This window comes from Providencia sp. PROV255, assembly GCF_028478065.1.
GTDB classification, from domain to species: Bacteria; Pseudomonadota; Gammaproteobacteria; order Enterobacterales; family Enterobacteriaceae; genus Providencia; species Providencia rettgeri.
In genome coordinates, this window is sequence record NZ_JAMPMI010000008.1 from 1 (window position 1) to 115,343 (window position 115,343).

The following is a 115,343-nucleotide window of genomic DNA, read 5'->3' on the forward strand; positions in this document are numbered from 1 at the left end:
TCATCAACGACTGGCGGCGTTGCAGATTGCTCTTGAGCGGCTTTTTTAGCTTTCGCACGCGCAATAGCTGCGGCGACGGCATCTTTACGGGGATCATCCGTTGCTGTTATATCAACAGTTTCTGTTTGTGCATTGGCCAGCTTTTCAGCTTGTTTAGCTCGAGCTTGGGCTTTACGAGCTTCGCGAGCGGCGATTACTGCACTATTGTCTGGGAGTTCACCGGAAACAATCTTAATGGGTTCTGCTGTCAGCGTTTGTTTGGTTTTGACTCGTGCTAAAGCGGCATTAACGGCATCTTTATCTGCACTATCGACTTGCACAGCAGCTTTTTTATGGCGTTCTTCTCGTGCTTGTTTATCACGTTCCATACGCAACTGTTTTGCTTCAAAACGCAATTTTGCTTCAGCAGCACGGCGCTCTTCTTGAGCAATTTCACGAATTTCTGCTTTTTCTTGACGATAATATTGCACTAACGGAATATTACTCGGGCACACATAAGCACATGCACCACACTCTATGCAGTCAAATAAATTATGTTTTTGCGCTTTTTCGTGTTCATCTCCTTTACTGAACCAGTAAAGTTGCTGAGGTAGTAACGCAGCAGGGCAGGCCTCAACACACAACCCACAACGAATACACGCTTCTTCTAGTGCTTTAGGCCCCATTTCTTCCATTGTAGGAACCAGTAAACAGTTACAAATTTTCACGACAGGAACATTTAAGTCGGGTAGGGTAAAGCCCATTAAAGGCCCTCCCATAATCACCATTTGTTCTGGTTCAGGGTTAAAACCTGATTGCTGTAATAGATGTTTAACTGGAGTCCCTAAACGAGCCCAAAAATTACCCGGTTTGCTGATTGCTTCACCTGTGACAGTGACTACTCGTTCGATTAATGGCTGGCCATCGATAACCGCGCGTTTGATAGCAACCACAGTACCGACGTTTTGCATTAACACGCCAATTTGAGAAGAACGCGCACCGGATGGTACTTCTTTTCCCGTTAAAATTTTTGTCAGCTGTTTAGCACCACCTGATGGGTACTTGGTTGGTATAACTCGAATGAATATTTGTTTGTCTTGCGAGGTGATTGCATCTTTAAGTGCACGAATAGCTTCGGGTTTATTGTCTTCAATACCAATTAGTACCTGGTCTGGGTTCAATAAATGCTGTAAAACACGGCAGCCTTCAATAACTTCCTGTGCATGTTCTTGCATTAATCTATCATCGGCTGTGATATAAGGTTCGCATTCAGCCGCATTAATAATTAATGTTTTAATTGCATCTTGACCACCTGCCAATTTTGATGCGGTTGGGAAACCAGCACCGCCGAGACCCGCAATACCCGCTTGTTCAATTTTCTGTAGTAATTCAGCGCGGGTTAATTGAACGTAGTTAGGCTCTGGGTATAAAGTACACCATGTATCTTGGCCATCGGATGCAATACGTACACACAACTCTTTTAAGCCAGAAGGATGCGCTGTCACCATGGGTTCAATCGCAGTGATAACCCCTGAAGTTGAAGCATGAACAGGCACAGTACGTCCAAGGCCTTTAGTTAAAGGCTGGCCTTTTAAAACGAAGTCACCGACTTGAACAATCAGTTCACCTTCAGGGCCTAAATGTTGTTGTAATGGGATAACCAGTTCATCAGGTATTGATGCAATACGCATTGGTGTTTGGCTTGATTGTAGCTTCATTTCAGGCGGATGGATCCCGCCTTTGAAATCCCAAATATTATCTTTTTTCAACCAATTAAAGAGCTTAAGCATGAGTTTCACCCCTTGCTTTAGTTACAAATGGTTCATTGGGTTCAACATTGATATTTTTGACTGGGATGGTGTTTAAATCCCATTTCCAATTGGCTGTGGTGGTTTTCACGGGAACAAGCTCAATACAATCGGTAGGGCAAGGGGCTACACACAGGTCACATCCTGTGCACAAATCTTCAATAACGGTATGCATGGCGCGGGTTGCACCCACAATAGCATCAACAGGGCAGGCTTGAATGCATTTAGTACAACCGATGCAGTTTTCTTCATCGATAATAGCAACTTTACGAACTGGATTTTGCGCGGCTTCACCACCATCGATTGGTTGGGGGTCAACATTAAGCAACTCAGCGATTTTTAGCATGACTTGCTCACCACCAGGGGCGCATTTGTTGATCATTTCCCCATTATTTGCAACCGCTTCAGCGTAAGGACGGCAGCCAGGGTAACTACATTGACCGCACTGACTCTGAGGTAATATCGCTTCAACTTGTTCAACAATAGGATCAGCCTCAACTTTGAATCGTAATGAGGCATACCCTAAAATCAGCCCAAAAATAAGGCCAAAAACGGCTAATATACCGATAGCAATCCATACAGACATCATTAGAATTTCACCAAACCACTAAAGCCCATAAACGCGAGAGACATCAAGCCAGCAGTTATTAACCCAATTGACGAGCCCTTAAAAGGAGCAGGAACATTGGCAACAGCTAAACGTTCGCGAATAGCGGCAAATAACACCATCACTAATGAAAAACCCACAGCAGCGCCAAAACCATACACGGCAGACTGCATAAAAGTATGAGACATATTAATATTTAATAAGGCAACACCAAGAACCGCGCAGTTGGTGGTAATTAAAGGCAGAAAAATACCAAGTAAACGGTAAAGCGTTGGACTCGTTTTCCTCACCACCATTTCAGTAAACTGTACAACGACAGCAATCGCTAAAATAAAACTTAGCGTTCGCAAATAGATGAGGTCGAGAGGAATGAGGATGAGAGTGTCAATCAACCAAGAACTGATTGACGCTAATGTCATAACAAACGTCGTTGCTAAGCCCATTCCAATGGCGGGTTCGAGTTTTTTTGAGACGCCCATAAAAGGGCATAAGCCTAGGAATTTAACGAGAACGAAGTTGTTAACCAGTACTGTTCCAACAAAGAGTAATAGATAATCAGTCATGCTATTGCCTGAAATGAAAAAAGAACAAAAACTGACCGAAGCCAGTTAAACTATCATTATGATATCAAGCAATTTATGTGATGCTTATCGATCTTGTGTGAAAGTCATTTTTACACGTTGGGACCGTTTTAAATAAGGGACAAAGAAACCTGCACCAATTAAAGGCCACGCTAAGACTTGCAAAGCAGTTTCATCATCAATAGGTGAAAATGCGAAGGTTTTTATACCTAATAATAATAAAATCATTAACCAAATAATAAAGCGGCGGGGAAAATGTTTTGAACGAGAAAACATTAGCTGCAACACATGGATACTGAAAATAGTCATCCCAATAGTAATCGCGAATGACAGATACCATGCGGCAGGAATAAAGCTTGTCCAATGGTCAACAGTCGTGACAATCTCATAAAACTTAATGCAATACATGACAGTCATACTGCAAACAGCTAAAAAGGTTAATAACAAATAGATTGCTGGAACTAATAACCAGCCAGTGATGCGGTTGGCGTCATAAACTGAAGTCATAATCAATAAAACCCATTTTGGCGAAGTCGCTGGACAATTTACAATCCTATCATAGATTTATTTGCCATTTCATTCCTTCTGATGGTACTTTTTATCTCCACCTGTGTTTATCGTTGTATGAGGTCTAAATGTCTAAACCAATTAAAGTTGCGATCGTCGGATATGGCTATGCTAGCAAAACATTTCATGCTCCCTTCCTTGGCATTTTAGAAGGGTATGATTTAACAACGATTTCTAGCAGTGACCCGAGTAAGGTTAAGGCTGATTGGCCAAATGTTCATGTTGCCGCCTCTCCGGAAGCTATTTTTGCTGATAAAGATATCGAACTCGTCGTTATTCCTACGCCTAATGATACTCATTTTCCTCTCGCACAAGCGGCATTAGCAGCGGGAAAACACGTTGTTGTTGATAAACCATTTACATTAGATGTCTCACAAGCTGAACAATTGAAACAACAAGCGGAGCAAGCTGGAAAATTACTGTCGGTTTATCATAACCGCCGTTGGGACTCCGGTTTTTTAACCGTTAAAAAAATCTTAGAAGAAGGTAAGCTCGGGGATATTAAATACTATGAATCACATTTTGATCGTTATCGCCCTTTAGTTAGGCAACGCTGGCGTGAAGCAGATATTCCCGGAGCCGGTATTTGGTATGACCTAGGTCCGCATTTATTAGACCAAGTCTTACAATATTTTGGCAGGCCGTTAGGGATCAATGTTGATCTTGCCATGATCCGCCCAAATGCACAGGCAGTGGATTACTTCCATGCCGTTTTGCAATATGCCGATAAAAAGGTGGTATTACATGCAACAACATTAGCCGCTGCACCAACGCCGATATATGTTATTCATGGCATGAATGGTAGTTATGTTAAATATGGTTTAGACACCCAAGAAGACTGCTTAAAGAGCGGCCAACGTCCAGAAGGGGCTGATTGGGGAATTGATACCAATATGGGTAATGTGACGCTGTCACAAGATGATGAGCTGATAACACAATCTTGGCCAAACCAACGTGGTAATTATGGTGGTTATTATCAAGGGATATATGATGCAATTCGCCATGGTAAACCAAATCCTGTCACCCCGAGCGAAGCGATAGATATTATGAAACTTATTGAAGCAGGTATACGTTCGGCAAAAGAAAAACGGACTATCGAAGAAATATTTTAACGTCATCAACGCTCACTATAAGGCCAGTTAACATAACTGGCTTTTATTATGGATAATCGAATGAATTTGCTAGCTAAACTGAGAATAGACCCATTTTTACTTATCATGATTGGTGTTGTCATTCTAGCCAGTCTTTTTCCTTGTGAAGGTGACATAAAAACGGGGTTTCAATATTTAACTACAGCTGCAATTGCATTGTTGTTCTTTATGCATGGAGCTAAGTTATCTCGTGAATCAATCATGGCGGGGATAGGGCACTGGCGTCTACATCTCCTGGTTTTTGCGAGTACATTTATTGTATTTCCTATTGTAGGATTAGGACTCGCGGTGATTGTACCTAAATGGATGTCACCGACTGTGTATATGGGCTTTTTATACCTATGTGCTTTACCTGCAACCGTACAATCAGCAATTGCGTTCACATCAGTGGCCGGTGGGAATATTGCCGCAGCTATTTGTAGTGCATCGGCGTCGAGTATTCTTGGGGTTTTTCTTTCGCCAATCTTAGTTGGCTTATTGATGGATGCTGATGGTAGCCAAGCTATGGATACGCTCAATGCGATAGGCTCCATCTTAATGCAATTAATGCTCCCGTTTATTGTGGGGCATTTATCTCGACCATTAATTGCCAATTGGATTAACCGTAATCGTAAGTTAGTTAATATGACTGACCGGTCTTCAATATTGTTAGTGGTTTATGTGGCATTCAGTGAAGCCGTTGTAGAGGGGATTTGGCAGAAAATAGATGCATTTTCACTCTTAATGATAGTGGTTGTTACTTGCGTTATTTTATTTATTGTCATTGTATTTAATACGTTAGCTGCACGGTTGTTAGGTTTTAGCAAAGAAGACGAAATTACCATCGTTTTCTGTGGATCGAAAAAGAGTTTAGCGAATGGAGTACCAATGGCGAACGTGTTATTTCCTGCTGCGACAGTGGGGGTTATTTTATTGCCATTGATGATCTTCCACCAAATACAACTGATGGTCAGCGCTGTACTTGCTCAGCGTTATGCGAAAAGGCTATCAACTAAGGACTGACAATAGGGCAATCATGGGGTTTTGTTCTGACAAAATAGGCCATTACCCCTCAATTAGATTTATAACCGATCTCCTAAGCATACACGCCTTTTAGTTACAACATACAAATAATTATATAATTAACAATAGAGCCGCTGCTTATGCGGTGGATGCTAATAATCGATGATGTTATTTTAAGTAACGCATTGTTTTTAGACAGGCTTAATATATTCAGAAAGCACGGTAGGGTTAATTATTTTACGCTAAAATTCAAAAAAGCCTATAAAAAGAAAAATAATTGTTATAGGCTCAAAAACAAACTCTCGAACTAGTAAGGTAATAGTTGTGCGTCTTTTTGAGATTTAACTTCTGTTAACTCAATTTTATATATATTTTCTTTGGAGTTTTTTACAATATTGTTGACACTAAAGTTTGCCAGCGGTGAGTAGAGTACTTCACTTTCATTATTATTAAAGCTTAGCCCAGCTTGCGGAGTGATCCCGTTGCCACTATTGCCTTTCACTAAAAACATAACTTTAACATCATCTTGGCTCTGGTTGGCAAAAGACTTAGCAATATCATTTCTACTCGACGTTGAAAAAAATTGCCCTAACTGATAAACCGTCTTATTATCGCTTTTTTTGTCGGCATTAAAATTATTAATTAAAGTATTTAAGCCATCACTAGTCATACCTTGCCCACGATGGGTGGTTGCTGTTGTACTTGACGGTGAATACCAATTTTTAGCAGCGGTTTTCACTAACTCATTTAAATTATCACTGTTACATTTTAATTCAAATTTAATGTGGCTATTTCCTTTTGAAAAAATATCTGAGCCATGTACTCGCTCATATTCAGCAATGACTTTACTACCACTTAAAGAGCCACCTTGTTTGCCATTACCAAAAATATAGCGGGCCTCATTGTTGATTGCTTTACAACCTTCATTACTTTGGTAGATAGAAGAAAATTGCTGACGCTTATTTTTTAGCTGTTCAGCTGCTTTCTCATTATCGGCTTCTTGTGTTTTAATCGTGTTTAATTGAGTTTCTATTGGGGCAAGCTCTTTACTGAGACTAGCAATTTGTTGTTGAGCATTTTTATTGTTATCGGTCAGTGATGATAAGGTTGATTCATCTTTTGCTTTCAACTTCGTGAGCAAGTTAGTTGAATCGGCGACAGTAACACTTTTTGCTGTTACATTTAATAAGGTTGCCGCGGCAGTGCGTTCAGTTTGGTAGCGGCCACTGGAAAAAATATTTTTTAGTACATTACTTCCTTGGCCTAATTTAAAATGCCCATTTTTGAGGCGGACTTGGCTATCTTTTCCATGTTGGTCAGAGATACTCTTCAACTCTTTTAAGAATGACATATTATGTTTGATAAATTCTTTTAATTCTGTCATTTCCGCTTTATTCGTTTCTATCGTAGTCTTAATTTTATTAATATTGCTCACTAAACTATTTTTTTGCGATATGAGCTGCTGTTTTAAATTTGGGCTAGCTATATGTTGTGTTGAAGTACTTGAGTTAATAATAGTCATGCTGATTTTCCTAAATGAATATATAAGATGTTTTTTATTAATATATAAAATATGAATATATAGGCTTGCGTAAAACGATTTTTAAATAGTAAGAGAGCGGCTAACTAAAAAAATAGGGCAGATATTAACAATCTCATATAGCAGCATGCAGGCCAAAGATTTTTCGGAAGGGGAATTTTAAGGATATTGAGATAGAGGGGCAGATCCCCTCTAAATCTTAACTAAATAAATTAGCGATTGGCGACTTTTTTTGACAGCGCATTTTTCTCACTATCCGATAAAAATGCCATACTCAGACCATTTCGTTGTGCTTGTTCTATTTCTGCTGCCGTTAAACCAGCTTGTGGGGCAGCTACTTCATATTCATGGCGTAACTCAATCCCTTGAACTGCAGGGTCATCTGTATTAATTGAAGCCAGAACACCTTGTTGTAAAAAGTTTTTTAACGGGTGTTGAGCTAAGGATGGAACTGTACTTGTTTGAATATTCGACGTTAAACAGCTTTCCATGCCAATTTGATGTTTTACTAAATACTCAATTAGAGCAGGGTCTTCTATTGCTTTAACGCCATGACCAATTCGTTGTGCGCCTAATACCTTAATAGCATGCCAAATACTGTCTGCACCAGCCGCTTCACCTGCATGAACAGTAATATTTAACCCTGTATCTCTAGCTTTAATAAAATGTGACTCAAAGAGCTCTCCAGGGAATCCGAGCTCATCTCCCGCTAAATCTAATGCGCATAAATGATCCCGATGCGCTAATAATCCTTGCAGCTCAGTTGTACAGGCTTGTTGGCCAAAAGTACGGCTTAAAATACCAATTAAATTAATTTTAATATCAAATTGTTGGCACCCTGCACGTACACCATCAACAATGGCTTCAACGACACCTTCAACAGGCAATTGGTGTTTCATCGCCATATAATAAGGGGAAAAGCGCAGCTCTGCGTAATCAATACCTGCATTAAAAGCATCTTCAACATTTTCAAATGCCACGCGGCGACAGGCATCTAAGTTTGCTAAAACAGCGACCCCCCAATCAAGTTTTGCTAAGAAACCGACTAAGTCAGCTTCTTGTCCTATAATTTGAACATGAGGGCGTAATGCTTCAAGCTCTGAAGCAGGTAATTGAATATGGTGCTGCTCTGCTAAGGAGAGAATTGTTTCTGGACGGATGTTGCCATCAAGATGGCGGTGTAAATCGGTTAAAGGTAAATGTGTTTTAATCACGGAATGATCCTTTATCTATTTTCTATCCTCATTTTGGCTTTTATTTCGCTAAAGGCAATTGTAAATCACGAAAAATGTGAAACGTGATCAATAATTACATTTTAAATGTGATCTCAATCACATTTATTTTGCGATGAAAATAAAAAAGCCAGCTAATATTAACTGGCTTTTGTGATTAAATTATATCAATTAGATTAGTTAGCTGGCGCTGCATCTTGTGGTGCTAATTCAGGCTCAACTTCCATTCCTGGTGCTGGTTCTGCATCTGGAGCAGGTACTGCTTCATATTCTAATGCATCTTCTGGATTAGACATCACTTTCATCTTAGTGAGGAACTCAGCTAAGGTATATTTGTCATTATTGAATGTCAGGTCATTACCTGCAAATTTGATAGTCATAGTTAAATCATTTTCGCTATCAATCATCCAAGGTGATTTTTTCTGTTTAGCTTTTTCAGCACGTTCTTCATCCGTCATAAACATTTCTTCAAACGGAGAAGAGAACATATCTGAAGTCAGCATTTGCTGAACACCTTCAAACTCAGAAGTGACCATGCCTTTCATTTCTTTTTTCGTGTTAGCATCAACTGGAACACCTTGATCTAAAATCATTGCTTGAGTCATTGATTCGATCACCATTGGTTTATTCAGTTTTAAATTGAAATCAAAAGAAGTAATGAGCTGCTTGATAGCTTCATCAACTTTGTTAGACATTGCTAACGCAGTAATTTCGTCTTGGTTCCATTTATTGAATGTGATGTTTAGGTCAATTGAGCTTTGGCCAGCTTCATTTTTCCAGTAGAAAGGGCTAACCGTGAATACCGGCTTGCTCTTCATTAGCTCTGGCAATGTCGTAGACATCATTTCCATAGCTAAACGCTCTGTTGCTTCAGTTGGGTCGCCATTAGCTAAACCTTGTGCTAAAGCTTCATTATATTGCTCAACGAATTTACCTAATGCTTTTGCATCTAATTTTTCAATAGCAACCGTCAGTTCGCCTGAACCTAAGTTTTGCTCTAATGCTTTTAAGTCAGAGATGCTATAAGAAATATTCCCTTTCACATCTTCGCCAGTAATAGAGGTGTCACTTGAAATTTTGAAATCTTTAAAAGAGAATTTGGTTTCAGGAATGTCGAAATCTGTATCCGCAATAACAAATGACTGGGTTCCGGTGTAGAAGCCATATTGTGATTTTGTCACATTAGAGACTAATTTTAAGCCTTTTAGTGTCATAGATTCAGAGTTATCTTTCTTACCGATAACTAAATTATCAGTGACTAAAGTTGCATCTACAGCAGCAAGGTCGGAAGTCGTTGATACATCAAACTTAGAACCACTGAAAGATAATGAAACGTCATCTTTCTTATACTCGACAGGGATCAGCTCTAAATTGGTATCAATACTTTTGCTATAGCCAATGACCGCAGAACCATGAATAAATGGTTTACCTTGTGTCGCTTCAAACAATTCTTTTGTTGTTGCGTTGTTAGCTAATTCAATTTGCGTCGCTGCTAATTTTGGTAATAAATTAAACTTAGCGACTTGTGATAATGGGAATGGACCATGATCAATATTCGTTTTAAATACGATAGAGTCGTCTGGTGATGCAGAATCAGCAGAGGTGATTACGATATCCGCTTTAGATGAAAAAACACCTTTTTCATAATTTTCTACTTTAAAATTCAAACCTGACTCAGGCACATTTACAGCAAAAAAATCGTTGGTTTTGAGGATTACTCTATCAAGTTCATCTTTTACTTTAGAACCTGTATACCATGAAGCTCCGGTCCACACTGCACCCAGAGCAACAATAACACCAACCGCGACTAATGACTTTTTCATTATAAACATCCATCCTTTCAGTACGTTATTGCCGTACTTATAAATTTATAAAAGTTTTAAATAACCGCCATTCATTGAATGAAGACGGTTAAATACAGAATATGACTCTATTTGTTAAATACTCGGGCTAGTTTACCACTGCCATTAATGGTTATGCTTTTCTCATAAGCCGGTAAAAAAACAGATTCACCTGAATTAATGCATATTTCATCATTACCTGAATGCAAAACTAACTGGCCTTCAATACAGAACAAAATTGAGGCACTATTGTTAGATAGCGCAACTTCCGAGTGGTCTATAGAATATATATTAAATGCAAAATCTTCTACTGGAATATTATATTTCCAGATATTTCCAGATTTTTCGGGAATGCTTAATAAATCCTTTGCAAACGTAGGCTTAAAGTCAATATTAGCAATCAGTTCTGGAATATCTATGTGCTTGTTTGTTAACCCGGCACGCAGCACATTATCGGAATTTGCCATCACCTCTAACCCAACACCTTCAAGATAGGCATGCGGTGTTCTTGCATATAAGAACATCGCGTCACCAGGCTCTAATTCAACGATATTAAGAAGAAGTGGGGTAAATAGCCCATTATCTTCAGGGTACATGCTAACCATTTGTTTTATCGAGTTCCATGGTTCACCTTGTCGGCTATTTAACGCGGCTTTCAATACACCAAGCGCTAAATCTTTTTGTTCACCTGTCAGATTAAGAATTTGTGCAAATAAACGTGATAATTTTTCTTCAGTTGGGTCCTGAACAAATAGCTGAATATCCGGATGTGCTGCTGAAACAAAATCCAGCAATTGTGCAATTTCGTCGAGTGGGCGAAACGCATTCATGGCTTTAAAAGGCGTTAATGCAAAGATTAATTCAGGTTTATGGTTATCGTCTTTATAGTTGCGTATTGGGGAGTCTAATGGGATCCCGGCTGAGTTTTCTTTGGCAAACCCAACTTCAGCATAAGTTTTATTTGGGTGTACCTGAACAGATAACGGTTGAGCTGCACATAACACCTTAAATAAATAAGGTAAACGATGATAAGTTTGTGCGACATGCTGGCCTAAATAGGTTTCAGGAGCACTTTCGATTAAGACATTAAGTGGAATGCTTTGATTTTTTTCCTCATCGAGAACTTCAGAGCTTGCTTTTGGATGAGCTCCCATCCAAAGTTCAGCCATAGGTAAGTTATCAGGGTTTGAAATCCCATATAGCTTAGTCAGGGCTGTTTTACTGCCCCAGTCATAGTTTTGGACTTTGTTTATCATTTTAAGCATAGCAAAATTCTCTTTTTCATAAAAATCAACTGATTTCCTTTTCACTACAGTACAATAAGCTCGACCAAGTCTCATAAATGAAATTCAATTTGTGGCATTATACTGCTCGGTTATTTGCTTACCTGCAAGCAGATGATTCTAAAATCAATTATTCTGTGTATGTACCTAAGGAGATAGTAATGGCAGCCACTCGCATTGAAAAAGACTCAATGGGACCAATTGAAGTACCTGCTGACCAATTGTGGGGCGCGCAAACGCAGCGTTCTTTAGAACATTTCCGTATATCTGTAGAAAAAATGCCTGTTGCGTTGATTCACGCACTCGCTATCACAAAAAAAGCCGCTGCTAGTGTCAATATGGATCTTGGATTATTAGCCAAAGAGCGCGGTGATGCAATCATTGCTGCTGCTGACGAAGTCTTAGCTGGCAAACATCCAACGGAATTTCCACTAGCCATTTGGCAAACAGGTTCTGGTACGCAAAGTAACATGAACATGAACGAGGTTTTAGCTAACCGTGGTAGCGAAATTCTCGGTGGCCAACGTGGCAATGATCGTCTTATTCACCCTAATGATGATGTGAATAAAAGTCAAAGTTCAAATGATGTTTTCCCAACGGCAATGCACGTTGCTGCGGTTGTCGCAATCCGCGAACATCTTCTCCCAGAACTGAAAGTTTTGCATCAAACATTAGATGCAAAAGCGAAAGAATTTAAAGATATCGTAAAAATCGGTCGTACTCACTTACAAGATGCAACCCCACTGACATTAGGTCAAGAAATTTCAGGTTGGGCTGCAATGTTGGCGCATAATGAAAAACACATTGAAAACGCTGTTCCGCATGTGTGCGAATTAGCGTTAGGTGGTACAGCAGTAGGAACTGGTTTAAATACGCATCCAGAATATGCAGTGCGTGTTGCGAAAAAAATCGCAGAATTAACTGGCCAGCCATTTGTTACAGCGCCTAATAAATTTGAAGCATTGGCAACGTGCGATAGCCTTGTGCACGCACACGGTGCTTTAAAAGGTTTGGCTGCCTCTTTAATGAAAATCGCGAACGATGTTAGGTGGTTAGCATCTGGCCCACGTTGCGGCATTGGTGAAATTTCAATTCCAGAAAATGAGCCAGGCAGCTCAATCATGCCAGGTAAAGTTAACCCTACGCAGTGTGAAGCATTAACCATGTTATGCGCACAAGTGATGGGAAATGACGTTGCTGTTAATATTGGTGGTGCATCCGGTAATTTTGAGCTGAATGTATTCCGCCCAATGCTAATTGATAACTTCTTACAATCCGTTCGTTTGTTAGCGGATGGTATGCGTAGCTTTAATGAGCACTGTGCGATTGGAATTGAACCAAACCGTGAGCGTATTGAAAAATTACTTCATGAATCATTAATGCTAGTAACAGCTTTAAATACTCACATTGGGTACGATAAAGCGGCAGAAATCGCTAAAAAAGCGCACAAAGAAGGGCTGACTTTGAAAGAGTCTGCATTGAAACTCAACTATTTAACTGAAGAACAATTCAATGATTGGGTTCGTCCAGAAGATATGGTGGGCAGCATGAAATCTTAAGCTAGCCAATTAAACGAGCGAGTATATAACACCCATACTGTTTTACAGATGGGTGTTTTTTTAGCGCTCAATATACAAATTTAAGCGTGGTATTAATAATTCAACTGCTTTTGCTTTAGGGCGATTACGAATAACAATGCTATTTGCATGGTAATCGGGGAGTTCACCTACTTTAATTTCGGCCACTGTTTTTTCGAGCGCAAAAACAAACAAAGGGGTTGCACAGGCAAACTGCGTTTGTTTCTGTTGTTCTTTATCCCACACTCGAGCTATTGGCTGAACTTTGACAGGACGTTGAGTTTTCAAAACCGCATTATGGGGTAGGGAATCAATTAACCGAATTTCATTTTCCAATTGTAAAAGCCAGTGTTCTTTAGGTAAATGAAGAGGGGAGCGACCACTTTCTAAACTTGCTTGTAAACGGTCTAGTACTGTTTCTTTGGTCACTTTATTGATGACTTTTTTATTCGCCCAACCAAAATTAATCGTATCGATATCAACCAATGAGGTGAGGGTGCGGTAAGTATTTAGTGTTAGCAGTCCATGTAAACTGCTACGTATAAATTCGAATCGATGTGGCTCGTTAACTTGAGTGACTATTGCTTTTATATGCATCTTTAACTCATTGATCTTTGATATTAATGAATTAAAGTCACGATACGCCTGTAAATTGGTTTGTATACATATTGCCCCAGGTAAGCGGATAGCGGCTTTATTGCTAATTTCTTCAGATTTATTCTGTAAAAATAACAAGTTAATTAATTTTATTGTTTCTTTTACTGCATCATGGCTCACCACCGTTTCCACTGCGATTTGTTCTATCTCATTATTTTCTTCACCTTTGATTACCGAAGGTAACTGAAATACATGGGCTGTAAATGGTACTTGCTTTGATTGCTCCAATAGCAAAAGGCTAAATTGGTTTATTTGTGATTCCAATTCATTAAACGTATTAATCAGGTCTTGTTTATTTGTCATTTAGTTACAACATTCAATGTGTGGTAAACAATAATTAACATTAACTATCGTGTTTATCAATAAAAAATAAAGCCTAAAAGGGCAAGTGGGTATTTTAACACTTGTCCTTCTCTTATTATGACTTACGTTTACACTAATTTATTTCTGCATCAATGACTTGGTAAAACGCATTTACCGTATCATTTATTGTCCAAATTGCTAAAATCACATGGTAACCTTTTTGATTCTTCGGTAATACGCAATTGTGCTCCACGCTCTCCCCTGGAATTTCTACACGTTCAAATTTACAAAATGGGGTTAGTATAAACTGTTTACGCGATAACGGCGAATTGGGTTGCCAATCTGGTTTAGTGATGAAGTATTCCCATTTTGTTGTTTTATGTTTCGCAGTAATGCGCCATTTAAACCTAACATTTGGTGAATTTATAATAGCTCGTTGCCACCGAACAGTAGTTTGTATGTCTAAGGGAGAAAAAAGAGCATTAGCTGCACTGGCAATTTTACCATCGGCTGGGCCGTATTTGGGAAAGCCCTGTTTGCCTTCAATGGATTGCGGTTCATATTGCACTGGGCCACATTGCTCATTTATCCCTAACTTACAATAGTATGAACGACTTTCAGGGGACTTAACATAGCCATGCGACCAGACCACAAAACTGCAACAAAAAAGCAATGGTGCAAATAAAAATGATTTTATAGAGAATGATTTCATTGGGTTTCCTCGTTATTAATAGACACTCATATCATCTACTAATAACGGGAGAAAATGGTAGTTTAACCTTTATCAGCCTCTAATTTACTGGTTATAACAAATTGATTTTAAACGACAAGCGATGATAAGACCGATAAACAGTATGCCAGCGATAAATAGCGCAACACCCGTCCAACCAAAGTGTTCCCAAAATAAACCACCGACTGTACCTGCGATACTTGACCCTGCATAATAACTGAATAAATACAGAGAAGAAGCTTGTCCTCGTGCTCGTTTCGCTCTACGTCCCACCCAGCTACTGGCAACAGAGTGCGCAGCAAAAAAACCGGTTGTTAGTACCGTCATCCCAAATAAAACTAACCACACATTCGAACACAATGTGATTAAAATACCAATTAACATCAGGGTAATAGAAGCTATCAATATACGACCAAGCCCATATTTTTGAGTTAGGCTTCCTGTTTTAGTCGCACTGTAAGTCCCTGTTAAATAAATAACAGATAGCAAGCCAACCGTAGACTGAGAAAATGAATAAGGTGCGTCAAGTAAACGATATCCGATGTAGTTATACATTGTGACAAAACCACCCATCAAGACAAAGCCTTCGATAAATAGAAAAGGTAAACCTTTGTCTCTAAAGTGTAGATGTAAATTAACCCATAGATTTTTAGGTTTTAAAGAACTCGCGCGGAAATGTTGAGAAGGGGGCAGTAAGCGCCAAAAGCCAATTGCGGCAATCAAGGCTAACGAACCTAAAATAACGACAGCAACACGCCATGAATAAAAATCTGCGATCACCCCCGTCATTAGCCGGCCGCTCATACCTCCCAGCGAGTTGCCACTAATATACAACCCCATAGATAGTGCAACATAACTAGGGTGGATCTCTTCACTTAAATAGGTCATAGCTACTGCAGCAACACCGCTTAGCGATAAACCAACTAATGCTCTGGCAATTAAGATCCCTTGCCAGCTCTGCATGATTGAGCTGAGTAGAGTAAATAATGCAGCGCAGGTCAATGCAATAACCATCACATTCTTACGGCCTATTGCGTCTGAAATTGGCCCAGTAATTAATAACCCTAATGCCATTAAGCCTGTACTCAGTGATAATGATAAACTTGCTGTTGCAGGGGAAATGTTAAAATCTTCTGACAGCATAGGCAAAATTGGCTGAACGAAATACAGCAAAGCAAATGTGGCAAAACCAACGGTAAAAAAGGATAAGGTCACACGTAAATACAGCGCGTCATCTCTTTGTATGTAATGTTTTTTTGGTGTGGTATGTCCCTGTAAGGGTGTTCTTATTCCTTCATTAGGTTGCTCAGATGTAAGGCTATTTTGTGAGTGTTCCATGTTTATTCCTTGTCATACCAACACACTTGATTTCGATCAAAGAATAGAAACTTTTTAGTTTTTTGTCTAATATATTAATTATTCATAATAATACTTTAAACATATTAATGGGTATTAACCAAACGATGAGTATAGAACTTAGACATCTTCGATACTTTATTGCTGTCGCGGAAGAACTTCATTTTGGTAGAGCTGCTGAACGATTGCATATTTCTCAGCCCCCTTTAAGTCAGCAAATACAAATACTTGAAGAGAAAATTAATGCAAAACTATTGGAAAGAAATAACCGAAATGTGGCCTTAACGGCAGCGGGGACTATGTTCTTAAAAGAAGCATATCAAATTTTAGCTCAAGTCGATGCAGCAGCAACAAAAGCAGCTCGCATGGAAAAGGGTGAACTTGGAGAGTTATCCATTGGTTTTACTTCAACTACGCCATTTATGCACAAAGTTACGATGAGCTTACGGCAATATCGAGAAGCTTACCCTGAAGTTTCTATTCATATGCACCAGATGAATACCAAACAACAGATAGCGCCATTAATTACGGGGCGAATTGATATTGGTATTATGAGAAATACGGTATTACCAGAACAATTGGATTATCAACTATTATTTAAAGAGCCTTTTATGGTAGCCGTCTATGAGGGACATCCATTATTAGAATTTATTGATGTAGGCGTAGATATTCAACAACTTGCTGATTATCCTTTTATTTTCTTTGAGCGCGATGTTGGTACAGCATTATATGATGAAATAAATCAATTACTAACATCTGCGGGAGTGGTTCCAACCATTTCTCAAGAAGCCGGGGAAGCCATGACTATTTTGGGATTAGTTTCCGCTGGTATGGGAATATCAGTGATTACAGAATCATTCACGCGTATGAAAATTGATGGTGTAAAATACTTAAAACTCACTAATCTTAATGCTTCATCTGAAGTCTGGTTAGTCTACAATACACGTAGAACATTGCCCTCCGTCGCAAAAAAATTAACGAATCTTTTGATGGCCAACATTGTTGGTAACCAAAAGTGAGCAAGTTCACACTTTTAATGTAAATGAAATCATTCATACACAGATTAAGGCATAATAACTCATTGCTTTATAAAGGAATTGAATTATTACCATGGTGAATCAAACTGGCCATATAGACCAAATCAAACAATTAAATACGGGTATTGTTTACCGTATCATTGATCAACATGGTCCAATTTCGCGTATTGCTTTGTCAAAACAAGCACAGCTTGCGCCCGCTAGTATCACCAAAATTACACGTGAACTTATGGATGCTCACTTAATTAAAGAATTAGAGTTTCCGGTACTCGGTCTGCGCGGACGCCCAGCAGTCGGGTTAGTCATTGAAAGTGAAGGGTGGCAATTTTTAGCTATTCGTATCGAAGGCCAAAAACTCACGATTTCTCTGAAAGAAATTAACGCAGTTACCTTAGCTCAAACAGAGTATCCATTTACACCGCTAGGAAATAGCGAATTTATCGATTTTCTTTCTGAATTAATTAGTCAATTCTTTGCCAGCCAGCAAAAAATATTAGAAAGAGTCACCGCGATAAGTATCCTTATTGATGGTATTTTAGACCCTCATACTGGCGTTATTTATCAGCATTCTTCTTTTAAAATCCACCAACTTGCCATCGCAGAATATCTTACCAAGCAAACTGGTTTACCCGTTTATTTACATCCGCCAGTGGATGCTTTAGCCTTAATGGACCTCTTCTCCCATCAGGAAAAAAGAAAAGAAAAAAATATCATTTACTTACAGCTACAAAATGTTGTTAATGTCATGGTATTAAACCATGGGACAACATTGGATACGAATACCCATCGGCCTATTCTATTCGGCCATACTCAATGTGAGCCTGAACAAAATAACGTTTGCTACTGTGGTAGCTATGATTGCTTAGAAACCCATACGTCCATTCCTGCAATATTACAACAAGCTAATAATTTGCTAATAAACTACCCAGATTCATTTTTGCATCAGCAAGATATCTCAATGGATAAAATTTGCGCTGGCGCAATTCTAAACGACAGTCTTTGTGTTTATCTTATTAATAAAGTTGCACAACAGTTGGCAAAACCGTTAGCACTGATGGTAAATTTATTGGGTAGTCAGCTCATTTTGGTTAATTCTCCTTTGAATCAAGATTCTGATCTGTTTTTAAAATGTTTACATAAACATATAAATAAACTTTCTATTCCTCTGTATTCGTCTACATTAGTGATAGAAAAATCTACATTTAGCATCAAAGATAGTGAAACTTCATTAATACAGCGAGCGTTATACGATGGTTCACTTCTACTACAACTATTACAAGGCTAAAACAATTCGATAATATTTACACTATCGTACACAAAATTGAGCTAACGCAAACTTCTCACTTACCCATTCCAATAAACTGAATCCATATCATTTTTGCAGCTTATTGCTGTATAAGTCTGTCACTTCAGGATAGAAAAAGACCATGATCAATCTATTTGTTACCGGGACAGATACAGATGTCGGGAAGACAGTATCGACGCTTGCCATCCTGCAAGCACTAAATAGCCAAGGAATTAAAGCCGTGGGCTACAAACCTATTGCTGACCAATGCATTGATACCCCTGAAGGAATCAGAAATAAAGATGCATTGCTAATTCACAGTGTTTCTAAAGACCTAGTTTCCTACGATGAAGTTAATCCTGTGCGTATCACGGACAATTACAGCCATGAGAACAGCATTGATTTCAATAAAATAAAGCATGGTCTAGACCATTTACATCATCAATGTGACATGGTTGTTATCGAAGGTAATGGGGGATGGCGCTATTTGCTTGATGACAATACTTTTTATGCAGACTGGTTAAAAGGCCAGCCGGTCGGTGTTATCTTAGTCGTAGGTATTCAACATGGCTGTGTTAATCATGCACTATTAACTGCGGATGCAATCCGAGCAGATGGATTACCATTAATCGGTTGGATGGCAAACCGTATCAACCCAGGGTTAGCGCACTATGCTCAAATAATTGATCGGTTACAACATCATATTAAGGCCCCATTAATTGGGGAAATCCCATATTTATTGCGGCCGGAAGAAAGAGAGCTAGGGCATTATCTCAATACAGATAAACTGCAAGAGCTTATCGCTATTCCTAATTAATTGCATTAATAACCCAACAAAGAAAAAGGGCGCTATCATCAAATAGCGCCCTTTATTTTACCTAAAATATAGACTAATGGCGGGTATAAATGATTTTATAAGAATCATTTTGGCAGTGACCTACAACTTGACCTTTAGATGAGTCAACTTCATCATTAGGTACTGCGACCAAACTAAAATTTTCAGCAGGAACGCCATTATTGATAATCTTTTGTTTGATTTCCTCAATCACACTTTCACATGAAGCTTGCGCAAAAGCGGGCGCTAACATCAGTACAAATAAGGGTAAAAATAATTTCTTTTTCATCTTATCTCCTTGTTGAACAACAACTCCATAAGGCAACCTATTATCAGGTTATGGATTACTAATTGGACGACCATTACTCACATCAAGGCAACGTTTGGTGCTTGGCTCCCAATAAGCATTTAGATTAAGACTTTTTTCACATTTATCTTTTGCATCAAAAGCGGCATCTACTTTATCAAATTCTTTTTCAGTACGCGTATTAACTTTATTACGCAACATACGGGTACTATCCCATTGTTCCTTTTCTTGACGCGCTTGCTCTTTATTAAGAGAGTCATCGCCTTTACCTACTGAAACACAAGTACTACCTGCAGTACATGATGTTGTCGATTGTGCAGCAGGAGACGACGTAGCCCAAAGTAGAGGGAGACAAAAACATAACGCAGTTAAGCCAGTTTTCAACATTTTGTGTGAATTCATGGTAATTCCTTACTAAACAGGACTGATAATCTGAGTATAGCTAAAAGTGTGCTAGTGCGTCTGTATAGAATAGTACTAAAATCTAAAGTTGTTTATGTACGGTTAAACCTGCAAACGTTTGGCAAACAGGCATTAATTCTAATGTATTTACGTTCATGTGAGCAGGTAGCGTGGCAACCCAATACACTGTTTCAGCAATATCTTCAGGGGTCAGGGCATCTGCACCTTGATAAGTGCTAGCTGCTTTATCGTCATCCCCTTTAAAGCGAATATTTGAAAACTCTGTGCCACCAACTAAGCCTGGTTCAATATCGGTAACTCGAATTTTTTTCCCTTGTAAATCAGCACGTAAACCAAGTGAAAATTGTTTCACAAAGGCTTTGGTTGCACCATAAACATTACCACCTTTGTAGGGCCAACTTGCCGCAGTAGAACCAATATTAATAATGTGACCATGATTTTCGGCTACCATGTTTTGCAACACCTCATAGGTCATATTCACTAAGCCTTTAGTATTCGTATTAATCATGACGTCCCAGTCATCAGGATTTGCATCAAAAGCAGGCTCTAGGCCCAATGCAAGACCGGCATTATTGACTAAGACATCAATGTTTTTGAGGTGAGTAGGTAAATTAGCGATTGCAGATTGAATGGCTTTTCTGTCTTGAACATCCAATGTTAATGGATAAAATTTATCCCCTAATTCTTGATGTAGGGCTTTTAAACGTTCAGTTCTACGCCCTGTACCAATAACAGTATGATTATTTTGAATAAATTTACGAGCGATTGATTCACCAAAGCCAGAAGAAGCGCCTGTTACTAATATAATCATGGAAACCTCAAATTTGTTATTGTTGTGTCAGCATGGCGTTATTCTAACGCCATCTAACATTAACTACAAAAATTGTTATAACCCTAATATTTGTTTGTCTTTTGGATAGCTCAATGTATAACTGAATGAAATTTGCTTTTCTTCATTAGGCTCTAAAGTAATATCCCAGGCTATTTCACCTGTACTTTTATTGGTAACTGCGTTTTTATCCTCTATTTCAGACACTTTTATCTCACTATCCTCACTTAGCGGAATTTGGTCATAAACCGTTAATTCAACTGGTTTCGCATGCATATTTTTTACTTTGATCAAGTAACTTTCTGTTTGTTGGATTGTTGATCCCATAAAACTCGGTTTTTTCTTTATTTTTTCATTTGGTTCACGGGAAACTTGAATACTCTTGTCAACACCAAAAGGAACTCGTAATGTATCAACCAATTGATTTGCATTAATCATAACGTTGCCAATATATGTATTACCATAATAAATATTAGCATTTCCATTCAATAGGTTAAGTGATTGCCAATTGTCGATATCTGCTTGTAAGAACACCTCTTCAATCAGTTTTGGCGTGGTGGTATATTTGTATTTTACATCGAGATTTTGTTGTTTGATGGTGACAGTATTCGGCTTGTTCGCGCTTTTTAGTGAATAAGGCAGGGCGATTTGATAATTTAAATTGATACCATTATTAGACGTTGTAACAAAGTCTGATATACCTGAATTGATTGTTTTTTTCTTCTCACTAACACCATTTTCTTGATACATTGCCACAGGGGCTGCAGGCATCCTCATTCGAACCTGACGCGCTATTTGAGCATTATCATCATAAACGGATAAGCGCCAAGGCTGTAAAACAGAAGGCGTGATATTTTTTGATGGGTTAACCGTCGATAAGGTCAAATTGACTTTTTCCCAATCAATGCCTGTATTTTGAATTAAATTGGCTTTATACGTGAGGGTGATTGGCGACTCAACGTCCTGACTACGAATGTCATAACTTGGTGACCACGCGGCATCAGGCGTTAAATAGGACAATTGTAGCTGTGCAATGGTTGGTTTAGCCGCATCGACCAACATGACAATCTGAGTTTGCTGGCCAACAGACGAGGGCATTTTTTCATCGATCTGCGTTTGCAATATCGCAAGTTTTTCTTCTAAATTATCAATCTCTAATTGGTATTTTTGTTGTTCATGCAATATTGAAGTCATTTGTTGACGTATAAAGTCTAACTTTTGAGAGGACTGTTCTAATGATTGCGCGTTATTTTCCCCAAAAAAGCGCTGATCTTTCAATAAGCTTAATTGCTCTTCACCGACTTTAATTGCAATGTTTAAGTTTTCAACTTGCTGAACTAAGTCCTTTTGTTGTTCTTGTAATTCAACAATATTGGCGGGGTATGTAGGTGTAACTGCCACATTTTGTACATTTACGGAACGAATAGTCACATCACTATTATCAAAGTCAATTGAAAGCGTTCGAGGGTCAATATTGCTTGCTATATTCGTAAGAACAACCTCAGTCTGCCCCTTATTAAGTGACAGTGTCACACTGTTGTCTAAGGTAGCACCGCGCAAAAACACGGTTGCATGATTTAGTTTAACATCTTGATTTAGTTTTGTTTCAGCATCAGCACGTACGTGTTGAGAAGCCAAAAGTGTTGCGAATAATAAGCCGCTGACCAGCCGAGTAGGAACTGTCATTTTTAACTCCAATCAGAAGTACCGCTAAGTAAGATAATGACTAAAACTAGCTTATTTGACTTTTATTAGATAACAGATAAAACCTAAAAACTGACAAAAGTAGAAGGACAGAAGGGATAAAACACCCATCAGCAGGTGTTTTATCTTGTTGGGCAGGGGCGACTTATTCTTCGAAATACCAATATCCTTGATTGATAAATTCGGTTAATTGCGCAACAAAATCTCGGTTATTCAGTGCCTTACCAAGTTCATTGCTGTCGACTTCCGTAAACTGGCACAATGCATCCGCACCCTTTGTTTCTGTGGTAATCCAGCTTTCAGAATTCACGAAAAAGTGCTCATTAATACGCATCACACGCAAACCGCTCAGTCGGATCAGTTTTTCACCATCATTCAGTGCACTCAGCACTTCTTCCGGTTGGTATGGCGGTTCCGCAGGCGCAATATCCAATTCATGACGTAGAGTCGTTGCAAAACGGCCTAACCACTGTTCAAAATCACCCGGTTTGTTGATCATTTCAATCATCATGGCTCGTAGACGTTCAACCTCATGAGGTTTCATGGTGCCTGTGTTTTCAGTCACCGTGAGGTCAGGATCGCTATAATTTATGCCACCTAAATCCTGTTCCAGCGCATAGTCTGCAAAACTGCTCAGCAGATCACGTCCTGTTGGCCCGCGAAAGCCGACAGAATAGTTCATGGTATCTTCGAAAGTGAAACCATCATGAGGGAATCCCGGCGGAATATACAGAATATCTCCAGGCGCCATTTCTACGTCAATAATCGGTTCAAATGGGTCGACATGTAATAATGCCGGATGTGAGCAGAATTGACGCATAGGTAGGGCATCGCCCACACGCCAGCGGCGGCGTCCCATACCTTGGATGATGAAAACATCATAGTTATCAATATGAGGTCCAACACCACCTTCAGGCACCGAATAGGAGATCATCAAATCATCAAGACGCCACTCGGGTAGTACACGAAACGGTTTTACCAGTTCGGCCGCTGGCATATGCCAATGGTTGACCGCTTGCACCAGTAGTGACCATCCTTTTTCGCCTAATTCGCTGAAATCTTCAAACGGGCCGTGACTCGCTTCCCATTTGTTATCAATAAAGCTGACTAGGCGACTGTCAACTTCCGGCTCCATGGCTAAGCCCGCCAGTTCATCCGGTGTGATAGGGTCGACAAAATCAGGAAATGCATTTTTCAATACAACGGGTTTTTTCTGCCAGTATTTTTCTAAAAATTCAGGCCAGTTAAGATTCAGTTTGTAAACCATGTGACCACATCTATATGAGTAAATTAGCGGGTAATTATAGAAGTAATACACCGTCATATTCTTGTTTGGCGTCAAACGTCGGTCAATAACTTTTGTGGGAATATCCGTAACATATTGCCAGAATTCATTTCTCACAATAATCATAATATGAATTAGGTTAGTTAGCATGGGAACTAACAGATATCAGAGTAATTGAAGAACCCATAGAAGTTATTGCAAAACGGAAGATTTATGAAGTCAAATTGGGTTTAAAACCAAAAAAGAACCAACACGATTAACCAGCCAATACGCTGGATTTCTTCATTTCACACTTAGATTCGCATAATGCATATTATGTTAAATGGAATTTCAGGGCAAAAATAGGCCTTGCTCGTTCAGTCATTGTTAACATCCTATTGACTTAGATTGGTATTCAGCTTATTTATATGCGCTTAATAATAACCTGCCTATGCTTCGGATATGCCGTAATGAGTGAATATAAATCGAAAGACCCTTTACATGGAGTTACACTAGAAATGCAAGTTAATGCATTGGTTGATAGATACGGTTGGAGCCAACTTGGACGCATTATAAAAATAAACTGCTTTAACAAAGATCCAAGTATTAAATCTAGCTTAAAGTTTCTTCGTCGCACGCCATGGGCAAGAACTGAAGTTGAGTTACTCTATTTGGATATGATAGAAAACAATTCGATTGATAATACGGGAGCATATCCTAATGACCCATGGTGTAATTCACGACGTTAAAAGCCAAGATAATATTAACGCCTCACTAATGACCACAATCATACATAACAAATATCTACTTAAGCCTTAAATCTACCTTAATGATGTTTAAGGTTTAGGCATTACGGCCGCCCCGCTGGTTATTACCCCTTTCACAAAATCGGGTTGAAATTTCATGGTTAAAAACTTACGTAACCCAATTTTGGCGATCGGTTACATAAGCAATTAACTTTTCATGAATAATGAAAAATACTGACATCTATACCAATGAGCCTCACTCCAAACGGGATATGCGTGACCTCGCCTCATCAAGATGATTACGCAACGCAGTAAGACATTGGCCAAAATTATTTGATAACCGATCACAATTATTTACCAAGGTGAAAAACTCTTCCGCTAGTGCTAACGCCTCTCGCCAAATATCCCCACTGATCCCATCAAGTAGAGTTGCCACTCGAAGTGAGTTTACGATTTCACCGCCCGATTTAGGAGCAAACCCCATAGGCAAAATATCGTAGGCTGGCGCAAGCTGATATGGACGACCATGGCTACTAATAAATGATAAATTACCATGGTGCATATCCGTATTTCCTATCAACATGCCAAATGCCCAAAGTCGCGCAGTACTAATGGCGGCATCGGCATCTACATACCCTTGTTTGACAAGGTCATTCACCAATACAGGCCAAGGTTTCATCGCTTTGCCAACAAACTCAGCTTCTAGAGCTTGTAAAGAGAAAAGACCTATGCGCCCCATTGAACCTAGTCGGTCAAACCGAGGAACTTCAAGAAAGCGCTGCCCACCAAAATCAAAAACTTCTGTTTCTACACCAAGCACTTTTAACGCAAGATGTTCAGCTTGCAATAAATCGCGCCACCGTTCGCTGATTGCGTTATCGTCCAGCGCCGTAAATTTTACGAGTACATGACCACGATCGGTATAAGTACAAAATTTTGGTTGCTCTCCACCGGCTGATGAGCCTGGAGCTTCTCCAGAACTGACAGCCAATGCTAGTGAGGGATAGGTTATAGCTCGATCAACAGGTGTCGGTGAAGGCATATTCAAAAATTGCTTTTTTGCCTGCTCCCCAATTAATAAGTTTCCTACTGCATCATGACCATGGGTTATTAAAGCCCTTATTATATCGCTATCTGACCAGTGTTCTGGATTAGCTGGTAGACCAAGTTCTGCTGAATAAGTTGATGCATACGCCCGACCAAGATACCCCTGTGGACGCATATCAAACAACCACCATGGCAGGCCATCACTATAAAGGCAGACATTATCTTCCTGCTCCATGACAAATCCTCCGGGGTAAACTGGGATCAGTTTCCCTAGTGGCCTTAAGGTTCCCTCTTCACTGATGCGATAAATAGGTGCCGTGTCAAACCCGCGAAAAGTATCACGCAAAGCATATTGAATAGATGGGCCCGAACCAATTCGAACAATGTCTTCACCAAGTGATGTTAACGCTCGAGAAATGGTTGGCTGACTAATATTCATTATATCAGCGAGTTGCCTTGCCGTTGCTGGCTCTCGACGCAATAATTGACGAATCATTTCAAGTCTATTTGTCATGATTTAATCACTCAGTGAATAGGTTTATGAATAGATAAATGAATATCTATATGAATAGATAATCTATCAGCCACCGCTACTTTTGTCACGTGGAAGTTAAACAACCACCGCTGGATACTGAAAGCCGTTGTATTAACTCATAGCATTCATGGATTACCAGTTACTTTTAGTGAAGTTGCCAGAGCGCTAGAAAAAGGAAATTTATTGAATAGAAAAATACAAGGTCGTTGGCAATTTTGCCCAAGAAGGCCGAGAGTCGGCTTCTGCTTTAACTTGGGGATCCTATATCGCCAAAAAATGCAAAGAGAGCAAACAGCGAATAATCCGATTATATTGTGTTCCCCACTAGACCCAACCAATTTTACTGGTACTGCATTTCGCATCTTGAGCTTTACAAAAAATACTGCCTTGCCCTTGCCCTAATTCACAACGCCGAGAGGGTTTGTTTCGTGCTGTTTGCTCGGACATTGCAGCTTCTGCATAAAAATTAGAAAAAGGAGATAAAGCGCAAACATGCACAACAACAGAATCATTACGGGATGGTTTCCCATGATAATGGGATTTTGCGACAGCAAAACTACTAAATAACAAGAATAATAACGTAATCTTTTTCATCTTAGAGATCTTTTAATGATTTGAATTGCATAAAATTACAATCACTTAACGCAAATCACTAGCGGAACACTCTGATTAAAAATTAACGATACCCTCTTTTGTGATTTTGTGAAGACCAACTGTATGTTATATCACTGGGTACTAATTTATCTTTTTTCTTTTCTGCTCGTCGTTTTTTAGCTTGTTTTTCGACTTCTTGAGATATTTCGGTAATAATTTGTTTTCTTACCTTGCTCTGCTCAGAATTGGTTAATTCACGGCCTAGTTTCTTCCTTTCTTGCGCGAGTCTCGTGCGCACTTGGATTTTTTGAGTTTCGGTCATTTCTTGAATCGTTAGCATCTTCATAGTATTACCCCTTACTCATATTAAAATACCTAACGACAATATATCATTATTACGCAGTAAAATACTAACCCTCGTTTTAAACCTAACATTAATGCCAAGCAATAGGATTAAGAGTATAGTAAACCCATTGCAACTTTAAAGAATCTCTCTGTTATTATGGAATTAACCACTTCTTCGCAAAATATTCGTCAAATCTTAACCACTGGCACACCACTTATCGATGTCAGAGCGCCTATCGAATTTCAACAAGGGTCAATGCCGAATACCATAAACCTGCCTTTGATGAATGATGATGAACGCGCAGCTGTTGGTACATGCTATAAACAACAAGGTTCGGCTAAAGCTGTTGAATTAGGCCACCAGCTTGTCAGTGGTGACCTTAAAATGGCTCGGATCACTGCATGGATAGCAGCTTGTAAACAAAATATGAATGGCTATATTTGCTGTGCACGCGGTGGTATGCGGTCACATATCGTGCAATCTTGGTTAAAAGAGGCCGGTATTGAATACCCTCTCATCAATGGTGGTTACAAAGCATTACGACAAACAGCAATTGATGCCGTTAATGAATTGGTTCAACGTCCTATTATTTTAGTGGGAGGCTGTACGGGTAATGGTAAAACCACTCTCGTACATCATTTAGCGAACGGAATTGATTTAGAAGGTCTCGCACATCATCGTGGCTCTTCGTTTGGTCGTACATTACAACAACAGCACACTCAAGCCACTTTTGAAAATTATTTAGCAGTTACGCTATTGAAAAAAGCCCAACAATGTCAGCGTTGGGTACTGGAAGATGAAGGACGTGCCATTGGTGCAAATAGCCTGCCACTTGAACTACGCGCACAAATGGAAAAAGCGCCAATCGCTATTATTGATGACCCTTTTGAACTGCGTCTTGAGCGTTTAAAATATGAATATTTTGACCGTATGACGCAAGATTTTATAGCGACTTTTGGTTTCGAGCGTGGCTGGCAGGAATATAGCGACTATTTACATCATGGTCTGTTTGCCATCCGTAAACGGTTAGGATCACAGCGGACAATCGAATTGACGCATTTACTTGAGCGTGCTTTAGCAGACCAAAAAACAACCGGAGATACCCAGACACATTTTTCGTGGTTAATCCCATTGTTGAATGAGTATTATGACCCAATGTATCGCTATCAATTAAGTAAAAAACAACACCGCATCATTTTTCGCGGTAATTATCAAGAAGTTGAACATTGGTTAACGCATCAATGAATTCATTTTATTCCACTATAAATAGCCTCATCGCAAAGTCTGAGGCTATTTTATATAGCAATGACTTCTTCATCAGTAAATCTAGAACGGTGATTTCTTCATAGCCAATTCGCTGAACCCTTGGTAAATCAACCTTGTTGCCAACGCCCCTAGAATTAACCCAACACCTTTACCGACCACTTTATGAACTCGTGAATAGGTTCTACGAACTGAGGTTAAAGAGAATGTTTGGCATAAAATAATCCGCCAAATTAATGATGCAATAACTATTCCCAGCCAAATGACTAATTTAGCCCATAATGGTGTTGATGGCGAAATGGTCGTTGAAAAAATACTCATAAAAAATAAAACGGTTTGGGGGTTTGATAAATCAGAAATTAGCCCCCGCCTAAAATAGATACCAGATGGGAAATGTTCCGTAGTATTTTCGGTGGACAGATTAAGTTGCGTTTTGTTATTAAATACACTTAGCGCGTAATAAAGCAAATATAAGCCACCAAGAATTTTAATCAGTGAAAATAATGAGCCAAATTCAGCCATTAATGTGACAAGACCGAATAAACCGAGCCCCGAATAAATGGCATTGCCTAGCACCACACCATAACCACAAGTTAATCCTGCTTTTTTACCTGAGCTCAATGTGGTTTGCACCACAATAAACAAATTTGCTCCAGGATTAAAAAAGGTCAGTATAAATAAGAATAGCGTGATGATAATACTGTGTAATGGGTCCATTATTTTTCTTCAAAAATTTAAGGTTAACCATTATAGACACGGTATAGATTGTAATTCTGTTTTACTATGCACATTTTCTGAGCTTAAATCAAAAAATGTGCTGGCTTATGATGACGCTAGTGATTTCTTACGTTGCAACAGCCATTTATCTAACTCATTAGCAAATTGTTGCCTGTCTTTCTGGTTTAGACTTGCAGGCCCTCCCGTTTGGATGCCACTGGCTCTCATGGTATCCATAAAGTCACGAATATTAAGACGTTCACGAATAGTCGCTTCGCTATAGCGTTCACCACGAGGATTCAATGCATTGGCGCCCTTTTCCATAACTTCTGCGGCTAATGGGATATCTGCAGTGATCACTAAATCATCTTTTTGAGCTCGTAATACAATTTCATTATCCGCTACATCAAATCCTGCGGGCACCTGCAAGGTTTTTAAAAAAGGAGATGGAGGTACTGTTAAGCGTTGGTTCGCAACAAATGTTATTTGCACTTTTTCCCTATCTGCTGCTCGGTATAAAACTTCTTTAATTACTTTTGGACAGGCATCCGCATCAACCCAAATTATCATTATTACTTCCCAAATGGTGATTATCTATGATGAGATATCATATCAGACAACAAAATTACACGTTAGATACTTCGTATGGAAAAACTCCCAAGCTCACTCAGACGGCCTCAAAATAGTGGGCTTGAGAAAATAGGTTTACAGTTTCATTACCATTTCATGCCACGTCATTCCACCATGGTCAGATTCTGATGGTTTAATATATTGGTAGCCAAAATGCTTATACAGGTCAATATGGCGTTCTTTGCACATAAGATGAATCGTTTTTTTATTCATCTCCTTCATGTCATTGATAAACCTTTTCATCAGTAAAGATGAATAGCCTTTACCTTGATATTTGGGATGTACTACTACTGACATAATAACGACATTTGGTGCTTGTGGGTCATGCCCAATGAGTTCTTTAAACTCTTCATCCGACATCACAACATCCCATGCACAACCCGAATTAATAAAACCAACGACTTCCCCGGCTAATTCCATACATAAAAAACCGTCTGGATATTGCTGAACTCGTGTTGCTATTTTTTCTTTTGTAGCCGCTTCATCCCCTTCATAGGATTCGATTTCAATCGCATAACAGGCGTCAACATCATCAAGTGTGGCAGTGCGAAAGACTGGAGAATGCATGAAATTACCTCATTAAATTATTTTTTATGATTTTATCACTACATGGTTTATTTTTTCGTTGTTTTTAATGGTATTCCTCACATTCAACTGCCATTTTTTGTTGTGTTTTATCCCGTAAGTAGCTCAGCCATGTTGAAATGAAAACTAAAACTCCACCAGAGATTGCGACGGCATAACCTGCATAAGGACCATAGGTATCCACCATTTTGCCCGTTAGCATCGCACCAATCGCAACGCCAATATTTAACCCTGCGAGTAACCATGTCATTCCTTCTGTTAATTTATTCCGTGGAACAATTCTCTCAACTAATGTCATTGCAATAATCATCGTCGGTGCAAAGAACAATCCTGAAATAAACACCACCACAGACAAAGAATAAACACCTACCACCCACCACATTGGCACAATAGAAAGAAACGTCATTAAGCCACTGAGGAATAATAAACGTGATAACGGTGTGTTAAAGGTTAATCCGCCAAATACAAGCCCCATCGCACATGAACCGATCGCATAGGCCGATAACACTAAACTGGCCATCGCTGGTTGCTGTTGTAATTGAGCCAACGTGACACTTAAAATATCCACACTGCCAACAATCACACCTAAAGCAATCATTAATACAATCAACAACTGCAAGCCAATCATTGAAATAATTGATTTATTCACCAATACAAGAGAGTCATGCGCCACAACTTTGGGTTCTGTGCTTCGCTGTGAAATAAATAAAGCCATTCCCACGGCTAATAAAATTGCCGCAACCAGTAAACCTGCTTGAGGAAATAAAGCGACAGTGATCCCGACAGATAACGGAGGGCCAACAATAAAAGTGGCATCATCAAATACGGTTTCTAATGAATAGGCTGTTTGTAGTATGGGTTGATCTTTATACAGCGCAGTCCACCTAGCCCTTACCATGGCAGACATACTGGGCATCGCCCCCGTTAATAAAGCTCCGATAAATAAGCCGATATCGGGTAATGATAACCACGTAGTTAAGATAATAATAAACACACCAAGCACACTGATTACGGTCACCACTGGCAAGACGCGAAATTGACCATATTTATCCACTAAGCGAGAAACTTGTGGAGATAGTAACGCATAAGTTAAGACAAAAGTTGCAGAAACAAGCCCTGCTAAGGTATAGCTTCCTTTTAGTTGCGCTAACAAGGTAATGATCCCGATCCCCATCATCGGTAACGATAAACGTGCCAGTAACCCTGCTATCACAAAACGTTGGTTTTCTTTTGCCTGAAATAACTGCTGATAGCGACCTATCATATGAGCTCCAAAATGAAATTTATTTATACATACTCTGCGTATGTATAATCATGATATAATCATACACATTGAATGTAAATAATTATACGCTATGTATGTAAGAGGCTTTTAATGGCAAGAAGAACGCAAGCTCAAATGGCAGAAACACGTGCAAATTTATTAACTACAGCACGAGAGCACTTTAGCCGGCTTGGTTATGCAGAAACCTCAATGGATGAAATAGCAGCAAGCGTTAATCTCACACGCGGAGCCCTTTACCACCACTTTGGTGATAAACAAGGTTTATTTACTGCCGTTGTTGAACAAATTGACTCACAAATGAATGCCCGTTTACAAGCAATTACTCTCCATACTGAAGACCTATGGAATAGTTTTTGTCAGCGTTGTCACGCCTACTTAGAAATGGCATTAGAACCGGAGTATCAACAAATTATTTTGCGTGACGCAAAAGCCGTTTTAGGCGATTTTTTGGCTAAATCAAACTTACAGTGTACTGAACAAATTGAACACCTGCTTCATCAGCTAGTCCAAAATGGCGTTATTAAAAGTATTGATACCCATGCATTGGCTTTTTTAATTAATGGTGGGCTCGCTGAGGCAGCTTATTGGATCTCGCAAGGTGATAGTCAACAGCGACTAAAGAAAAGTGTCGATGCCATAGATATGTTGTTATCAGGGCTATTACTCACGAAAGATTAGCTCGGTGTTACCTTTCGCTGGCACGGATATTGTATCAGTACCAACAATATAATTGCTCAGTAAAATCCTCAATATACCGCCACCATGATAAATAAAACCCAATAAATATAGGCGAAAAATAGGAAATATTTATTGGGTTAATGAATTATCTAAAGTAGAGCTTGGAAAGTCTGTTTTAATTTATCGACATCTTGCTGAGTTGTTGACCACGAGGTACAAAAACGAATACAGGTGGTCTCTGGTGTCGGTTTACATATTTGACTTAATTGATAATGCCCTAATAATTTATTCGCCAGTGCATCTGGGAAAATAACAAAAACTTGGTTTGATTCAACGGGCGCAAGAAACTGAAATCCCTTTTCGGCAAAAAATGAAGCTAATTGTGAAGCCATCTCATTAAGATGACGCCCCAATTTAAAATACAAATCATTATTAAACAGCGGCTCAAACTGGGCAGCAAGCAGCCAACCTTTGGCTTGTAACCCACCTTTTTGTTTAATACTAAAACGAAAATCAGATTGCAGTGCTGGGTTTACAATCACCAATATCTCCCCGGTTAATGCACCAATTTTCGTTCCACCGATATAAAAAATATCAGTTAACTGCGCAACATCTTCAATCGTTAAATCACTATATTTCGACATTAAACCTGAAGATAAGCGAGCGCCATCCATAAATAGCAGTAAGTTATGAGCATCACAAACCTCGCGTAATGCAACTAACTCTTCTTTACGGTAAACGGTGCCAATTTCAGTTGAATTACTAATATAAACAAGCTTAGGTTGGACAGTATGTTCATCATTATGCTCAGACAGTACTTTGATGATATGTTCTGGCGCTAATTTGCCTGATAGTGAATCAACAGTAATAACTTTATGGCCGGTTGCTTCAATCGCCCCTGTTTCATGAACTGCGATATGCCCGCTGTCTACAGTGATAACCGCTTGGTGTGGTCGTAAAACATGGGAAATCGTGGTTAGATTAGTGATTGTACCGCCATTAAAAAAATGAATTTCCGCATTAGGCTGGCCAATTCTTAATCTAATTTTATCTGCTACACGACGACAAATCTCATCAGTGCCATAACCTTTGAAACGTTTCCCTGATAAATTATTTAGGACTTGCATAACTGCCGGATGAGCTATTTCGTTATAATCATTTAAAAAGCTATACATTCACTTACCTATCAATAACTAGTTATATTAATTTATAGCCATTATTTATAGGGGGTTCCAATTCATTATTCAATGATATTTTTGCTATATAAATACCAAAGTTAACGATTAATATTATTTAAGTTGCTGAAATTAAATATTAAGTCATTCATAGTCTATTTCATTGATAAATTGGCATACTGTAAAAGGTGAATTCAGGGTTGAGAATGCCTAAACGTCAAGTTATATCGATACGGGCCTAACAGCGGGTGCACACCTGATTTAACTCGACGCACCCCATGGTAATTTAATCGTGACTGGCCTCCCCATACCAAAACATCGCCATGCTCTATATAAATAGCAACTTTGGGCGCATCTCGAGTTACTCCACCAAAATCAAATGTTGTGGGTAACCCTAAAGAAAAAGAGACAATCGGCTGAGTAAAATCAGTTTCGTCTTTGTCTTGGTGCAATGCCATCGCAGCACCAACGGCATAGCGGTTAATCAAGCAAGCATCAGGGATAAAATGATCAAAGCCAGCAGTGCTCGCTGCAGAAGTGGCCAATTGAACAAAGGAAATTGGTATGGGTTGCCAAGGCTCATTAGTGACAGGGTCACGCTGACTATAGCGATATCCCTTTTCATCAGTTACCCAACCCCAGTCACCGCAGTTAGTCATTGCGGCAGACATTGAGTAGCCATTTGGTGTCGTCATATGTCTTAAGGGGTTAGCTGCAATAATGTTGTTTAATGACTGCAATAATGCATCAGTTTGCCCCAGTAGAAACCCTTTGAGTAAAAAAGCCTCTGGTGCAATTTGTACGGAATTATCTTCATCAGGAAATAACATATTAGCCACTGTTTAATAGTCTGAGTGAATGCTCTAATGAATGTTAACACAGGAAAAAAAGTTGCTCATCACATTCAATGAGCAACCTACAGGGTTAACTTTAACGTTGATAAGCTAGAGTGACTTTTCTTGTTTCCGCTCGCTGACTCGCCCACACACTGAGTAAAATGACAACCATGCCGATAAATTGCAAGGTACTAAGCTGTTGATTGAGATAAAACCATCCCAAAACCACCGCACTCACGGGGCTTAAAAAACCCAGTGACGCCACTGAACTTGGACCTAATATTGCCAGTCCGCGGAACCATAAGGCGTAAGTTAATGCACCGCCAATAAGCGTGAGATACCCTAAACCAATTAAATTTAGTGAACTTAACGTTGGTAAAGCCGGCTCAAATATAATGGCAAACGGTAATAATACTAATCCTCCCGCGGTTAATTGCCATGAAGTAAAGGTTAAAGCACTGACTGGTGGCTGCCACCGGCGACTCAAAACCGTCCCCGCAGCCATTGAAAATGCCCCTGCTAACCCAGCAATAATACCTAAAGGGTCTAAGGCGGCATTCGGTGTTAAGAGCAATATAGCTACCCCGAATACCCCTGCTATTGATGCCATAATGGATACCGCAGATAAACGGTTATTTAACAGCCAGCGGCTTAAAAATAGCACAATTAATGGCTGTACAGCGCCAACCGTTGCGGCGACACCACCAGGTAAGCGATACGCAGCAATAAACAATAGCCACCAAAATAAAGAAAAGTTTAAAACACCTAATACCACTACCCGCAACCACCAAATGCCTTCGGGGAGTTTTCGTAACACAAGTATCAATAGTAATCCTGCAGGTAACGCGCGTAATACCGCCAATGTTAATGGTATCCCTGCGGGTAACATCTCTGTTGTCACTAGATATGTGCTTCCCCACACAATTGGTGCTAATGCTGTCAACCCTAAAACCGTTATACGATTCATATTTCTATTCTCTTAATTTATCTTGAAGTCAAGATATGTGCACTTTACCTTGACGTCAAGATAAATAACCGCCATTATTTGCCTATGGATAGAATAGATAAAATCACTCAACAGTGGGAAAGAGAGCGCCCTGACCTCGATATTAGCCCAATGGGGCTAATTGGCCGGCTAGGTAATGTCGCGTTCCACTTAACTCGGGAAATGGAAAAGGTCTTCGCTCAGTTTGGCCTTAACCGTTCAAGCTTTGATGTACTTGCGACTTTACGGCGTGCAGGTGCCCCCTATACACTGAGCCCAGGAGAAATGTTATCAACGTTGATGGTCACATCAGGAACGATGACCAACCGAATAGACCAATTGGAAAAAGCGGGGTTAGTCAGCCGCCATACTAACCCTGATGACGGCCGCGGCTTTTTGGTTTCATTAACTCCCGAAGGGTTAACGTTAATCAACCAACTTATTGAAGCACACACACAAAACCAGGCTCGCCTCGTCGCTAACTTGTCTCAACAAGAGCAACATGCGTTGAACCAGTTATTACGGACATTCTTAGCGTCATTTGAATCTAATGAATAATAATACGTTGTGTTGAACATAACATGGGGGAATACCTCCCCTCATGTTATTGGCTAAATTGAAAAGGTAATGGCATTTGTAACCGTTCAAAATGGTCACATAAATAAACTAATTGTAAAAGTAATTGGGGTTGTATAGCGCCGGAAGCCACCAAAGGTTTGAACTGATTAGCCAACCAAAGCGCCCCCAAATCTTCAAGTGTTCTAACGACATACGCTATTTCATCTTGTTGAGTCTGAGATAAACGCTGCCTTCCTGTACATGCTTGAGTTTCTAATACCGAAAGTAGCGGCCGAACAAGCTGACTAGCCAACGTTAATTCAGGTACAAAAACTTGGTTTTTTTGCTGTTTTTTCACCATATATTCGATAATTTTATTAAAAAAACCAGAACGTTGTTTCTTACGCGGTGTACTTTCAAAATCTAAATAGAACAGCTCAATACCATGTTCTTTTTTTAACCATAATGTTTTGGGGATTAATTGAAGCACTTCTTGTGAATGGCTCACCTGCACCGTCACAGCACAAATTGGCCATTGCTGCTTTGTAATAAAACGCAATTCCTCAATTTTATGGTCATCACTTCCTTGCCAATTTAGCCGTAAAAACGCCCTGTTTTTTTGTGAATCAATCACCGTCCACAATACACATTGTTCGGTTTCATCCCAATAGAGCGGCTCATAATCAGTAATATGCAATAAAATGGGCGAAAACCTATTCTCTTGTATAAATGTCGGTAATTCGTTAGCTGCTGATTGCCAGTCGGTATAACCAAATTCAGCTTTGATGCTAAGATAATCATCAGTTGTTAATCCTTTTTCTTTGCAGCTAACTGCATAGCTTTCACCGCTAGCTGATAATTTCCCTTCCTCTGATAACCTTGGTAAATGCAATTTAAAGGGGCTTTTCATCAAACTTACTGCGGTATGTTTCCATAACGCCAAGGTTTGCCAAACATTTTGTCGGTTAAACGTCGGGTCAAGGCTATTTCCACGCCCCTGTGTGCATTGAATAATTTTTTTATTTTGTTGATCCCAAAAACTCAATGTAGCACCGATCGCACCGCTATCTGTTTTCCACCAATTCGCATCGATAGGCAGCAAATCAAACTCTATGGGTTGGTCGGTATACTGCCGTCTTTGTAACCCTTTGAGTGCCATAAGCTGATGTTCATTGGCTGTTGATAATTGATACATATAAGCAGATATTTCAGCAATTAACCGTAAAACTTGCCCTTCATCCATCGTAAAATGTTTATCGGCTAAGCGTTTAACTTGCTGGCTAAGGCGTTTCATATAATTGGCTAAGCGAGGCAACCCTTCCGCACGTGCTGACATATTTAGTAATTGCAACTGGCTAGCACTGCTTTGGCTAATATGTGATAGTCCTTGTCGTAACATATCCTGAATGAATTGCTCAACTGAACCCATCACCATTTTATCGTCTTGGGTCAGCTCTTGTTGATGAGTTTGACCTACGGTTATCTCCTCTGGCCATTGCCATGGTTGGCCATGCTGATGCATTAATTTTGCAATAATAGCGAGATGAACTGCATTTTTTTGTTTTTCAGGTATTGATGAAATCATGCCCTGCAAACCACTACCTCGCATATAAATAATTGGCTCATCATATTCTGGTAGGATAATTTTTAACTGGCTAGAATGTGCTTCATAAACCAGCTCTTTATCTTGCCATACCTGCATAAATCTCAACGCTAAACGAATATCAGGTTTCGGTGTTTGTTTAATTAAGCTTTCTGGTAATAATGCTAATAATTCACTTAGCACCGTTTCACTAGCTACCGGCTCTGCTGAAGTCATTTCTGCGGCTGTATTCGATTGAATCCATAAAACTGCTGCCAAAATGTGTTTACAGCATCCCGTTGCTGGGCAATCGCAAGTGGCTTTTTGGATCCCTTGCGCATCTAAAGAGACACATTGCCCATCACTCGTGAATGTCCCAAGGTTTAAGTCCGTTGGATTAACCTTTTGGTTTTCAACATCTTTGCGTGCACGCCTGAGTAACCCCACATTCGCTAATACGACTAATGCGTCGTCGTCATACTGTAGGTAACTGTTTTTCCAACTCATTGCATGACCTCTGCTAACCATTGCGCAAAATGCTCCGGTGTTAATGCTGCAACATGCATCCCTCTATCTGCGAGTTTTTGGGCAATTTCAGGGTCATAAACAGGGAGTGCCTCGTCATCCAACGCAGCTAAACCTAATAATTTCACTTGTTGGCTATGTAAACGCTGTGTGCAATTGAGTAAATGATTCAGCGCGCCACCCTCTTCAAAATCACTAATTAAGCTAATCACGGTACGTTTTGGGTTACGTATTAAGCTTTCGCAATATTGCATGGCTTTAGCGATATCTGTTCCGCCGCCCAGTTGCACTGTCATTAACACTTCAACGGGATCATGCGCAAGATGGCTTAAATCTACCACTTGAGTATCAAAAATCACTAAAGAGACACGCACTGTCGGCAATGCCGCTAATATACTCGCACACACCGCGGCATACATAATAGAGCTCGCCATCGAGCCGCTTTGGTCCACACACAAGATCACATCCCATGGTAAATGCTGTTGCTGACGAGAATTAAAATGGGGTGTTTTGATAACTAACCGTTGATTTTGCTTATCGTAATTCTTCAAATTGGCAGCGATAGTCCCTCGCCAATCAAAATTACGGCTGTTTGGGATCAGTGAACGTTGAAAACGGTTACGCCGCCCTGTTAATGCGTGACGAAATTGGTTACGCATTTGACTTAAAATATCATCAACTACTTTACGTATAATATTTTTAACGGCATCACGGGTTTCTTCATTCATTTTCCCGCGTAAGCTTAACAAGGCTTTAGCGAGGGATTTTGTCGGTTCCATGGCATTGAGCGCCTGTGGATCCTTTAGTAAGCTACTGATCTCATAACGTTCTAACGCTTGGGATTGCATCCGCTCAAAAGTACTATTAGGAAATAATTTACGTGCTTGATTTAACCAGTTAACCGCCGTTAATTGAGAAGCATCTAAGGAGCCGTGGCGTCCAGCTTCTTGTTTTAAGCCTCGACGTTGGTATTCTCGGCGATATAAAAAATCCAAAGAACGTTCTATTTTCAACTCTTCAGCACTAAAGGTGGCTTGGCCCAGCGCGTTATCGGCATATTGCCCGAGGACTAAGCGCCAGCGCTTAGCCAATTGAAGTTGTTCAGGGGTTAATGTCGTATTTTTCTGACTCATTATTTGTCATCCTGAGCACGAGCAAACCAATCCTGTAACCCTAGTTCAATCAGCTGGCTCTGTAATTGTTGTTCGAGTTGAATCACTTCCATCATCTGTTGTTCATTAAATTCTGTCTGGTGCAATGTGAGTTCTTTTGCCTCAATCGCCAAGTCTTGTGCCACATATTGTGCCATTTGTGCATTTTGTTTAGGCGTTAACTGGCTAAACGCAAACCGTAAATCAGGTAACACCTGAATAAAACGCCCTTCATCCCATTCACTAAGCAACTGATTTAACATATCAATTAATAATGGTATGCGTAAGACTAACTCTGGTGCTGTTCGCATCACACCGATAAAATAGCCAATTGCCATTTCAGGATCACTGCCTGTGCTGAACGCGCGCCTAATTTCATCTGTCAGGACGGTTTCATCAATTTTCGCCCCAAGGTAACGCAAAGCATCCACTGCGCCTTTTAAAAGCGGTGTCTGATTTAACTGACCTTCACAACGGCCTAATGCCTGATAAAAATCATTGGTGTAGTCATGGCTGTTATTAATTTCAGGCATAAAAGTGATTAATTCACGGCAAGAAAGTAATGCTGAAAAATGAGGCTCTTGCTGCTGTTCATCCCCTTGTGTAATTTGAGCAAAACAATAAAATGCTTGTTGTAATAAGGCATCTAAACGCGCTTCGATAGCAAAATTATCTTCAATATCAAAGAATTGACGCCCCCTCCAAAGATGAACCAGTTTATGACCACAAGCAATCAATGATTCAAACTTTGTATCCTGCTGAATATAACCATCCAACAAAGAAAATAATGCGGGCATCCGTTGATGTAACCCAATTAACGCGGCTTGCATAAGGAGTGCAACCGCACTTTGGCTTGAGCGACTAACCCCTTGTTGTTCTAGGTTTTTTTCCATTTCAAACAAACGGGCTAGCGCGATAGCTTTTAATTGCGTTCCTTTTTCCGATAATGCAATCAATTCCCCCTCAACATTAGGCGTCCATGCGTATTGCCATTCTTCAAATAATAAATCCATTTGGTTACCCGACAAAAAGTTTGGCCCAGAGAGCAGCTTAGCAAAATGGATATCAAGAAATGCTAGTAAATGCAGAAATCGGCTGCGCGCACGATGTTGTTGGTTACGATAAACATCTAAGCGGCTCACCTTACTTAAAGTATCATCAAGTTTGAAACGAAAGCTTTTTGCTATTTCATAAGTTTCAGTGACTAACGGAGGTGTTGCGGTCCCTTTGGGAATTTTTCCGAGTAAAAAGCCGGAAAAGCAGGTTTTTATTTCCTGCCAAAGTTCAATTTGGCTTTCATCTAAGCTACCTTTGATAAAAACGCTTTGTAACCCATCCAACAGGTCATAACGCCCAGGGCCTGCATGCCCACGAAAGACGGCAAGGCGAATGCTTTGCTCTGCAGCCAGTTTAACCGATAAAAATCCAGGAGCTGCTTCAAATTGCTTTTCACGTAAGACATTCGCAACTTTAGAAAGATAGGCAACACCTAAACGGTTTCGATAAGCCTGTGTAGGCTGGTTATCGCCTGTTAACTGTGCTTGGCGTTGCTGTAATAATGACAACCATGATTGTTGGTAAAATGCAGGAGAAGGCATGCCGGATGCATAGCCATTTAATGCATCGAGCTTGTCATAGCTATAGCGGATAAACCAAGCCTTGTCTTGTTCACCCAATTTTTGTTGTTGAATAAACGCTTTTTGTTGTGCCGCAGAAAGATTAAATTGTTGATTGCGAACCTCTTCTAATCCTTCAAGAAGCGCAAGAGTATGGAATCCTCCCGTCACCACCACAATTTTAGCTTGTGGGTGCTGGGCTTTAATGGTCTGGATATGCGCTTGCATATAGCGCTCACGCTGTATAGAGCCTTCTGCTTCAAGGACTTGGGGCTCATAATCAAGCCGTGCCAATGCACACCAAATAAAGCTATCCATGAAAAATGTCTGCCAATCCGCGAGTTGTTCAATCGCCCGTAATTCAAAAATTTGCTCCCATAATTCATCATGGTCACGGCAACCACTTTTTTTCGCAAGCTGGCTAATAAATAGGCTATGGGCTAAATAGCGTTCTTTCTGCAAACTTTGAGATTGCAACTCATTGGCTTCGTCTTCATTAACTTGCGCTGTCCATGGTAAGTCAATGAAACGCAACTGGGCTTGGTGTTGTTGGCCGATTTGTAAAGCCTGCCATTCAGGGGAATATTCACAGAAAGGAAAATAAGCAGATCGAGTGACAACGTCACTTTTATCTCCTACTTGTGCGGGTTTTACTTCTGTTTGTGCCATAATAGCGACAGGTGGCTGGGTATCATGATGTAATAAGCTCGCCAGTAGCCCATTAAAACTATCGGGTCCCTCGATTAAAACATAGTCAGGTTCGATTTGTTCAATCAACGACAACGTGCTGTATGCACATGCGGGGCTATGATGCCGAATAGGTGCAAAGTAGATACCGGCTGATTCAAGTTGTTGCCTGTTGTGTAATGCATTTTCAATGCGTTTTGGTAAAGGTATAGATAGCAAGCTCACCGCTGATTTCCCTAAGGGTTATTCGTCTTAAATGGCCTAGTACTAATTCAATCATCATGACGAGGGGTTAGTAGAACCATAGTGGCTCTACCTTGTTATGAAACTTTATTGCCAATATGCCCTCGAAGCATCAAAAAAAGCTTTCCACTCTTGGCTATGTTTCGCCCTTTCTCTCGCGACATTGTCAATGTAATAACGCATCCGTTTGATATCATCTGCGTTATCTTTTAAAACCACACCAATAAGCTGGCGTGCAACTGCTCCTGCATTGAGTATGCCATCACCTAAGTAATGGGCTTCAAGTGCACATGCATAAGCAATATTAACGGCTTCAGCTGTCGACATCACCGCGTCTGGCGTTTTAATGCTGCCCCCATCTTTGGTATTTCCTGAACGCAATTCTTGGAACGTGGTGACCAACAGCTCGATCACGTTGCTTGGGATGGTTACTTGGCCATTGAGGTCAGCTAACTCTGCGGTTAATTGCTTATTGATCAGCTTAATTTCAAATGCGGGATCTTGGATAGGCCGTACCGTTTCAAAATTAAATCGACGTTTTAACGCTGATGACATTTCATGAACGCCACGATCACGCAAGTTTGCTGTACCAATTAAATTAAACCCTTGCTTCGCGCTGATCCGTGCATTGTCTTTCATTTCAGGGATCATCATTTGCTTTTCTGACATCAAGCTAACCAGCACATCTTGAATTTCAGGAGGACAGCGCGTGATCTCTTCAAAACGAACAATTTTCCCCTCTTGCATACCTTGGTATAACGGCGAGCTAACCAATGCTTTCTCTGTTGGGCCTTCAGCTAATAGCAATGCATAATTCCATGAATATTTAATATGATCTTCAGTTGTGCCCGCGGTTCCTTGAATGGTTAAACCTGAATCACCACTAATTGCAGCGGCTAATAACTCCGATAACATGGATTTTGCCGTCCCAGGCTCCCCGACTAACATTAACCCTTGTTTACCTAATAACGTCACAATTGCACGGTCAACTAAAGCATCATCACCAAAAAATTTTGCAGAAATATTGAGTGATTCATCACCTAAGATAAATTGCCTAACAGCACGAGGTGAGCGCAACCACCCTTGTGGTTTCGGGTTCTGTTTATCTGCTTCGGTTAAACGCGCCAATTCATCGGCAAAACGAATTTCTGCGCTTTCACGCAGAATATTCCCTTCTATTGTTTTACTTTTAGTCATTCTAAAATCCTACGTTAAACCCACTTACCAAGGTGTTTTCTTTTCCCACTCAGGATCAAAACCTGCACACGCATCCGCAACTTTTAAATAATCCGCATAGCTTTCAGCTAATAAAATAGGTGGGATATCTTTTAACTCGATATAGCTGCGGTTCCATGAGCTTTGTTGTGATTTTTCGAAGCTTAATGAAAACAAGACCGCTGGAATATTTTCCTCTGGCACATAGCTGCCACTAAATTCGATATAGACATAAAAACCTAAACTGGCGAAGTGTTTTGCATAATGGGTAAAACTCCCACCGTCTTCTGCTTGCCCGCGTTGATAACCCATTTTTGTCAAGACGCCACGCAAGGTATAGGTGTCGGTTAACCACCCTTTACGATCTTCAATTTCAGTTAATTTCAGATCCAGAGCAGGGATTTTATGTTCCATTTGTGAAAATAAAAATTTCACTTTGTAATCTTTAAAGTGCGTTATCCACGCTTTTCGCTCATCTTCACTGACCAATGCAGCATGGGCTAATTTGATGTAAGAGTCAGCAGATAACGTCACTTCGTCATCATCTAAATTTAATAAACTGCCATCATCCGATGGACGAAACACATTCAGGATATTGTTCTCTTTCGTTTCTATCCAAACTAATTTTTCGATAAGGCCACGCATCACCGGGTGCGCTTGGATATATTCCTGCCAATCTGCGGTTGTCCAAAGGCGCTCTGCGCACATCGCTTCATATAAACGAGCCGTTTGCAGTTCAATGACTTGCTTGAGTTCTTTTTTACTCGCAGTGAATAGCTTTTTAGATTCTTTAGCCAATTCTTCGTTATCGGTTTTACGTGCAGCGGGTAATGCTTTGATTTCTTTGCCTTCTGGATTAAATAAGACTAATTTTTGCTGTGCGTCCAGCTTCGCAGTAAACGTACGGTCACCATATTCGAGTGCCAAAATACCTGTTTCATCCATTCCGGCAGTCGGTATTGTTCTATCTGCAAGTTCATCCGCGCTCCAACCATTACGTTCAGCAATTTGAGCAACAAGTCCGCGCGCTTTTTCTTGAACTGACGCGGTACGATAACGGCGAGAAAGTGACAATAATAATTGAATAATCAGAGGGTCATTGCTTGTCGCCACCGCATCAATCATGGCTTCAATTTGTGCGCGACGTTGGTAATGATCACGCATATAGTTGCGCAATGTGGTTACGGCAAGGTGCCCTTCAATACCACAAATCAGCGCTAACATTCCTTTATCACTAATAGCGGAGCCTAAATAGCGGCGCAGAACTTCATTTTTTATCTCATTAAACGTCTGCTCTAAAGTATAGTTTTCATACTGACTATAATATTCAGGCCAGCGTTTCACCCAATCTTGATAATTAGCTAAGCGTTTTGGGGCATCACGTTCTGCTTCTGTCATTGCCATTTCTAATGACGGCCCAGCAATATCTTGCCCGATAAAACTATTTAAAATAAAACTACCTAATTTCTTTTGGCTATCTATCGAAAGTAAACCAATATAACGTTGAAGTAATCCATTACCCGCTGGCATTTTTAATTTAACGGCCAGAACCACCCACCAGCGAATAATATCGGCTTCTACGGGTTTATTATTTTGCCAAGTTAATGCCGGCAAAGAATCGAGATTAAACCATGCCATACTAGCAGGCGCTTTCGCTTTTAGCCCTTTTTGCGCTTCAGCTAATAACACTTTAGGCGCAAGATAACCTGAAATATCCTCACCAAATTGTTCCAGTGCAGTTAACAAGGCCGCCCGTACAACTTCCCGTTTTTCTTTCTTTAATAAGGCATAGAGTGGTTTTAATGACTCTGGATTTTTCAAACGAGCCAACCATTCAATTGCGGTGACACGAATTTCTTGTTTGCCTGAATCTAACCCTTCTGCCGCGTTGAGGTGAATATTCGGTAATGTCTCTAGTAATTTTTGTGCACTCAGGCGGTGGGTTTTATTTTCCCCAAGAGCCAACTCCATAATACGTGGAATAAAACGTGCTGGAATGGTCGGTAACATTGCAAGGACATCAATTCCACTCGCCGCATCATATTCTTGATAATAACGCTGCGTTTCTTGTTGAGGAATTAAACCTAATGCTTCTGCAATAAAATCTGGGTATTGAATGAAAAACGGCCAAACTTGTGCTGGCTGGTTAAAAATTGCTAACCCATTAGCATATGAGCGTAAACAAAGGTCTGCAATCAACCGTGTTGCGTTTTTAAAATGACATTGTGTTAACGTTTTTTCTAGCTGACGCAATTCAATTTGCCCAAGAATTCGCGGTGGAACTTCCCGTGTAAGATGGTAATGGGATAAATGTTCCTCATTTGTTCGGTTATGGCTGATCAGACGTAATGCATGGAATAAGTTATATTCGGGCAAGTTAGTAATACGTTCTTTAAATTTCACCACGCTATATTCATGGTCAGTAATAATTTCCTTACCTGAATTCAGCTTATCAATCACCTTACAGCAGGCTTGCGCATTGAGTTTTTGGAATTCTTTATAATGTCGCTGTGCCCAATTGTAGCTGTGCTTCTGTTTTTTGTTTTCTTCAATTTCACTTTCTGCATTTTCCTTGGCTTTTTGCAGCATTTCATTGAAATTATTAACTAAGATATCTTTTGCACTTTCAGGCAGCGGTGTATCTTCTAATTCAATAAACTCAGGTAATTCAGTCTCTTCAACTTGGCTGGCGGTATCCATGACTGAAAATCTCGAAATTGCACTTTCAATACTTTTCAGTACGGTTTTATTGGTTTCCGTTGTCAATGCCGCTGCTAATATCTCTCTGTGTTCGCCTATACGGGCAAACAAATCTGCTGCTTGGGTACGCTGTTTTGGCGTACCTCCAGTTAAAATTTGAGTTAAGTGTTGCGTAACCGATTGTGCAGGTAAAATTGCCATTGTGGGTTCCGCGGCTGCACGCACTGTTTTTAACGAACTAGTAGCAAAAGAAACTAATACATCAGCAAAAAGCGTATAAAGCTCAACGTCTTTCTTCAGTGTGTTGATTAACTGAATTTGCCCTGCAGCAGATAAATTATTCACTAACGTCTGCTTAATAAATGCTTGTTCTGCGATTAAATACGCTTTGAATCCTGGAATGGCAAATAACCGATTTAAGTTATCATAATGGTAATCAGATAAATGATGACGATCGAAAATGATATATAAAATAGTGTTAGCCGGTTTATCTGTCTCTTGTTCGATGATTTCAGTTAGTAGGTCAAAATGCCAATGTTTACGGTGTTCTAACTTAGTATCCCGCGAATTATCATAGGTTTTTGCAAAGGCATCGCCCATTAAATAACTTACCCACGATGGTAATTCAGGTGTTAATACTTTGATGTTAATATCTTGGCACGCCGCCGCTAATACTTTTGCAAAACGGGCAATTTGCGATGAAGTAATCCCATCGCCCACTTTCGAATATAGTTTATGTCTTGCATTTGCCCCTTGGCGAATTAATTTATTATATTGGCTCGAATTAAAGCTATTTCCTCCCCACCACCAATCTACGGTACCGGGTTTATCGAGCAAAATAACCGCTTTTTCGTTATCCAATTGGCTTAATTGAACCAATACTTCTGGCGATTTTCCATCTAATACATACTCTAAAACGGTTTTAGGTAGTTCTTCATCTAAGACAGACAAAGGTAAAAGCGCTTCTTGTAAATATTGTTCTGCAACGGGTGATTCTTTTTTCCCAAAAATTGAAAGAAGATTAAATGTGAACTTTGCCATCTGATTTCCCTAAAAGTATTTATATAACAACTTCTTATCATTTTAATCATATCGTCACAATTTGATTATTCTTAATCATTTTTAATTAAGATATATCATTTAACCCGTCTTGCGATTTTAAATTCTGCCTATAGGGATATAGCTATAGGTTTACTCTTTATAATTAAACTTTACCCAATAAATTATTTAATTAACTGCCTTATACCTATATTTTTCTTTTTATTATGTTGACGATAATTCTGATAACAGTTTATTGCTATTTACATCAAATTTATTCGCGAAGAAAACGTTGACTAAACACTAAATCTAATATTAGACTAAAAATCTAGTCAACGTATTTTGTGCATGGTGAGGCAGATATGAGTCAACTTATTGAATGTGTGAATGCACCGATACTCATTGCTCCAAAAGGGCATTATTCACACTGTGTTACTGCTAATGGATTGGTTTTTATCTCAGGGCAATTACCCGTTGATAAGTTAGGCAATGCGATGACTGACGTAGCATTCCAAGAGCAAGCCACGCTTGTGCTTGCTAATTTACAAGCATGCTTAGATGCTGTTAATTGTAGCAAAGCGCATTTGGTTCAAGTTCGAGTTTATATAACAGATATGGAAAATTGGCCGTTATTCAACCAGATTTATGCTAGTTGGATAGGCGATCACCGCCCAGCTCGTGCTGTCGCAGGCGTTGCTGAACTTCATTTTGGTGCAGCATTAGAAATTGAAGCGATTGCGATGTCTGCTTAATTACTTATTATTCATTGGGGTTATATCATGTCAGGATTAATATTACCGACTTATCAAGATGTAGACGCAGCAGCACAACGTATTGCGGGTTTTGCACATAAAACCCCTGTTCTCACCTCAACCACCGCAAATAAAGAATTTGGGGGCGAACTGTTTTTTAAATGTGAAAACTTTCAGCGTATGGGGGCGTTTAAATTTCGAGGAGCCTTTAATGCGTTGAGTTTGTTAAGCCCCGAGCAGAAAAAAGCGGGCGTTATTGCATTTTCTTCCGGTAACCATGCACAAGGTATCGCTTTAGCAGCGCAACTTTTGCATATTCCTGCCACTATTCTTATGCCCAATGACGCACCTGCGGTGAAAGTGGCTGCTACACAGGGTTACGGTGCCACCGTTATCCGCTTTGATCGCTATAAAGAAGACAGAGAAGTGCTTTGCCAACAACTCGCTACTCAACAAGAGTTAACGATTATTCCTCCTTATGACCACCCTGATATCATCGCTGGCCAAGGTACCGCAGCCAAAGAACTGATTGAAGAAGTGGGTGAATTGGATGCCCTATTTGTTTGCTTAGGTGGCGGAGGCCTACTTTCAGGGTGTGCCATTGCTACCAGAAAATTATCACCTAACTGCCAAATTTATGGGGTTGAGCCTTTAGCCGGCAATGATGCGCAACAATCATTTCATCGAGGGGAAATTGTGCACATTGATACGCCAAAAACCATCGCAGACGGTGCGCAAACCCAACATCTAGGTAACTACACCTTTGCTGTTATCAAAAACAAGGTTGATGATATTTTCACTGTAACCGACGAGCAACTTATTGACCGCATGAAATTTTATGCTGAACGCATGAAAATTATCGTTGAGCCGACAGGTTGCTTGTCCTATGCTGCTGCCCTTGCCCACAAAGAACAATTCCAAGGTAAGCGCGTGGGGGTCATTGTCAGCGGTGGTAATGTTGATATTCAGCACTTTGCACAATTAGTTTTATAAGTAATTAGTTTCATAATGAACACCGCCCTTCATCTATTAGCAATACTAAAAATAGGTTAAAATTAGGGATTAGCAATTGATGGATGAAGGGAAACAGCATGTCAGGTCAAAAAGATAATTCAATACTGGCTCAAGTTGAAATTATTGCGAAAGGTCTTAGTGAAACATTTGCCCCTTTTTGTGAAGTGGTGGTACACGACCTTAAAAATCCGGAACACTCGATCCTTTCTATTCATAATAACTTATCTGGTCGCCAAGTTGGTGAACCTACTACCGAACTCGGCCATGCAAGAATTGAATCTGCAGATTTTCCGAATATTATTGCTAATTATGCCAACCAATTTTCTGATGGGCGCCCAGTAAAAAGCACTTCGATTGGTATTAAAGATGAGTCAGGACAATACATTGCCGCATTGTGCTTAAATCTGGATATGACATTATTTAGAAGTATGCAAAGTATGTTATCGCAATTTATTGACGTGGGTAATAGCCCAATAAAAGAGCATATTGAGCCTAATGGTGCAGAAGCCATTCGCATGCGTATTGACCAATATGCAGCCACCTTAGCTGCGACACCACGCACATTGAAAGTAGACGAAAGAAAAAACTTAATTGAAGTGCTACGCAATGAAGGCCTGTTAGATATCAAAAAATCTATGGAAACAGTGGCTCAGCACTTAGGAATATCAAGAGCCTCGGTTTATTTGTATGCGAAAAAAGACAGTTAACGATTGGCTTTTTTTAATATCTGTTTAATGCTGATGGGGAAAAAATCATTTACATCCACGCCGACATTAATAGCACGGGGCCCTAACACCGCTAAGCGCTTAAACTGCTCTGGGTCTTTCCCTGAATTATGAACATGGCCGTATAAATGAATTGCATCACGGAAGAAGCCTTGCCATTCTAATATTGGGTAATGGAATAACACTAATTTTTGTTTTTGATATTCCAACTCATAATAGCTTTTAACCCATTCAAACAACGATTGGTCAAATTCAGGGTCGTCCAAAAATTTATCATGATTGCCGCGGATCAAATATTTTTTCCCTGCTAAGCGACGTAATATTTTATTCGCATCCGCGCCATTCCCCTTGTATAAAAAATCACCGAGTATGTAGATCTCATCATGCTCAGTAACATACGCATTCCAGTTATGAATCAACGTATCATTCATGTGACTGATACTCTTGAACGGTCGGTCACATAGGTTAATAATATTTGAATGGCAAAAATGGGTATCTGAAATAAAGTAAATCATATAAAACCTAAAAATATATTAATAATAATTCTACTCAAGCAAACCATTTGCTTACTATTTATCATATCTCAATGATTTTTAATTGCTTTACGGAATTAGCTGAAAACAGACTTATTTAGCGTAATAATCACTCCCAAATTGCCCTTCCTTCCCAACACTCATCAATTAGCGCTAAAAACTCACGAACTTTAGGGGGTAAATAACGTTTTGTCGGGTATAGCGCACAAATAGGTGACTCAGGCAGGGAAAACTCGGTTAGCACTGGCACTAATCGGCCTTTTTTGATTTCCTCACTCACTAAAAATGCACCTAACTGGCACACTCCCTGTCCTTCTATAGCTGCGGCGAGAATAGCCTCGGTGTCATTTAATACTAAACGCCCTTGAGCTGGATAATTTTGCAAATGCCCATTAATTTTATACTTCCACGACACATTATATCCTCGGTGCCTAAACACCAGCATACTGTGATACTGTAAAGCTTGCGGGTTTACTGGTTCACCGCGCTGCTGGAGATATTCAGGGGATGCGCACGTGATTAACCGATGTGGGGCTAAGACTTTACGGACTAAACGGTTATCATCCATTCCGCCAATACGGATCGCAATATCAAAACCATCGCGCACAATATCACAATAGTCATCATTAAAATCTACATCCACCTCAACCTGTTCCCATTGTGCTAGATAACGTTGAACGAGAGGTAAAATGAAACGTTTTCCAAATACCACAGGTACCGTTATCCTTAATAATCCTTTTGGTTGTTGCTGGCCTTGGCTTAATATATTTTCAACTCTTTCAATCTCTTGTAATATGTTAATGGCAGATTCATACACCAATTGACCTTCATCACTTAAATGAATACTTCGTGTCGTTCGATGTAACAAGCGAGTTTGTAGACGATGTTCTAGTCGCCCAATACATTTCCCAATCGCTGAACGCGATAGTGCTAGCCGTTCGGCCGATTTCGTGAAACTCAGTGTTTCAACAACATCCACAAAGACTTTTAAATCAAGTAGGTTATCCATCACTAGAGAAGCTGAATTAGACACGATTTATCCCCAATATTTCTACATTTGATATATTTATCTCCTATCATGTCCCCTATATGCTATTTCAACAATTTTATTTTTAGTTAGGTAGAATATGTTTTCACAATGCATTAAACATTCAAATAGCATCAGCACACTTCGTTCATGGGGGGCAATACTGACCTTAACCCTTGCCACTTTTATTGTTGTGACCACTGAAATGTTACCCGTCGGCCTATTAACCCCTATTGCCAATCAGTTTTCTATTTCTATCGGTTTGAGCGGGTTGCTTATGACTTTACCTGCTGTCGTGGCTGCAATTTGCTCACCATTGGTAATTTTATTTACCGAACAAATTGATCGTAAAAAATTGCTGATTTTTGGTGCACTGCTGCTCGTTGTATGTAACTTGTTTGCGGCAATCACGTCTCATTTTACATTGCTATTAATTAGCCGCTTATTTATTGGTTTATGTATTGGCATTATATGGGCGATCGCAGGTGGAATAGCACCGCGTTTAGTGGCATCAGCACATGTTAATTTAGCAACATCAATGATTTTTGGTGGAGTGGCTGCTGCCTCGGTAGTGGGGATTCCATTAGGCGTTTTTATGGGTGAATGGTGGGATTGGCGCAGCGCATTTTTCTTAATGAGTGCCTTATCATGTATTTTATTATTGTTAATGGTAGTTCTTTTACCCTCTTTACCGACGGTCACACCACCTTCTGCTAACGCTTTTATTGCACAATTAAAACGCCCAACAATATTACTTGGGTTAGCCATTACCTTACTTTTGGTATCAGGGCATTTCATGGTGTTTACCTATATTAGACCGCTATTAGTCGCTAATATTCATGCAACAGGTGAACAACTTAGCATTATGCTATTTTTTTATGGTATCGCGGGCATTTTGGGGAATTTTATCTTTGGCTTAACGGCGGGGAAAAAGCTTAATTTATCCTTGTTTATCATTATAACAATCATTATTGCTTGCTTATTTTTGCTTGCTATTTTACCCCTGACAACATTAATTGGCGGCCTAACTATTATAGCTTGGGGAATGGCTTATGGTGGTGTCTCCGTCACATTGATGACATGGATGATTACGCACAGTCTTCAACATATTGAAATTACGGGCTCACTGTATATTGCTTTTTTTAATGCAGGCATTGCTTTGGGTTCTGCTTTAGGCAGCATGGTTGTCTTCTTATATGGGTTATCTGCTAACCTCATCATCGCAGTTCTATTACTCACAACGGCGCTACTGGCACTCGCTATTTATCACCTTAAAACACATTAATCTGACATTCTTCATCAATAAAATGATTACCATGATAAACTTCGATTATATCATAGGTAATCATTGCCATTTTTTATGGCTCGTAATTGCAACGAAACTACGGCATATAAATAGCACTATTAATGAAGATACCGGAAGAAAAATGACCAAAACCAATTCAGTTCCACTTTTTTATGATTCATTTGGTACACCAGATAACCCGACTATAGTCCTCATTCCTGGCTTAGGTGGCCATAACATTAGTTGGACGTCAGACTTTTGTCAGGAAATTGCAGATGCTGGTTTTTACCTGTTACGTATAGATAACCGAGATGCGGGTTTATCTCATCATATCAATGAGTTCCCACCTATTGATTTAGGGGTATTGATTGAAAAAATGCAACAAGGTGAGCCTTTCGCTGTTCCTTATACCTTATTCGATATGGCTGAAGATATTATCCAGCTCTTAGATACGTTATCTATTGATAAAGCCCACTTTATCGGTCGTTCCATGGGAGGGATGATAGCCCAAATAGTGGCAGCGAAATTTCCTGAACGTACATTATCTCTTTGTGCAATCATGTCATCGACTGGGAACCCGACTCTGCCACAAAGTGCTCCCGATGTTATGCAAATGCTAATGAGCCCAAGTGCTAACCCAAAAGAAGATTTAGAAGGATATTTGTCAGGACAGCTTGCGTTTTATCGCCGGATCAGCTCAACGTTTGGCCCATTTGATGAAAATTATTATCGTGAATATATACTGCAATCACTCGCACGCAATCATTCACCAGAAGGCACTAAACGCCAAATTGTGGCTGTTGCCGTCACCGGAGATTTGCGTTCTTATATACAGCACATTAATGTACCCACATTAGTTATTCATGGTTCAATCGACCCGCTCTTCCCATTAGCCGCAGGGCAAGATATTGCTAACAATATTCCGAATGCAAAATTGGAAGTTATTGAAGGTATGGGCCATGAAACGCCACCAATGATTAATCCACAAATCGCTAAACTGATAATTAATCATTTAAATTAATAAATTCGCGTACTAAGGCTCTGAAAATGAGCCTTAGTTACTATTATAACCACCCTTGTTTCTTATGCTGCGCACAAATTGGGCAAATATGGGTATTTTCTTCCCAAGAAGAAAAAGGTAAATGGCAGGTATTACACTGCGCATCATAATAATGGAAAATTTTTGGTACGCTATTTTTGGCTGTATATGCTTGTACATGGATAGATTTAGGAAAACAAACGACTTGGCAACTCATACAACCAGTACAACGTTTTTCATCTATCAAAAATTGGTTATTTTCAATTTCTATCGCATGCTCATCACACATCTTGGCACAAGCACCACAAAGAATGCATTTTTCTGTGTCTAATTCGACCTTAAACCAGCTATCTTCAGGGTAAAATTGTTTTCTTGCATTTAATCCTGTTTTCACCTGGCCCTTATCTAACGGCTTTGAATCCAATTTTTGACGAAATAGCATCATCCGACGACCGCTATCGACTTGTTCAGGCTGAACAATACGTAATTGCCAAATAGGTTCTTGTAATATTTTGAGTTTTAAATTTAATGCCGCAATCGTTGGCAACCATTTATCAACCCAGGGTTCAGCAATTTGCATACCACGAATGCCATATTGCCGGTGCCAAACAATCAGTTCGTCCGCATTCGCAATGGGTTCGTCATGTTTTACTATCAGAAACTCCCCTTGATAGCTGCGTTCGTGAGGTTTGATATTTTCAATAGCATCGACAGGACAAGCAAATAAACAATTACCACATTGAAAACACAATTCATTATTAATTTCTGCATCCATATGGCTAAATGACACAGCGCCAACAGGGCAGCTGATGGCACAATTATCACAGATGCTATTTTTCAGGCGTTTTCTTACGCACTGACCGTTAATTATGGGTTCAGGAGGCAGCTCTAAACTAATAAAACGTCTCATTGCTCTACACTCTCCCGTTACAACAAAAATAACTTATTTAAAAATTGTTATATTTAATAGTTAAATTCTAGCATTAATTTTCACACTATTTTAGTACAACACTCTGTAGATAAAGATGATTTGGGCTAAATAATTACTTAAAAACCACAAAAATCTCTGTATTTTGGAGCCTTGTGGTTTACGCCTCCTTTCTAACTTGCTTTTTTCATATAATTATCAACAAGGTTGGTGGGCTCCCAATTCTTCTGTAAATATTCAATATCCTGAATACCAATACAGTTTTCTTCGTCTTGTAGGCGTAGTGTCGCTAACGTCTCCACTAAATGATTTAATTTTTGTTGGGTGGAATGCTCATTTTGCCCCTCTAAAGACTGCACATGAACTACAGTGGGAGCTATCGTATTCGGATACTGAAATATTTTCACACTACGTCCATGATCTGAAGTATAAGTATATCGAGTTGCATTACTTCGGTGGTCAGGTTCCTCTCGAATAACGTCCTTATTAAAATTAATTAGGTAAATCGTGTTTTCACCGCCAAGGCTATACAACGAATTCCAGCCTACAATTTCGCCATTGATAATAAAACTATTTTTTCCGCTAGCATCTGTTAACAACCCATTTGAACCATTAGAAATGAAGACATCATTCCCTTCACCACCATATAAATTGGTATCACTTATTGATGCATAAAGAACATTATTTCCGTAAATACCATCTGGAATTGAAATGGCTCCAGTTACCGCTTGCGCTTTAAATACCCGCCCGACCCCACTTCTATCCCAAACTTTTTGTTCTGGTCCTTTTGTTCGAATAAACAAGCGCCTAAATGGCGTATTTTCACTAATATGTATATTTTTTGTCTTTGTATCAATAATTGATGAAAAGCTTAACTCGTTAGAAAAATTTTTAAACTCATCCATAGGGTGCCAAATCTGTTCTGGCGTTAATTCTTTTTTATATTGACGCTGTTCAGCAAGGTAGCGAACTAAATGTGCCATTCCATCATTATGAATATGGGTGGGCATATGGGAGGGTAACCGCTGATGATGACAGACTTGATTATTGCTATTTTCATTATTTTTGGGCATTTTTACTTTGACTGTACGCAAATTAGATTGCGATGTATAAAGATGATAAGTCTCTTCCCGTTCGTCTATGACCTCATACTGTGTTTTAAAATTAAATAAATGAATATTATTAAATCCCACTTGATCTAATATTTCTGTATTACCGCCCCCTTTACTTCCATCAATTAAATAGTGGTCATCTCCTCCTTGTCCATCAAGTTTGTCATTACCCAAGTCAGATAGAATTAAATCACTATTTTCACCACCATATACATAATCATCACCGTTACCTCCATACAAAACATTCCCTCCTCCATTTGAAATAATAATATCATTACCTTCCCCTGAATTTATGATATTCCCTATCATGCTGTTGTCATCAATTAGGTCATCACCATTGTTTGTATCTAAAATAGGATAACGAAAATTATATCCTTTAGGGATTTTTATGTAATCATTATTTACTGTTGGTAATTCCAAACATTCAATTGGTTCAATATTATAAGAATCCTGCCCCATTTTTATCCTAAATAAATTTCCATGACCGTCTTTAATATGAATTTCTTTACTTATTTGGTATGATAAATTAACGAAGCTAATTTCAATTTTTTCATTACTGAATTTATCATATAAAAATATTGATTTCCCCAATGCCTTGATATCAAACCCATTCTCATAAGGTAATAAAATGGTCATATCAAACTCATTTTCCATTTCTGGTTTAATATTTGAAAAGTCAAAAATGATTTTACCTTGAAAAATCTGATCTGGGTTAACTTGATAAACATCTCTTCCTTTGGTAACTATAATATAACTGTTTCTACTGACCATTAAAAGGTGGCCATCGTTATTCTCTCCTTTATACTCTAACTTACTCGCTAACCCATGAAATTTAAAATCCCCCCATAAAGGTTGATCATATATTTCATTATCAACTGAAATTGTTTTTTCACTCTCATCAATACTCATTGTAGAGCTAGCGCCACCCTGATAAGTAATATTGAAAATATTTTCACTTATAATGTGTGAAGCACTTAAATCCAAATTATTTAGCTTAGTATTTAATACAAATCCGTCCCTTGTATATAATTGATACCTGTGAAATATTCCCCTACCATTACTATCGATTCTATACGTGTTTTTTAAAGTAACATTCAGTGTTAAAATTTTCGTTTCTGGCTCTTCCAATTTCATTTCAATAGTTAATATGAGATCATTACCCGAAATACTGGCCCCCTTTATTTCGCTTAACATATACCCTAAATTCACTCGACTTTGACCTTGTATTTTTTCAATAATTACAGCTGATAATTCTAATAAATCATCATTTAATTCATCTTGATTATTGCGCCAGTCAACACGACGTAGAAAATAGTTATCATCGCCTTCTCCACCATTGACTATCCCTGATTCAAATATTAAATGGTCATCCCCCTCCATACCTTGAATAAATGCAATCATTGCCCCTGCATCTAATGTGTTGGATTCTTTATTACCTAATAATTCTGTTGTCGTAGAGCTATCTCCAATTAGCATCACATCATTAACATTGTGCAAATGAATCTTCTTAACTTTATGATTAATGAAGGCCACCTCTGACATTCCCTTGTTCAAATCGATATCTATTTTACTGTTGGATGGAAAGTCTTTAATGATTATACTATTATTCCCTCCATTACCATCAAAATAAATTTCGTTAATTTCTTCAATGTTATTATCAAATAATAATGATAAATTTGTAATATCATCTTTTTCGCCGCCTACTAGAAATTTACTCCCTGCATTGATGTTAAATAAATTTTTTGAATTTTTTTCCCAACGATAACATCTATTCCATTCCCTGGGTTAAAACTAATGTTTTTTTGTTTGGCTTCATTTTCATATCGGTAACCAATATTTTGCATACCTTCATAAATAACCCTAGCATTTTCACTTAATAATTCCCTTGCAATATCAATAGGCTGGTTTAAAAACTCTTCTCCTAGTCTATTCACTCTAATATCATTATTTATATCAGGATGGATCGTATTGGTATAATTATTTCTAGCCTGAAATAGCCGTAGCTCTGATGCTGATAAGGAACTTAGTTGTGTAGCAACTGACTGTTTTTTCTTTATGTTATAAGAAGTAGTTAGCTCGTTTTTATGTAAAAATTGTTTTAGTAATAAACTATCATATTCAGGATTAAGCACAAGAATGTCATTGGCAACCTCCTCGCCAATATTCTTATACGCGATAGGAGGCGTTTAATTCACCAGTCTAAAACGATAATTAAAATTCAGTTCATTGACTCTCTGTGTTTGAAAGCTTTTTATCCAACGATTATCTTGAGAATCATAATGATAATTTTCCCGAATAAAATTAATTTGTTCGATGGTATAGTAAGGCCCTATTTCATCACTATCAATATGACTAAGAGGTCCACGGCTATCCACATCCACAAACTCTACACTACTAATTATTTTTGAGTTATTTCTATAATAAATATAATGTTTGATATGTTCAACAAGGATCGGTTTACCAACCAATTGCAAGTGTTCATCGAAACCCTGATATAAAAATGACGACTTGAACATATCTAAATCTTGTTGCCAATTTATATTTTTGAAGTGTGCTAAATGCTGTTTATAACTAAATCGATTTAATATGTTGTCTGAAGGAGGGAAACCAAGTGCAGCACGAATACCTTCTCTGGCTTTTTCATCCCAGCATAGAGATTCACCGAGCTCATCTTCAATTTTTTCTACTGCGCGAATACCTGTATATACCATCCCTCCAATTAATAAGGAACCCGCAACAATTAAACCAACGACAGGTATTACCGATGAGCCAATGATTATACCAATTATAGTTACACCACCCACAATAATGTTAGCAATTGACAAAGAACCATTCACAATTAAGTCTTGGCGCTCTTTATCATTTGTAACCCTGTCTAGTTGTTCAAATGCTTCACAAGCTTGATAAATATCTAATCCCATTCCAATTAAATTAAATATAATTGTAATACGAGCTGTAATTTTTGATGATACATTAAATGACCCGTATTGCTTGTAAGCCAGCTTAAGTAAAATGGGCTGCAAGACCATATCCCCATAATTAAAAAATGCATTTGCACAGGCCAAATCAAGGTTTTTCTGTGTCTCCCTTTTTTCTTGCTCTGATAGAGCAGGATTATCTAATTCATCAATCAACTGGTAAACAGAGTTGATCGTTAAAAATATCCCTGTCGAACCGATTCCTTGTCCGAAATAATTAGCTATTTTGGCATAGGCTGGTAATTTCATGCCGATGCGCCGTAAATCCCCCACTGCTTTATCTACACCTGCTTGATTATCAAGTTGTGATCCCTGAATAATTTGCAATTGTTCATGTAGTACTGCCCGTGGTTGGATCTCTGAGTTAACATCAATGCGTCGTGTTATTTGGTCATTTTGCAAACTCTTATTAAGCATTTTAATGAGATTAGTATCTTTTAGATCCTCAGTTAAAAAGGTTAGTTGGAAGGCTAATTTATCAGGATTAAATTTAACATCCCCCTCCCAGTTAAGTACCTGAATATGCTTAAAATCTAGTGGCTCACCATTTATTGTTGCCCCAATATCTCTAAGTTTATTTAATGATGTTACCTGCTCGCCAAAAGTAACTTCCGTATCATCAATCACTGATATTGCTGATGACTTAAAAAAAATATCTAGCTCACTCATTATGCTTTGCCGCATCCTGAGGTATGCTTCACTCTCTGTATTTATGATTTGCACTTCACCAAACAAGGCTTCGCCTACTTTGTGCTTAAATCCCGCAATATTTCCTCTGGTTGATACTGAGCCATCCTCTTGCATTATTTCTTGGTTAATATAATCATTAAAAACATTAGATAAGTGTTTCTTTGCCTGATTAAATTCTGAATGGCCAATAACAAGTTCAACACCTGTCGTATCAGATAAAGTTAAAAAATACTTATCATTACGTGAATAGCTTGTAATTGTATATATTTCCTTATCACTTTGAAAAGTGATAATCTGATTATTTTCCATATTATCAAATAATAATATGTGAGATTGCTCGTTAATTTCATTAGAAATAGCTCCTAATAAATCAAGATTCGATTGATATATTTCATCAAATCTATTGAGCACTTCTTGCTCTTTATTGGTAATATTACTTAATTCTTTTTTACGTGTTAGCTTGGTTAAAACCTCAAATTTTTCATTAAGTTGCAAACTTTGTTCGTCAGCTAAATTGCTATGCTGTAAAAAGCGTAAAAAGCAGATATTCTCAAATGAATGTATTTCAACTGGCAATTTATTTACTGTAACATTGAACCCCACTTTATATGATAACTGAGATAATGCTGCATAATTCGATTTTCGTTTTTCATGTAAATCTAAAGTTAATCTAAATTCTTCTTTTAATAACTTTTCGTTTCCAAATGGAGTTTTAATATCTATATAGAGGATTAAAAAATCATCAATATATTGATTATATTCTCTTAATTTCATTGGATCTTGGACTAGTTTTAAAACTTCTGCATGATTAAAGCCTTGCCCACTAGGGAATAGCTCACTCAAACGTTTTATAGACTGCTTACCTAAGTAGTTTATTTTTTCAGGTTGGAGGCTCAAAAACTCCAAAATATTTTTTACTTCAATAGCTTGCTGTTTAATGCTAGTGGTGTCATCATCAATAAATATTGAATTCCACATATGAGAGAAATCATTTTCATTCTCAGCGTCACAAATTTTATTAATTTTTTTACTGATAATGGGGTCATATGCTGCAATATTTATTTTGTTCTTATCGACACTTCCATCTTGGAATGTAAAATACCCTTTTAAATAAAGATGTTTATTAATATCAATATGCTCTGCTAGTAAATTACCTAGACTAATATCTTCAAGTAATGCTTTTATTTTATGTCTTGGTTCAAAATTATTTTCTAAAAAAACTTTAGTATATATCCCATTTGTTTTTAGCTTACTCGTTAACTCCTCGCCAAAAATCACCTTTTCTTCTTTTGTCAAAAGTGCCTTTTTATCGGTTAAATATAGAATAATATTTTCTGGCATTTTAAAACCATATCTTGTTTTTAACACATTTAATGAGTTTGCATAATTTTGAATAAAACCAGGTTCAGAATGAATATTGTCTATTAATATCCACTGTTGTTTAGTTACTTTTAGTAAATGCTCTATGTCGCCATACTCTGAGAAAAATTCCATTGTATTCGGGTTTAATTGAAACAATAATGTGCTATTAGGGAGCTCATTAACGAGATCTTCAGCATATTTTTTGCCTACAACGCCTCTTCCTGAGCGAATAATAATTTTGACAGTATCGTTGATTTTTTGCGGATTAGCATTCACATTGATTTTATTAATCATTAACCATAATGGTGTTTCTAATATTCCAACATTTTCATATTCACGAATTAGTTCACTTCTAAAATCACTATTAAATTGAGTATCTTTCGCATTTAACTTCTGTTTAAAAATAGCGTATGCATCATGATTAAAAGCCACTTTTTTAATCAAATCAATATCGATTTTATACTCATTATTTGGATCCCTAAAAATATCCATAGCAGTAGAATGCTCATCTTTGATTAACTGCCAAACTTCTAACTCACCACTTCTTAGCTCACCGATAAAATATAAACTGGCATGCTTTCCATTAATATAGCTCTGTTGGTTAGTTTGGTTAATATTAATTTCCAACCGCCAATTTTTAGTAGACTGTTTTTCCCCTGCTAAATTATATGGCCAAGTTATTTTTTTACTGTCACTCGTGATACCGATAGGTCGATTATAACCTACTACTGGAAGGTATATTCCATACTTAGCTAATTCGACACTTGCCCTAAAAACAAAGTTTTCATTTACCCCCCCGCGTCCTAATTGGCAGCCTGCCAAAACAATCTTATTAGGTGGATATGCCTTCAGTACATCATTTTTAAGATACTTCAAACCTGTAATAAGTTGGTAAGCTTGGTACCCTTCAAGGTGGCTTTGCTGGTTACGTCCAGTATATTGACCATGGCCAATAACCGCCCAACGTATTTTCCCTTTAACTTGAGTTTGTAAATCACCATGTAGTACTTTCCACTGTTCATTTTTAATATCAAACTGTATAACAAGTGAATTACTAGGAAATTTTGCTAATAATCTCCCCGTTGATTTAGCTGCTGAGTCATCACCTCCTATTTGGATTAAAACATGATAATTATATGTCGAGTCACTTGTAGGCCGACTCATTAAATGATGAAAAATTGTAAGCCTTGTGAATTCATCTATAGGATTAAACCAGTTAGATATATTTTTAAGTTCGGAGGACTGCTCCCCTACTAATGGCCTGCCATCTATGTGTTCTGTTAAAAATATAAAATCATCATCTTTATTAATTATTTCATCATTAGTTTTCTTATCATTTATATTTATCATCTAAATTTTCTTTCCTTGTCAAATTAAAACCCATCTTCAACTTAACAAGATTGCCACATCAGTAAAATATATAAAAAACAATTAAGATTAACTACAACTAACAACGCTCAAGATAATTTCTCTATTAAAATATAAGCCATCAAATCGATATGATACACAATCATTTTAATGATTATATTATGTTTACTTGTAATTATATTATATGCATGTAATTATTTGGATTCATTTCTACTTTCTGCGAAGGCCATATATGAACAATTTCGAATTTTATAACCCCACTCGTATCATGTTTGGTGAAGGTAAAATCAGTGAACTTGACCGAGTTATCCCTAAAAATGCTAAGGTTCTTATTTTATTTGGCGGTGAAAGTGCAAGAAAAACAGGAACCTTAAATGAAGTTGAGCAAGCTTTAGGATCTCGAACATTCGATCATTTTGGTGGAATTGAGGCTAATCCTCGTTATGAAACCTTGATAAAAGCGGTCGATAAAATTGAAAAGGAAGGCTTTGACTACTTGCTGGCTGTTGGTGGCGGTTCGGTCATTGATGGCGTTAAATTTGTTGCGGCAGCGGTAAATTATCCAGGTGATAAGTGGGAAGTGGTCACCAATAGAGGCACTACCATAAATACTGCGCTACCGTTTGGAACTGTATTAACATTACCTGCTACAGGTTCTGAAATGAACAAAGGTTCTGTGATTACTCGTGAAGAACTACACTCTAAACTTGCATTTATGAGTGACCACGTATTTCCTCAGTTCTCTATTCTTGACCCAGTCAAAACCTATACCTTACCGGCTCGTCAAATCAGTAATGGTGTCGTTGACGCTTTTGTTCATGTGATTGAACAATATTTGACTTATCCAGTAAATGCCTATGTACAAGATGCATTTGCAGAAGGTTTATTGAAGACATTAATCGAAATTGGACCTAAAGCGCTAGAGACTCCGAAAGATTATGATATTCGGGCTAATTTAATGTGGACAGCCACATTGGCTTTAAACGGTTTAATCGGTGTTGGTGTTCCACAAGACTGGTCTACCCATATGTTAGGTCACGAAATTACTGTGTTGTATGGTTTGGATCATGCACAAACACTCGCGATTGTTCTACCGTCCATGCTGACAGAAAAATTAGCCCAAAAACAGGCCAAATTAGTGCAATATGCCGAACGAGTTTGGGGAATTACGTCAGGTACAGAACAAGAGAAAGCACTCAAATCCATTGAGTTAACTCGAGAGTTCTTTGAAAAAATGCGAGTGGGTACTCGTTTCAGTGACTACCAGCTGAATCAAGATGTTATTGAGCCCTTAGTCAATAGCTTGGCTGCACATGGTATGGTGAAATTAGGTGAGCACCAAGATATTAATTTAGATATTAGCCGCCGAGTATATACTGCCGCTTTATAATGTTTACTTCTTTCGAAAAGGTGCAAAATTGCACCTTTTTCTATTTTAACGTCAAGATTCCTTCGCCTTATAACTCACTTTAAATTCTTGGTGATTACAACAGCATATAACATTTAATTATCAAGATTGTATTTCATATTACCAGATTTTTAATTGAGAATGGTACATTAGCATCAGCAAAATATTGTTTTCAATTTTGAGCATTAATCACCATATCTCACCGCAGTAAATTTAGGTATTTTATAGCTTACAGAACGTCTGAAACAAATCTATAACAACAATTAATGAGTTAGGTTGTGTGCCATGTTATCTAAATTTAATATATCAAACAGTGCATTACTTGCATCGTCACTGCTCTTAACTATTGGGCGTGGTGCGACATTGCCCTTCATGGCTATTTACCTGACCCGTGAATATAAAATGGCTATTGATATTGTTGGTGTTGCAATGTCAATGGCTATGGTAGTCGGTGTTTTATTTAGCATGGGTTTTGGCATGCTAGCTGACCGCGTAGACAAAAAACGCTGTATGTTATTTGCTGTTATCGCCTTTATTTGTGGGTTTATTGCAATACCTATCGTTAATAATGCAATTTTAGTTATTATTTTCTTTTCACTAATAAATTGCTCTTATTCCGTATTCTCTACGGTACTAAAAGCGTATTTCGCAGATACCCTCACCGTTGCATTAAAAGCAAAAATATTTTCCTTAAACTATACCTTTATTAATATAGGCTGGACCGTTGGACCACCAATTGGTACTTGGTTATTAATGTATAGTATTAACTTGCCATTCTATTTAGCCGCAATTTCTGCCGCTTTTCCGATATTTTTTATACAAAGGTTTGTACAGAGCATAAAGCCGACACCATTAGGAGAAGGCCAAATCCGTAAATGGAACCCTGTCGCTATGCTACGAGACCAAGTGCTAGCTTGGTTTATTTTATCAACGTTTTTAGGCTCATTAGTTTTCGGTACTTTTACGACTTGGATATCCCAGTACGCCATTACTGTAGCGGACAGTGATTTCGCTCAAGTGGTTATTGGTGTTATTTTGCCTGTGAATGCGATTGTCGTGGTGACGTTGCAATATACCGTCGGAAAACGCATCACCCCAGATAATTTAAGAAAATTAATGACATTAGGCAGTCTATTTTTTATTTTAGGGTTGGCAACCTTTATGTATGCCCATGAAAATTTATACCTTTGGGCTCTTGGTGCCTTTATTTTCACTCTGGGTGAATTAATTTATGCCCCTGGTGAATATATGCTGATTGATAGTATTGCACCAGACGGAATGAAGGCTAGTTACTTTTCGGCCCAATCTCTAGGGCTGCTTGGTGGTGCATTTAATCCGATGTTAACAGGGGTTGTATTAACAGAACTTCCACCCTATTTTATTTTTATTATTCTTATGTTTATTACATTTTTAGCTTGGCTATCCATGTTAAATGGAATGCGTCTAAGAAAGAAACAACTATTAGTTGCCCAATAGCACTCTTTTCTCCACTGAAAAACCATTTTCGGTGGAGAAAAATAAGCAATCTACTATCTTTTTATTCTCTGTCTTTTCTCTGTCTTGTCGGGAAAACTAAAAAAATAGCGGAGCTCAAGAATATAACAATCATGATCATAGAAATCACAAGGTGACCTTTCGAAAAAAATAAAGAAAATACGGGTAGTGCAGATAATAAAACCAAGTTGTTCACACTCTCGGATATCGACAAGACAAAACCTTTATTCTCTGCACTTTGCCTTGCTAACATTGAGGTACTTATGGGAGATGCTAATCCCAACATCCCCCCAAGAATAGTTAAGCATAAGCCATGACCAATTAACGAAAGCCACCCACTAAGAAATAACATAATCGCAGCCATGATTATTAAAATAATAACAATGAGTTTTGTATTATTTGACGTCTTAATCCTCTCTATTCTTGCAACCAAACCATTGCCACATAATAATCCGACCCCGAATAATCCCATTAGACTGCCAACTTCAACGCTTTCTAAGTGTGATCTTTGCCTTAATATTTCACCCGCAAGCAGAAACATACAGACTGACACCCCATTCCATAGACCTTTCGCTAATATAAGTCGAACAATACCTTTTTGTTTAATCGCTATGAAAGATAATTTTTTACTGGTTACTTTTTGTGAACGAGGTAGCGTAAATATCCCTATGATGAATACCACTAAGCACCCTACCGCGGTATAAATAAATGGCGCGTACCACGCAAAATACTGAACTAATGCCCCAGCGATGATAGGCCCGGTAATAATACCGACAGTCATTCCCATCATAATGTTTCCCATTGCTGCAGCTTGCTTACTTTCGCTCATCACATCAGCAATAAGGGCAAAGATAACCGGAACAAGTGCGGCAGATGCTAATCCACCAAATCCTCTTAAAACTAGTGCAATCAATAAATTAGGCGCAAAAATAATAACCAAGCTATCAAGTGATAATAACAAAAGAGCCATGAGTACAATTTTTCGTTTATCAATTCGATCTGATAAGAAACCTATAATAGGCGCTGCCAAGGTATAGGCCAATGCATAAGCTGATATCAACCAAGCAATTTGGTCGGGCTGAACATGAAAAACATTTGCTAACGGCGATAAAATCGCCGATAACATGAATTCTGCGGTACCCACAAGGTATACCGCTACTGCGGATAAAAGCAGCAGGTAATGAGTAGATATCATAATATTCTCGTTTTGATATACATCGAATTTCCAACCATTGTTTATGATTGGTACTTATAAAATTTGAATTTTAAAAAAGTAGTTGAGGTAAGTTTTTTGGTAGCAAGCCACTAGGGCGCAGTCAAGCTGACTACTGGAAAAATTGAGATATTAATTGGGATAGCATACTGAAAGTATGAGGCTGAAGAGATACCTATTAAATCTTAAATATTAATTAAATTCAAGTAATACCGACTAAGTTAAATATATATTAACTATCATTTAATCATCTTGAATTCAGAAGAGTTAATTCTCACACTTATTTTATTATATCTTTATTTTGATACGTGAAATCTCCTATAAAAAGGGACTAATTCCTACAATTAATCGATGATTTGCCTCTTCCATATCAAAAAAAACTCACATTAACTATTTTATAATGCTCAAACAATAACAAGATGGGTGCTTCCATGTTTAGTTATTAAATTAATTGAAAAGAACAGTTTATTTAATAATTACATTAAAGCATGTTTAGGCTAACGGAAGGTGTATAAACATGAATATCACTGCTCGGCTGAAATTCGTTTCATTTCTTCAATTTTTTATCTGGGGCTCATGGCTGGTTACTTTTGCGTCTTACCTCTTCAATACCTTACATTTCAAAGGTGGTGAAATTGGCCTGATTTTTAGTACATTAGGCATCTCAGCTTTATGTTCACCGATTATTATCGGATTTATTGCAGATAAAATTAATAACCGAAAACTGGTGTATATTGCTTCACATATTATTTCTGCTGTATTTTTGATCGCAATGGCGCATAGTGACTCAATAACCTTGCTATTTATTATGACATTAGTTCACCTAATGTTTTATATGCCAACTATTTCCGTTTGTAATAGCATTGTTTTTGAGATGTTGAGCGCAAAAAAACTCGATTCGGATGTTTATTTTCCCAAAATACGCGTTTACGGCACCGTAGGTTTTATTGTTGCTATGTGGACAATTAGCTTATTAAAATTGGAAATGAGTTTTTATCAATTATATGTAGGTGCGATCGCATCCGTGGTCCTCAGTATCTTTTCTATTTTCTTTATTTCAACACAGGCCTGTAAAATTGAGAAAAAAGAACAGAAATCTAGCTTTAGTTGTCAAAATATTATTTTACTCTTTAAAAAGGGGCGAGTTGCAGTATTCTTGTTTTTTGCCATGCTATTAGGTTCTGTCTTACAAATTACCAATACCTTTGGCGTTCCCTTTTTACAAGATATGGCATTAATGCCTGAAGCTAGAGGCTCGGTTTTTTCTGAATACCCCACTATCTTTTTATCGATATCGCAATTTTCAGAAATTGTCTTTATTTTACTCTTGCCGCTGTTACTCAAAAAATTCAAAATTGAAACCATCTTATTTATGAGTATGATTGCATGGATTTTACGACTAGGCTTATTTGCTTATGGTGATTTCACTGCGATTGGTACACTGGCATTATTTTTATCCATGGTTGTATACGGCTGTGCATTTGATTTCTTTAATATCGCAGGAGCACTATTTTTGGAAAAAGAAATTGCGCCCGAATTTCGTTCAACAGCACAAGGCGTATTCACCACATTAGTCAATGGATTTGGTACGTTTTTAGGGGCGGTATTATGTGGTTGGGTTATCGAGCTTAATACCGTCAATGGTATAGTAGATTGGAAAACCTTCTGGATGATTTTTACAGGTTACACGGCCAGTTTTACACTTCTCTATGTGATTTACTTATTCTATTCTAAAAATAGTCAACCGAAACCCACCATTCAATGACTATTATTCCCCTTATTCATGACTCATATCTACTGAATAAGGGGTTTTATATTATTTTAAGCTTGTGACTTTTAATGCTTCCCCTAATATTTTAATTGCATTGCGTCGCCTTGCGATTAATGGAAGCGCATAGTTTATTCGCAAATGATTAAGGAAACATCCGCCGGTCGAGAAATGTTCCCCTGTTAAAACGGTGACTTTATTACGATGTAGAATATCGAGTAATTTACGACTATCAACCGGTAGATGTTCAACCCACAATGAAAATCCTCCTTGTGGCCGCGAAATACGAGTATTAGCAGGAAAATGGGTTTCAACTAACTCTTTATATTGGCATGTTACTTCTAAAAGTAAAACTTTAGTTCTAGATACTATATTGTGTTTACTAAACAGCACCTATTATATATTAATATAGGTGCTGTTTATTTTAAATATTCTAATTAAGGTAGTTCACTAGAAATAATTATATGAATACTATGGTTACCCGTGATCCCCTTAGCTATCATTAACTATTATCTGCCTTATACTGGGCTTCTTTTAACAATAGCGCTTGTTTTCGGTCAATGCCCCAACGATAGCCTGAAAGGTCACCATTACTCTTAACCACTCGGTGACAAGGAATAGCGACAGCTAACATATTTGCACCACAGGCATTAGCTACCGCTCTGACGGCACTAGGCTTGCCAATTTTTTCTGCTATATCACTGTAACTTACTGTTTCCCCTACTGGAATATTACGTAAAGCTTGCCAAACGCGTTGTTGAAATGCAGTGCCTTGAATGTCTAATGGTAAATTTAATCCAATTTCAGGTGCTTCAATAAAACCTACCACCTGAGCAACCAGTTGCTCAAAGCCGTCATCTCCTCCAATCAGCTCTGCTTTTGGGAATTTATCCTGTAAATTATTCAATAACTGCTCAGGGTCATCCCCTAACAAAATGGCGCAAACACCTATCGGACTTTGTGCAACCAATAGTGTCCCTAATGAGCAAACCGCAAGAGCAAAGTAAATTTTACTGCCCCCCCCTCCTGATTTCCATTCACTCGGCGTCATTCCTAGTCGTTGAGATGAGGCTTCATAAAAGCGACTATTTGATTGATAACCCGCATCATAAATAGCGTCAGTAATTCGTTTTTTTTCTTGAAGCCGTTGTTGCAAGGTTTTATGGCGAAATGCATCCGCATAGGCTTTTGGTGTTAACCCTATTTGCGCTTTAAACAAACGGTGGAAATGATAGCGACTCATACCAATGTAACTAGCTAATGCAGCCAAACTCACCGTTTGCTCTTGCTGTTCAATATAACGACAAGCTTTCTCAATTTGCTCTTGATAAAATTGGGTTAATTGTGATGTTTCTGTCCGAAAGCGTTTTCCTGCACGATAGCCTTGTTCAATCGCTTGTTGCTCATTATCAAAAAACTCAACATTATTTATATTTGGTAAACGGCCAGCAGCAGACGGATGGCAATAAATAGCAGAGGTTCTTACACCGTAAACAAAGTGACCATCCGCGGCTTTATTCCTTTCAACCACCGCTTGCCATCTCTGTTCTGGCGTATTCCACAAATTTTTAGTTGTCATCATGTCGCCCTTCTTTAGTTAATTGCATTAATTATGACAAACTACAATTGCAAAAAACTCCGAACATTGCTTTTTAATTCAAGTTTTATTTATTCCGTGCGAGGGATCCTTTTAATCCACTTAACGGTGATTTTACATTAATTATCAAATGAAGAATAAGTACAATAAAATTAGCTGCATGCAATTTCAGTTTCCATTTTAGAATCGGATTTTTTGCGAAAAACAACCAGAATAACCATAATTCCCAAAACAGCGACTAGTGCCCCCATAAAACTAATCATTGAATAGCTATACCCATAGGATAAAACTATCCCACCAATTGCTGCGCCAATGGCATTTCCTAAATTAAAGGCACCTATATTAACGGAGGACGCTAAGGCTTGCGCACCTTTTGCTGCATTCATGACTAACATTTGAATAGGAGGAACAATACCAAAGCTAAAAATACTCCATACCATTAGGCCGACACCCGCACCAAATGCATTTACCGCAATAAATGGGAATATAGCCATGCTTAATGCCAACATAATGAAAAATATTATTAAAGTGCTAAAAAGTGACTTATCTGCAAATAACCCACCAATATAATTACCAACAGTAAAGCCTATACCGATAATCACTAACATTATTGTGACCATTTGGTCTGAAGCCTGAATAAAATTCATTAACATTGGTGTAATATAGGTATACAACGTAAACATTGCGCTCGCACCTAACACAGTAGATAACATGCCTAACAGGACTTGAGGGCGCCGTAAAATACGCAATTCATTTTTTACATCCACTTTTGTCCCCATTAGGTTATTTGGTAAAGCCCAAATTAAACTTATAATCGTCAAAATGCCTAAAATTGAAATTAAATAAAATGCCTGCCTCCATCCTACGACTTGTGTTAATTTCGTCATCAAAGGTACGCCACCAATATTGGCTATTGTTAACCCCATGAACATAGCCGCTATTGCACTTGCTTGTTTTCCTGGAGGAACCACGCTTGCCGCAACAATTGCGCCTAATCCAAAAAATGCACCATGATTTAAACTGGTAATAAAACGAGAAAGTGACAGGGTCACCAAATCAGGTGACATTGCCGATAATACATTCCCAATAGTGAAGATCGACATCAAAAATACTAATGCTATTTTAGGGCGCCTTTTGACTAACAATAGCGTCATAATAGGTGCACCAACCATAACTCCAAGGGCATAAATAACCACTATCACACCCACAGAAGGAATGTCTTCTTTAAGATTGTCAGCAATATAAGGAAGCATTCCCATTGGTGAAAATTCTGTTGCTCCAATAGCAAAAGCCCCTATTGCTAATGCTAGTAATGCCGTGTTAATTCTCATTTAAAAACCTTATTGAAATAAATTATTAACATTTTTATTAATGAGCAGAATTTTTTCACATTGATACTCAATGAAAAAGGCGTTAAGGTGAAAATAACTTTTGCCGGATATGCAATAATGAAAATAACTTTTGAAGAGCTTCAGGCCTTTATTAGCGTTGTAGATTGTGGTTCTATCACCACAGCAGCAGAGCAATTAAACATGACAATATCGACAGTAAGTCGTTTATTGCTCAGGCTTGAAGAAAAAATAAATACGACGTTAATCTACCGAACAACTCGTTCAATTAAACTTAGTGATGAAGGCGCTGCATTTTTGCAGAAATCGCGAAAAATAGTTGAACTAGCTCAAGAAGCTGAAGATATGCTCTCAATACGACAGACTGTTCCTTCAGGTAAATTACGGATAGATGCATCAACTCCCTTTTTGACTCATGTTATTGCCCCATTGATTCCACAATTTTATGCACTTTATCCGCAAATCGAACTTGAGATCCATAACTATGAAGGAATTACTAATCTGTTAGAAAAACGAATTGATGTAGCTTTTCGTATTGGAGTCCTCAAAGATTCTTCACTCAATGCCACCTTATTAGGTTTTAGTCGACAACGACTCGTTGCCAGCCCTGATTATCTTGAAAAATATGGCGTACCGGAAAGTATTGAAGAATTAAAACAACACTGTTTATTAGGCTTCACTCAACCTGATTCATTAAATATTTGGCCAATAAAAACTCATGATGGGGATTTATTTAAGATTTCACCTGATATTTCAGGCACTAGCGGCGAAGTTTTATTTCACCTTGCAGTTCAAGGTGCAGGCATTTTATGTTCAGCTGATTTCGTCACACTAGACGCTTTCGCTCGTGGTGAATTAGTACAAGTATTAGAAAAGAAAACCATTAAAACTCGCCAACCTATAAATGCCGTTTACTATCGTAACCAAGCTGTTTCACCACGCTTACGCTGTTTCATTGAATTTATAAAAAAATACTCAACAAAGATTGAACCACATTAATATTATTTATTTTTCCGTTCTTTTTGTTCAATACGTTTTTTAAATCCCGTTAACGTCATCCCTGTATGCCGTTTAAAATAGCGACATAAATAAGATGTATCTTCAAAGTTTAATTCATCCGCAATTTGCTTAATGGATAAATTACCAATTTCTAATAATGCCTTTATTTCTAGAATCACTTGCCTATCAATCAATACCTTTGGTGAGTCTTTAAAAAAACTTTGACTAATTTTAGATAAGTAAAATGGTGTGATCGACAATTGCTCCGCATAAAATTTCACTTCTTTATGCTGTTTACAGTAGGTCGTAATTAAGCCCCAAAAACGCCAGCACAGTTGCTCTTGGCGGCTTTTATTTTCTGGTTTGATAGAAGTGTGTTGTGCATGATTACTAATTTCTAAAAATAAATTTTGCAAATGATTTTTTAATTGTAATAGCCCATGACCACTCCAGTTAGACACGATAGTTAGAAGAATATATCTCCAGCTTTCAAATAGTGCAGCTTTTTCTAATGGCGTTGAAATCACAGGGAAGTCATTAAAAAAAGCAAAAAGTTGATGTGGTAATGCATAAGCAATTTCTACTGCTAGCTTTTTATCAATCAACCAATACTCCAAACGAAATTTGCGTGATTTGGCTTGTAGCATTGCAAAGGAATCATCGTACAAAACGATTATGTCGTTTTTTCGTACTGGATACCGTTTGAAATTAATATTGAATGTTGCATATCCTTGCTTGCACACACAAACCGCCACATAAGATGTTTTAATCGGTTTAAATTGCATTTTATCCATATGGCTTTCACCAATCCGAATGACTTCAGGCAAATCAATTTGATAATTTTTTAAATGCATCATGATCGTTGTACTTTAATTTGCACCATATCGCACTACCATAACAAATAAGTTGTTATAAGTACCTAAAATGAACAAGTTATGCCCTTATTTTATTTCTATAAATACCTAAAATAACTTTCAAGTTAGGAGATAGCGTAATGAGGAGATGATAAAATGGTACTTACAACAAATAGGTTAATATTGCGTCCTTGGCAAGAAACAGATGCCGCGGATTTATATTTCTATGCAAAAGATGAAAGAATTGGCCCAATCGCAGGTTGGCCTACTCACAAAAGCGAAGAAGAAAGTCTTTCTATTATCAAAAATATTTTTATGCGTGATGAAATTTACGCTGTGACGTTAAAAAATGAGAACCAAGCTATTGGCTTGATTGGTTTATCATTCAGCCATGAAAGTAATTTTCCTATTGGTGAAAATGACGCAGAAGTTAGCTATTGGGTTGGTGTACCGTTCTGGGGAAAAGGCATTATTCCAGAATCAATTAACGCCATCATTCACCATGCTTTCACTGATTTAAAATTAGATAATTTGTGGTGCGGTTACTTTCAAGGTAACGAACAATCTAAAATTGCTCAAGAAAAATGTGGCTTCAAATACTATGCAACTCTTGAACCACAATTTATTGAATTAATTGGCGAAACTAAAACAGAAGATATTAGTAAAATAACAGCTAAAGAGTGGCAAGCTCGACAGTAATATTTGATTCTATCTATACATATGGCCAACATTTATCTGTTTGGCCTTTTTCTTATTAATTTATTGTCACAACGTATTTCAAACTACATAAAATTATTCTACCGTGTTCCTATTAATGCTATGATTTTTCAACAATTATAAAATTCATATTTTCTCTCGGATCACAGGTAAACACATGCAGGACTATGGTATTTGGACCGTTATCACTCCCATTGTGACTATAATATTGGCGATATTAACTCGCCAAGTCATGCTTTCATTAATGTTAGGAATACTCGTTGGTTTTACTGTCATTCATGACCACAACGTATTATTAGGTGTACAAGGTACCGTTGATGGTATTATTGATACATTTTCATCTGCAGGAAATACGCGAACAATTGTCTTTATGGTTATGATCGGTGGGATCATGAGACTTGTTGTGGTTACAGGTGGCGTTCGTGCTTTAGTTCAGTTACTTACCAATAAGACAAAATTAATTAAAAACCGTAAATCTACTCAGTTGCTCGCCATTATCATTACTTCTCTTATTTTTATTGAAAGTTCAATTAACCAATTAGTCGCTGGAGCTTCAACTAAAAATCTCGCACGACAATATGGTGTTGCCCCTGAAAAAATGTCCTATATTATCCAAACTGCGTGTGTTTCTGTTTGTTCCTCTGCCATCATCAATGGGTGGGGAGCGGTAATAATGGGGTTAATTGGGGTACAAATTTCCCAAGGGCTGATTCAAGGCGAGCCTTTTGATATTTTAATTACGTCGATTGGTTACAATTTAATGGCGTGGTTATCCATTATAACGATCCTATTCTATGTATTTACTAATATTTCATGGGGTCCCATGAAAAAAGCAGAAGATACATACCAACAAAATTTTATTGCTGGGAACATTTCTCAATTACAACGTCAGGATAACGAAGAAGAGATTATTGACCACCCTAATGCTCATTCTTCATTAAATTTCTTTATACCTATTTTATCTACAGTATTAATGGTCCCTATCGCACTATATATCACAGGTGATGGTGACTTTAGTAAAGGAAGCGGTTCGACATCCGTATATTGGGGAGTCATGTTTGGTACTATGGTATCTTTCTGTTGGTTTATCGGTCGACGGTTACTAAATATTGATGCTTTCTTTAAAGAATTGTTTATCGGTTATGCCAATATGCTAAAAATTAGCTCCATTATGATTTTAGCATTTTTAATGGGTAATGTTTCTGCTGAGTTAAATACAGGTGCTTATATTGCTGAAGTCACTCAAGGCGTTATGGCCCCAGGTTTTTCTATTGGTTTTATCTTTATAATTAGCGCCATTATGTCTTTAGCAACAGGCACCTCTTGGGGTACTTTCGCAATAATGATCCCTATCGGAGTTCAATTAGGTTTATCTGTAGGAATGCCTGTGGAATATATGATTGGTGCAGCAATTTCTGGCTCAATATTTGGCGATATGACCTCTCCAATTTCTGCGGATGCTATTGTTGCATCAATGGCGACAGACTGCGAACATATTGAGCATATTCGAACACAGATGCCTTATGCACTAGTGACTGCCAGTATTGTTCTTGCTATTTACCTTTACCTTGGTTTCTCTTATTAATTATTGGGAATTTAGATGTCTCTTCAACAACGACTAGCACAGTTTGCAAAAATAGATTTACTTAACGCATCGACTCCGCTTAATCGATTGAATAATTTATCGCGTAAGTTTGGTCGTGAGATTTATATAAAGCGTGATGATATGACTCCCCTTGCCATGGGGGGAAATAAACTGCGTAAACTAGAATTTTTAATGGCTGATGCATTAGCCAAAAAAGCAAAAATTATTGTTACTGCGGGGGCAATTCAATCAAACCATGTCCGCCAAACAGCCGCAGTTGCCGCTATGCATGGGCTTGAATGCGTTGCATTGTTAGAAAATCCAATTTAAAGCGATAATCCTAACTTTCTTCATAATGGTAATAAATTATTAACTGATTTATTTGCCACTCGTTGTGTTATGTGTGACGAACTAACCGATCCGCAATCTCAACTGGAAGAATTAATAAAAACACTTTCTCTTAAAGATGCCTATATTGTCCCTGTTGGAGGGTCAAATGCATTAGGTGCCTTAGGCTATATTCAATGTGCTATTGAAATAGCTCAGCAGAAGCCAGAACATATAGAATTTGACAAAGTTATTGTTGCCTCCGGGAGTGCCGGAACGCATGCAGGGCTTGCCATTGGCTTGCAAGAACTATTACCACAAAGCCAAGTAATTGGTGTCACCGTTTCAAGAAAACAACAAGACCAAGCCCCTAAAGTTGAAAAATTGCAATCCGAACTGGCTCAATGGCTGGATCTAACTAAAACACCCAAAGTACAACTATGGGATAACTTCTTTACCCCCATGTACGGAATGCCAAACCAAAAAGGCCTCGCAGCAATCAATTTATTAGCGAGGCAAGAAGGTATTTTATTAGACCCAGTTTATACCGGTAAAGCCATGGCTGGATTAATTGACTACTTAGAAAACTCTGAAGAAAAAACCCCCATTCTATTTGTTCATACAGGTGGAGCCCAAGCGTTATTTGCTTACTCAGATATTAGCCAAACAATTAAATAATCATCATCAGATAAAAGGGCTAAATAGTCCTTTTATCTTCTCTCTAATACCAAAAATGCTCTATTTTTCCTCTTCTATGACATTTATCAATTGATTGCTATACACTGATAAAGCACAGGAGAAAACATTTATGAACCAAGTTCCCCATATACTAAGAAAAGCAACGAAACACGACGCGTTATTGCTACATAAAATAGGTACGGAAAGTTATTTGCATCATTTTGCTACATTATGGAATAGCCAAAATGAACTTAACTCATATTTAAATCAAGAATACAGCACAACTAAAATCACTGAAGACCTTAATCAACAGCATATTGATTGGTATGTTATTGAAAATAGGAGCCCAATCGGTTTAGTAAAACTAACCTATCACTCCTGTATACCTGAAACTAATTTAGTTGGTACTTTGTTAAATAAGCTTTACTTTTCTCCTGGCGCTACAGGTAAAGGTTATGGAAAAACCGTATTTAAATTTATTGAAGCGCTCGCAAAACAACAAGGTGACTCTTTGCTATGGCTAGATGTTCTCGCAAGTAACACTCGAGCAATGGCATTTTATCAGTCAAACGATATGCATATTCTAAAAGAAATGTTATTTACAAGCGAAACACAGAAATCTCTTGAATATATTATGAGCAAAACACTTTAACTGAATATATTGTAACTATAGGATATTCATGAAAAATACAATTCTTATTACTGGTGCGACAGGCCAGGTTGGTCATTACCTTATCCAATCATTACAGAACAAAGGCTATCATGATATTGTTTTAGCGGTTAGAGATCCTGCTAAGTTGAAAAACACACCTTATCGAACTGTTGTTATGGATTATGATAAGCCAGATACTATTGAAACCGCTTTACAGGGTATAGATTCCGTTTTCATGATGACGGGCTATACCATTGATATGCTTGTACAAAGTAAGGTCTTCGTTGATATTGCAAAAAAATCGGCCGTGAAATATATCGTGCACTTAGGTGCCTGTGGGGACGATAGCGCTCAAGTGGCCCATTGGGCATGGCACCAGCTTATTGAACGCTATATTGAATGGTCAGGAATACAATTTACTCACCTTCGCCCCGAATCTTATATGCAAAACTTACTGGGTTATCAAGGAGATGAAAACTTACAAAAAGGTGTCTTGCGCTCTTATTTTGGCAATGCAGTACTCAGTTGGGTAGACTGTGCCGATGTTGCTGAACTAGCGGCTTATTGCTTACTTAACCCGCAACAGCATGCAAGCCAAATTTATCGTCTTGGTTATGAAGACAAAAACTACACACAAATAGCTGAATTATTAACAGAACAATTGGGGATCCCTTTCAGCTATCAGGCAGAAAATCCCAATGAGTTTTGGCAACATGCCGTTAAAAATAATTTAGAACTCGCTTATATGAAAAGTATCTATGACCATTATGTCGCTTTTACCAATGGGGAATTAGACCGTTCAGGAATAATTTTTGATAATTTTCAAACTATAACGGGTAAAGCGCCAACATCACTAAAAGAATTTATTTTAAAACATCAAGAAAAATTCAAATAAACTTAAAATAGGCCTCTAATTTGGCCTATTTTTATATTATTTTTTATTCGCAATAAGTATTCTCCAAAAATTAATATTCCGCCGATAAAGGTCACTGTACTGAGTAGTTCATTAAGAAATAGAGTTCCCACAATAACCGCACTCAGCGGATTTAGTGCAATAAATACCCTTGCACCCGCAGCCACTAATGGTGAACCCCCTTAGCCCACCAGTTAAGCGTAGTATTGCTTTTGCTGTTATTAACGAGAACCAAGCATCACCGGCAACAAAGGCATTTTTACAAATTGCCAAAAAACTATATTCGTGATCAGTCAGTGCTATTCAGCAATTGGTAAGTGATTACGTATAAATATTGCTCGTTTGGGTAAATCTCTTTGATAAGCGCTTTCAACGTCTCTAGACTCATGGCTTCTTGCTTAGCGTGGTATTCAGAAATGTCATCATAAGAAATGGGCTCTACCGACAATATTTTAATATCAGTATAATATTCACCTGTTTCCAGCGCGTATACCTTCACAATAGTCCCAGGAACATAATCGCTCTCGCTTTTATCACGGATAGTGATAATTTTTTTACCGGAAACCACCAGTGGAAGTAAACGCTCAAAAAAGGTTATCGTGTCTGGGGCGTTATTCATAATAATTCTCTTATTTTTATGCAATGTCTTTTCTAGGAAGACCTATTTTCTTATAAACCCAATAAATTGCAATAAAATGGTTCTTTTCGTGCTTTCAATTATACGAATACTATAGCGATCATTGCGTTTTATATACAATCAAGCCATAAAAATATTATCTACTACTATAAATTGAGTATACATAATGGATAACAATGAAAATTTGTTCTATCAACAAGAACACTATTTTTGGTCTGCAATATGTGCAAATGTAGTGAAAATCAGCAACCAAACTAGTGCTTACTTTTCTGAGCTACCATTGCCTATATTTAATTATATTTACCTCCACCAAGGTGCGCTCATTTCAGATTACGAGAAGGCTGAAATGCTGTTCAAACAACAAGCTAAGCCTTATGTCCTTGTTGTTCATGGCCAAATACGTTCTCTATTTGAGTCAGAAATAGTAACACGGGGGTTAATCTATGATGGTGAATCAACCGCAATGATTTTACCGCAAGACGTTTTATCTCAGTACAATTCACCACCGCAGCTTAATGCGGCTTTTCAGGTTGTGTTCAGCAATAATCAACTCAAGGATTGGGCTCAGCCGTTAATTACAGCATTCCCTGTCGATTCTGATACAGATGAAAGTGACTCAACTGTTACTGACGAGTATATTCGTTATCACCAAAGAGCACTTGATAAACAAACTAATATGGTGCATTTAGTCTTATTTGCAGATCAGCAACCAGTCTCAACCTTAACTATGACATTTAATAATGAAACAGCTCGACTTGATGATATTGGTACTGATATTCAATACCAAGGTAAAGGGCTCGCGACTTCACTTATTAAACATGCGCTATACCTTTGCCATCAACAAGGGGTTAAACAGTGTGTATTAGAGTCATCCAGTGAAGGGTTATTTATCTACAAAAGACTGGGTTTTGTACCTATATTTAATTACTACAGCTATATTTCGGAATGATTTTATTAAATGCATCTTAATAAATAAGGTGCATTTTACTTTACCTAAAAAAATAAGGCTCTAGTATAATCGCTAATAGCAACACTCCACCACCAATATTAATGTATTTTCGTAATGTTGAGACGCTCAGGGAGGAAGAAGAAATAATTAAAGCGGAGCAAGAAAACAGCAGCCATAAAGCCATCATGATAATATGGATAAGTGATAATACAAGAAAATTAGCAAGTGACGGGTCAGCTCCTGCATATTTTGAAACAACGACTAAATATAAAATAATCGCTTTTGGGTTAAGTAAATTAGCTAAATAAGCATCTTTGACCGTAATTTTTTTTATTTCTTGAGAGCTTTCTCTTTTACTGGTATTAATTCCTGAAATGATCAATGAAATAGCAAGATACAATAGATATAATGTACCTAAAATACCAATTAAATTCATTACCCACTGGTAAGAAACCAGTATTTTACTTAAACCAATTCCAACTAAAAAACCATGAGTTAAAATGCCTAATCCCGTTCCAATAATAGGTATAAACAGTCCTCTAATACCTTGGTTTAACACACTATTTAAAGCAATCGCAAAGCTTGCTCCCGGTGACACGACAATAGGGAATAATATAACGATAAAGCCGAGTATATCCACTTTATTTTGTCACCGTTTGGTACCAATGTTGAATATCTGTCACAATTTGTTCAGTATGTAACTGCCCATCTTTATCTTTAAAAAAATGGTCTAAATCTTGATATGCTCGGTAGCTGACATGGGGATTACGAATTTGTTTCATCATATTGTCTGTACCATGAGCATCCACGTTGGTATCCGCCATCGTTTGTATCACCAAATGTGGAGTTTTAACTGACTGGATAAGTTTTAAATTGTCAATGGTGAGCATCTCATACCACCATTTCGGGCCATGGCCGCTGACAAATTGGTCGTTATTTAATTGCTTTTGTTTTACCGCTTCTGCAAATTGTTTAAAACCTTCTTTTGAGTTAGCAATTTCTTCTTTAGGTGTATTATTTTCAATACTATACAGAACATCATTAATAAAATATTGTCCGCCGACATTCAATGCAACGGATGCGGTTATAAAATTTTCTTGTGCAACAATTAAATTAGTTACCAGTGCACCTTCACTTCCGCCTAATAGCACTATGTGTTGATAATCATTTTTTAATTGTTGTAATACTGCTACATAATTATTGGCGCGTTCTAATGGCGAGTCTTTCGACATATAGTCAACAGGACACTCTTCTTCCGAAGCTTCTTCATCATTAGCCCCCACTAGGTTGTTTAACCCTGTTTTTTCAACTAATAAAATATCATTATCAGGAAATACCACACCGAAATTTTTCAGCATGTTTGGATTATTAATGACGCTTTTACAATCAGAGCCTTGTAATAGAACTAATAAATCCTTTGATTTTTCGGCTTGTTTTTGGATTAAGTAATAGTTTATTTCTTTTCCTGCAAAGTGCATGGTTTGCATATTCACAGATAAATCCTGAGCAAATACACCCAATGAATAAAGTGAAAGTAACAAGGTAGTCATTTTTAATTTCATCGCGCACTCATCATGTCTATAAGGGCCTTTCGAAGATATTATATTGATTTTTTTATAACAAATAGCACCTAAAATGCCCTCATGATACAAGATAAAAGTTAGACATGTGGCCTATGCTTGTGCAATCTTTATTGCCATATTAGTAAACAAGTCAGTCGTTTGTTTATTCAATTCTGTTGTCATAACTAAGATTGAAATTTGTTCACAATTGGCAATCTTATACCTCGCAACTCCAGGTAATTTGTCTGCGGTTACCCCCATAATGACTTGATTACTGCGTTCAAAAAGGATTTTCTTAAATTTAGATTCTTCATAATCAAATATCGAAACCCCCATTTGTGGATCTAAAGCACAGCCACCAATAAAGCATTGGTCAAAATGGATTTGATTGATTTGATTCACTGCAGAAATATCAATACTCGCGCCAACTTGACGGTTTAATTTTCCACCAATTAAAATCACTTCACATAGTGGCTTCTTCATTAGTTCTAATGCTATTGATGGGGAATGAGTCACAACCGTCAATGATAGTTCCGAAGGTAAATAACGAGCGATTTCTAAGTTAGTTGAACCTGAGTCAATAAAAATACAGGTATTTTGTTTGACTAGTTTATTGCAAGCCTTCGCTATTTTGATTTTTTCATCTTGGTTTTGTGTCGTTCTCTGCTCGAATGTGCCCTTTTCCTCAAGCATACTGACCGCACCGCCATGGACTCGACGACAAACGCCTTCTTGTGCTAATTCATTTAAATCCCTGCGAATAGTATGCTCTGATACTTGCATTTCACGGGCTAACGTCGTGCAAACCACACGCCCTTCATCTTGTAGTAACTGGCGAATTTTATTTTGCCTTTGTTCTGGAAAAGCGACATAATCGAGCATACACTTCCTCATTAACTTTTTTAGCAATCATAATCGAGCAAGAAAAGATGTCAAACACTATCTTGTTCAAGCACTCGAGGACAACTAAATGACACACTCTCAGTTACCAGATAGCTTTTTCTTACATGAACTTGCCAATACTGCCGGTAAAATTTCTCTTGAATACTATCGAGCAAATGAACTTAGTGTTATTGAAAACAAACCCAAAGCCAACTATCGCTTCGATCCAGTCACTCAAGCGGATAAGCTCGCAGAAAAAGCCATGCGAGAACTGATATCTAAACATTATCCAACGCATTCTATCATGGGTGAAGAATATGGAATAACGGGTACAGGTCCCATTCAATGGGTACTTGACCCCATCGATGGAACCCGCCCTTTCCTTTGTGGACTCCCTTTATGGGCAAACCTGATAGGCCTAACTGAGCATGGCAAAGCGGTCATGGGAATGATGAGCCAACCCTATATTGGTGAACGCTTTTGGGCAGACCAACACGGAAGCTGGACCAGTAGCTCTCACGGACAATATCGCTTATCTACTCGCAAACACGTCAAACTCGAACAAGCCATCTTGCATACCACATCACCTGAACCTATTGCCGCACGATCAGACATTCATTTTATGGCGCTAGAGAAACAAGTATTAATGACTCGCTATGGGGGAGAATGCTATGCAATGGCAATGCTAGCAGCGGGTAGAATCGATATTTGTGTCGAATTCGCACTGGAACCTTATGATATTGTTCCATTAATCCCTATTATAGAACGTGCTGGTGGCATAGTTACTACATTGGATGGCAGCCGAGCTGAAGCAGGTGGTGCCGTTGTAGCAACGGGTTGCCCATATCTTCATGAACAAATTCTGACTATCTTAAATACAGGTAGTTAATTTTATCTTTTTAAGAAGCCCTATAAAATGCAATCTACTCAACAAGTTAATAGCCATGTTTCCTTAATACCCGCTAAAAGGGAGCAAATTTCTACTCGAATTATTTTTTTTATTGCTGGTTTTGTTACCGCGGCCTGGGCAGCCATTGTTCCTTATGTCAAACTTAACACAGGAGCAAATGATGCCACCCTTGGCATGCTATTATTATGTTTCGGTGGAGGGGCACTTATTGCTATGCCGGTGACCGGAGCATTAGCGGCCAAGTATGGCTGCCGCCGCTTAATGGTTTTTTCCACTATCGCCTTTTGTTTGTTGTTCCCCATTTTATCTTCTTTATCGCAAGTTAACTTTATCATCGTTGCCTTATTATTTTTTGGAATTTTCATTGGCTTAACAGATTGCGCGATGAACATTCAAGCTGTTATTGTTGAAAAGTCATCCGACAAGCCAATTATGTCTGGTTTTCACGGTTTTTATAGTGTCGGGGGTATAGCAGGTGCAGGTACCATGAGTTTGATCTTGCTACTTGGCGTTTCCGCGACAATGGCATCAATGATTATTTCAATTGTTGCGGTGGTTCTATTAGCGGCTTGCTATAACGGTTTAATCCCCTACGCTAACGCCCCAACTGGCCCCCTTATCGCTATCCCGAAAGGCATTGTTTTAGTTATTGGGATTGTCTGTTTTGCCGTTTTTCTTGCTGAAGGCGCAGTTCTTGACTGGGGAGCTGTATTTCTAATTGAACACCATGGATTAAAAGAAACTTTAGGCGGTTTAGGTTTTGCGGCTTTCGCCACAACCATGACTATTGGCCGATTACTGGGCGACAAAATTGTTATACGAGTCGGTTCTGCTCGTGTCGTATTTTTAGGTGCTTTGCTCGCTTGCCTTGGTTTTGTTATTGCTGTTTTATCTCCTCATCTCATATTTGCCATCATAGGTTTTGCATTAGTCGGTGCGGGTTCATCTAATATAGTACCGGTGATGTTTTCTGCTGTAGGGAAGCAAAAAACGATGCCAGAGGCTCTTGCCGTACCTGCAATTTCAACTTTAGGCTATTTAGGTATTTTGGCTGGACCTGCAGCTATTGGTTTTGTTGCTTTTCAATTGTCCTTGGCAACTGCATTATTATTAATTTCTGCATTATTAGTTATTATTGCTTTTGTAACTCGTTTTATCCGTGTGTAATTTTTTGAATCTCTTAAGGCTACTGCATTGTAGCCTTATGCTCCGTTTTTCCTCATCGATTGTTCGTATCTGATAAAAATGGAAACAATCGTGCTCTATTTATAGATTTCATGTATATAATTATTCATTAAACTATTAAAATTCCATCTGATTTTTCTGCTAGTGACTTCCATATATACTGAGGCTAAATGAACCCTACTCATAAAAAAAAGATTATCATTATTGGTGCTGGCGCGGCTGCGCTTATGTAATCGCTTAATGTTGAATTACCTGTTAGCTCCTCTCCCTCTATCATTGCGCACATCAATGATTCTATCGAACAAACATTGGTTCAACATATCATTTCAACACCACAAATGGAGCTACGACCAGCAGGTTCAGGTAAAATACTCTGTGCTGAAGATTATATTAGCGAAAAGCCCGAGCACAGTGCAGTGGCTATCGCACAAAACGCCCTTACAACGATTAAAAATTCATTTATAGGTAGTAACACGTTAAATCTTGAAAACGCTTTCATAGGAATGCGACCTATGCCTAAAGATGAGATGCCAATTGTCGGAAAAGTTGCTGATTTTGAAGGTTTATATATTATCAGTATGCACGCTGCGATTACGCTAGCGCCTTTGATATGCCAATTGGCTCAAGATGAAATCTTGCATGGAATAGAACAAGCCGCATTAGGCCCATATCGATTAACTCGTTTTGTATCAGGTAACTGACAAATGAATATTCCGTTGTACTATTTAAGACATTATCAATCGATTGAAAAAACATTTTGGACATCTATTTGTGAACATAGTATCCAGATTGCACAACACACAATTTGCTATTTAACGCCCCTTAATTCGCCGGTGTTTAACTTCATTTATTTGCAGCCTGACTCGACCAGTCACGCCTTTATGCAGGCTCACAACCTGTTTGTTTCACAGAAGAAAAACCATACTTTAGTGATCCCCGAAGAGATGCTCCAACAGGTGGTAACTGAGGCTGAGTCACTAGGTTACAAACGTGACAGCGTCACTACCGCAATGGCGTTGACTTTAGCAAAACAAAATGAGGTTGAACTGCCTGATAACCAAGTCGATATCGTCTTAGCGAATCACGATTTGTCTTTGTGGGCTAAGCCACTTGTTTCCGCATTTTATCTATCTGAAGAGCACGACCAGGTTATTAAAGAATATGTGCGTTATCATGAGGATGCTTTGCAACAAGGCGCACCACAATTTCACCTTGTGTTGCTCGTCAACGGAGAACCAGCGACCTCAATGACCGTAACAATTGAAGGAACGTTAGCCCGTTTTGATGATATTGGTACTGAGCCAAGCCATCAAGGTAATGGCTATGCATCACAACTCATTGATTATGCTTTAGCATTTTGCCGCCAGCAAGGTGTAGAGCACTGTTTCCTTGATGCTTCAGAAGCAGGATTTGACCTGTATAAAAAATTTGGTTTTGTGCCATTATTTCGTTACATCAATTATGTCTGGTGCAAATAATTTAAAGCAATAGTGTTATTTGTAGAGGCATCTAATCTGGGATCATTGTTCATACAATGGTTCCAAATTCAGTCATTTCCCGATCAACCCTAGTGACAAAATTGTCTGATGTTTACATATGAAAATTAATATTATTGGCACTAGTGGCAGCGGTAAAAGTACCCTTTGCCAGCAACTTTCTTTGTTATTAAATGTCCCTTCTATTGAGTTAGATAGCTTATATTGGCTAGCAAATTGGCAAGGTTCTTCAGATGATGAGCTTAACCAGAAACTCGCCGCTACATTAGATAAAGCGGTATCTGGATGGATTCTTGATGGCAACTATACACGGACTCAACCCATTAAATGGAAAGAAGTCGACATGGTGGTTTGGTTGGATTACTCCTTGCCTCGAACCCTTTATCAGTCGATTACACGCACATTAGCGCGCATTCGTTCTGGACAAGAGCTGTGGGAAAATACGGGCAATAAAGAATGTTGGAAAAATGCCTTTTTCAGTCGCGATTCGATAATTTTGTGGCTGCTAAAGACTTACTATCCAAATAAGAAAAGAAACCTAAGTCATATGGTAAATTTCAATTTACGCCATATTCAGTTTGTTCGGCTCACCTCACCAAAAGAAACAAACTTATTTTTACAACAGATGAAGGCTCAAGTTCAGAGTAAATAAACATCTCGGTAGTCATAAAAACTACCGAGATAGTATTATCTCAGCGATTAAAGCTCATTACATGCCGTTTTCAACATCGCCGTTTGTTGAAATTTTTCAATTCCTAACTCAATTAAGCGGCTAATTAATTGCTGATAGGTCATACCGCCTTGCTGCCATAGTTTAGGGTACATACTGATATTCGTAAAACCAGGCAATGTGTTGATTTCATTGATAACAACGTCATTATTTTCTGTTAAGAAAACATCCACACGGGACATTCCATAGCAATTTAATGCACGATATGCTGATAAAGCAATCTCACGAATTTTATCACTCACCGCTTCATCTAATTGTGCAGGAGCAACGACCGATGCGCCATTCTCATCAATATATTTGGTATGGTATGCATAAAAACTATCGTGCAACACGATTTCACCACAAGGACTGGCAAGAGGCGCTTCATTACCTAATACTGCGCACTCAATTTCACGCCCTTTTACTGCGCTTTCAATAAGGACTTTCGTATCAAATAAAAAGGCAAAATCCAGTGCCGAGTCAAATTCTGATTCAGTGCTGACTTTGCTGATCCCAACAGATGAACCTTGATTTGCCGGCTTAATAAATAACGGTAAACCTAATTGTGCCACAGTGGCTTCATATTTCGTTGTTGCGCGTTCATTTTTAAACACCGTAATAAACGGGGCGATATTTAAGCCTGCGTCTCTAAGTAATCTTTTGGTAACGTCTTTATCCATACAGGCCGACGAACCTAAAACCCCCGGCCCGACAAACGGTAAATTCGCCATACGCAATAAGCCTTGCAGTGAACCGTCTTCACCTAAGTTACCGTGAACAATAGGGAAAATAACATCAATTTGCGGCAATGGCTTCGTATCTTCAAGCGAAATAAATTGTTCTCGCGTTTTTCCCGGAACAAGTGCAATGCTACGTTTTGGTGTATTCAAGGCAATACGAGACGGGTCATCACCATGCAATAAATAATCAGATTCGTTATATTCATGCCATTGCCCTTCTTTATTGATTCCCAAAAGGCATACATCAAATTTATTGCGATCTAATCCATTGATAATATTTTTAGCGGACTGTAGCGAAACTTCATGTTCTGTTGATCGACCACCAAAAATAACACCTACTCGTATCTTGCTCATTATTTGCTCCGACATAAAACACCAAACCTAGCAGAGAAATATAGCACGCAAAGAAATGGTTATGACATAAATTATTTATTTTTCATTAGGGTTCGCTGGCTTTATAATCAAACCTTCTTTTTTTGATAGGTAATTATCTTCCGTCAATCAGGGTTTCAATACTGATATTCACCTGCTCTATTAGCCACTGGATAAAAATAGCTGCTGCACTGCCCTTTTCAATAGGTTTCGATGACAATAAATAATATGCAGAACTATCTTCAATGAAACCATATGGTGCGGCTAATTGCTTTGATTGTACTTCATCCGCAACCATCAAAAATGATGCAAGCGCTGCTCCTTGCCCCGCCAATGCAGCTTGAATGCACAAGTAAAAGTGCTCATATGTAATAGTTTTACTATTTGGAAGAGTAACTTTTTTTATATTCTGCCAAGTTGTCCATGCATTGGGTCTAGATGTCGTCGACAGTTGTGGTATATGAGCAAAGTTTTTCTTAAGATCAAGTCCAGGCCGAACCACAACCCCCATGCGTTCTGAACAAACTTTTACTGCAAAAAGATTGTCATTCCATTTAAAATCATTACGCCTCAATGCTAAATCAACGTTCGCTTTTGTAAAATCAATAACACCACCTGCGGCAACTAGATGTACCGTAATATGAGGATATTGTTGATAAAAATGCGTAAGTCGAGGAATTAACCACTTCATTGCAATTGTTGGTTCACAAGACAAGCTAACAACATTAGGAAACGTGCTACTTTTTATCTTTTCAACACCGTCTTTAAGCTGTTCAAATATCGAACTAGTTGTTTGTAACAATATTTGCCCGTTAGCCGTTAAAAAAACAGCTCGGTTCCTTCGTTCGAATAACTCAACACCAAGATATTCTTCTAATAAACGAATTTGTCGGCTAATCGCACTATGAGTCACATTTAGCTCTTTTGCTGCCTTCACAAAACTGCCTGCTTTCGCAGCAGTATCAAAAAAACGTAATGATGTTAACGGTGGTAGTTTCATATATATAGGTAACAAAAACTGACAGATTTGCGTCAGGATAAATCGCTTTTTAGTTTTATTCAATCCATTGATAATAAAAACAATAAATAAACAAATTATTTCAAAGTAAATACATTTTTAGTCTGTTTCTATTACCTTTCAGGAAATTAATATGAATGAAGTTATTGCAGTTGCGACCATCACCATTTTAGCCGTAATTAGTCCAGGGCCTGACTTCGCTATGGTAACTCGCAATAGTTATACCTATGGCATTAAAACAGGCTTATTGTGTGCGCTAGGTATCGCTATTGGGGTACAGGTTCATGTGTTCTATACCGTTTTTGGTATCACGCTGGTCATCATGAATTCACCAACATTATTCTTAATAGTTAAACTTATTGGTGTAATTTACTTGGTGTATATCGGATTTAAATCATTAACAAATAAAGTAAAAATATCCTCAAATAACGCAGTATCAAGGCCATTATCTGCCTTAAACGCTTTTAAAAATGGTTTTTTGACGAATGCTTTAAACCCAAAAACCATGTTTTTTGTAGTTTCTGTGTACAGCCAAGTTATCAGTACACAGAACTCAATTTGGTTAAATTTAAGTTATGGCCTATTTATTTCTTTCGCTCATTGGCTTTGGTTTAGTCTAATTGCTATTTTCTTTGCGACACCCGTAGTACGAAACAAAATTCTTAACTACCAATTTATTATGGATAGAACAATTGGTGCACTACTCATTCTATTGGGACTATCTTTATTATTCTTTAATATAAATTAATCTTGTACTTACATTCCTACCCATGTCCACATTCATGATAACTATTTACCCTGCAACCGATAATATTCATTGACCACTTTCGCCAACTCAATCACGTCGGCTGGAATATTGAGTTTGGCGAGCGCCTCAAATGGCACCCATTCAAATGGTGCAAAAGGCGGTTGTGATGAAGGCAATAACTCACATAAATAAATCATATCAATATGCCAATGGTTACCTTTCTTTTTATCGACAATAAACTCTTTCAAGATAGCGATAGGCAACGGCAGTACTTGTGTATGGGATGAATCATGGATTTGTGATGCAAACGGGAAACCACAACTGACTACTTGGCACTCTAACCCAGTTTCCTCAAGAACTTCTCGAAAAACAGCATGCTGTGGCTCTTCATTCACTTCGATGTGGCCCCCCGGAGGTAACCAAAAATCAAGCTTTTGATGTTCGTGTAATAAAAATTCACCATGCTCATTACGGATCATTGCTGTTGCCGTAAAATGTTTAACTTCCTCGTTCATCCTATCATTGCCCTTTTTTCCATTTTACTATTTCTACGTTGTATTTTTATTTTCGAGCTTAACACCTCGCGGCCTTCCAGTCATAAGGCATTAACTCTGCTAATGTCACTTGCGTATTTTCATTGACTGCAACAATAGCTTTAATGACTGAGATGCTAACTAGATATACACGCCAGGCATGCAAACACTATACCGTCAAACGGGCAAGGAAGACACTAAACGGAAGCTAGTGAGTGGGTAACAGTGATAAAAAAATAGCCAGCGCTTGGGCCGGCTATTTCTGATAAAACTATTATGCGGTTAGTGCAAGTTTTGCTCCAAACATCAAGAATACAGCGCCAATACAACTATTAGATAATTTAGATAGCTTTTTATTATGTTTAACCATATTCGTTACGGCAACCGCGCCAAAAATCAATAGTGATAAATAAATCATGCTACAGGCTTCTAAAATGGCGCCAAGAATAAAAAATGGCACCCCCGCGCTTGGGTAAGCTGGATCAATGAATTGGATAAAAAATGAAACATAAAAAATGATCATTTTAGGGTTTAGTAAACTTAAAAAAACGGCTTTTTTATAGGTACCCTTGGTTTCTAAAATAATTGAATCAACATCACCTGTATTTTCTTTCTTATGTAACACGCCATATAAGGTTTTAATCCCTAAATAAAATAAATATGCCGCCCCTGCGTATTTTATAACACTAAAAAAGATAGGCGATGTTTTTACTAAAGACGCAACCCCTAAAAATGATAGAAAAATGAGCATAGCATCTCCTGTAAAGACACCTAATGCTGCTTTATAACCATTTTTCACACCATATTTCGCACTGCTAGTTAAGACAAATAAAGAATTAGGGCCTGGTACCAATGTAATAAAAATAACACCGATAAGATAAGTCCATAAGTTTGTAATACCGAGATTTTCAAGCATAGGAAACCCGCTAACTCAATAAAAATTATAACAAAAAATTCACATCATTTCTTTATATTTATTATGATACAGACTTTATTCACTCCATAAAAGATATCACTAATGAATAATGCAAATATAAAATATAATTTCAATAAATCAAAATAATCTGGCTTTATAGCAATGAAGCAACATACCTAACAAGAACAATAAACCACGCAAACCAACTTAATCAGAAGCGGACTACAAACACCTAGCAAGACAGTGATTAATGCCAGTATTTGTTAATAACAAAGAATTTAACACCACAAAAACAAATGGAATAGTAATAGTGATTTGAGTGAGGTTTCACGTTATAACATAAATGTCGGTGCTATTTAAAAGTAACGTTGGATAAAAACTGTATAAAATTAAAACACCTCATTTAATAGCAAGCTAAGATTATTTTCTTTTAACATTTTATTAAAAAATATTGAGTTATTAATCATTATTATTTTAGGAATTCCATGGAAAGCGCTAACTATTTTCATCTAGAGGAACTCAACGGCCTTGAAATGATCAAAGCCCGTTATCATCAACAAAAATTTTCTCGCCATAGTCATGAAGGGTTTTGCATTGGTGTTATCGAAGAAGGCGCACAACAATTTTTCCGTACTGGCGAAAACCACTACGCGCCTAAAGGGGATATAATTTTAGTTAATGCCGATGAAATTCACACTGGCTCATCAGCAATGGAAAATGGCTGGTCTTATCAGGCTATTTACCCTACTCCAGAACTTTTTACCCAACTCACACTCGGTTTAACAACAGAGCACCAAGGGCTGGTACCCTGGTTTCCTATTGCAGTGATACAGGATGCAGGGCTTAGCGCCCAACTCCGCTTATTGTTTAATCTATTACCTCAATCAGGTAATACCCTTTTCAAGGAAACCTTGTTGTTATCCTCTTTAAGTTGGCTAACCTTACGTTACAACCGCACTAAAATTGAATTAACAGAAATAACACCCGCAAAGCAACGCATAGAACAAATTTGTGACTTGCTCATCAACACCTGCGAACAAGAACATTCATTAAGCCAATTAGCCGAAATATCAGGTTTTAGCCAATGGCACTTTCTACGACAGTTTAAATTGCATACAGGGATTACACCACACGCATTCTTAGTACAAGCCCGCTTACACAAGGCAAAAAAACTGTTATTAGCAGGAAATACGCCTGCAGAAGTCTCAAACCAATGCGGTTTTTCCGACCAAAGTCATTTCACTCGACATTTTAAACAGGCCCTTGGAGTTACCCCTGGGAATTTTATTCGGCATCGGATCGGTGAAAAGAGCAATTTTATTCTATCTACTAATATTTAATATCTTTAAAATCAATCAAATTATAAAAGTGTTCATAATTACAACAAGGTTAGTTTAAATGGCATCACAACAAAGTAACCAATGGCAAAAAGCGATGATGACAGGAGCTGTTCATACCGCTCCTCTTAATCTTGCTGTTATTCCATGGGGGGTATTAGCAGGTTCAATGGCGGTCGAAACAGGTCTCGATTTCTGGCAAAGTGTGGCGATGTCTGCAATGGTATTTGCAGGCGCAGCACAGTTAGTCACCCTTGGATTGCTAAATTCAGGTGCGGGCTATATCACGATTGTTATCTCTGTTTTTTTTATCACTTCTCAGCACTTACTTTATGGGCTGACATTACGCCCTCAAGTTAAAGACTTTACAACGCCCCAGCGCCTTAGTATCGGCTTTTTATTAACAGATGAATTATTTGCGATTAGCGCAGCTAAACGCCAAAGTTTAAGTTTTCCCTATCTCTTTGGTGCTGGGTTTAGTTTTTATATCGTTTGGTTAATCGCCAGCCTTTGTGGGATTGCGATGGCCAATATTGTGGGCGATTTGAGCCGCTTACATCTCGATTTTTCTGTGGTTGCAACTTTGCTTGCAATCGTCGTTCCACTAACAAGAAAAATAAGTACGCTTTGTGGTGTTATTTTTTCACTCGTTGTCGCCATCGTACTTTCAATGTACTCCTTTAGTAGTGCTATTGTTATCGCTGGTGTGGGTGGGATGTTTGTATCGGTGGCCGTTTCACGTTTATTGAAGGAGGAAAAATGATTTGGCTTTTAATTATTACCTTAACAGCAGTTGTTTTTACTCTACGTTATATTTTCCTAATACCACAGTTACCAATACGTCTGCCCCTCGTGGTTCGTCAAGCACTAGGGTACTCAGCGCCTTGCTTGCTAACCGCAATTTGTGCCCCTGTTATCCTATTAGAAAACCATAATCTACGCTCCTTCCCAGATAATCCTTATTTATGGGGGGCGTTATTCTGTGTCATTGTTGCCTCAGTATTGAAAAATATGCTGTTAACTGTCGGTCTTACTTTAGTATTTTTCTATTCCCTTATTTATTTTATCGGTTAACTTAATATTCAAGATAAAGCATCGTTCAACGCTTTGCTTTATCTTGGTTAATCCCTCATAATATGCCCCTCTCAAAATACATTCCTTTTCAATTTCACCCTGTCATTGATTGTCATAGTGAATACTTTATTGGCCTTACTTACTCAATAAATAGCCAATTAACTTTTATAGATAATGGATAATACAATACCATGCTTAATAATTATGTTTTACGTAGTGTTCGCTATATGTTGGATCTAAGCGATGCCCAAATGGTTAAAATCGTAAAACTCGCAGATTTGGCTGTTACAAAAGAAGAAATGGTGACTTGGTTAAAAAAAGATAATGAGCCTGAATATGTTGAGTGCAATGACAATGTAATGGGGCATTTTCTGAATGGTTTAATCTATCACCGCCGTGGTAAAGATGAAAATCATCCCGCACCTGACGTTGATAGCCGCCTGAATAACAATATTATGCTCAAAAAATTACGCGTAGCTTTTGAATTAAAAGATACAGATATGATTGAAATCTATCAGCTTGTTGATTTTCGTGTATCCAAACCTGAGCTTAACGCTGTTTTTCGTAAACCAGGACATAAAAACTATCGCGAATGTGGGGACCAATTATTGCGTTACTTCCTAAAAGGCCTGACAATTCGTCTACGTGGTGATAAATAACTATTTCCTCTGTTTGTTTTTTGTTCATTAATTTTGCATTTTTCTGACATTTGTCTATAATGAAAATGACAAATGTCAGGAGGTTCAAATGAGAAACTATATCCCCACAACCCCACCTCAACCGACTGCTTCATCTTTTAAACCACTATGGCGCCATGTAGGGTTACCTGCCGAACGTGGTATTGAATTGACCCACTTCTTACGCCAAGGGCTGTCTGTCTCTGTTTTAGACAATATCCAAGAATGGTCAGGGATGAGTAAAACTGAATTATTACGGATATCCGGCATTAATGAACGCAATATTGCTCGTCGCAAAAATGCAGGCCAACCCCTCAATGCTGATGAAAGCGAACGAATTGCTCGTCTAGTACGCGTATTCGATGCGGCAGTGCGTTTATTTAATGGAGATAAACATGCAGCAGGTGATTGGCTTAATCACCCCGTTAAAGGGTTAGGCCATTTACGCCCTATTGAGCTTATTGCGACAGAAAGTGGAGCCATTGAGGTAATTGATTTGATTGGCCGCATTGAGCATGGTGTGTTTTCATGATTTTGTATCGATTGGTTAAATCCAGTTTTATTCACGATGCATGGTCTGGTCAAGGAGCCATGCTCTACGGTGGGCGTTGGAATCATAAAGGAACTCCCGCTGTTTATACTTCAACCAGTATTTCATTAGCCACCCTTGAAATACTCGTTCACATCAATCAAGACTTACTATTAAACCAGTTCAGTTTGCTATCCATCGATATCAATGACAGGTACGTGATGAAATTATCGTTAGACCACCTTCCAACAGATTGGCAGCAAGACCCAGCGCCAACTTCTACCATGGATATTGGTACTACATGGCTAAATAACCAAGATAGCTTAGTATTATTAATTCCCTCTTGTATTATTCCCTACGAATACAATGCAATTATTAACCCGTTGCACCCGCAATTTCAAAAAGCCATACATACCGTTAAACCGCTGGATTTTAGTGTTGACCCACGCTTAGCATAGTTAAATATTTGCTAACAAATACTGTAAAAAAGTGTCTATCTTCGGTGATAATGCACTACGGCTCGCATAAACCGCGCGCAGCTCTATTGGGGCTGGTGATACTCCATCGAATTCTATTTGCACTAATTTATTCTGTGTAATCTGTTCGGCACACGCTTCTAATGCCAGAATGGCATAACCAACGCCGTTCATTGCGGCAGCGTGAGCTAGAATGCCACTATTTACTCGATAATTACTGTTAATTATCACTTTTTGCTGTAAACCCTCTGAATCAATAAATATCCATGGTTGCCCCTGCAATGCACTCAAGCTTGAAATACACGGCATATTAGCTAAGTCCTTAAATAAACATGGTTTTCCTACTTGTTCAATTAATTGGGGAGCGGCAACTACAACACTTTGCCATGATTTGATTAAACGTGAGTGATAGCTACTGTCCTCAAGGTGACCGCGATGAAATGTGAGTAATAAATCAATATCATCACTAATAACATCTTGAGGCATTAATTGTGTATCACAGTGAATATTTAATTGTGGGTGTAATAATGCAAACTTCGCTAATAAATCCGCGAATAATAGACTACCAAATTCACTGGGGATAGTTAGTCGTAACGTTCCAGTAAGTTGTTGTGGATGACAAATTTGCACCACAACCTGCTCTAATTCACTAACTAACCTTTGGCTTTGCTCAAATAAAATATTTCCTGTTTCAGTTAGCCGCATTTGCCGGGTTGTACGTTCAATTAACTGGCTGTTAAGTTGTTGTTCCAACTGTTTAATATAACGGCTCACATTCGATGTTGGCATTGAAAGTAATTTTGCCGCATTGACAAAATTTCCTTGTGTCGCAACGGCAATAAATACTTTCAATAAATTCAGGTCAACAGCCATTTCTAATCCCTACAGTTCACTCTCTATTAATCTGAACTAATAGCATTAGCAGTATCCAAAATCCATTATTTTTTGATACCGCTCTGCCAGCAATACTTCCATGTCTAATTGAATTAACTCATTTAAATCAGTGAGTAATTGTTGTTTTAATTGTTCTGCAGCTAACTGATAGTCACGGTGAGCTCCACCCAAAGGCTCTGAAATAATGGTATCGATAATGCCTAGTTCTTTTAACCGTGGAGCAGTCATTCCCATCACTTCTGCTGCAATTTGTGCCTTTTGAGAGTCTTTCCATAAAATAGAAGCACAACCTTCCGGAGATATCGCTGCATAAGTACTGTATTCCAACATATTAATACGATCCCCCACACCAATGCCTAACGCACCACCAGAACAACCTTCACCTGTAATGACACAAATAATGGGCGTTTTTAAGCGCGACATTTCCATAATATTACGAGCAATGGCTTCTGCTTGTCCGCGCTCTTCAGCGCCAACGCCAGGATAAGCTCCCGCAGAATCAATAAATACCAATACAGGTAAGTGGAAACGTTCCGCCATTTTCATCAAACGGAGTGCTTTGCGGTAGCCTTCTGGCGACGGCATACCAAAATTACGCATAACTTTCTCTTTTGTTGTACGCCCTTTTTGTTGCCCCAGCACCATAACCGGCCTACCATCCAAACGAGCAAGCCCCCCCACCAGCGCCTTATCATCAGCAAAAGCACGGTCACCGGCTAATTCTTGAAATTCAGTAAATATTAATGAAATATAATCAAGAGGATAAGGCCTTAATGGATGCCTAGCTAATTGAACAATTTCCCATGCCCCAAGAGATGCAAATATCGTTTTCGTCAGCGAATGACTCTTTTTTTTCAAGAGCTGGATTTCTTCATCTAATTTAATTTCTGAAGGGTGCCCTTTCTGTTTGAAGGCAATAAGCGCCTCAATTTTATCATTAAGTTCAACAATGGGTTTCTCAAATGCAAGAAAATGGTTAGTCATATCGTTCCTAAAATGGTAACTGCAATCTTAGGAGTGTAACCAGAGAATCAATCCCATTCCATGCCTGAAAATAGGATTGATTATTACCAAAAGTGGGATAGTTATTTAGCGTTGATTTTTCTTCAATTGATTTAATTTTAAACTATTTTCCATGATTTTTTGAAAATTAGGGCATAAAAAGTGATTTTTTTCAGGGCAATTCGCAATGTGTAAAATACCTTTTTTTAATGCAGATAACCCCTGTATGGTTTGCTCAATCTCCTCGGCTTTTTCGAGTAAGCTCGCACGTTCAATATTAGGGCCATCCTTATGATTGAGCATGGTAGCAATTTCGTCGAGTGAAAATTTAGCTTCCTGCCCTAATGCAATTAAAGATAAGCGGGTCATAACATCTTTCCCATGATAAACCCGTTTTAACCCCTTGCGGCCTATCGGTTTAATCAAACCTCTTTCTTCATAATAACGTAAGGTTGATGCCGCTAAACCTGATAATTGGCTAACTTGAGAAATATCTAGTTCATCATGCATGAGATAATAACCCGCTCTAACATTCACAACTCAAGCTAATTGTTGCCGTAATAGTACCGTGATCGTGCCATTCATAAATATCTCACGGTCAACTACGTAACCCAATTTTTCAGCCACGCGTAAAGATGCTAAATTCCTCGGCTCAATAAAACAAATAGATTGCCGAAACTTATTTTCTTTTATTAGCCAAGACAATGCAGCCTGCATCGCTTCTGTTGCATAACCTTTTCCTTGATATTCAGGTGCAATGACCCAGCCCGCTTCCGGAATGCCTTTAACTTGCGGCTCGACCATACGATGAAAATCTGCAAACCCCAAATCACCAATATATTGGCCACTCACCTTTTCGCGGACAGCCCAATAACCAAAACCTAATAATGGCCATAAGCCACCATAAGCTAACATTCTCATCCATGACTCGCGCTCGCTAGATGGCATACCGCCAATGTAGCGAACCATCGACTCGGTCGCCCATAACTTCGCAAGTGCAGGAAAATCACTCACTTGGTGTTTATTTAATATTAATCTGTCTGTCTCAAGCTCAGGTATTACAGCCATTGATTGCATCTCCTTGCTATCTAAATGGGGGTTCATCAAACGTTCTTAATTTCCTTGAATGTAATTTATCCCCTTCTTGCCTCAATAAATCAATAGCACGAATACCTATTTGTAAGTGTTCAGAAATTGCACCTTCATAGAAACTGTTTGCTTGGCCCGGTAATTTAATCTCACCATGCAAAGGTTTATCCGAAACACATAAAAGCGTACCGTAGGGAACCCTGAAACGATAACCTTGTGCTGCGATTGTGGCACTTTCCATATCCACTGCAACAGCGCGACTTAAACTAAAGCGGCGAGCCGTTGCAAAAAAGCGTAATTCCCAGTTTCTATCATCTGTTGTAACAACGGTTCCTGTTCGTAGCCGTTGCTTTACCAACTCCCCAGGCATATTACTAACTTGTTTCGTTGCGTCATACAGCGCGCGTTGGACTTCTGCAATACTTGGAATAGGAATATCTGGCGGTAATACATCATCAAGAATATGGTCATCACGCAAATAAGCATGTGCCAAAACATAATCACCAATTTTTTGGCTTTCTCTTAATCCACCACAATGGCCTATCATCAACCAAGCATGTGGTCGTAAAACCGCTAAATGGTCGCAAATATTCTTTGCATTTGAAGGCCCAACACCGATATTCACTATAGTAATCCCTGCACCATCCCTAGCGATTAGATGATATGCAGGCATTTGAAATTTTTTCCATGTTAAATCAGAAGTGGCAATTTGCGGGTCTGCATTTTCAGCGGTTAAATAATTATGCCCTACACAAGATAATGCAATATAACGACTTTCAGGATCTCGTACCTGTTCACATGCCCAATTCACGAACTCATCAACATAACGGTTATAATTGGTGAACAAAATATACGGTTGAACATGCTCAGGTGGGGTTCCGGTATAATGTTTCAAACGTGCTAATGAAAAATCCACACGTAATGCATCAAAATGTGACAGTGGCATTTCATCCGTAGCAGAATACAAGCCATCGGTAATATCATCACTAATGTGAGATAAATCGGTTATAGGAAAATATGCAGCTAAATTACTGCTCATACTCCTATCCAACACTAAGTCTGACCCATCAATGACAAAAGGATAAGGAATTTCAATTTTTGAAGGGCGAACAGCAAAAGTAACATCATAATCCTGTTGCAAAATAGACAGCTGTTCAACTAAATAGGCACGGAATAAATCTGGCTGCGTCACCGTAATGGTGTAATCGCCTCGTTTAACAAAGCGAGCATAAGCACGTGTTTTTTCACAATGATCGATTTTTCCTTCCCATGTTACACATAGCTCGGGGTAAGCGAATAACCCATTTTCCCTTTCTGTAATATCTGGTATGCGGCCTTCTTTTACATAAATAGCGATAGCGTCCCTTAATGAATCTATCGCATTGCTATATAACAACGAAAGTTTATCCAAAACATCTTCAATAGATAAGTTTTCATATTTCTGGCATTTTTCCAAAGACACACACAACTCCTTATCATCAGATAAAATCATCTCCGATAACATAGAGTATCAGTGTGATAGTTGCAAAATATATCGAGACTAATGTGCTTATCCCACAATTAATATATTCACAATTAATGTACTACAAAGGATAAAACAATGGGTAATGTGAACACAGCAACCACGGTTTGTAAGGTTATTATGCCTGCCATTAACTGGCTATCTCCATTTAACTGGCGCGTTAAAATATAAGCGGTTGGTGCAGTGGGAATAGCAAAAAATAGCACTAATAGGGTTGTTTCAAGATTTGGCAATGAAAATAAACTCGCTACTGTTACCGCTAAAATAGGCATAAGAAGTAAGCGTAACAGTGTCGATGTCATGATGGGTTTAAATTCACTTCTCAACGTTGAGGTTTGTAATGCGGCCCCAATACAGATTAGGCCTAGTGGTAAACTAGCGGCTGCGAGTAATTTTAAAAATTGATCAGATCCAAACGGTAACCCCACAGGCGATATATTTAATAACACTCCCACAACACAAGAAATAATTAATGGATTTTTTATGATCGGCAATAAAATTTGCTTAACGGAGACTTTTTGCCCAGAAGATAATGAAAGTACAGCTATGACATTACAGCTTGGCACTAAAACAGCCATAATGACTGCAGCAATAGCAATGCCTTCTTTACCAAATAAATCTGCAACAATGGCCAGCCCTAAATAAGTATTAAAACGCGTAATTCCTTGGATATGAGCCCCAAATCGTGGGATAGGAATTTTGAATAAATATTTGCAACCAAGAACTAACGCAGAACTAATCGCTAAAACACATAGAATGGCGCTCGCTAAATAGGGTAATTTAGGGTTATCCAATGGTGCTATTGCTAAACTGTTGATTAATAATGCAGGGAATAAAATGTAATAGTTTAACTTTTCAGCACTCGGCCAAAAATCAGTGCCAACTATTGTCGAACGACGTAATACAAAACCCATTGCAATCAGAGCAAATAATGGCCATAAAACTAATAAAATCTTATCCATGAGAACGTAGTCTGTTTTATTTGAGTATTAGGTAAGCATATTAATTAGTCTATCGTTAAATTTTTGTGACAGATAGGTAAAAAAAGCTCTATTTCAATATTTTGGCTTTTCTCTCATTCATTTTTGCATCAATCAAAATTTAATCGATTATCGCTTGTTTATATTTAAATAAATATTTTTCCACACAAAAACTGAACCCTAAAATTATCTCACTTAGGCATATAAAAATCATTTGCTTACCACAACAATATTATGTATTTTTATTCACTATAAATGCATAATTAAAGAGGTTGGTATGTTTAAAAAATTAGTTTTTGCTGGCTGTATGTCATTGGCAGCCTTCGCCGGGAATGTTTACGCAAAAGAAAGCTATACGGTTGGTGCTGGTGGGACTTACCGTCCATTCGAATATGAAAATAGCCAAAAACAACTCGAAGGCTTTGATATTGATATCATTAAAGCCATCGCGGAAGCAGAAGGTTTTGACGTTAAACTTGTCAATACTCCTTGGGAAGGGATTTTTGCGACTTTATCGTCAGGTGATAGGGATATTTTAATTTCGGGGATTACAATTACCGATAAACGCAAAAATATGGTTGATTTTTCTAATCCCTATTTCCCTGCTGAGCAAGCGATCGTTATCAGCGAAACATCTGATGTAAAAGATTTAAATAGCTTAAAAGAGCTGAATGTAGGTGTCGTCAACTCCAGCACAGGTGACATTGTTGTTTCTGATGTAATCGGAAAAAACAGTACATCAATTAAACGTTTCGACAATACACCGCTTTTATTACAAGAGCTATTTGAAGATGGTATTGATGCAGCTGTTGGTGATGTTGGTGTGATTAAATATTACATAAAAACGCACCCAGAGAAAAAATTTAAACTGATCTACGATAACCACTTCGAAAAACAATATTTTGGTATTGCTGTCGCAAAAGGAAATAGCGAATTACAGCAAAAAATAAATAATGGCTTAGAAAAAATTATTGCAGACGGTACTTACAATAAAATTTATCAAAAATGGTTTGATGAAAACGTTCCTCAATTACCAAAACAATAATTAAATCTAACTTAAGGCCATCCTTAGATGGCTTTTTCATGTTATAAATCAGGGTGAAAATTAAGATGTCTGCGTTTCGTTGGGAAATAATTGAAGAATATGCTCCATTATTTGCTGAAGGCGCAATGATGACGATAAAAGCAACCATCATTTGCGTTATTTTAGGCTCATTATGGGGGTTAACTCTCGGCTTAGGAAGAACTGCCAAAGCTGAGCAAGGAATTTGGAAACCGATTTTACATTATTTTGTGCAGTGGCCTGTTCGCTTCTATGTCAGTGCTTTTCGTGGTACTCCGCTATTTGTTCAAATAATGGTTGTTCACTTTGCCTTAGTTCCACTATTTATTAACCCGCGTGATGGCCTATTTGTTACCTCAGGGATAATGTCTATTGATACGGCTAAAATGCTCCGCTCCGATTACGGTGCATTTTTATCTTGTGTCATTGCAATCACTTTAAACTCAGGGGCTTATGTTTCTGAAATTTTTCGTGCGGGCATTCAATCTATTGACAAAGGGCAGATGGAAGCCTCGCGTGCGCTTGGTATGAGTTGGGCAAAAACAATGCGTAAAGTGATCCTTCCACAAGCTTTTCGTCGTATCCTTCCCCCGCTTGGAAATAATGCCATCGCGATTGTTAAGGATTCCTCCCTTGCTTCCGCAATTGGCTTAGCTGATCTCGCCTATGCAGCGAGAACGGTATCCGGTGCTTATGCAACTTATTGGGAACCCTACTTAACGATATCTGTGATTTATTGGATGCTGACATTTATACTTGCTCAGCTGGTGCAATATATGGAAAGAAGGTTGGGCAGAAGTGATTTACGTTAATAATTTACAAAAGAAATTTGGCGATGCTCATGTACTTAGAGGTATTTCTTGCGAAGTTAAACCTCAAGAAGTGATTTGTGTCATAGGCCCTTCTGGCTCAGGCAAAAGTACCTTCTTACGGTGTTTAAACGCACTAGAACGCCCAGATGGCGGTGAAATACAAGTTAACGGTTTTAACGTTCATGACCCTAAAACAGATTTAAATAAAATGAGAGAAAATGTGGGGATGGTGTTTCAGCGTTTTAACTTATTCCCCCATATGACCGTGTTAGAAAATTTAATGATGGCACCAACCTTAGTAAAAGGAATAAAAAAGGAACTGGCACTTAAACAAGCTGAACAGCTCCTAACCAAAGTAGGGCTGTTAGATAAAATTGATGCATGGCCTGCCAGTTTATCCGGTGGGCAGCAGCAACGTGTTGCTATTGCCCGGGCCTTAGCAATGCAACCGTCCATTTTGTTATTTGATGAACCGACGTCTGCGCTTGACCCTGAATTAGTTGGGGAGGTACTTTCTGTGATGAAAACCCTAGCGAATGAAGGTATGACGATGGTTATCGTCACCCATGAAATGGGATTTGCACGTGAAGTTGCTGACCGCGTTATGTTTATTGACCAAGGCATAATTCAAGAAGAAGGCACACCAGAACAACTCTTTACTGCACCTAAAAACCCACGAACTGCGGAGTTTTTAAGTAAAGTACTTTAATTTTATTACCTGCTTAGTAGGCTAAGCAGGTTTTTCTGATATCCAAATCTTTTTATTATCGATAAGCTAAGAATATTATTCCTTAATAAAACTTAAGTTATGGATATCAAAAGCCTCTGTAAACAATACCGCTCAGGGAAAAAATTTAAATATATTTTCTTCTGGGGCCACCAAACCAAGCAAAGCCAAATTACAAAAAGCTGTTTCAGCCAGTGGTACCCTTCCCCATTTGTTATCAATAATCACCGTTTTGCTAGCGCAGAGCATTTTATGATGGCAGAAAAAGCACGCTTATTTGGTGATTTAGAAACATTGGATAAAATTATTCATGCACCAAATCCTGGTGCAGCTAAAGCATTTGGCCGTGAGGTTCGTGGGTTTAAACAAGATATATGGGATGAAAACCGTTTTACCATTGTTGTTGCGGCGAATATGGCCAAATTTTCTCAAAATAAAGAAATTAAGCAGTTTTTACTTGCCACAAACGAACGTGTTCTGGTTGAAGCTAGCCCCGTTGATAAAATTTGGGGAATAGGCCTTGCCGAAGATGCTGAAAATATTGAAAACCCATTAACATGGAAAGGGTTAAATCTGCTCGGTTTTGCATTAATGGAGGTTAGAAGTCAGTTAGCCAATCTAACTGCCTAATTTTTGCTTATTTTCTGATAAAAACAAAAAACCCGTTGTGACTAAACAACGGGCCTATCGATAGGTTACTGAATATAGGATATGCTACTGCGTTTTATTACAAAGGCATTCTATATTCAATTACTCCTGGTTTTTCTGCTACCCAATTATACAATTTTTGACCTCGTAAATTGGTTTCCTGTGTATGCCAATATAAGCGGCCACATTGTTTTTCTTGTGCTTGTGCATGTACAAATTCAATTAATTGTTTTCCTACATGCCGCCCGCGCATTTCTGGTGTCACATATAAATCTTCTAGGTAACAAAAATCATTTTCTGCCCATGTTGAACGGTGAAATAAATAATTCACAAAACCAACAACTTTTCCACCTTCAAGCGCAACCGCACAATACATCGGTTCATTTTCATCAAAAAAGCGCTCCCATGCTTTTAGGGTAATTTCTTCGCTTAAATCTACTCGATAAAATTTTTGATATTCCAGCCAGTACACTAACCATGCAGGATAATGTTCTGGAGCAACAAATTCTACGGTAACTGATAATGTTGTTTTACTCATAATAACCCTTCCATTTGTAGACATATTACATAATGGAGTTATAGTACATAGCAATCTGGCCCTGTATAAGAGACACTTTTGTTATTTATTTAGGAACCACTTAATGCGACGCCAACAACATGCGCAGTTCCCATTACTTTTACTTGAAGATGGACACATTAAGGAAAATGTTTATCACACAATACGTAACGCTATCTTAGATGGACGTATTGCTGCCGGTGTTAAACTACCCTCATCGAGAGCATTAGCAGAAATGATGTCAATCTCGCGAAATTCAGTTATTGCTGGGTTTGAACGATTAATTGATGAAGGGTATCTTTACTCTAAAAAAGGCTCAGGAACTTATGTGTCACCCCATATTCCTGATGAATTAGTTGGCACTATAAGTAGTACTAAACAGCGTGACCAATCTGGATACCCTGCATTAAATCTGAACCCAAGAGTTTCTACTTTAACAAATTTATGGAAAAACTCACGGCCGAATACCGATAAGAACTCAATGTTTAATATTGGTATTGGCTGTGTAGACCAATTTCCACATGAATTATGGGGTAGATTATTAGGCCGAGTTTGGCGTAAATCTAAACATACAATTACGCATTTTAATCACCCTGATGGGTATACCCCGCTTAAAAATTTATTAGTCGATTACGTTCGTTCTACTCGCGGAGTTCATTGTAAACAGCAACAAATTATTATTGTCAATGGAACACAGCAAGCTATTAACTTAGCCGCAAAAGTCTTATTACAACAAGGGGATAAAGTATGGTTAGATGACCCTGGCTATGATAGTGCGAGAGCTATTTTAACCGCAGCAGGTGCTGAGATTGCCGCTATTCCATCTGACAGAGAAGGAATGGATATTGTATACGGTGCAAAACATCATGAAACAGCAAAATTAATTTACACCACGCCTTCTCACCAGTTTCCTCTCGGCACCACTCTCAGCTTACCGAGACGTTTAGCATTATTGGATTGGGCACAACAAAATAATGCATGGGTTTTTGAAGATGACTATAACAGTGAATTTCGTTTTCTATCAAAACCTATTCAAGCCTTACAAGGCTTAGATAATCATCAACGTGTTATTTATGCAGGGACATTCTCTAAAATGATGTATCCCGGTTTTCGTTTAGGTTTTTTAATTGTGCCAGAAATTCTGAGTGAGGCATTCACCATGATGAAATATTATAGTGATAGCCACTGTAGTTATTTAGAGCAGGCAGCTTTAGCGCAGTTTATCCAAGAAGGCCACTATGCACGCCACGTCAGAAAAATACGAAAGATATGTTACGACCGACAAAATACGTTTATCAATGCCATCAACCATTATCTCCCGCATATATTTGATGTACAAATGACAGACTCAGGCATTCATACCGTTTGTTGGGTTAAAGATGGTTATGATATTAACCTGATCCTTAACCAATGCCGTCTGTTAGGCTTTGGTGCACAACCGCTATCGCGTTACTGCATTCAGAGTGCTCACCAAAATGCGATTCTATTTGGCTACGCTGCTCATGGTGAAAACGAGATAATTAGCAACGTAAAACTACTTAGCGAACAATTGAGTAAAATATACCCTAGTTAAACAAAAATGATTTTCAGCTTTTATCCGATAGCTAGAAATTTTTCTAATCTTTATAACTGTACCTTAATAGCATTGTTTATATTGAGGTACTTTTATGACAAAAATAAATTATCCACATGAGTACGAAGTTGGCGATGTTGTCTTTACCAGTATTGGGACCGAATTATTTCGCCAAATAGCCTCAGCATCTTTATGTTGGAGTAACCATGTTGGCATGATTGTCGGCCATAATGGCGAAGACTATTTGATTGCAGAAAGTCGTGTTCCGCTTTCAACAACCACAACCTTATCTCGCTTTATTTCCCGTTCATCTGGTAATCGTTACAGTGTACGTCGATTTGCTCATACACTAACCCATGAACAAAAATCAGCATTAGTCGCTGAAGTTCCTGCTCGCTTAAACAAATTTTACCACACCGGGTTTAATTACAATTCACCTAGGCAGTTTTGCTCTAAGTTTGTTTTTGATATTTACCAATCTGCGTTATCAATCCAAATTGGCGAAATTGAAACCTTTGAAGAATTATTAACTAAAAATCCGAGTGCAAAATTAAATTTCTGGAAACTTTGGTTTATTGGTCATATCCCATGGAAACGCACTACAGTGACGCCCGCAAGCCTATGGAATCACCCTGAACTATCACTCATATATCGTAGTCATGAGGATATTCATTAATAACCAATATGGATTTAAATACGTAAAAAGCACTCGATAGAGTGCCTTTAAATACAACAGCCTGAGTCTGCAATGATACTTATTTTTTCTTATTCATCATTGATTTTAAATCAGCAAATGGGTTATAGGTTGCTGCTTCAACATCATTTTGCGCATCTTCCCCTGCAACAACATTAGTGCCATACATCTCAGCCTCTGTGTACTTCGAATGCTCATGATCATGGCAAAATAGGCATAATAGTTCCCAATTGCTGCCATCTTCGGGGTTATTAGTATGATCATGGTCGATATGGTGAACGGTTAATTCACGCAAATTTGAATACACAAACTCGCGGGTACAGCGCCCACAAACCCATGGATAAATCTTAAGTGCTTTTTCACGATAGCCACTTTCCAATCGCGCATAGTTTTTAGGGATCAAAGCCATTGCCAATATTCCTATTGAAGATCGTAATTTTGAAATAATACGCCTAATATACCTCAAGTCAGAACAAAAAAAGAAACTCAATGCAACAAAAAACCCAGATATCATGAAGTCCCAATTTTATAGGGCACCTCATCAATTCTGGGTCCTTTTATCCGTTAATTTATACTTAGATTACTTATTCAACAATTCTCTGCGAATAATCTCAGCACCCGCACTTAATGCATTGAGTTTACCGGTTGCGACACGACGAGATAACGGCGCCATCCCACAGTTTGTTGATGGATAAAGTTTATCTGCATCCACAAATTGCAGTGCTTTACGTAGCGTATTGGCGACTTCTTCTGGTGTTTCGATAATATTACTGGCTACATCAATCGCCCCCACCATCACTTTTTTACCGCGAATAAGCTCAATCAAATCCATTGGAACATGTGAGTTATGGCATTCCAAAGAGATAATATCGATATTCGAGGTTTGTAGTTTTGGGAAAGCCTCTTCATATTGTCGCCACTCGGAGCCCAACGTCTTCTTCCAATCAGTATTAGCTTTGATGCCGTATCCATAACAGATATGAACCGCAGTTTCGCATTTCAGCCCTTCAATGGCTCTTTCTAACGCGGCTACGCCCCAATCATTCACTTCATCAAAGAATACATTAAAAGCTGGCTCGTCAAACTGAATGATATCAACGCCCGCCGCTTCAAGCTCTTTTGCCTCTTGGTTCAAAATCTTAGCAAATTCCCACGCCAATTTTTCACGACTTTTGTAATGATTATCATACAGGGTATCAATCATCGTCATTGGTCCAGGAAGCGCCCATTTTATCGGCTGGTTCGTTAGCTTACGTAAAAATTTAGCATCTTCGACAAAAACAGGCTTTTGACGTTCAACCGCGCCAACCACCGTTGGCACACTTGCATCATAACGATCGCGAATTTTAACCACTTCACGCTTTGCAAAATCAACACCGCTGAGATGCTCAATAAATGTCGTCACAAAGTGCTGACGTGTTTGCTCACCGTCACTAACAATATCAATTCCAGCACGCAGTTGATCTTCAAGGGATAAGCGCAGTGCGTCTTGTTTTCCCTCAATGAGCTCTTCATTTTGCAACTTCCAAGGAGACCAAAGCGTCTCAGGTTCAGCAAGCCAAGAAGGTTTTGGTAAGCTACCCGCGGTAGATGTTGGTAATAATGTTTTCATAATAATTGACCTTAAATATTTATAATTAATCAAAGCGCGTAGTTAGCAGACCATTGCTCTAGAATATGCCTATAGGGTTCAATAAAGTGTTCTTCCGTATATTTCCCTTGCTCAATAGCCAATCGGCTACGTTCTTCGCGGTCATAAACAATTTTTGTTAATGAATAATCTTGGTTCGTCAAACTCGGTTGATAGCATGGTCCCGCAACGGAGTTCGCATTGTAAATCTCCGGACGATAAATTTTCTGGAATGTTTCCATCGTGCTAATCGTGCTAATTAATTCAATATTGCTGTAATCGCTCAGCAAATCTCCCGTAAAATAAAATGCCAGCGGTGCAACACTGTTTTGAGGCATAAAATAACGAACCTGTAATCCCATCTTTTTAAAATATTGATCCGTTAATGAAGCCCCATTTTGCTGATATTCAATACCTAGTACAGGGTGTTGATTACCCGTACGATGATAAATATCTTTATTTGAGACACTTAAACAAATGACTGGCGCCTTACTAAAATGGGTTTTGTATTCGCTAGAATTAACAAAATATTTAAAGATATTCCCATGTAAGTCACCAAAATTTTCTGGAATACTAAAGTTTGCTTGGTCTTTATTGTGGTCTAACAATAAAACACTAAAATCATAATCACGCACATAAGATGAAAAGTTATTTCCAACTATGCCCTCAGTACGTTTGCCTGTTTTGTGATCAACAATATTGGTTTTCAATATTTCAATCACAGGAAAGGTATTACTATTCCCTTCAACACTCATCTCAACAGAAATAATTTCAAGTTCGATAGAGTAACGGTCACTTTTAGGGTTATCCCAGTAAGCTAATGTATTGAAACGGTTGTTCATCATGACAAGCGTGTTACGCAAATTTTCTTGGCGATTTTTCCCTCTGGCTAAATTAGCAAAGTTAGTTGTAATACGTGTATTTTCAGAAGGATTATAATTTTCGTCAAAAAGACTACTTTTAATCGTAAATGTAAAATTTTTGTTCATCGTCTCGTCACACCCTAAATTCCAAGATGGAAACTCAATTGACTTCTTGATTTTCTAGAAGTTTTAGTTGTCCATTCATCAATCTTTATGTTGTAAATACGTTAATTTGTTTGCGTTGTCTAATTTATGCCAGAGCTGTTGATTGAGTGAAAGCGACTTAATTTCATTTCAAACATGAACGATTTTCATGATCATTTATTTCACTTATTTTAATTATGTGACAGAGAACTAAGAAATATTATTTTTCATTATAATTCATAGTATTAAGTGTATTATATGGACAATTTCCTAGAGGGGATGAATACTCGACACGAAGACTTAAACATTGGTCAGTGAAATAAATTTATTTAGTACATATAGAAAAATCGACAAAACACTCACGCCCTCATTGGTAAAAGATATTGTGGATGGTATCAACCGCAAAGGCGCACATTCGCTACAAGTACACCCCCGTACCGCCACTGGAAAACCTGACATTAACGCAAGAATTCACTGACGAGTATTTCGCTGTTTTTGACCAACTGGGCTAAGGAATTTGAATTATGGGTATGCCTAAAAAACTCTTTTTGTTTGACCTATACATTGATGGCCAAACCTACCTTGGACAAGTAGAAGAAGTCACCCCGCCAAAGCTGTCATTAAAAACGGAGGATTATCAGGGTGCCGGTATGGTGGGCTCCGTTGCTGTCATGATGGGCTTTGATTCTGGCGCATTAGATATGGATGCCTCTATGGGTGGCCTAATGTCGGAATTATTAGAAAGTTGGGGCGCGACGATTGACGGTAAGCAATTCCGCTTTGCTGGCTCTTACTACGATGATCCAACCGGTGAATCCGTTCCGTGTGAAATTCAAACTCGCGGGCGTTTCACTGAATTGGATTTCGGCAGTGCGAAAGCCGGCGATAACACAAACAACCATGAGCATAGCCATGATATAGAACTTTATAATGAGTGACATAGCTCAATCAATGATAAATTTTTCTGATAATATCAAAAATTCAATCCTATTGTTATGTTTCGTTTACTCTATTTGTGCTAATCTACGCGGCAAAAATTAAGAGTGAATTGTTAAAAAGCTAGTTATGATCCAGAAAATACAAAATGTAATTTTAAGCAAAATAATGCTGAAGTTTATCGCATTATTTTTTCTCTTTTCTATATTACACAAGGTAATGGGCTATCCATTCAAGCCGCTGTATATATTTTTCATAAGCATTGGTTTGCTTTATGTGAAAAATAGTATCTACCGTTTTATTGTTTTATTTTTCACTATTTTAGCTGCTATTTATTTACCTGTCGGGTTGATCTATGGCTCCCCTACATATAATACAGTTGCTTCCTTTTATTATACCGACATACAAGAATCACGAGAATTTATATCAAATATAGATAATAAATATTTTATTTATTCTATCTTAATACTCGCTTTTGGAACTTTAGTTAGCTTTATTAAAGCCAATTCGATGAATTATCATAAAAAGACAATACTAAGTATCGTAATGGTGGTTTTTTTCTTCACTCCCTCAAAATATGCTTTAAGTGGTAAATATGAGAGAGCGGCTAATTCAGGAACACCAGAAACTCGTTTTTTTACAGAGCTCATTTATTCTATTTATTCCTTAATCAATGAGGTTGAATTATATACAAGTGATGACACTTTTAAAATCACTGACGTTAATAACCAATATGATACTTACGTTATTGTTATTGGTGAAAGTGTCCGAAAAGATTTTATGCAAGAATACGGTTTTAAAATACAGAACACACCATTTATGAGCTCCATCAATGGGACTTTTTTTACTAACTACACTTCTGCAGCGAGTTCGACACAACCTTCTTTAACGCATAGCTTATCCTTATATCCTGAAATCGGTAATAACATCATGACATTAGCTAACAAAGCAGGTTTTGATACTTACTGGTTATCTAATCAAGGATTTGTGGGTGAATATGACGGCTCAGTTGCCGCTATTGGACGAAGAGCAAACAATAGTTTTTTTATTAAAAGAAGAAGTTCAGATGATAAATCAGTCTCTCCAGACGATGCATTGTTACCAGAATTTAAATTGGCTTTGAAGTCCCAAGTACCTAAAAAACTTATTGTTGTTCATCTTATGGGAAGTCATACGCCATTTTGTACCAGAACAGAGGAGCAGTTTGATCATTTTTATCAGAATAAAAAATTCTCTTGTTATGTCCAGAGTATAAAAAATACAGATAAATTGTTATCAGAAATATATTCTGACTTAAGTAAAACTAAATCAAAATGGTCAATGATGTATTTTTCTGATCATGCGTTATCTTTAACATATGACAAAAATGAATTGGCACATAGTGATAAGTACAAGCAGAACTATGAAGTGCCTTTTTTCATCACATCTTATAATTCTAAGCATAAAGAAATAATAAACAGCCGTCGTAGTGGGCTAAGTTTTATGTCTTTATTTTCTCAGTGGACCGGAATAGAAGAAAGTAATATTGAAAGTAATTGTGATATGTTGTCTAAAAATGATTGCCCTAACCAAAATATCATAATTGATTTTAATAGAAATCATCGCATGTTTGATGATTTACCCGATGATTATTCCAAATAAGAATAAAATGGGATGCCTTCACTCATAAGGCATCCTTAAAATATGACGGATAAACTAGCCAAATAATATCCGACGCAGTTGAAATCTCTACTCGATTTAATATTACTCGATATATTTTCCAGGCGCTTAATTGTAATTTCTCACTTTCTAAAGCAATCCCTAAATCTAATGTATCTTATAATGGAGTTATGATCTTATCTGCATGATTGATCAATTTAACTTTACATTTATTAGCTATGTAAACTTCTTTTTCTTTCAATTCAGTCGCTCCAAGTTCTTTCCATTCTGGGAATCGGTTAAAGTTTTGTATAACTTTGAAACCTAATTTCTCGGTTTTTGTAAACTCATCATAAGTAGACTGGAACACCCAAACGCCTTTTAAGTCACTTTCAATCTCAGCACTAAATCATACGGATAGTTTGCGTGCGACCTGAGCCCTCGGCCAATAATGGTTTATAAGTTTCAGGGCAATTCGCCACGACCACCAATAACCCCGATTTATCAAACAAACCAATTTCCCTCATCCACCAACCGCCCTCATTTTCAGGGATCACTTGTTCCGCAATAACTTGGTTAACGGCTCAGATTCTAAGTCCAATGTACGTGCAATCGTTTCCCGCTGCTCTACTAGCATAGCAGCTATTAACGCGGCTTTTCGCTCGGCGAATAGCACCTCATAATCTAATAACTCGACCACATCCGATGCGGGTAACAAACTCAAATCGTTACCTATCATGGATATGAAAGTGGAAAAGCTAAAATATCATTGGAGTCTGCGATGAAATTCTTTAAGCACCCCCGATTTAGAAAATACCGAGATTGGTTCATGTTCGATGAGGTGAATCCCGAAGCTGGCCAAATCGCACCGGCTTTAGCGCACACTAGGCACGAAAATTCAGGCTCACCCCACTCAGACAAGAAAACTAGTTAACAATTTTTCGCAACCCATTTTATGATGAATGGCGGTAGTATTATTACTTTGCAGAGGATCTTAGGGCACTCAACATTACAGCAACCCCTGACCTACGCACACTTTGCACCGGACTTTCTTCAAGATGCGATTACATACAACCCATTAAAAGGAGGAACAGAGTTAGCTTAATAGGTTGTTCGTTTTAGGATGATTTTGAGGACGAAAAGCAATACAAATTTAACTTTTGCATATCCACAAATTGTCCACACTTGAACACTTTTAGGCACTTTTGAACCTTTTTTGTACAGATTATGCACAAAAAAAGGCACTCGCCCCCGAGTGCCTTTTGACTACAACTCACTGAATATAAAGTAAATTACACCTATTCAGCGGTTCTGGTACTTGTGCGGATTAGGTAATCAAATGCGCTAAGTGCGGCTTTTGCTCCTTCTCCGGCTGAAATAATAATTTGCTTATAAGGGACTGTAGTACAATCACCTGCAGCGAAAATACCTTTAATACTGGTCTCATTACGAGCGTCAATTTCAATTTCGCCCATACGGTTTCTGGCGACCGTATCACCTAACCAATTGGTATTTGGCAATAAACCAATTTGTACGAATGCGCCAGCCACTTCCAATAAATGTACGCTATCATCGGTACGGTCTTTATACTCAAGTCCGGTCATTTTACTGCCATCGCCTTTTACTTCTAAGGTTTGTGCATTGACGATAATATCGACATTTTTCAGACTACGTACTTTTTGCTGTAATACTGAGTCTGCTTTCAATTCTGGTGCAAACTCCAGTACGGTCACATGTTCAACCACACCCGCTAAGTCGATAGCCGCTTCAATACCCGAGTTACCGCCACCAATAACAGCAACACGTTTACCTTTAAATAATGGGCCATCACAATGCGGACAGAATGTTACGCCTTTAGTGCGATATTCTTGTTCCCCCGGAACACCCATATTTCTCCAGCGCGCACCCGTTGAAATAATGATACTGCGTGATTTTAAGATACCACCTGATGCTGTTTCGATTTGGTGTAATCCACCTTCTTCTGCAGCTGGGATCAGTTTTGCAACTGATTGACCATCAATAACATCAACATCATAGTTGTCCACGTGGTTCTTTAATGCACCTGCAAAAATGGCACCTTCCGTTTTGATAACTGAAATATAGTTTTCAATATCAACCGTATCCATGACTTGGCCACCAAAACGCTCACCAATCACACCAGTGCGGATCCCTTTACGAGCCGTATAAATTGCCGCTGAAGCCCCTGCTGGACCACTACCAATAACAAGCACTTCAAAAGGTTCGCGCTCTGTTAGTGATTTTGCTGCACGCGCATCCGCATTGGTATCGACTTTGCTAACAATCTCGCTTAATGTCATACGCCCTTGACCAAACTCTTTTCCATTCAGGAAAACCGCAGGAACGCCCATTACATTACGTTCATCAATTTCATTTTGGAAAAGTGCACCATCAATAGCGGTATGACTAATATTTGGATTTAAAACTGCCATCAAGTTCAGTGCCTGAACAACATCTGGGCAGTTATGGCAAGATAAAGAATAATAAGTCTCAAAATGAAACTCGCCTTCAAGACCTTTAACCTGCTCTAATAACTCTTGTGCTTCTTTCGATGGATGACCACCGATTTGCAATAAAGCCAGCACAAGAGACGTAAATTCATGTCCCAGAGGCGAGCCGGCAAAACGCAAACCACTATCTGTACCTGGGTTAGTAATTAAAAAAGAAGGTGTTCTTACTGCACTATTTCGTTCTTCACGTACAGTGACTTTATCAGACAACGACGCAATTTGTTCTAACAGCTGTTTGATTTCATTTGATTTTTGGCTGTCATCTATATTAGCAACTAATTCAACGGGCTTAGTTAAACGTTCTAAGTAGGCTTTCAATTGTGCCTGTAAATTATTGTCGAGCATGTAATCCCCTTTAATTTTTATCATAAAATCGGGTACATATACCCGTCATGATCCAAGTTGCAGGCCTAGACACCTGCAACCTGAATTATTCAGTATTAATCAATTAAGCTAGATTAATTAGATTTTGCCGACTAAGTCCAAAGATGGGGACAGCGTTGCATCACCTTCTTTCCATTTAGCTGGGCAAACTTCACCTGGGTGGCTAGCAACATATTGCGCTGCTTTTACTTTACGCAGTAAATCTGAAGCGTCACGGCCAATGCCTTCTGCTGTAACTTCAATCGCTTGGATGATACCTTGTGGGTCAACAACGAAAGTACCGCGGTCTGCTAAGCCTTCATCTTCACGCATGTTTTCGAAGTTACGTGTTAATGCGCCTGTTGGGTCACCAATCATTGCATATTTGATTTTACCGATAGTTTCTGAACTTGCATGCCATGCTTTATGGGTAAAATGTGTGTCAGTAGAAACAGAGAAAATTTCAACACCTAATTTTTGGAATTCTTCATAATGGTCAGCAATGTCACCCAATTCTGTTGGGCAAACAAAGGTGAAGTCAGCTGGATAAAAGAAGAAAACACTCCATTTACCTGCAACATCTTTCTCAGAAACTTCGATGAATTCACCGTTTTTAAATGCTTGGTTAGTAAATGGTTTGATTTGAGTATTAATTAATGACATATGATGTTCTCCTGTTTGGTTGCCTATTAAGTTACTGTTTTACAGCAGCTTAATCCAATCATTACCTACTATCGATTTGATAGGTACAGCCTAATCATATTTTAAAAATTAATAGGTGAGACATTAAAACGCTTCCTGTTCTGTTCAGCAAGCGTTTTATTTATAAGGTCTATTTTATGTTCAGTGAGTTAAGCCATGGTGGCAATCGTTTTGCGAAAACGAATGAGTGCGAGGGAAAAGAATACAGCGCCAATCACAACGAGCACTGCAAATTGAGGCCAAACAATTTGGAAACCTGCTCCGCGATATAAAATCGCCTGAGCTAGACTAACAAAGTGTGTGGTCGGCATGGTTAACATAATATCTTGAACGAGCTGGGGCATGCTTTCTCGTGCTGTCATCCCGCCAGAAAGCATGTTTAATGGCAACAGTACTAAAATCATCAACAAACCAAACTGAGGCATAGATCGTGCAATTGTCCCCATAAAAATACCAATTGATGTTGTCGCAAATAAACTCAAGGCAACTCCACACATAAACAATAAGATAGACCCTTCTATGGGGACTTGTAGCAATGTTTTTACCACTAAAATTAAGGAAACACCGGATGCAATCAATACCACCAGCCCCATTGACCATATTTTTGACATCATAATTTCAAATGGTGTTAGTGGCATGACCATCAAGTGCTCAACGGTACCGTGCTCTCGCTCCCTGATAAGTGCTGCCCCCGTCAAAACGATCGATAGCATCGTAATATTATTGATAATTGCCATAACAGAACCGAACCATGACTGCGTCAAGTTAGGATTAAAGCGCATGCGCACTTCCAGATCGACAGGCAAACTCGCATTACTGCGGTATTTTGCTAAAAATTCGTTCACTTCACCTAAGGTAATGTTTTGAATATAACTATTCCCTAAGAAGGCTTGGCTCATTCGTGTTGCATCAATATTCACCTGAATTTCTGGATGCCGGCCGGCAAGCACATCACGTTGAAAATTAGGCGGAATATCTAATGCAAATGTATATGAGCCACGGTTTAACAAGCCATCAATTTGGTCTGGTGTGATATCTATGGGGGGTAAGAAATAAGGTGCGTAAAAGCTATTGATTATCCGGTTTGATAACTGTGACTTATCTTGGTCAGCAATCGCAATGGGAGCATTATGTAAAGAACCGGGTGTCACCGTTGCCGACGAATAAATCGATACCGTAAAAGCAAAGACAATCAAGGCTAGCATTGCTTTATCGCGGCCCAGACTG

107 protein-coding genes and 8 pseudogenes (1 of these 115 running past the window's edge) are annotated in these 115,343 nt (G+C 38.4%); 48 read left to right on the top strand and 67 right to left on the bottom strand.

All coding sequences use genetic code 11. From position 1 onward, the window contains the following. From rsxC to PR725_RS06885, 4 genes are all read right to left on the bottom strand, one after another. Nucleotides 1–1,769: electron transport complex subunit RsxC (gene rsxC / locus PR725_RS06870; protein WP_272568259.1), on the bottom strand; the 1,769-nt coding region annotated here is incomplete at its 3' end. Next, nucleotides 1,762–2,376, bottom strand: coding sequence for an electron transport complex subunit RsxB (gene rsxB / locus PR725_RS06875; protein ID WP_109912259.1), 615 nt, complete (start codon nt 2,374–2,376; stop codon nt 1,762–1,764). The genes rsxB and rsxC, both read right to left, overlap by 8 nt. Continuing rightward, nucleotides 2,376–2,957, bottom strand: coding sequence for an electron transport complex subunit RsxA (gene rsxA / locus PR725_RS06880; RefSeq protein WP_004910983.1), 582 nt, complete (start codon nt 2,955–2,957; stop codon nt 2,376–2,378). Before rsxA ends, rsxB begins: the two co-directional genes overlap by 1 nt. An 84-nt stretch (nt 2,958–3,041) precedes the next feature. Further along, on the bottom strand, nt 3,042–3,482 hold the full coding sequence (locus PR725_RS06885; protein ID WP_004910980.1) for a DUF2569 domain-containing protein: 441 nt from the start codon (nt 3,480–3,482) through the stop codon (nt 3,042–3,044). Nucleotides 3,483–3,610: 128 nt separating this feature from the next. On the opposite strand from PR725_RS06885, the gene PR725_RS06890 reads away from it, so the two are divergent. Next, nucleotides 3,611–4,654 carry an oxidoreductase gene (locus PR725_RS06890; protein WP_109912258.1) on the top strand — a complete coding sequence of 348 codons (1,044 nt, stop codon included), beginning with the start codon at nt 3,611–3,613 and terminating at the stop codon, nt 4,652–4,654. Between the two features lie 60 nt (nt 4,655–4,714). Beyond that, nucleotides 4,715–5,695, top strand: coding sequence for a bile acid:sodium symporter family protein (locus PR725_RS06895; RefSeq protein WP_110731946.1), 981 nt, complete (start codon nt 4,715–4,717; stop codon nt 5,693–5,695). A 307-nt stretch (nt 5,696–6,002) separates the two neighbouring features. Here PR725_RS06895 and PR725_RS06900 read toward each other — a convergent pair whose 3' ends face one another. From PR725_RS06900 to manA, 4 genes are all read right to left on the bottom strand, one after another. Then, entirely contained in the window at nt 6,003–7,217 is a 1,215-nt protein-coding gene (locus PR725_RS06900; RefSeq protein ID WP_004910973.1) for an ADP-ribosyltransferase domain-containing protein, read from the bottom strand. Between the two features lie 230 nt (nt 7,218–7,447). Beyond that, nucleotides 7,448–8,449, bottom strand: coding sequence for an adenosine deaminase (gene add / locus PR725_RS06905; protein ID WP_109912256.1), 1,002 nt, complete (start codon nt 8,447–8,449; stop codon nt 7,448–7,450). 194 nt (nt 8,450–8,643) lie between these two features. Beyond that, a complete protein-coding gene (locus PR725_RS06910; protein WP_231136923.1) occupies nt 8,644–10,290 on the bottom strand; it encodes a YdgA family protein in 1,647 nt (548 codons plus the stop codon). Between the two features lie 107 nt (nt 10,291–10,397). Beyond that, complete coding sequence (manA, locus tag PR725_RS06915; protein ID WP_272568266.1) at nt 10,398–11,573, bottom strand: mannose-6-phosphate isomerase; 1,176 nt, start codon at nt 11,571–11,573, stop codon at nt 10,398–10,400. A 179-nt stretch (nt 11,574–11,752) separates the two neighbouring features. Between manA and fumC the strand changes: the two genes are divergently transcribed. Beyond that, nucleotides 11,753–13,150, top strand: a complete 1,398-nt coding sequence (gene fumC / locus PR725_RS06920; protein ID WP_004910966.1) for a class II fumarate hydratase — start codon at nt 11,753–11,755, stop codon at nt 13,148–13,150. A gap of 60 nt (nt 13,151–13,210) precedes the next feature. Here fumC and tus read toward each other — a convergent pair whose 3' ends face one another. The 3 genes from tus to PR725_RS06935 all read right to left on the bottom strand — a co-directional run bounded on the left by tus (nt 13,211) and on the right by PR725_RS06935 (nt 16,196). Beyond that, complete coding sequence (gene tus, locus PR725_RS06925) at nt 13,211–14,128, bottom strand: DNA replication terminus site-binding protein (RefSeq protein WP_211888776.1); 918 nt, start codon at nt 14,126–14,128, stop codon at nt 13,211–13,213. A gap of 133 nt (nt 14,129–14,261) precedes the next feature. Continuing rightward, nucleotides 14,262–14,840, bottom strand: coding sequence for a lytic polysaccharide monooxygenase (locus PR725_RS06930; protein ID WP_109912252.1), 579 nt, complete (start codon nt 14,838–14,840; stop codon nt 14,262–14,264). Between the two features lie 84 nt (nt 14,841–14,924). Next, nucleotides 14,925–16,196 carry an MFS transporter gene (locus PR725_RS06935; protein WP_109912251.1) on the bottom strand — a complete coding sequence of 424 codons (1,272 nt, stop codon included), beginning with the start codon at nt 16,194–16,196 and terminating at the stop codon, nt 14,925–14,927. A 125-nt stretch (nt 16,197–16,321) separates the two neighbouring features. Between PR725_RS06935 and PR725_RS06940 the strand changes: the two genes are divergently transcribed. From PR725_RS06940 to bioD, 3 genes are all read left to right on the top strand, one after another. Further along, complete coding sequence (locus PR725_RS06940; RefSeq protein ID WP_004910958.1) at nt 16,322–17,233, top strand: LysR family transcriptional regulator; 912 nt, start codon at nt 16,322–16,324, stop codon at nt 17,231–17,233. Between the two features lie 91 nt (nt 17,234–17,324). Continuing rightward, complete coding sequence (locus PR725_RS06945; RefSeq protein WP_110731941.1) at nt 17,325–18,536, top strand: ROK family protein; 1,212 nt, start codon at nt 17,325–17,327, stop codon at nt 18,534–18,536. A gap of 142 nt (nt 18,537–18,678) precedes the next feature. Continuing rightward, nucleotides 18,679–19,353 (top strand): dethiobiotin synthase, encoded by a 675-nt coding sequence (gene bioD / locus PR725_RS06950; protein WP_004910953.1) that lies wholly within the window; start codon nt 18,679–18,681, stop codon nt 19,351–19,353. A gap of 73 nt (nt 19,354–19,426) precedes the next feature. On the opposite strand, the gene PR725_RS06955 is transcribed toward bioD, so the two are convergent. The 5 genes from PR725_RS06955 to PR725_RS06975 all read right to left on the bottom strand — a co-directional run bounded on the left by PR725_RS06955 (nt 19,427) and on the right by PR725_RS06975 (nt 23,901). Next, a complete protein-coding gene (locus PR725_RS06955; RefSeq protein ID WP_196718375.1) occupies nt 19,427–19,660 on the bottom strand; it encodes a DUF1161 domain-containing protein in 234 nt (77 codons plus the stop codon). Nucleotides 19,661–19,708: 48 nt separating this feature from the next. Beyond that, on the bottom strand, nt 19,709–20,080 hold the full coding sequence (locus PR725_RS06960; protein ID WP_004910949.1) for a DUF1283 family protein: 372 nt from the start codon (nt 20,078–20,080) through the stop codon (nt 19,709–19,711). An 82-nt stretch (nt 20,081–20,162) separates the two neighbouring features. Then, nucleotides 20,163–20,912: a bifunctional NADP-dependent 3-hydroxy acid dehydrogenase/3-hydroxypropionate dehydrogenase YdfG gene (gene ydfG / locus PR725_RS06965; protein WP_004910947.1), complete on the bottom strand. Its 750-nt coding sequence runs from the start codon at nt 20,910–20,912 to the stop codon at nt 20,163–20,165. A 75-nt stretch (nt 20,913–20,987) separates the two neighbouring features. Next, nucleotides 20,988–22,616 (bottom strand): mucoidy inhibitor MuiA family protein, encoded by a 1,629-nt coding sequence (locus PR725_RS06970; RefSeq protein ID WP_272568273.1) that lies wholly within the window; start codon nt 22,614–22,616, stop codon nt 20,988–20,990. Nucleotides 22,617–22,779: 163 nt separating this feature from the next. Beyond that, entirely contained in the window at nt 22,780–23,901 is a 1,122-nt protein-coding gene (locus PR725_RS06975) for a ribosomal protein uL16 3-hydroxylase (RefSeq protein WP_272568275.1), read from the bottom strand. A 467-nt stretch (nt 23,902–24,368) separates the two neighbouring features. On the opposite strand from PR725_RS06975, the gene PR725_RS06980 reads away from it, so the two are divergent. After that, nucleotides 24,369–24,647 (top strand): VF530 family DNA-binding protein, encoded by a 279-nt coding sequence (locus PR725_RS06980; RefSeq protein WP_004910941.1) that lies wholly within the window; start codon nt 24,369–24,371, stop codon nt 24,645–24,647. A gap of 253 nt (nt 24,648–24,900) precedes the next feature. Here PR725_RS06980 and yjjJ read toward each other — a convergent pair whose 3' ends face one another. From yjjJ to PR725_RS06995, 3 genes are all read right to left on the bottom strand, one after another. Further along, a complete protein-coding gene (gene yjjJ, locus PR725_RS06985) occupies nt 24,901–26,205 on the bottom strand; it encodes a type II toxin-antitoxin system HipA family toxin YjjJ (protein ID WP_196718377.1) in 1,305 nt (434 codons plus the stop codon). Between the two features lie 345 nt (nt 26,206–26,550). Next, a complete protein-coding gene (locus tag PR725_RS06990) occupies nt 26,551–26,820 on the bottom strand; it encodes a hypothetical protein (protein ID WP_272568277.1) in 270 nt (89 codons plus the stop codon). A gap of 82 nt (nt 26,821–26,902) precedes the next feature. Continuing rightward, nucleotides 26,903–27,166: a DUF3811 domain-containing protein gene (locus PR725_RS06995; RefSeq protein ID WP_109912245.1), complete on the bottom strand. Its 264-nt coding sequence runs from the start codon at nt 27,164–27,166 to the stop codon at nt 26,903–26,905. A 156-nt stretch (nt 27,167–27,322) separates the two neighbouring features. Between PR725_RS06995 and mnmH the strand changes: the two genes are divergently transcribed. After that, complete coding sequence (gene mnmH / locus PR725_RS07000; protein ID WP_109912244.1) at nt 27,323–28,411, top strand: tRNA 2-selenouridine(34) synthase MnmH; 1,089 nt, start codon at nt 27,323–27,325, stop codon at nt 28,409–28,411. Nucleotides 28,412–28,492: 81 nt separating this feature from the next. Here mnmH and PR725_RS07005 read toward each other — a convergent pair whose 3' ends face one another. The 4 genes from PR725_RS07005 to PR725_RS07020 form a co-directional block, all read right to left on the bottom strand. After that, the gene (locus tag PR725_RS07005; RefSeq protein WP_072206017.1) at nt 28,493–29,146 is read right to left on the bottom strand and encodes a LysE family transporter; all 654 of its coding nucleotides are present in this window, start codon (nt 29,144–29,146) and stop codon (nt 28,493–28,495) included. Nucleotides 29,147–29,251: 105 nt separating this feature from the next. Beyond that, nucleotides 29,252–29,716, bottom strand: a complete 465-nt coding sequence (locus PR725_RS07010; protein WP_004910930.1) for a YaiI/YqxD family protein — start codon at nt 29,714–29,716, stop codon at nt 29,252–29,254. A 135-nt stretch (nt 29,717–29,851) separates the two neighbouring features. After that, nucleotides 29,852–30,343 (bottom strand): GNAT family N-acetyltransferase, encoded by a 492-nt coding sequence (locus PR725_RS07015; RefSeq protein WP_058685178.1) that lies wholly within the window; start codon nt 30,341–30,343, stop codon nt 29,852–29,854. Nucleotides 30,344–30,407: 64 nt separating this feature from the next. After that, complete coding sequence (locus tag PR725_RS07020) at nt 30,408–31,625, bottom strand: MFS transporter (protein ID WP_109912241.1); 1,218 nt, start codon at nt 31,623–31,625, stop codon at nt 30,408–30,410. A 111-nt stretch (nt 31,626–31,736) separates the two neighbouring features. Between PR725_RS07020 and PR725_RS07025 the strand changes: the two genes are divergently transcribed. Further along, on the top strand, nt 31,737–32,324 hold the full coding sequence (locus PR725_RS07025) for a TetR/AcrR family transcriptional regulator (RefSeq protein ID WP_109912240.1): 588 nt from the start codon (nt 31,737–31,739) through the stop codon (nt 32,322–32,324). A gap of 149 nt (nt 32,325–32,473) precedes the next feature. Here PR725_RS07025 and PR725_RS07030 read toward each other — a convergent pair whose 3' ends face one another. The 3 genes from PR725_RS07030 to PR725_RS07040 form a co-directional block, all read right to left on the bottom strand. Next, nucleotides 32,474–33,499 (bottom strand): threonine aldolase family protein, encoded by a 1,026-nt coding sequence (locus PR725_RS07030; protein WP_196718379.1) that lies wholly within the window; start codon nt 33,497–33,499, stop codon nt 32,474–32,476. 194 nt (nt 33,500–33,693) lie between these two features. Further along, nucleotides 33,694–34,329, bottom strand: a complete 636-nt coding sequence (alkB, locus tag PR725_RS07035) for a DNA oxidative demethylase AlkB (protein WP_272517388.1) — start codon at nt 34,327–34,329, stop codon at nt 33,694–33,696. A 100-nt stretch (nt 34,330–34,429) separates the two neighbouring features. Continuing rightward, the gene (locus PR725_RS07040; RefSeq protein ID WP_004910918.1) at nt 34,430–35,302 is read right to left on the bottom strand and encodes an EamA family transporter; all 873 of its coding nucleotides are present in this window, start codon (nt 35,300–35,302) and stop codon (nt 34,430–34,432) included. Nucleotides 35,303–35,386: 84 nt separating this feature from the next. On the opposite strand from PR725_RS07040, the gene PR725_RS07045 reads away from it, so the two are divergent. Next, nucleotides 35,387–35,878, top strand: a complete 492-nt coding sequence (locus PR725_RS07045) for a MarR family winged helix-turn-helix transcriptional regulator (protein ID WP_109912237.1) — start codon at nt 35,387–35,389, stop codon at nt 35,876–35,878. Nucleotides 35,879–35,924: 46 nt separating this feature from the next. On the opposite strand, the gene PR725_RS07050 is transcribed toward PR725_RS07045, so the two are convergent. The 5 genes from PR725_RS07050 to PR725_RS07070 all read right to left on the bottom strand — a co-directional run bounded on the left by PR725_RS07050 (nt 35,925) and on the right by PR725_RS07070 (nt 46,638). Then, nucleotides 35,925–37,967 carry an SWIM zinc finger family protein gene (locus tag PR725_RS07050; RefSeq protein WP_272568288.1) on the bottom strand — a complete coding sequence of 681 codons (2,043 nt, stop codon included), beginning with the start codon at nt 37,965–37,967 and terminating at the stop codon, nt 35,925–35,927. Next, nucleotides 37,964–39,118: a VWA domain-containing protein gene (locus PR725_RS07055; protein ID WP_109912235.1), complete on the bottom strand. Its 1,155-nt coding sequence runs from the start codon at nt 39,116–39,118 to the stop codon at nt 37,964–37,966. Before PR725_RS07055 ends, PR725_RS07050 begins: the two co-directional genes overlap by 4 nt. Next, complete coding sequence (locus PR725_RS07060; RefSeq protein ID WP_267750936.1) at nt 39,118–41,664, bottom strand: DUF5682 family protein; 2,547 nt, start codon at nt 41,662–41,664, stop codon at nt 39,118–39,120. Before PR725_RS07060 ends, PR725_RS07055 begins: the two co-directional genes overlap by 1 nt. Nucleotides 41,665–41,769: 105 nt before the next feature. Further along, entirely contained in the window at nt 41,770–42,879 is a 1,110-nt protein-coding gene (locus tag PR725_RS07065) for an ATP-binding protein (RefSeq protein ID WP_109912233.1), read from the bottom strand. A 24-nt stretch (nt 42,880–42,903) separates the two neighbouring features. Next, nucleotides 42,904–46,638, bottom strand: coding sequence for a DUF4132 domain-containing protein (locus PR725_RS07070; RefSeq protein WP_272519719.1), 3,735 nt, complete (start codon nt 46,636–46,638; stop codon nt 42,904–42,906). A 359-nt stretch (nt 46,639–46,997) separates the two neighbouring features. On the opposite strand from PR725_RS07070, the gene PR725_RS07075 reads away from it, so the two are divergent. The 3 genes from PR725_RS07075 to PR725_RS07085 all read left to right on the top strand — a co-directional run bounded on the left by PR725_RS07075 (nt 46,998) and on the right by PR725_RS07085 (nt 49,108). Next, complete coding sequence (locus PR725_RS07075; protein ID WP_109912231.1) at nt 46,998–47,387, top strand: RidA family protein; 390 nt, start codon at nt 46,998–47,000, stop codon at nt 47,385–47,387. A gap of 27 nt (nt 47,388–47,414) precedes the next feature. After that, the gene (locus tag PR725_RS07080; RefSeq protein ID WP_004910908.1) at nt 47,415–48,380 is read left to right on the top strand and encodes a threo-3-hydroxy-L-aspartate ammonia-lyase; all 966 of its coding nucleotides are present in this window, start codon (nt 47,415–47,417) and stop codon (nt 48,378–48,380) included. Nucleotides 48,381–48,478: 98 nt separating this feature from the next. After that, on the top strand, nt 48,479–49,108 hold the full coding sequence (locus PR725_RS07085; RefSeq protein WP_164528829.1) for a helix-turn-helix transcriptional regulator: 630 nt from the start codon (nt 48,479–48,481) through the stop codon (nt 49,106–49,108). On the opposite strand, the gene PR725_RS07090 is transcribed toward PR725_RS07085, so the two are convergent. Beyond that, nucleotides 49,105–49,641 (bottom strand): metallophosphoesterase family protein, encoded by a 537-nt coding sequence (locus tag PR725_RS07090; RefSeq protein ID WP_109912229.1) that lies wholly within the window; start codon nt 49,639–49,641, stop codon nt 49,105–49,107. The two genes, PR725_RS07085 and PR725_RS07090, sit on opposite strands and share 4 nt — an antisense overlap. Before the next feature lie 127 nt (nt 49,642–49,768). Continuing rightward, complete coding sequence (locus tag PR725_RS07095) at nt 49,769–50,692, bottom strand: LysR family transcriptional regulator (RefSeq protein WP_238564649.1); 924 nt, start codon at nt 50,690–50,692, stop codon at nt 49,769–49,771. Nucleotides 50,693–50,786: 94 nt separating this feature from the next. Here PR725_RS07095 and PR725_RS07100 point away from each other — a divergent pair, with 94 nt between their 5' ends. Both PR725_RS07100 and PR725_RS07105 read left to right on the top strand, forming a co-directional pair. After that, on the top strand, nt 50,787–51,971 hold the full coding sequence (locus tag PR725_RS07100) for an MFS transporter (protein ID WP_209101531.1): 1,185 nt from the start codon (nt 50,787–50,789) through the stop codon (nt 51,969–51,971). 142 nt (nt 51,972–52,113) lie between these two features. After that, entirely contained in the window at nt 52,114–52,992 is an 879-nt protein-coding gene (locus PR725_RS07105; protein ID WP_272568296.1) for an alpha/beta fold hydrolase, read from the top strand. Nucleotides 52,993–53,035: 43 nt separating this feature from the next. Here the strand turns inward: PR725_RS07105 and PR725_RS07110 are convergent, their stop codons facing one another. The 4 genes from PR725_RS07110 to PR725_RS07125 form a co-directional block, all read right to left on the bottom strand. Further along, on the bottom strand, nt 53,036–53,920 hold the full coding sequence (locus PR725_RS07110) for a DUF362 domain-containing protein (protein WP_109912225.1): 885 nt from the start codon (nt 53,918–53,920) through the stop codon (nt 53,036–53,038). 191 nt (nt 53,921–54,111) lie between these two features. Then, nucleotides 54,112–56,583: a calcium-binding protein gene (locus tag PR725_RS07115; protein ID WP_272568299.1), complete on the bottom strand. Its 2,472-nt coding sequence runs from the start codon at nt 56,581–56,583 to the stop codon at nt 54,112–54,114. Nucleotides 56,584–56,753: 170 nt separating this feature from the next. Further along, nucleotides 56,754–57,182 (bottom strand): hypothetical protein, encoded by a 429-nt coding sequence (locus PR725_RS07120; protein ID WP_272568302.1) that lies wholly within the window; start codon nt 57,180–57,182, stop codon nt 56,754–56,756. A 54-nt stretch (nt 57,183–57,236) separates the two neighbouring features. After that, nucleotides 57,237–61,430 (bottom strand): C80 family cysteine peptidase, encoded by a 4,194-nt coding sequence (locus PR725_RS07125; protein ID WP_272568304.1) that lies wholly within the window; start codon nt 61,428–61,430, stop codon nt 57,237–57,239. Between the two features lie 250 nt (nt 61,431–61,680). Here PR725_RS07125 and PR725_RS07130 point away from each other — a divergent pair, with 250 nt between their 5' ends. Both PR725_RS07130 and ydeE read left to right on the top strand, forming a co-directional pair. Beyond that, nucleotides 61,681–62,838 carry an iron-containing alcohol dehydrogenase gene (locus tag PR725_RS07130; protein ID WP_109912223.1) on the top strand — a complete coding sequence of 386 codons (1,158 nt, stop codon included), beginning with the start codon at nt 61,681–61,683 and terminating at the stop codon, nt 62,836–62,838. 303 nt (nt 62,839–63,141) lie between these two features. Then, the gene (gene ydeE / locus PR725_RS07135; RefSeq protein WP_004910890.1) at nt 63,142–64,332 is read left to right on the top strand and encodes an efflux MFS transporter YdeE; all 1,191 of its coding nucleotides are present in this window, start codon (nt 63,142–63,144) and stop codon (nt 64,330–64,332) included. A gap of 61 nt (nt 64,333–64,393) precedes the next feature. On the opposite strand, the gene PR725_RS07140 is transcribed toward ydeE, so the two are convergent. Further along, complete coding sequence (locus PR725_RS07140) at nt 64,394–65,545, bottom strand: MFS transporter (RefSeq protein ID WP_109912222.1); 1,152 nt, start codon at nt 65,543–65,545, stop codon at nt 64,394–64,396. 535 nt (nt 65,546–66,080) lie between these two features. On the opposite strand from PR725_RS07140, the gene PR725_RS07145 reads away from it, so the two are divergent. Further along, on the top strand, nt 66,081–67,328 hold the full coding sequence (locus tag PR725_RS07145) for an MFS transporter (RefSeq protein ID WP_109912221.1): 1,248 nt from the start codon (nt 66,081–66,083) through the stop codon (nt 67,326–67,328). A gap of 51 nt (nt 67,329–67,379) precedes the next feature. Here the strand turns inward: PR725_RS07145 and PR725_RS07150 are convergent, their stop codons facing one another. The 3 genes from PR725_RS07150 to PR725_RS07160 form a co-directional block, all read right to left on the bottom strand. Continuing rightward, nucleotides 67,380–67,589, bottom strand: coding sequence for a hypothetical protein (locus PR725_RS07150; RefSeq protein WP_004910885.1), 210 nt, complete (start codon nt 67,587–67,589; stop codon nt 67,380–67,382). 244 nt (nt 67,590–67,833) lie between these two features. Continuing rightward, the gene (gene ada / locus PR725_RS07155; RefSeq protein WP_109912220.1) at nt 67,834–68,910 is read right to left on the bottom strand and encodes a bifunctional DNA-binding transcriptional regulator/O6-methylguanine-DNA methyltransferase Ada; all 1,077 of its coding nucleotides are present in this window, start codon (nt 68,908–68,910) and stop codon (nt 67,834–67,836) included. Between the two features lie 170 nt (nt 68,911–69,080). After that, nucleotides 69,081–70,259, bottom strand: a complete 1,179-nt coding sequence (locus PR725_RS07160) for an MFS transporter (protein ID WP_109912219.1) — start codon at nt 70,257–70,259, stop codon at nt 69,081–69,083. A 117-nt stretch (nt 70,260–70,376) separates the two neighbouring features. On the opposite strand from PR725_RS07160, the gene PR725_RS07165 reads away from it, so the two are divergent. Next, nucleotides 70,377–71,276, top strand: coding sequence for a LysR family transcriptional regulator (locus tag PR725_RS07165; protein ID WP_272568308.1), 900 nt, complete (start codon nt 70,377–70,379; stop codon nt 71,274–71,276). Between the two features lie 2 nt (nt 71,277–71,278). On the opposite strand, the gene PR725_RS07170 is transcribed toward PR725_RS07165, so the two are convergent. Further along, nucleotides 71,279–72,133 carry a helix-turn-helix domain-containing protein gene (locus PR725_RS07170; protein WP_109912217.1) on the bottom strand — a complete coding sequence of 285 codons (855 nt, stop codon included), beginning with the start codon at nt 72,131–72,133 and terminating at the stop codon, nt 71,279–71,281. Nucleotides 72,134–72,286: 153 nt separating this feature from the next. On the opposite strand from PR725_RS07170, the gene PR725_RS07175 reads away from it, so the two are divergent. From PR725_RS07175 to PR725_RS07195, 5 genes and pseudogenes are all read left to right on the top strand, one after another. Then, nucleotides 72,287–72,829, top strand: a complete 543-nt coding sequence (locus tag PR725_RS07175; protein ID WP_004910874.1) for a GNAT family N-acetyltransferase — start codon at nt 72,287–72,289, stop codon at nt 72,827–72,829. A 175-nt stretch (nt 72,830–73,004) separates the two neighbouring features. Beyond that, the gene (locus tag PR725_RS07180) at nt 73,005–74,432 is read left to right on the top strand and encodes a Na+/H+ antiporter NhaC family protein (protein ID WP_004910864.1); all 1,428 of its coding nucleotides are present in this window, start codon (nt 73,005–73,007) and stop codon (nt 74,430–74,432) included. Between the two features lie 15 nt (nt 74,433–74,447). Further along, nucleotides 74,448–75,437 (top strand): annotated as a pseudogene (locus PR725_RS07185) (D-cysteine desulfhydrase). A gap of 130 nt (nt 75,438–75,567) precedes the next feature. Beyond that, the gene (locus PR725_RS07190; RefSeq protein WP_109912216.1) at nt 75,568–76,089 is read left to right on the top strand and encodes a GNAT family N-acetyltransferase; all 522 of its coding nucleotides are present in this window, start codon (nt 75,568–75,570) and stop codon (nt 76,087–76,089) included. A gap of 28 nt (nt 76,090–76,117) precedes the next feature. Further along, complete coding sequence (locus PR725_RS07195; RefSeq protein WP_109912215.1) at nt 76,118–76,984, top strand: SDR family oxidoreductase; 867 nt, start codon at nt 76,118–76,120, stop codon at nt 76,982–76,984. 307 nt (nt 76,985–77,291) lie between these two features. Here the strand turns inward: PR725_RS07195 and yqfB are convergent, their stop codons facing one another. Beyond that, on the bottom strand, nt 77,292–77,621 hold the full coding sequence (gene yqfB / locus PR725_RS07200; protein ID WP_004910859.1) for a N(4)-acetylcytidine aminohydrolase: 330 nt from the start codon (nt 77,619–77,621) through the stop codon (nt 77,292–77,294). Between the two features lie 184 nt (nt 77,622–77,805). On the opposite strand from yqfB, the gene PR725_RS07205 reads away from it, so the two are divergent. Further along, a complete protein-coding gene (locus PR725_RS07205) occupies nt 77,806–78,588 on the top strand; it encodes a GNAT family N-acetyltransferase (RefSeq protein ID WP_110731931.1) in 783 nt (260 codons plus the stop codon). Between the two features lie 40 nt (nt 78,589–78,628). Here PR725_RS07205 and PR725_RS07210 read toward each other — a convergent pair whose 3' ends face one another. The 3 genes from PR725_RS07210 to PR725_RS07220 all read right to left on the bottom strand — a co-directional run bounded on the left by PR725_RS07210 (nt 78,629) and on the right by PR725_RS07220 (nt 81,032). Continuing rightward, nucleotides 78,629–79,228 carry a LysE family translocator gene (locus PR725_RS07210; protein ID WP_110731930.1) on the bottom strand — a complete coding sequence of 200 codons (600 nt, stop codon included), beginning with the start codon at nt 79,226–79,228 and terminating at the stop codon, nt 78,629–78,631. A gap of 1 nt (nt 79,229) precedes the next feature. Continuing rightward, nucleotides 79,230–80,150, bottom strand: a complete 921-nt coding sequence (locus PR725_RS07215) for an alpha/beta hydrolase family protein (protein ID WP_110731929.1) — start codon at nt 80,148–80,150, stop codon at nt 79,230–79,232. Nucleotides 80,151–80,261: 111 nt separating this feature from the next. Then, the gene (locus PR725_RS07220) at nt 80,262–81,032 is read right to left on the bottom strand and encodes a DeoR/GlpR family DNA-binding transcription regulator (RefSeq protein ID WP_109912210.1); all 771 of its coding nucleotides are present in this window, start codon (nt 81,030–81,032) and stop codon (nt 80,262–80,264) included. A gap of 88 nt (nt 81,033–81,120) precedes the next feature. Between PR725_RS07220 and hisN the strand changes: the two genes are divergently transcribed. The 5 genes from hisN (at nt 81,121) to PR725_RS07245 (ending at nt 85,275) form a co-directional block, all read left to right on the top strand. Next, nucleotides 81,121–81,921 carry a histidinol-phosphatase gene (hisN, locus tag PR725_RS07225; protein ID WP_117161924.1) on the top strand — a complete coding sequence of 267 codons (801 nt, stop codon included), beginning with the start codon at nt 81,121–81,123 and terminating at the stop codon, nt 81,919–81,921. Between the two features lie 27 nt (nt 81,922–81,948). Continuing rightward, nucleotides 81,949–83,109 carry an MFS transporter gene (locus PR725_RS07230; RefSeq protein WP_004910848.1) on the top strand — a complete coding sequence of 387 codons (1,161 nt, stop codon included), beginning with the start codon at nt 81,949–81,951 and terminating at the stop codon, nt 83,107–83,109. 326 nt (nt 83,110–83,435) lie between these two features. Continuing rightward, nucleotides 83,436–83,828, top strand: coding sequence for a hypothetical protein (locus tag PR725_RS07235; RefSeq protein WP_226537845.1), 393 nt, complete (start codon nt 83,436–83,438; stop codon nt 83,826–83,828). A gap of 3 nt (nt 83,829–83,831) precedes the next feature. Further along, nucleotides 83,832–84,605 carry a GNAT family N-acetyltransferase gene (locus PR725_RS07240; protein WP_117161926.1) on the top strand — a complete coding sequence of 258 codons (774 nt, stop codon included), beginning with the start codon at nt 83,832–83,834 and terminating at the stop codon, nt 84,603–84,605. A gap of 118 nt (nt 84,606–84,723) precedes the next feature. Continuing rightward, nucleotides 84,724–85,275 (top strand): adenylate kinase, encoded by a 552-nt coding sequence (locus PR725_RS07245; RefSeq protein WP_117161927.1) that lies wholly within the window; start codon nt 84,724–84,726, stop codon nt 85,273–85,275. Between the two features lie 47 nt (nt 85,276–85,322). Here the strand turns inward: PR725_RS07245 and ddlA are convergent, their stop codons facing one another. Both ddlA and PR725_RS07255 read right to left on the bottom strand, forming a co-directional pair. Then, complete coding sequence (gene ddlA / locus PR725_RS07250) at nt 85,323–86,426, bottom strand: D-alanine--D-alanine ligase (RefSeq protein WP_117161928.1); 1,104 nt, start codon at nt 86,424–86,426, stop codon at nt 85,323–85,325. Nucleotides 86,427–86,559: 133 nt separating this feature from the next. Next, the gene (locus tag PR725_RS07255; protein ID WP_196718394.1) at nt 86,560–87,444 is read right to left on the bottom strand and encodes a LysR substrate-binding domain-containing protein; all 885 of its coding nucleotides are present in this window, start codon (nt 87,442–87,444) and stop codon (nt 86,560–86,562) included. 151 nt (nt 87,445–87,595) lie between these two features. Here PR725_RS07255 and PR725_RS07260 point away from each other — a divergent pair, with 151 nt between their 5' ends. Then, nucleotides 87,596–88,210, top strand: a complete 615-nt coding sequence (locus PR725_RS07260) for a LysE family translocator (RefSeq protein WP_109912203.1) — start codon at nt 87,596–87,598, stop codon at nt 88,208–88,210. A 41-nt stretch (nt 88,211–88,251) separates the two neighbouring features. Here PR725_RS07260 and PR725_RS07265 read toward each other — a convergent pair whose 3' ends face one another. After that, entirely contained in the window at nt 88,252–88,725 is a 474-nt protein-coding gene (locus tag PR725_RS07265) for an NUDIX hydrolase (RefSeq protein ID WP_272568318.1), read from the bottom strand. 292 nt (nt 88,726–89,017) lie between these two features. Continuing rightward, complete coding sequence (leuE, locus tag PR725_RS07270; protein ID WP_123381950.1) at nt 89,018–89,659, bottom strand: leucine efflux protein LeuE; 642 nt, start codon at nt 89,657–89,659, stop codon at nt 89,018–89,020. Between the two features lie 485 nt (nt 89,660–90,144). Here leuE and PR725_RS07275 point away from each other — a divergent pair, with 485 nt between their 5' ends. The 6 genes from PR725_RS07275 to PR725_RS07300 all read left to right on the top strand — a co-directional run bounded on the left by PR725_RS07275 (nt 90,145) and on the right by PR725_RS07300 (nt 93,734). Continuing rightward, the gene (locus tag PR725_RS07275) at nt 90,145–90,999 is read left to right on the top strand and encodes a helix-turn-helix transcriptional regulator (protein WP_004910830.1); all 855 of its coding nucleotides are present in this window, start codon (nt 90,145–90,147) and stop codon (nt 90,997–90,999) included. Between the two features lie 58 nt (nt 91,000–91,057). Continuing rightward, nucleotides 91,058–91,759 (top strand): AzlC family ABC transporter permease, encoded by a 702-nt coding sequence (locus PR725_RS07280; RefSeq protein ID WP_123381951.1) that lies wholly within the window; start codon nt 91,058–91,060, stop codon nt 91,757–91,759. Further along, entirely contained in the window at nt 91,756–92,070 is a 315-nt protein-coding gene (locus PR725_RS07285) for an AzlD domain-containing protein (RefSeq protein ID WP_272568322.1), read from the top strand. Before PR725_RS07280 ends, PR725_RS07285 begins: the two co-directional genes overlap by 4 nt. Nucleotides 92,071–92,261: 191 nt before the next feature. Then, on the top strand, nt 92,262–92,729 hold the full coding sequence (locus PR725_RS07290) for a DUF1456 family protein (protein WP_109912201.1): 468 nt from the start codon (nt 92,262–92,264) through the stop codon (nt 92,727–92,729). A gap of 88 nt (nt 92,730–92,817) precedes the next feature. Further along, a complete protein-coding gene (gene parS, locus PR725_RS07295) occupies nt 92,818–93,279 on the top strand; it encodes a type II RES/Xre toxin-antitoxin system antitoxin (RefSeq protein WP_272568324.1) in 462 nt (153 codons plus the stop codon). Continuing rightward, nucleotides 93,276–93,734, top strand: coding sequence for an RES family NAD+ phosphorylase (locus PR725_RS07300; RefSeq protein WP_004910825.1), 459 nt, complete (start codon nt 93,276–93,278; stop codon nt 93,732–93,734). Before parS ends, PR725_RS07300 begins: the two co-directional genes overlap by 4 nt. Here PR725_RS07300 and PR725_RS07305 read toward each other — a convergent pair whose 3' ends face one another. From PR725_RS07305 to PR725_RS07330, 6 genes are all read right to left on the bottom strand, one after another. Then, on the bottom strand, nt 93,735–94,625 hold the full coding sequence (locus PR725_RS07305) for a LysR family transcriptional regulator (protein WP_109912199.1): 891 nt from the start codon (nt 94,623–94,625) through the stop codon (nt 93,735–93,737). Nucleotides 94,626–94,670: 45 nt separating this feature from the next. Next, on the bottom strand, nt 94,671–95,630 hold the full coding sequence (accA, locus tag PR725_RS07310) for an acetyl-CoA carboxylase carboxyl transferase subunit alpha (RefSeq protein WP_109912198.1): 960 nt from the start codon (nt 95,628–95,630) through the stop codon (nt 94,671–94,673). A 105-nt stretch (nt 95,631–95,735) separates the two neighbouring features. Beyond that, nucleotides 95,736–96,158, bottom strand: coding sequence for a helix-turn-helix domain-containing protein (locus tag PR725_RS07315; RefSeq protein WP_004910820.1), 423 nt, complete (start codon nt 96,156–96,158; stop codon nt 95,736–95,738). 30 nt (nt 96,159–96,188) lie between these two features. Next, nucleotides 96,189–96,752: a GNAT family N-acetyltransferase gene (locus tag PR725_RS07320; protein WP_080641505.1), complete on the bottom strand. Its 564-nt coding sequence runs from the start codon at nt 96,750–96,752 to the stop codon at nt 96,189–96,191. Further along, entirely contained in the window at nt 96,733–98,193 is a 1,461-nt protein-coding gene (locus PR725_RS07325) for an AMP nucleosidase (RefSeq protein WP_375372754.1), read from the bottom strand. The genes PR725_RS07320 and PR725_RS07325 overlap by 20 nt, the downstream gene beginning before the upstream one ends. A 119-nt stretch (nt 98,194–98,312) precedes the next feature. Beyond that, nucleotides 98,313–99,221 carry an AEC family transporter gene (locus tag PR725_RS07330; protein ID WP_196723394.1) on the bottom strand — a complete coding sequence of 303 codons (909 nt, stop codon included), beginning with the start codon at nt 99,219–99,221 and terminating at the stop codon, nt 98,313–98,315. A gap of 295 nt (nt 99,222–99,516) precedes the next feature. Between PR725_RS07330 and PR725_RS07335 the strand changes: the two genes are divergently transcribed. The 4 genes from PR725_RS07335 to PR725_RS07350 all read left to right on the top strand — a co-directional run bounded on the left by PR725_RS07335 (nt 99,517) and on the right by PR725_RS07350 (nt 102,471). After that, nucleotides 99,517–100,284, top strand: coding sequence for a basic amino acid ABC transporter substrate-binding protein (locus tag PR725_RS07335; RefSeq protein WP_109912195.1), 768 nt, complete (start codon nt 99,517–99,519; stop codon nt 100,282–100,284). A 65-nt stretch (nt 100,285–100,349) separates the two neighbouring features. Beyond that, on the top strand, nt 100,350–101,114 hold the full coding sequence (locus PR725_RS07340; protein ID WP_004910811.1) for an amino acid ABC transporter permease: 765 nt from the start codon (nt 100,350–100,352) through the stop codon (nt 101,112–101,114). Further along, complete coding sequence (locus PR725_RS07345; RefSeq protein WP_109912194.1) at nt 101,101–101,823, top strand: amino acid ABC transporter ATP-binding protein; 723 nt, start codon at nt 101,101–101,103, stop codon at nt 101,821–101,823. The genes PR725_RS07340 and PR725_RS07345 overlap by 14 nt, the downstream gene beginning before the upstream one ends. Before the next feature lie 99 nt (nt 101,824–101,922). Continuing rightward, nucleotides 101,923–102,471: an NADAR family protein gene (locus tag PR725_RS07350; RefSeq protein ID WP_123381954.1), complete on the top strand. Its 549-nt coding sequence runs from the start codon at nt 101,923–101,925 to the stop codon at nt 102,469–102,471. 97 nt (nt 102,472–102,568) lie between these two features. Here PR725_RS07350 and PR725_RS07355 read toward each other — a convergent pair whose 3' ends face one another. After that, nucleotides 102,569–103,027, bottom strand: a complete 459-nt coding sequence (locus tag PR725_RS07355) for a GNAT family N-acetyltransferase (protein ID WP_184957443.1) — start codon at nt 103,025–103,027, stop codon at nt 102,569–102,571. A 103-nt stretch (nt 103,028–103,130) separates the two neighbouring features. On the opposite strand from PR725_RS07355, the gene pdxR reads away from it, so the two are divergent. Both pdxR and PR725_RS07365 read left to right on the top strand, forming a co-directional pair. After that, complete coding sequence (pdxR, locus tag PR725_RS07360) at nt 103,131–104,618, top strand: MocR-like pyridoxine biosynthesis transcription factor PdxR (RefSeq protein ID WP_110731923.1); 1,488 nt, start codon at nt 103,131–103,133, stop codon at nt 104,616–104,618. A gap of 94 nt (nt 104,619–104,712) precedes the next feature. After that, nucleotides 104,713–105,294, top strand: a complete 582-nt coding sequence (locus PR725_RS07365) for a YebB family permuted papain-like enzyme (RefSeq protein ID WP_272568334.1) — start codon at nt 104,713–104,715, stop codon at nt 105,292–105,294. Between the two features lie 79 nt (nt 105,295–105,373). Here the strand turns inward: PR725_RS07365 and yajD are convergent, their stop codons facing one another. From yajD to PR725_RS07380, 3 genes are all read right to left on the bottom strand, one after another. Then, a complete protein-coding gene (gene yajD / locus PR725_RS07370) occupies nt 105,374–105,721 on the bottom strand; it encodes an HNH nuclease YajD (RefSeq protein WP_004910806.1) in 348 nt (115 codons plus the stop codon). Between the two features lie 171 nt (nt 105,722–105,892). After that, nucleotides 105,893–106,924: a methionine synthase gene (locus PR725_RS07375; protein ID WP_109912189.1), complete on the bottom strand. Its 1,032-nt coding sequence runs from the start codon at nt 106,922–106,924 to the stop codon at nt 105,893–105,895. Nucleotides 106,925–106,953: 29 nt separating this feature from the next. Then, complete coding sequence (locus PR725_RS07380; RefSeq protein ID WP_004910801.1) at nt 106,954–107,931, bottom strand: DUF1852 domain-containing protein; 978 nt, start codon at nt 107,929–107,931, stop codon at nt 106,954–106,956. Between the two features lie 364 nt (nt 107,932–108,295). Between PR725_RS07380 and PR725_RS07385 the strand changes: the two are divergent. The 3 genes and pseudogenes from PR725_RS07385 to PR725_RS07395 all read left to right on the top strand — a co-directional run. Beyond that, a pseudogene (locus PR725_RS07385) lies at nt 108,296–108,461 on the top strand (phage tail protein); the annotation flags it as partial. Between the two features lie 12 nt (nt 108,462–108,473). Then, nucleotides 108,474–108,872 (top strand): annotated as a pseudogene (locus tag PR725_RS07390) (phage major tail tube protein); the annotation flags it as partial. A 142-nt stretch (nt 108,873–109,014) separates the two neighbouring features. Next, the gene (locus tag PR725_RS07395; protein WP_109912187.1) at nt 109,015–110,526 is read left to right on the top strand and encodes a phosphoethanolamine transferase; all 1,512 of its coding nucleotides are present in this window, start codon (nt 109,015–109,017) and stop codon (nt 110,524–110,526) included. A 22-nt stretch (nt 110,527–110,548) separates the two neighbouring features. Here PR725_RS07395 and PR725_RS21850 read toward each other — a convergent pair. The 4 genes and pseudogenes from PR725_RS21850 to PR725_RS07410 form a co-directional block, all read right to left on the bottom strand. Further along, a pseudogene (locus PR725_RS21850) lies at nt 110,549–110,689 on the bottom strand (tail fiber assembly protein); the annotation flags it as partial. A gap of 12 nt (nt 110,690–110,701) precedes the next feature. Continuing rightward, nucleotides 110,702–110,893, bottom strand: a complete 192-nt coding sequence (locus PR725_RS07400; RefSeq protein ID WP_004910797.1) for a hypothetical protein — start codon at nt 110,891–110,893, stop codon at nt 110,702–110,704. Nucleotides 110,894–110,930: 37 nt separating this feature from the next. Further along, a pseudogene (locus PR725_RS07405) lies at nt 110,931–111,101 on the bottom strand (phage tail protein); the annotation flags it as partial. Further along, a pseudogene (locus tag PR725_RS07410) lies at nt 111,086–111,262 on the bottom strand (baseplate assembly protein); the annotation flags it as partial. The pseudogenes PR725_RS07410 and PR725_RS07405, both read right to left, overlap by 16 nt. Here PR725_RS07410 and PR725_RS07415 point away from each other — a divergent pair. After that, nucleotides 111,254–111,457: pseudogene (locus tag PR725_RS07415) on the top strand (XRE family transcriptional regulator); the annotation flags it as partial. The pseudogenes PR725_RS07410 and PR725_RS07415 overlap by 9 nt on opposite strands. 6 nt (nt 111,458–111,463) lie before the next feature. Further along, a pseudogene (locus PR725_RS07420) lies at nt 111,464–111,628 on the top strand (phage integrase); the annotation flags it as partial. 193 nt (nt 111,629–111,821) lie between these two features. Here PR725_RS07420 and ahpF read toward each other — a convergent pair. The 3 genes from ahpF to PR725_RS07435 all read right to left on the bottom strand — a co-directional run. Further along, on the bottom strand, nt 111,822–113,396 hold the full coding sequence (ahpF, locus tag PR725_RS07425) for an alkyl hydroperoxide reductase subunit F (protein WP_109912186.1): 1,575 nt from the start codon (nt 113,394–113,396) through the stop codon (nt 111,822–111,824). Between the two features lie 117 nt (nt 113,397–113,513). Further along, a complete protein-coding gene (ahpC, locus tag PR725_RS07430) occupies nt 113,514–114,077 on the bottom strand; it encodes an alkyl hydroperoxide reductase subunit C (protein WP_004910793.1) in 564 nt (187 codons plus the stop codon). 188 nt (nt 114,078–114,265) lie between these two features. Further along, nucleotides 114,266–115,343, bottom strand: the 3' portion of a protein-coding gene (locus PR725_RS07435) for an ABC transporter permease (RefSeq protein WP_164529349.1). The gene runs 47 nt beyond the window's last position; the window shows 1,078 of its 1,125 coding nt (coding positions 48–1,125); its start codon lies off the right edge, out of view; it ends in the stop codon at nt 114,266–114,268.

What these genes read in the sequence shown, in the direction of transcription:
- rsxB (WP_109912259.1), bottom strand. Translation starts at nt 2,376, where the DNA reads ATGATGTCTGTATGGATTGCTATCGGTATATTAGCCGTTTTTGGCCTT.
- rsxA (WP_004910983.1), bottom strand. Translation starts at nt 2,957, where the DNA reads ATGACTGATTATCTATTACTCTTTGTTGGAACAGTACTGGTTAACAAC.
- PR725_RS06885 (WP_004910980.1), bottom strand. Translation starts at nt 3,482, where the DNA reads ATGACTTCAGTTTATGACGCCAACCGCATCACTGGCTGGTTATTAGTT.
- PR725_RS06890 (WP_109912258.1), top strand. Translation starts at nt 3,611, where the DNA reads ATGTCTAAACCAATTAAAGTTGCGATCGTCGGATATGGCTATGCTAGC.
- PR725_RS06895 (WP_110731946.1), top strand. Translation starts at nt 4,715, where the DNA reads ATGAATTTGCTAGCTAAACTGAGAATAGACCCATTTTTACTTATCATG.
- PR725_RS06900 (WP_004910973.1), bottom strand. Translation starts at nt 7,217, where the DNA reads ATGACTATTATTAACTCAAGTACTTCAACACAACATATAGCTAGCCCA.
- PR725_RS06910 (WP_231136923.1), bottom strand. Translation starts at nt 10,290, where the DNA reads ATGAAAAAGTCATTAGTCGCGGTTGGTGTTATTGTTGCTCTGGGTGCA.
- manA (WP_272568266.1), bottom strand. Translation starts at nt 11,573, where the DNA reads ATGCTTAAAATGATAAACAAAGTCCAAAACTATGACTGGGGCAGTAAA.
- fumC (WP_004910966.1), top strand. Translation starts at nt 11,753, where the DNA reads ATGGCAGCCACTCGCATTGAAAAAGACTCAATGGGACCAATTGAAGTA.
- tus (WP_211888776.1), bottom strand. Translation starts at nt 14,128, where the DNA reads ATGACAAATAAACAAGACCTGATTAATACGTTTAATGAATTGGAATCA.
- PR725_RS06930 (WP_109912252.1), bottom strand. Translation starts at nt 14,840, where the DNA reads ATGAAATCATTCTCTATAAAATCATTTTTATTTGCACCATTGCTTTTT.
- PR725_RS06935 (WP_109912251.1), bottom strand. Translation starts at nt 16,196, where the DNA reads ATGGAACACTCACAAAATAGCCTTACATCTGAGCAACCTAATGAAGGA.
- PR725_RS06940 (WP_004910958.1), top strand. Translation starts at nt 16,322, where the DNA reads ATGAGTATAGAACTTAGACATCTTCGATACTTTATTGCTGTCGCGGAA.
- PR725_RS06945 (WP_110731941.1), top strand. Translation starts at nt 17,325, where the DNA reads ATGGTGAATCAAACTGGCCATATAGACCAAATCAAACAATTAAATACG.
- bioD (WP_004910953.1), top strand. Translation starts at nt 18,679, where the DNA reads ATGATCAATCTATTTGTTACCGGGACAGATACAGATGTCGGGAAGACA.
- PR725_RS06955 (WP_196718375.1), bottom strand. Translation starts at nt 19,660, where the DNA reads ATGAAAAAGAAATTATTTTTACCCTTATTTGTACTGATGTTAGCGCCC.
- PR725_RS06960 (WP_004910949.1), bottom strand. Translation starts at nt 20,080, where the DNA reads ATGAATTCACACAAAATGTTGAAAACTGGCTTAACTGCGTTATGTTTT.
- ydfG (WP_004910947.1), bottom strand. Translation starts at nt 20,912, where the DNA reads ATGATTATATTAGTAACAGGCGCTTCTTCTGGCTTTGGTGAATCAATC.
- PR725_RS06970 (WP_272568273.1), bottom strand. Translation starts at nt 22,616, where the DNA reads ATGACAGTTCCTACTCGGCTGGTCAGCGGCTTATTATTCGCAACACTT.
- PR725_RS06975 (WP_272568275.1), bottom strand. Translation starts at nt 23,901, where the DNA reads ATGGTTTACAAACTGAATCTTAACTGGCCTGAATTTTTAGAAAAATAC.
- PR725_RS06980 (WP_004910941.1), top strand. Translation starts at nt 24,369, where the DNA reads ATGAGTGAATATAAATCGAAAGACCCTTTACATGGAGTTACACTAGAA.
- yjjJ (WP_196718377.1), bottom strand. Translation starts at nt 26,205, where the DNA reads ATGACAAATAGACTTGAAATGATTCGTCAATTATTGCGTCGAGAGCCA.
- PR725_RS06990 (WP_272568277.1), bottom strand. Translation starts at nt 26,820, where the DNA reads ATGAAAAAGATTACGTTATTATTCTTGTTATTTAGTAGTTTTGCTGTC.
- PR725_RS06995 (WP_109912245.1), bottom strand. Translation starts at nt 27,166, where the DNA reads ATGAAGATGCTAACGATTCAAGAAATGACCGAAACTCAAAAAATCCAA.
- mnmH (WP_109912244.1), top strand. Translation starts at nt 27,323, where the DNA reads ATGGAATTAACCACTTCTTCGCAAAATATTCGTCAAATCTTAACCACT.
- PR725_RS07005 (WP_072206017.1), bottom strand. Translation starts at nt 29,146, where the DNA reads ATGGACCCATTACACAGTATTATCATCACGCTATTCTTATTTATACTG.
- PR725_RS07010 (WP_004910930.1), bottom strand. Translation starts at nt 29,716, where the DNA reads ATGATAATTTGGGTTGATGCGGATGCCTGTCCAAAAGTAATTAAAGAA.
- PR725_RS07015 (WP_058685178.1), bottom strand. Translation starts at nt 30,343, where the DNA reads ATGCATTCTCCAGTCTTTCGCACTGCCACACTTGATGATGTTGACGCC.
- PR725_RS07020 (WP_109912241.1), bottom strand. Translation starts at nt 31,625, where the DNA reads ATGATAGGTCGCTATCAGCAGTTATTTCAGGCAAAAGAAAACCAACGT.
- PR725_RS07025 (WP_109912240.1), top strand. Translation starts at nt 31,737, where the DNA reads ATGGCAAGAAGAACGCAAGCTCAAATGGCAGAAACACGTGCAAATTTA.
- PR725_RS07030 (WP_196718379.1), bottom strand. Translation starts at nt 33,499, where the DNA reads ATGTATAGCTTTTTAAATGATTATAACGAAATAGCTCATCCGGCAGTT.
- alkB (WP_272517388.1), bottom strand. Translation starts at nt 34,329, where the DNA reads ATGTTATTTCCTGATGAAGATAATTCCGTACAAATTGCACCAGAGGCT.
- PR725_RS07040 (WP_004910918.1), bottom strand. Translation starts at nt 35,302, where the DNA reads ATGAATCGTATAACGGTTTTAGGGTTGACAGCATTAGCACCAATTGTG.
- PR725_RS07045 (WP_109912237.1), top strand. Translation starts at nt 35,387, where the DNA reads ATGGATAGAATAGATAAAATCACTCAACAGTGGGAAAGAGAGCGCCCT.
- PR725_RS07050 (WP_272568288.1), bottom strand. Translation starts at nt 37,967, where the DNA reads ATGAGTTGGAAAAACAGTTACCTACAGTATGACGACGACGCATTAGTC.
- PR725_RS07055 (WP_109912235.1), bottom strand. Translation starts at nt 39,118, where the DNA reads ATGAGTCAGAAAAATACGACATTAACCCCTGAACAACTTCAATTGGCT.
- PR725_RS07065 (WP_109912233.1), bottom strand. Translation starts at nt 42,879, where the DNA reads ATGACTAAAAGTAAAACAATAGAAGGGAATATTCTGCGTGAAAGCGCA.
- PR725_RS07070 (WP_272519719.1), bottom strand. Translation starts at nt 46,638, where the DNA reads ATGGCAAAGTTCACATTTAATCTTCTTTCAATTTTTGGGAAAAAAGAA.
- PR725_RS07075 (WP_109912231.1), top strand. Translation starts at nt 46,998, where the DNA reads ATGAGTCAACTTATTGAATGTGTGAATGCACCGATACTCATTGCTCCA.
- PR725_RS07080 (WP_004910908.1), top strand. Translation starts at nt 47,415, where the DNA reads ATGTCAGGATTAATATTACCGACTTATCAAGATGTAGACGCAGCAGCA.
- PR725_RS07085 (WP_164528829.1), top strand. Translation starts at nt 48,479, where the DNA reads ATGTCAGGTCAAAAAGATAATTCAATACTGGCTCAAGTTGAAATTATT.
- PR725_RS07090 (WP_109912229.1), bottom strand. Translation starts at nt 49,641, where the DNA reads ATGATTTACTTTATTTCAGATACCCATTTTTGCCATTCAAATATTATT.
- PR725_RS07100 (WP_209101531.1), top strand. Translation starts at nt 50,787, where the DNA reads ATGTTTTCACAATGCATTAAACATTCAAATAGCATCAGCACACTTCGT.
- PR725_RS07105 (WP_272568296.1), top strand. Translation starts at nt 52,114, where the DNA reads ATGACCAAAACCAATTCAGTTCCACTTTTTTATGATTCATTTGGTACA.
- PR725_RS07110 (WP_109912225.1), bottom strand. Translation starts at nt 53,920, where the DNA reads ATGAGACGTTTTATTAGTTTAGAGCTGCCTCCTGAACCCATAATTAAC.
- PR725_RS07125 (WP_272568304.1), bottom strand. Translation starts at nt 61,430, where the DNA reads ATGATAAATATAAATGATAAGAAAACTAATGATGAAATAATTAATAAA.
- PR725_RS07130 (WP_109912223.1), top strand. Translation starts at nt 61,681, where the DNA reads ATGAACAATTTCGAATTTTATAACCCCACTCGTATCATGTTTGGTGAA.
- ydeE (WP_004910890.1), top strand. Translation starts at nt 63,142, where the DNA reads ATGTTATCTAAATTTAATATATCAAACAGTGCATTACTTGCATCGTCA.
- PR725_RS07140 (WP_109912222.1), bottom strand. Translation starts at nt 65,545, where the DNA reads ATGATATCTACTCATTACCTGCTGCTTTTATCCGCAGTAGCGGTATAC.
- PR725_RS07145 (WP_109912221.1), top strand. Translation starts at nt 66,081, where the DNA reads ATGAATATCACTGCTCGGCTGAAATTCGTTTCATTTCTTCAATTTTTT.
- ada (WP_109912220.1), bottom strand. Translation starts at nt 68,910, where the DNA reads ATGACAACTAAAAATTTGTGGAATACGCCAGAACAGAGATGGCAAGCG.
- PR725_RS07160 (WP_109912219.1), bottom strand. Translation starts at nt 70,259, where the DNA reads ATGAGAATTAACACGGCATTACTAGCATTAGCAATAGGGGCTTTTGCT.
- PR725_RS07165 (WP_272568308.1), top strand. Translation starts at nt 70,377, where the DNA reads ATGAAAATAACTTTTGAAGAGCTTCAGGCCTTTATTAGCGTTGTAGAT.
- PR725_RS07170 (WP_109912217.1), bottom strand. Translation starts at nt 72,133, where the DNA reads ATGATGCATTTAAAAAATTATCAAATTGATTTGCCTGAAGTCATTCGG.
- PR725_RS07175 (WP_004910874.1), top strand. Translation starts at nt 72,287, where the DNA reads ATGGTACTTACAACAAATAGGTTAATATTGCGTCCTTGGCAAGAAACA.
- PR725_RS07180 (WP_004910864.1), top strand. Translation starts at nt 73,005, where the DNA reads ATGCAGGACTATGGTATTTGGACCGTTATCACTCCCATTGTGACTATA.
- PR725_RS07190 (WP_109912216.1), top strand. Translation starts at nt 75,568, where the DNA reads ATGAACCAAGTTCCCCATATACTAAGAAAAGCAACGAAACACGACGCG.
- PR725_RS07195 (WP_109912215.1), top strand. Translation starts at nt 76,118, where the DNA reads ATGAAAAATACAATTCTTATTACTGGTGCGACAGGCCAGGTTGGTCAT.
- yqfB (WP_004910859.1), bottom strand. Translation starts at nt 77,621, where the DNA reads ATGAATAACGCCCCAGACACGATAACCTTTTTTGAGCGTTTACTTCCA.
- PR725_RS07205 (WP_110731931.1), top strand. Translation starts at nt 77,806, where the DNA reads ATGGATAACAATGAAAATTTGTTCTATCAACAAGAACACTATTTTTGG.
- PR725_RS07215 (WP_110731929.1), bottom strand. Translation starts at nt 80,150, where the DNA reads ATGAAATTAAAAATGACTACCTTGTTACTTTCACTTTATTCATTGGGT.
- PR725_RS07220 (WP_109912210.1), bottom strand. Translation starts at nt 81,032, where the DNA reads ATGCTCGATTATGTCGCTTTTCCAGAACAAAGGCAAAATAAAATTCGC.
- hisN (WP_117161924.1), top strand. Translation starts at nt 81,121, where the DNA reads ATGACACACTCTCAGTTACCAGATAGCTTTTTCTTACATGAACTTGCC.
- PR725_RS07230 (WP_004910848.1), top strand. Translation starts at nt 81,949, where the DNA reads ATGCAATCTACTCAACAAGTTAATAGCCATGTTTCCTTAATACCCGCT.
- PR725_RS07240 (WP_117161926.1), top strand. Translation starts at nt 83,832, where the DNA reads ATGAATATTCCGTTGTACTATTTAAGACATTATCAATCGATTGAAAAA.
- PR725_RS07245 (WP_117161927.1), top strand. Translation starts at nt 84,724, where the DNA reads ATGAAAATTAATATTATTGGCACTAGTGGCAGCGGTAAAAGTACCCTT.
- ddlA (WP_117161928.1), bottom strand. Translation starts at nt 86,426, where the DNA reads ATGAGCAAGATACGAGTAGGTGTTATTTTTGGTGGTCGATCAACAGAA.
- PR725_RS07255 (WP_196718394.1), bottom strand. Translation starts at nt 87,444, where the DNA reads ATGAAACTACCACCGTTAACATCATTACGTTTTTTTGATACTGCTGCG.
- PR725_RS07260 (WP_109912203.1), top strand. Translation starts at nt 87,596, where the DNA reads ATGAATGAAGTTATTGCAGTTGCGACCATCACCATTTTAGCCGTAATT.
- PR725_RS07265 (WP_272568318.1), bottom strand. Translation starts at nt 88,725, where the DNA reads ATGAACGAGGAAGTTAAACATTTTACGGCAACAGCAATGATCCGTAAT.
- leuE (WP_123381950.1), bottom strand. Translation starts at nt 89,659, where the DNA reads ATGCTTGAAAATCTCGGTATTACAAACTTATGGACTTATCTTATCGGT.
- PR725_RS07275 (WP_004910830.1), top strand. Translation starts at nt 90,145, where the DNA reads ATGGAAAGCGCTAACTATTTTCATCTAGAGGAACTCAACGGCCTTGAA.
- PR725_RS07280 (WP_123381951.1), top strand. Translation starts at nt 91,058, where the DNA reads ATGGCATCACAACAAAGTAACCAATGGCAAAAAGCGATGATGACAGGA.
- PR725_RS07285 (WP_272568322.1), top strand. Translation starts at nt 91,756, where the DNA reads ATGATTTGGCTTTTAATTATTACCTTAACAGCAGTTGTTTTTACTCTA.
- PR725_RS07290 (WP_109912201.1), top strand. Translation starts at nt 92,262, where the DNA reads ATGCTTAATAATTATGTTTTACGTAGTGTTCGCTATATGTTGGATCTA.
- parS (WP_272568324.1), top strand. Translation starts at nt 92,818, where the DNA reads ATGAGAAACTATATCCCCACAACCCCACCTCAACCGACTGCTTCATCT.
- PR725_RS07300 (WP_004910825.1), top strand. Translation starts at nt 93,276, where the DNA reads ATGATTTTGTATCGATTGGTTAAATCCAGTTTTATTCACGATGCATGG.
- PR725_RS07305 (WP_109912199.1), bottom strand. Translation starts at nt 94,625, where the DNA reads ATGGCTGTTGACCTGAATTTATTGAAAGTATTTATTGCCGTTGCGACA.
- accA (WP_109912198.1), bottom strand. Translation starts at nt 95,630, where the DNA reads ATGACTAACCATTTTCTTGCATTTGAGAAACCCATTGTTGAACTTAAT.
- PR725_RS07315 (WP_004910820.1), bottom strand. Translation starts at nt 96,158, where the DNA reads ATGCATGATGAACTAGATATTTCTCAAGTTAGCCAATTATCAGGTTTA.
- PR725_RS07320 (WP_080641505.1), bottom strand. Translation starts at nt 96,752, where the DNA reads ATGAACCCCCATTTAGATAGCAAGGAGATGCAATCAATGGCTGTAATA.
- PR725_RS07330 (WP_196723394.1), bottom strand. Translation starts at nt 99,221, where the DNA reads ATGGATAAGATTTTATTAGTTTTATGGCCATTATTTGCTCTGATTGCA.
- PR725_RS07335 (WP_109912195.1), top strand. Translation starts at nt 99,517, where the DNA reads ATGTTTAAAAAATTAGTTTTTGCTGGCTGTATGTCATTGGCAGCCTTC.
- PR725_RS07340 (WP_004910811.1), top strand. Translation starts at nt 100,350, where the DNA reads ATGTCTGCGTTTCGTTGGGAAATAATTGAAGAATATGCTCCATTATTT.
- PR725_RS07350 (WP_123381954.1), top strand. Translation starts at nt 101,923, where the DNA reads ATGGATATCAAAAGCCTCTGTAAACAATACCGCTCAGGGAAAAAATTT.
- PR725_RS07355 (WP_184957443.1), bottom strand. Translation starts at nt 103,027, where the DNA reads ATGAGTAAAACAACATTATCAGTTACCGTAGAATTTGTTGCTCCAGAA.
- pdxR (WP_110731923.1), top strand. Translation starts at nt 103,131, where the DNA reads ATGCGACGCCAACAACATGCGCAGTTCCCATTACTTTTACTTGAAGAT.
- PR725_RS07365 (WP_272568334.1), top strand. Translation starts at nt 104,713, where the DNA reads ATGACAAAAATAAATTATCCACATGAGTACGAAGTTGGCGATGTTGTC.
- yajD (WP_004910806.1), bottom strand. Translation starts at nt 105,721, where the DNA reads ATGGCTTTGATCCCTAAAAACTATGCGCGATTGGAAAGTGGCTATCGT.
- PR725_RS07375 (WP_109912189.1), bottom strand. Translation starts at nt 106,924, where the DNA reads ATGAAAACATTATTACCAACATCTACCGCGGGTAGCTTACCAAAACCT.
- PR725_RS07380 (WP_004910801.1), bottom strand. Translation starts at nt 107,931, where the DNA reads ATGAACAAAAATTTTACATTTACGATTAAAAGTAGTCTTTTTGACGAA.
- PR725_RS07395 (WP_109912187.1), top strand. Translation starts at nt 109,015, where the DNA reads ATGATCCAGAAAATACAAAATGTAATTTTAAGCAAAATAATGCTGAAG.
- ahpF (WP_109912186.1), bottom strand. Translation starts at nt 113,396, where the DNA reads ATGCTCGACAATAATTTACAGGCACAATTGAAAGCCTACTTAGAACGT.
- ahpC (WP_004910793.1), bottom strand. Translation starts at nt 114,077, where the DNA reads ATGTCATTAATTAATACTCAAATCAAACCATTTACTAACCAAGCATTT.